Annotated in this window: 95 protein-coding genes, 4 tRNA genes and 1 pseudogene; 66 read left to right on the top strand and 34 right to left on the bottom strand. The window is 66.2% G+C overall.

The window, feature by feature from the left end; genetic code table 11:
• The 5 genes from N5D45_RS09985 to trxA form a co-directional block, all read right to left on the bottom strand.
• Window positions 1-701: hypothetical protein (locus N5D45_RS09985; protein ID WP_279938836.1), on the bottom strand; the 701-nt coding region annotated here is incomplete at its 3' end.
• A 45-nt stretch (window positions 702-746) separates the two neighbouring features.
• Entirely contained in the window at window positions 747-1,199 is a 453-nt protein-coding gene (locus N5D45_RS09990; RefSeq protein ID WP_010482929.1) for a DUF4442 domain-containing protein, read from the bottom strand.
• Between the two features lie 75 nt (window positions 1,200-1,274).
• The gene (locus N5D45_RS09995; RefSeq protein ID WP_010482931.1) at window positions 1,275-2,900 is read right to left on the bottom strand and encodes a CHASE2 domain-containing protein; all 1,626 of its coding nucleotides are present in this window, start codon (window positions 2,898-2,900) and stop codon (window positions 1,275-1,277) included.
• A complete protein-coding gene (locus tag N5D45_RS10000) occupies window positions 2,897-4,597 on the bottom strand; it encodes a FecR domain-containing protein (protein ID WP_057504297.1) in 1,701 nt (566 codons plus the stop codon). The genes N5D45_RS09995 and N5D45_RS10000 overlap by 4 nt, the downstream gene beginning before the upstream one ends.
• Window positions 4,598-4,704: 107 nt before the next feature.
• Complete coding sequence (trxA, locus tag N5D45_RS10005) at window positions 4,705-5,562, bottom strand: thioredoxin (RefSeq protein ID WP_164192379.1); 858 nt, start codon at window positions 5,560-5,562, stop codon at window positions 4,705-4,707.
• Window positions 5,563-5,687: 125 nt separating this feature from the next.
• On the opposite strand from trxA, the gene N5D45_RS10010 reads away from it, so the two are divergent.
• The 9 genes from N5D45_RS10010 (at window position 5,688) to N5D45_RS10050 (ending at window position 13,431) form a co-directional block, all read left to right on the top strand.
• On the top strand, window positions 5,688-6,299 hold the full coding sequence (locus tag N5D45_RS10010) for a DUF998 domain-containing protein (RefSeq protein ID WP_010482937.1): 612 nt from the start codon (window positions 5,688-5,690) through the stop codon (window positions 6,297-6,299).
• A 105-nt stretch (window positions 6,300-6,404) separates the two neighbouring features.
• Complete coding sequence (leuS, locus tag N5D45_RS10015; RefSeq protein ID WP_057504303.1) at window positions 6,405-9,047, top strand: leucine--tRNA ligase; 2,643 nt, start codon at window positions 6,405-6,407, stop codon at window positions 9,045-9,047.
• A 136-nt stretch (window positions 9,048-9,183) separates the two neighbouring features.
• Window positions 9,184-9,768, top strand: a complete 585-nt coding sequence (lptE, locus tag N5D45_RS10020; protein ID WP_010482940.1) for an LPS assembly lipoprotein LptE — start codon at window positions 9,184-9,186, stop codon at window positions 9,766-9,768.
• Window positions 9,769-9,777: 9 nt separating this feature from the next.
• A complete protein-coding gene (holA, locus tag N5D45_RS10025; RefSeq protein WP_057504295.1) occupies window positions 9,778-10,815 on the top strand; it encodes a DNA polymerase III subunit delta in 1,038 nt (345 codons plus the stop codon).
• A gap of 3 nt (window positions 10,816-10,818) precedes the next feature.
• Window positions 10,819-11,484 (top strand): nicotinate-nucleotide adenylyltransferase, encoded by a 666-nt coding sequence (gene nadD, locus N5D45_RS10030; RefSeq protein ID WP_043402704.1) that lies wholly within the window; start codon window positions 10,819-10,821, stop codon window positions 11,482-11,484.
• Window positions 11,485-11,542: 58 nt separating this feature from the next.
• A complete protein-coding gene (gene rsfS, locus N5D45_RS10035) occupies window positions 11,543-11,953 on the top strand; it encodes a ribosome silencing factor (protein WP_005418109.1) in 411 nt (136 codons plus the stop codon).
• 64 nt (window positions 11,954-12,017) lie between these two features.
• Window positions 12,018-12,488: a 23S rRNA (pseudouridine(1915)-N(3))-methyltransferase RlmH gene (rlmH, locus tag N5D45_RS10040; protein ID WP_279938837.1), complete on the top strand. Its 471-nt coding sequence runs from the start codon at window positions 12,018-12,020 to the stop codon at window positions 12,486-12,488.
• Between the two features lie 22 nt (window positions 12,489-12,510).
• A tRNA-Asn gene (locus N5D45_RS10045) sits at window positions 12,511-12,587 on the top strand.
• A gap of 166 nt (window positions 12,588-12,753) precedes the next feature.
• Window positions 12,754-13,431 (top strand): hypothetical protein, encoded by a 678-nt coding sequence (locus N5D45_RS10050; protein WP_139042451.1) that lies wholly within the window; start codon window positions 12,754-12,756, stop codon window positions 13,429-13,431.
• 94 nt (window positions 13,432-13,525) lie between these two features.
• On the opposite strand, the gene N5D45_RS10055 is transcribed toward N5D45_RS10050, so the two are convergent.
• The 4 genes from N5D45_RS10055 to N5D45_RS10070 form a co-directional block, all read right to left on the bottom strand.
• Window positions 13,526-14,947 (bottom strand): basic amino acid/polyamine antiporter, encoded by a 1,422-nt coding sequence (locus N5D45_RS10055; RefSeq protein WP_228354689.1) that lies wholly within the window; start codon window positions 14,945-14,947, stop codon window positions 13,526-13,528.
• A gap of 138 nt (window positions 14,948-15,085) precedes the next feature.
• A complete protein-coding gene (locus N5D45_RS10060; RefSeq protein WP_049398685.1) occupies window positions 15,086-17,923 on the bottom strand; it encodes a TonB-dependent receptor in 2,838 nt (945 codons plus the stop codon).
• 191 nt (window positions 17,924-18,114) lie between these two features.
• On the bottom strand, window positions 18,115-18,765 hold the full coding sequence (locus tag N5D45_RS10065) for an energy transducer TonB (RefSeq protein WP_019338627.1): 651 nt from the start codon (window positions 18,763-18,765) through the stop codon (window positions 18,115-18,117).
• Between the two features lie 217 nt (window positions 18,766-18,982).
• Window positions 18,983-19,720 (bottom strand): SIMPL domain-containing protein, encoded by a 738-nt coding sequence (locus tag N5D45_RS10070; protein WP_006382138.1) that lies wholly within the window; start codon window positions 19,718-19,720, stop codon window positions 18,983-18,985.
• A 131-nt stretch (window positions 19,721-19,851) separates the two neighbouring features.
• On the opposite strand from N5D45_RS10070, the gene N5D45_RS10075 reads away from it, so the two are divergent.
• The 4 genes from N5D45_RS10075 to tldD are packed head-to-tail and all read left to right on the top strand — an operon-like array spanning window position 19,852 to window position 27,331.
• Entirely contained in the window at window positions 19,852-20,460 is a 609-nt protein-coding gene (locus N5D45_RS10075; RefSeq protein WP_057504293.1) for a Maf family nucleotide pyrophosphatase, read from the top strand.
• Window positions 20,453-21,940: a ribonuclease G gene (rng, locus tag N5D45_RS10080; RefSeq protein ID WP_010482960.1), complete on the top strand. Its 1,488-nt coding sequence runs from the start codon at window positions 20,453-20,455 to the stop codon at window positions 21,938-21,940. The genes N5D45_RS10075 and rng overlap by 8 nt, the downstream gene beginning before the upstream one ends.
• Window positions 21,941-21,970: 30 nt before the next feature.
• Window positions 21,971-25,825 carry a YhdP family protein gene (locus N5D45_RS10085; protein WP_279938839.1) on the top strand — a complete coding sequence of 1,285 codons (3,855 nt, stop codon included), beginning with the start codon at window positions 21,971-21,973 and terminating at the stop codon, window positions 25,823-25,825.
• 60 nt (window positions 25,826-25,885) lie between these two features.
• Window positions 25,886-27,331 carry a metalloprotease TldD gene (gene tldD, locus N5D45_RS10090; protein ID WP_043402681.1) on the top strand — a complete coding sequence of 482 codons (1,446 nt, stop codon included), beginning with the start codon at window positions 25,886-25,888 and terminating at the stop codon, window positions 27,329-27,331.
• A gap of 41 nt (window positions 27,332-27,372) precedes the next feature.
• Here tldD and yjgA read toward each other — a convergent pair whose 3' ends face one another.
• On the bottom strand, window positions 27,373-27,960 hold the full coding sequence (gene yjgA / locus N5D45_RS10095) for a ribosome biogenesis factor YjgA (RefSeq protein WP_010482967.1): 588 nt from the start codon (window positions 27,958-27,960) through the stop codon (window positions 27,373-27,375).
• Window positions 27,961-28,028: 68 nt separating this feature from the next.
• On the opposite strand from yjgA, the gene pmbA reads away from it, so the two are divergent.
• On the top strand, window positions 28,029-29,396 hold the full coding sequence (gene pmbA / locus N5D45_RS10100) for a metalloprotease PmbA (protein ID WP_049482167.1): 1,368 nt from the start codon (window positions 28,029-28,031) through the stop codon (window positions 29,394-29,396).
• A gap of 87 nt (window positions 29,397-29,483) precedes the next feature.
• Window positions 29,484-29,855: a DUF4870 domain-containing protein gene (locus N5D45_RS10105; RefSeq protein ID WP_010482972.1), complete on the top strand. Its 372-nt coding sequence runs from the start codon at window positions 29,484-29,486 to the stop codon at window positions 29,853-29,855.
• Window positions 29,856-29,940: 85 nt separating this feature from the next.
• On the opposite strand, the gene N5D45_RS10110 is transcribed toward N5D45_RS10105, so the two are convergent.
• From N5D45_RS10110 to N5D45_RS10130, 5 genes are all read right to left on the bottom strand, one after another.
• Window positions 29,941-30,819 carry a farnesyl diphosphate synthase gene (locus N5D45_RS10110; RefSeq protein ID WP_019338621.1) on the bottom strand — a complete coding sequence of 293 codons (879 nt, stop codon included), beginning with the start codon at window positions 30,817-30,819 and terminating at the stop codon, window positions 29,941-29,943.
• Window positions 30,809-31,069, bottom strand: a complete 261-nt coding sequence (locus tag N5D45_RS10115) for an exodeoxyribonuclease VII small subunit (RefSeq protein ID WP_279938840.1) — start codon at window positions 31,067-31,069, stop codon at window positions 30,809-30,811. The genes N5D45_RS10110 and N5D45_RS10115 overlap by 11 nt, the downstream gene beginning before the upstream one ends.
• Before the next feature lie 36 nt (window positions 31,070-31,105).
• On the bottom strand, window positions 31,106-32,392 hold the full coding sequence (gene tilS / locus N5D45_RS10120) for a tRNA lysidine(34) synthetase TilS (protein WP_279938841.1): 1,287 nt from the start codon (window positions 32,390-32,392) through the stop codon (window positions 31,106-31,108).
• A gap of 542 nt (window positions 32,393-32,934) precedes the next feature.
• Window positions 32,935-33,480 (bottom strand): WG repeat-containing protein, encoded by a 546-nt coding sequence (locus tag N5D45_RS10125; RefSeq protein WP_049454980.1) that lies wholly within the window; start codon window positions 33,478-33,480, stop codon window positions 32,935-32,937.
• Window positions 33,477-35,183, bottom strand: a complete 1,707-nt coding sequence (locus N5D45_RS10130; protein WP_279938842.1) for an alkaline phosphatase — start codon at window positions 35,181-35,183, stop codon at window positions 33,477-33,479. Before N5D45_RS10130 ends, N5D45_RS10125 begins: the two co-directional genes overlap by 4 nt.
• Window positions 35,184-35,337: 154 nt before the next feature.
• Between N5D45_RS10130 and N5D45_RS10135 the strand changes: the two genes are divergently transcribed.
• Window positions 35,338-36,672: a dicarboxylate/amino acid:cation symporter gene (locus tag N5D45_RS10135; protein WP_019338617.1), complete on the top strand. Its 1,335-nt coding sequence runs from the start codon at window positions 35,338-35,340 to the stop codon at window positions 36,670-36,672.
• A gap of 259 nt (window positions 36,673-36,931) precedes the next feature.
• On the opposite strand, the gene N5D45_RS10140 is transcribed toward N5D45_RS10135, so the two are convergent.
• Both N5D45_RS10140 and N5D45_RS10145 read right to left on the bottom strand, forming a co-directional pair.
• Window positions 36,932-37,639 carry a C40 family peptidase gene (locus tag N5D45_RS10140; RefSeq protein WP_134958098.1) on the bottom strand — a complete coding sequence of 236 codons (708 nt, stop codon included), beginning with the start codon at window positions 37,637-37,639 and terminating at the stop codon, window positions 36,932-36,934.
• Window positions 37,640-37,836: 197 nt separating this feature from the next.
• Window positions 37,837-38,415, bottom strand: a complete 579-nt coding sequence (locus N5D45_RS10145; protein ID WP_049454984.1) for a C40 family peptidase — start codon at window positions 38,413-38,415, stop codon at window positions 37,837-37,839.
• 73 nt (window positions 38,416-38,488) lie between these two features.
• On the opposite strand from N5D45_RS10145, the gene N5D45_RS10150 reads away from it, so the two are divergent.
• From N5D45_RS10150 to N5D45_RS10180, 7 genes are all read left to right on the top strand, one after another.
• Window positions 38,489-38,971, top strand: coding sequence for a peptidylprolyl isomerase (locus tag N5D45_RS10150; protein ID WP_010482989.1), 483 nt, complete (start codon window positions 38,489-38,491; stop codon window positions 38,969-38,971).
• A gap of 99 nt (window positions 38,972-39,070) precedes the next feature.
• Window positions 39,071-40,315, top strand: a complete 1,245-nt coding sequence (locus tag N5D45_RS10155) for a DUF418 domain-containing protein (RefSeq protein WP_197657281.1) — start codon at window positions 39,071-39,073, stop codon at window positions 40,313-40,315.
• Between the two features lie 3 nt (window positions 40,316-40,318).
• Window positions 40,319-41,569 (top strand): FAD-dependent oxidoreductase, encoded by a 1,251-nt coding sequence (locus tag N5D45_RS10160; RefSeq protein ID WP_197657282.1) that lies wholly within the window; start codon window positions 40,319-40,321, stop codon window positions 41,567-41,569.
• Window positions 41,566-42,924: a glutathione-disulfide reductase gene (gene gorA, locus N5D45_RS10165; RefSeq protein WP_049454972.1), complete on the top strand. Its 1,359-nt coding sequence runs from the start codon at window positions 41,566-41,568 to the stop codon at window positions 42,922-42,924. The genes N5D45_RS10160 and gorA overlap by 4 nt, the downstream gene beginning before the upstream one ends.
• Window positions 42,925-43,086: 162 nt before the next feature.
• Window positions 43,087-44,007, top strand: a complete 921-nt coding sequence (locus tag N5D45_RS10170) for a DMT family transporter (RefSeq protein WP_029550870.1) — start codon at window positions 43,087-43,089, stop codon at window positions 44,005-44,007.
• A complete protein-coding gene (locus N5D45_RS10175) occupies window positions 44,004-44,342 on the top strand; it encodes an MGMT family protein (RefSeq protein ID WP_224329410.1) in 339 nt (112 codons plus the stop codon). The genes N5D45_RS10170 and N5D45_RS10175 overlap by 4 nt, the downstream gene beginning before the upstream one ends.
• A 93-nt stretch (window positions 44,343-44,435) precedes the next feature.
• Complete coding sequence (locus tag N5D45_RS10180) at window positions 44,436-45,119, top strand: rhomboid family intramembrane serine protease (protein WP_049482152.1); 684 nt, start codon at window positions 44,436-44,438, stop codon at window positions 45,117-45,119.
• A gap of 104 nt (window positions 45,120-45,223) precedes the next feature.
• On the opposite strand, the gene N5D45_RS10185 is transcribed toward N5D45_RS10180, so the two are convergent.
• Together N5D45_RS10185 and N5D45_RS10190 are read right to left on the bottom strand one after the other, a co-directional pair.
• Window positions 45,224-46,807 (bottom strand): NAD(P)/FAD-dependent oxidoreductase, encoded by a 1,584-nt coding sequence (locus N5D45_RS10185; RefSeq protein ID WP_279938844.1) that lies wholly within the window; start codon window positions 46,805-46,807, stop codon window positions 45,224-45,226.
• A 76-nt stretch (window positions 46,808-46,883) separates the two neighbouring features.
• Window positions 46,884-47,378, bottom strand: a complete 495-nt coding sequence (locus tag N5D45_RS10190; protein ID WP_057503579.1) for a VOC family protein — start codon at window positions 47,376-47,378, stop codon at window positions 46,884-46,886.
• A gap of 319 nt (window positions 47,379-47,697) precedes the next feature.
• Here N5D45_RS10190 and N5D45_RS10195 point away from each other — a divergent pair, with 319 nt between their 5' ends.
• Window positions 47,698-50,721, top strand: a complete 3,024-nt coding sequence (locus N5D45_RS10195) for a TonB-dependent receptor (protein ID WP_049482146.1) — start codon at window positions 47,698-47,700, stop codon at window positions 50,719-50,721.
• Window positions 50,722-50,983: 262 nt separating this feature from the next.
• Window positions 50,984-51,176: pseudogene (locus N5D45_RS10200) on the top strand (integrase core domain-containing protein); the annotation flags it as partial.
• 70 nt (window positions 51,177-51,246) lie between these two features.
• On the opposite strand, the gene N5D45_RS10205 reads toward N5D45_RS10200, so the two are convergent.
• The 4 genes from N5D45_RS10205 to N5D45_RS10220 all read right to left on the bottom strand — a co-directional run bounded on the left by N5D45_RS10205 (window position 51,247) and on the right by N5D45_RS10220 (window position 61,884).
• Window positions 51,247-53,253, bottom strand: coding sequence for a M13 family metallopeptidase (locus N5D45_RS10205; protein WP_010483006.1), 2,007 nt, complete (start codon window positions 53,251-53,253; stop codon window positions 51,247-51,249).
• Window positions 53,254-53,475: 222 nt separating this feature from the next.
• Window positions 53,476-55,578 carry a M13-type metalloendopeptidase gene (locus N5D45_RS10210; protein ID WP_279938846.1) on the bottom strand — a complete coding sequence of 701 codons (2,103 nt, stop codon included), beginning with the start codon at window positions 55,576-55,578 and terminating at the stop codon, window positions 53,476-53,478.
• 190 nt (window positions 55,579-55,768) lie between these two features.
• Window positions 55,769-58,786 (bottom strand): TonB-dependent receptor, encoded by a 3,018-nt coding sequence (locus tag N5D45_RS10215; RefSeq protein WP_049482143.1) that lies wholly within the window; start codon window positions 58,784-58,786, stop codon window positions 55,769-55,771.
• 308 nt (window positions 58,787-59,094) lie between these two features.
• Complete coding sequence (locus N5D45_RS10220) at window positions 59,095-61,884, bottom strand: TonB-dependent receptor (protein WP_279938848.1); 2,790 nt, start codon at window positions 61,882-61,884, stop codon at window positions 59,095-59,097.
• 214 nt (window positions 61,885-62,098) lie between these two features.
• Between N5D45_RS10220 and apbC the strand changes: the two genes are divergently transcribed.
• On the top strand, window positions 62,099-62,953 hold the full coding sequence (gene apbC, locus N5D45_RS10225; protein WP_026347084.1) for an iron-sulfur cluster carrier protein ApbC: 855 nt from the start codon (window positions 62,099-62,101) through the stop codon (window positions 62,951-62,953).
• Window positions 62,954-63,030: 77 nt separating this feature from the next.
• Window positions 63,031-63,603: a dCTP deaminase gene (gene dcd, locus N5D45_RS10230; RefSeq protein ID WP_010483020.1), complete on the top strand. Its 573-nt coding sequence runs from the start codon at window positions 63,031-63,033 to the stop codon at window positions 63,601-63,603.
• 75 nt (window positions 63,604-63,678) lie between these two features.
• On the opposite strand, the gene N5D45_RS10235 is transcribed toward dcd, so the two are convergent.
• The 3 genes from N5D45_RS10235 to N5D45_RS10245 are packed head-to-tail and all read right to left on the bottom strand — an operon-like array spanning window position 63,679 to window position 64,952.
• On the bottom strand, window positions 63,679-63,846 hold the full coding sequence (locus tag N5D45_RS10235; RefSeq protein WP_005418011.1) for a DUF5668 domain-containing protein: 168 nt from the start codon (window positions 63,844-63,846) through the stop codon (window positions 63,679-63,681).
• A 15-nt stretch (window positions 63,847-63,861) separates the two neighbouring features.
• Window positions 63,862-64,284: an HIT family protein gene (locus tag N5D45_RS10240; protein WP_010483023.1), complete on the bottom strand. Its 423-nt coding sequence runs from the start codon at window positions 64,282-64,284 to the stop codon at window positions 63,862-63,864.
• Complete coding sequence (locus tag N5D45_RS10245) at window positions 64,281-64,952, bottom strand: dienelactone hydrolase family protein (RefSeq protein WP_019338605.1); 672 nt, start codon at window positions 64,950-64,952, stop codon at window positions 64,281-64,283. Before N5D45_RS10245 ends, N5D45_RS10240 begins: the two co-directional genes overlap by 4 nt.
• A gap of 203 nt (window positions 64,953-65,155) precedes the next feature.
• Between N5D45_RS10245 and rimO the strand changes: the two genes are divergently transcribed.
• Window positions 65,156-66,517 carry a 30S ribosomal protein S12 methylthiotransferase RimO gene (gene rimO, locus N5D45_RS10250; protein ID WP_279938850.1) on the top strand — a complete coding sequence of 454 codons (1,362 nt, stop codon included), beginning with the start codon at window positions 65,156-65,158 and terminating at the stop codon, window positions 66,515-66,517.
• Complete coding sequence (locus N5D45_RS10255) at window positions 66,514-67,353, top strand: DUF3025 domain-containing protein (protein ID WP_191863469.1); 840 nt, start codon at window positions 66,514-66,516, stop codon at window positions 67,351-67,353. The genes rimO and N5D45_RS10255 overlap by 4 nt, the downstream gene beginning before the upstream one ends.
• A gap of 87 nt (window positions 67,354-67,440) precedes the next feature.
• Here N5D45_RS10255 and greB read toward each other — a convergent pair whose 3' ends face one another.
• Window positions 67,441-67,947, bottom strand: a complete 507-nt coding sequence (gene greB / locus N5D45_RS10260; RefSeq protein WP_279938853.1) for a transcription elongation factor GreB — start codon at window positions 67,945-67,947, stop codon at window positions 67,441-67,443.
• An 81-nt stretch (window positions 67,948-68,028) separates the two neighbouring features.
• Window positions 68,029-69,534 (bottom strand): helicase HerA-like domain-containing protein, encoded by a 1,506-nt coding sequence (locus tag N5D45_RS10265; RefSeq protein ID WP_019336667.1) that lies wholly within the window; start codon window positions 69,532-69,534, stop codon window positions 68,029-68,031.
• Between the two features lie 122 nt (window positions 69,535-69,656).
• On the opposite strand from N5D45_RS10265, the gene N5D45_RS10270 reads away from it, so the two are divergent.
• Both N5D45_RS10270 and N5D45_RS10275 read left to right on the top strand, forming a co-directional pair.
• Window positions 69,657-71,261, top strand: a complete 1,605-nt coding sequence (locus N5D45_RS10270) for a transglycosylase SLT domain-containing protein (protein ID WP_049409166.1) — start codon at window positions 69,657-69,659, stop codon at window positions 71,259-71,261.
• A gap of 23 nt (window positions 71,262-71,284) precedes the next feature.
• Window positions 71,285-71,632, top strand: a complete 348-nt coding sequence (locus tag N5D45_RS10275; RefSeq protein ID WP_010483037.1) for a ribonuclease E inhibitor RraB — start codon at window positions 71,285-71,287, stop codon at window positions 71,630-71,632.
• A 107-nt stretch (window positions 71,633-71,739) separates the two neighbouring features.
• Here the strand turns inward: N5D45_RS10275 and asd are convergent, their stop codons facing one another.
• Window positions 71,740-72,582, bottom strand: coding sequence for an archaetidylserine decarboxylase (asd, locus tag N5D45_RS10280; RefSeq protein WP_019336666.1), 843 nt, complete (start codon window positions 72,580-72,582; stop codon window positions 71,740-71,742).
• Window positions 72,579-73,229 carry an SCO family protein gene (locus tag N5D45_RS10285; RefSeq protein WP_010483041.1) on the bottom strand — a complete coding sequence of 217 codons (651 nt, stop codon included), beginning with the start codon at window positions 73,227-73,229 and terminating at the stop codon, window positions 72,579-72,581. The genes asd and N5D45_RS10285 overlap by 4 nt, the downstream gene beginning before the upstream one ends.
• 122 nt (window positions 73,230-73,351) lie before the next feature.
• Here N5D45_RS10285 and prmB point away from each other — a divergent pair, with 122 nt between their 5' ends.
• From prmB to N5D45_RS10335, 10 genes are all read left to right on the top strand, one after another.
• The gene (gene prmB, locus N5D45_RS10290; protein WP_010483043.1) at window positions 73,352-74,281 is read left to right on the top strand and encodes a 50S ribosomal protein L3 N(5)-glutamine methyltransferase; all 930 of its coding nucleotides are present in this window, start codon (window positions 73,352-73,354) and stop codon (window positions 74,279-74,281) included.
• Window positions 74,278-75,381 carry a chorismate synthase gene (gene aroC, locus N5D45_RS10295; protein WP_010483045.1) on the top strand — a complete coding sequence of 368 codons (1,104 nt, stop codon included), beginning with the start codon at window positions 74,278-74,280 and terminating at the stop codon, window positions 75,379-75,381. Before prmB ends, aroC begins: the two co-directional genes overlap by 4 nt.
• Window positions 75,374-76,411, top strand: coding sequence for a D-glycerate dehydrogenase (locus tag N5D45_RS10300; protein ID WP_010483047.1), 1,038 nt, complete (start codon window positions 75,374-75,376; stop codon window positions 76,409-76,411). The genes aroC and N5D45_RS10300 overlap by 8 nt, the downstream gene beginning before the upstream one ends.
• Window positions 76,412-76,503: 92 nt before the next feature.
• Window positions 76,504-77,532 (top strand): aspartate-semialdehyde dehydrogenase, encoded by a 1,029-nt coding sequence (locus tag N5D45_RS10305; protein ID WP_010483049.1) that lies wholly within the window; start codon window positions 76,504-76,506, stop codon window positions 77,530-77,532.
• 130 nt (window positions 77,533-77,662) lie between these two features.
• Window positions 77,663-79,723, top strand: coding sequence for a FimV/HubP family polar landmark protein (locus N5D45_RS10310; protein WP_279938855.1), 2,061 nt, complete (start codon window positions 77,663-77,665; stop codon window positions 79,721-79,723).
• A 26-nt stretch (window positions 79,724-79,749) separates the two neighbouring features.
• Window positions 79,750-80,112, top strand: a complete 363-nt coding sequence (locus tag N5D45_RS10315) for a VOC family protein (protein WP_032952441.1) — start codon at window positions 79,750-79,752, stop codon at window positions 80,110-80,112.
• A gap of 32 nt (window positions 80,113-80,144) precedes the next feature.
• On the top strand, window positions 80,145-80,915 hold the full coding sequence (gene truA / locus N5D45_RS10320; RefSeq protein WP_010483055.1) for a tRNA pseudouridine(38-40) synthase TruA: 771 nt from the start codon (window positions 80,145-80,147) through the stop codon (window positions 80,913-80,915).
• Complete coding sequence (locus tag N5D45_RS10325) at window positions 80,912-81,568, top strand: phosphoribosylanthranilate isomerase (RefSeq protein WP_010483057.1); 657 nt, start codon at window positions 80,912-80,914, stop codon at window positions 81,566-81,568. The genes truA and N5D45_RS10325 overlap by 4 nt, the downstream gene beginning before the upstream one ends.
• A 187-nt stretch (window positions 81,569-81,755) precedes the next feature.
• Window positions 81,756-82,433, top strand: coding sequence for a hypothetical protein (locus tag N5D45_RS10330; protein WP_279938856.1), 678 nt, complete (start codon window positions 81,756-81,758; stop codon window positions 82,431-82,433).
• 48 nt (window positions 82,434-82,481) lie between these two features.
• A complete protein-coding gene (locus tag N5D45_RS10335) occupies window positions 82,482-84,338 on the top strand; it encodes a peptidoglycan-binding protein (protein ID WP_082587872.1) in 1,857 nt (618 codons plus the stop codon).
• Window positions 84,339-84,386: 48 nt separating this feature from the next.
• Here N5D45_RS10335 and N5D45_RS10340 read toward each other — a convergent pair whose 3' ends face one another.
• Window positions 84,387-85,274: a LysR family transcriptional regulator gene (locus N5D45_RS10340; protein ID WP_019336661.1), complete on the bottom strand. Its 888-nt coding sequence runs from the start codon at window positions 85,272-85,274 to the stop codon at window positions 84,387-84,389.
• Window positions 85,275-85,370: 96 nt separating this feature from the next.
• Between N5D45_RS10340 and trpB the strand changes: the two genes are divergently transcribed.
• The 5 genes from trpB (at window position 85,371) to glmM (ending at window position 90,525) form a co-directional block, all read left to right on the top strand.
• Window positions 85,371-86,588, top strand: coding sequence for a tryptophan synthase subunit beta (trpB, locus tag N5D45_RS10345; RefSeq protein WP_010483065.1), 1,218 nt, complete (start codon window positions 85,371-85,373; stop codon window positions 86,586-86,588).
• Window positions 86,585-87,262: a hypothetical protein gene (locus N5D45_RS10350; protein ID WP_228354682.1), complete on the top strand. Its 678-nt coding sequence runs from the start codon at window positions 86,585-86,587 to the stop codon at window positions 87,260-87,262. Before trpB ends, N5D45_RS10350 begins: the two co-directional genes overlap by 4 nt.
• A gap of 1 nt (window position 87,263) precedes the next feature.
• Window positions 87,264-88,073, top strand: a complete 810-nt coding sequence (trpA, locus tag N5D45_RS10355) for a tryptophan synthase subunit alpha (protein WP_197656529.1) — start codon at window positions 87,264-87,266, stop codon at window positions 88,071-88,073.
• A 215-nt stretch (window positions 88,074-88,288) separates the two neighbouring features.
• Window positions 88,289-89,164, top strand: a complete 876-nt coding sequence (gene accD / locus N5D45_RS10360) for an acetyl-CoA carboxylase, carboxyltransferase subunit beta (RefSeq protein ID WP_005410473.1) — start codon at window positions 88,289-88,291, stop codon at window positions 89,162-89,164.
• Window positions 89,164-90,525, top strand: a complete 1,362-nt coding sequence (glmM, locus tag N5D45_RS10365; protein WP_099560518.1) for a phosphoglucosamine mutase — start codon at window positions 89,164-89,166, stop codon at window positions 90,523-90,525. Before accD ends, glmM begins: the two co-directional genes overlap by 1 nt.
• 81 nt (window positions 90,526-90,606) lie before the next feature.
• Here the strand turns inward: glmM and N5D45_RS10370 are convergent, their stop codons facing one another.
• From N5D45_RS10370 to N5D45_RS10380, 3 genes are read right to left on the bottom strand one after another with little or no spacing between them, the layout of a single operon-like run.
• A complete protein-coding gene (locus N5D45_RS10370) occupies window positions 90,607-91,464 on the bottom strand; it encodes a polysaccharide deacetylase family protein (RefSeq protein ID WP_279938857.1) in 858 nt (285 codons plus the stop codon).
• Window positions 91,457-92,602, bottom strand: a complete 1,146-nt coding sequence (locus tag N5D45_RS10375; protein ID WP_197656531.1) for a glycosyltransferase family 4 protein — start codon at window positions 92,600-92,602, stop codon at window positions 91,457-91,459. The genes N5D45_RS10370 and N5D45_RS10375 overlap by 8 nt, the downstream gene beginning before the upstream one ends.
• A gap of 20 nt (window positions 92,603-92,622) precedes the next feature.
• Entirely contained in the window at window positions 92,623-94,509 is a 1,887-nt protein-coding gene (locus tag N5D45_RS10380) for a sulfatase-like hydrolase/transferase (RefSeq protein ID WP_279938858.1), read from the bottom strand.
• A gap of 194 nt (window positions 94,510-94,703) precedes the next feature.
• Between N5D45_RS10380 and N5D45_RS10385 the strand changes: the two genes are divergently transcribed.
• From N5D45_RS10385 to N5D45_RS10480, 20 genes are all read left to right on the top strand, one after another.
• Entirely contained in the window at window positions 94,704-95,639 is a 936-nt protein-coding gene (locus tag N5D45_RS10385) for a 2-oxoglutarate and iron-dependent oxygenase domain-containing protein (RefSeq protein WP_010483082.1), read from the top strand.
• 839 nt (window positions 95,640-96,478) lie between these two features.
• The gene (tpiA, locus tag N5D45_RS10390; protein ID WP_010486422.1) at window positions 96,479-97,234 is read left to right on the top strand and encodes a triose-phosphate isomerase; all 756 of its coding nucleotides are present in this window, start codon (window positions 96,479-96,481) and stop codon (window positions 97,232-97,234) included.
• Between the two features lie 31 nt (window positions 97,235-97,265).
• Window positions 97,266-97,703, top strand: a complete 438-nt coding sequence (secG, locus tag N5D45_RS10395) for a preprotein translocase subunit SecG (RefSeq protein ID WP_010486424.1) — start codon at window positions 97,266-97,268, stop codon at window positions 97,701-97,703.
• A 51-nt stretch (window positions 97,704-97,754) separates the two neighbouring features.
• Window positions 97,755-97,839 (top strand) — tRNA-Leu (locus N5D45_RS10400).
• Between the two features lie 111 nt (window positions 97,840-97,950).
• Window positions 97,951-98,307: an NADH-quinone oxidoreductase subunit A gene (locus tag N5D45_RS10405; RefSeq protein WP_010486426.1), complete on the top strand. Its 357-nt coding sequence runs from the start codon at window positions 97,951-97,953 to the stop codon at window positions 98,305-98,307.
• On the top strand, window positions 98,298-98,852 hold the full coding sequence (locus N5D45_RS10410) for an NADH-quinone oxidoreductase subunit B (protein ID WP_005410463.1): 555 nt from the start codon (window positions 98,298-98,300) through the stop codon (window positions 98,850-98,852). Before N5D45_RS10405 ends, N5D45_RS10410 begins: the two co-directional genes overlap by 10 nt.
• A 33-nt stretch (window positions 98,853-98,885) precedes the next feature.
• Window positions 98,886-99,635 (top strand): NADH-quinone oxidoreductase subunit C, encoded by a 750-nt coding sequence (locus N5D45_RS10415; protein ID WP_010486428.1) that lies wholly within the window; start codon window positions 98,886-98,888, stop codon window positions 99,633-99,635.
• Window positions 99,632-100,939 carry an NADH-quinone oxidoreductase subunit D gene (locus N5D45_RS10420; RefSeq protein ID WP_010486430.1) on the top strand — a complete coding sequence of 436 codons (1,308 nt, stop codon included), beginning with the start codon at window positions 99,632-99,634 and terminating at the stop codon, window positions 100,937-100,939. The genes N5D45_RS10415 and N5D45_RS10420 overlap by 4 nt, the downstream gene beginning before the upstream one ends.
• Before the next feature lie 97 nt (window positions 100,940-101,036).
• The gene (gene nuoE, locus N5D45_RS10425) at window positions 101,037-101,564 is read left to right on the top strand and encodes an NADH-quinone oxidoreductase subunit NuoE (protein WP_006381132.1); all 528 of its coding nucleotides are present in this window, start codon (window positions 101,037-101,039) and stop codon (window positions 101,562-101,564) included.
• A 4-nt stretch (window positions 101,565-101,568) separates the two neighbouring features.
• Window positions 101,569-102,909, top strand: coding sequence for an NADH-quinone oxidoreductase subunit NuoF (gene nuoF / locus N5D45_RS10430; protein ID WP_010486436.1), 1,341 nt, complete (start codon window positions 101,569-101,571; stop codon window positions 102,907-102,909).
• Window positions 102,906-105,140, top strand: coding sequence for an NADH-quinone oxidoreductase subunit NuoG (nuoG, locus tag N5D45_RS10435; protein ID WP_197656533.1), 2,235 nt, complete (start codon window positions 102,906-102,908; stop codon window positions 105,138-105,140). Before nuoF ends, nuoG begins: the two co-directional genes overlap by 4 nt.
• Window positions 105,137-106,231 carry an NADH-quinone oxidoreductase subunit NuoH gene (nuoH, locus tag N5D45_RS10440; RefSeq protein ID WP_005410457.1) on the top strand — a complete coding sequence of 365 codons (1,095 nt, stop codon included), beginning with the start codon at window positions 105,137-105,139 and terminating at the stop codon, window positions 106,229-106,231. The genes nuoG and nuoH overlap by 4 nt, the downstream gene beginning before the upstream one ends.
• A gap of 4 nt (window positions 106,232-106,235) precedes the next feature.
• The gene (gene nuoI / locus N5D45_RS10445) at window positions 106,236-106,724 is read left to right on the top strand and encodes an NADH-quinone oxidoreductase subunit NuoI (RefSeq protein ID WP_005417924.1); all 489 of its coding nucleotides are present in this window, start codon (window positions 106,236-106,238) and stop codon (window positions 106,722-106,724) included.
• A gap of 9 nt (window positions 106,725-106,733) precedes the next feature.
• Entirely contained in the window at window positions 106,734-107,390 is a 657-nt protein-coding gene (locus N5D45_RS10450; protein ID WP_010486441.1) for an NADH-quinone oxidoreductase subunit J, read from the top strand.
• Complete coding sequence (nuoK, locus tag N5D45_RS10455; RefSeq protein ID WP_006381125.1) at window positions 107,387-107,692, top strand: NADH-quinone oxidoreductase subunit NuoK; 306 nt, start codon at window positions 107,387-107,389, stop codon at window positions 107,690-107,692. Before N5D45_RS10450 ends, nuoK begins: the two co-directional genes overlap by 4 nt.
• Before the next feature lie 7 nt (window positions 107,693-107,699).
• Window positions 107,700-109,859, top strand: coding sequence for an NADH-quinone oxidoreductase subunit L (gene nuoL / locus N5D45_RS10460; RefSeq protein WP_057504347.1), 2,160 nt, complete (start codon window positions 107,700-107,702; stop codon window positions 109,857-109,859).
• Window positions 109,860-109,882: 23 nt separating this feature from the next.
• Window positions 109,883-111,391 carry an NADH-quinone oxidoreductase subunit M gene (locus tag N5D45_RS10465; RefSeq protein WP_005410452.1) on the top strand — a complete coding sequence of 503 codons (1,509 nt, stop codon included), beginning with the start codon at window positions 109,883-109,885 and terminating at the stop codon, window positions 111,389-111,391.
• Between the two features lie 15 nt (window positions 111,392-111,406).
• The gene (nuoN, locus tag N5D45_RS10470) at window positions 111,407-112,867 is read left to right on the top strand and encodes an NADH-quinone oxidoreductase subunit NuoN (RefSeq protein ID WP_005410451.1); all 1,461 of its coding nucleotides are present in this window, start codon (window positions 111,407-111,409) and stop codon (window positions 112,865-112,867) included.
• Window positions 112,868-112,994: 127 nt separating this feature from the next.
• Window positions 112,995-113,071: transfer RNA gene (locus N5D45_RS10475), tRNA-Met, on the top strand.
• 82 nt (window positions 113,072-113,153) lie between these two features.
• Window positions 113,154-113,230, top strand: a tRNA-Met gene (locus tag N5D45_RS10480).
• The last annotated feature ends 13 nt before the right edge of the window (window positions 113,231-113,243 follow it).

Here is a 113,243-nt window from a genome sequence, read left to right on the forward strand (position 1 = left end):
TGCGGATCGAATGCCCAGCCATCGCCGACCGTCTGCAGCGTCCAGCGACGGGTGCCGCGCAGTGGCTGCCAGCGCACGCTGTCCTTGTCGTTCTCGATGCTGCCTTCGACGCGCCTTACCTTGCGCGTGGAGAAGTTCACGCTCAGCGATTCGGTCTTTCCGGAATTGCGCATCACCGAATCCTGGTCGTAGCCGATCAGCGCGAACGCGCCGTCCTGCCAGCGGAAAGTGAAGGCGGTGGTACCCATCGACCAGCTTCCGGCGCTGGCGAATGAAAACAGCGCGACCTTCAACGTGCCACGCTGGATGCTGACACCCCCTTCTTCAAGCGGATCGCTCATCACCGGGTTCTCCGGGCGCGGAATCAGCTGATGGTCCTGCACCGCCAGCACATAGCCGGTTGGCCGTGACCACGCCACGGCGAGAATGCGCGGGTTGCTGTCATGCGGGGACGGGCCGAAGCCGTCGTGTTCGATGACGTTGCGCGGGTCCTGCTGGCGCAGTACCAGGACCAGATCAGCGCGGCCATCCTGGTCGAGATCGCCTTCGATGCTGGATTCAAGCGTCCAGCCGTTGGGCACGAAGCCGGCGGCAGTGGCAGCCTGTGCCGGCAGCGTCGGGTACTGCACCGGCGGCAGGTCCAGCGCATGGGCCGCGCACGGCAGGGTGCTCAGCAGTGCAGCAAGGGTGTACGGGCGCATCCGGGCCTCCATGGCAGAGGCCAGAGGATAGCGCCCAAGCGATGATCAGCGTGCGTGTGGCTTCAACCGCAGGTAGACCTGCTTGCGCACCTGGGCGACCACCTCGCCACTCTCATCGATCACGTCGTTGCTGAACCAGCGCAGCACCTTCTCGCCACTGGCCGCTTCGGCGCGCAGTTCGTCCAGCAGCGCGTCGTCGATGCGGAACGACGTCCGCACAATGCCACGGCCCGGCTTGAGGAAGTCGATGGCGCCGGCGCGGTCCCACACGTAGTAGTCGCGGCCGAGGATGTGCAGCAGGCCGAGCATCCAGAACGGATCGGTCATCGCGAACAGGCTGCCACCGAAGTGGGTACCGACGTAGTTGCGGTTCCATGGTCGCAGGCGCAGTTCGACATCGATCTGCCGGTAGTCCGGCGTGATGCGGGTGACGTGGATGCCGGTGAACAGGAACGGCGGCCAGAGATTGATGCCGAAGCGGAACAGGCGGGCGTTCATGCGGATCCGGGAGCGCAGGGCGAGGCGCCCAGTCTAACCATTCGCATGCGTATGTTGCACCCCGGGCGGCGAGGGTCATGCCTCGCCGTCGATCACATACCCGTCGCGGCCGTTGGCCTTGGCCTGGTACAACGCGGTGTCGGCGCCTTCGACGAAATGGTGCGGTTGCAGCGTGCCGTCGGGTACGCGGGTGAACACGCCGATGGTGAGGGTGACGCCTGCTTCGCCGCCGTCACCAGGCGCCGGCAGTGCACGCACGCAGGCGATCAGGTCCTCGATGACCTGGCGTGCGCCTTCGGCCGGGGTATCCGGCAGCACCAGTGCGAACTCATCGCCACCGTAGCGCGCGGCCATGTCGCGTGGACGTCGCGCATGTGCACCGATCAGGCGCGCGACATCGCGCAGCACGCGGTCACCGACCTGATGCCCGTGGCGGTCGTTGTGGCGCTTGAAATGGTCAACGTCGATCAGCGCGAGGCTCAGGGATTTGCCACTGCGTCGCGCGGCATCGCATTCCTGTTGCAGCGACTGCTCGAAACGCAGGCGATTGCCGAGACCGGTCAGCGCATCGCGATTGGCCAGGCGGTGCCAGGCCGAGACTCGCCAGATCGCCCAGGCCAGCAGCACCAGCAGGATGCCCAGCATTGCGCTGGCCGGTGCCCACCACAGGTCACCGGCGCGCAACAGCAACCAGCTCAGCAGCGGTGGAAGCGGCAGCGAGCACAGCGCAGCAAGCCATGGCAGGCGCAGGCCGAGCAGGATCACGCACAGCGCCACCAGCACGCCGCTGATGGCGTGCTGCCAGAGGCGGGGCAGCAGATCGATCTGCTTGTGCTGCAGCAGCATCGACGCGATGTTGGCCTGGTACTCACTGCCGCTCATCCAGAACTCGCGGGTGGTCGGGGTCAGCAGCCGCGGTGCGATGCCGCTGGCGGTCATGCCTACCACGATGCGGCGACCGTGCAGCATCGCCATGTCCACGTGACCATCCAGCACGTCGGCATAGGACACCTGTGGCAGGCGCTCGGGCGGCCCGGCATAGCGCACGCGCACGTAGTCGTTGCGCCGCCATTGATAGGGCGAACCGATCTGCGGATCAGGGTCGGGCAGGCCGTGCACCGCGCCCGGCGGCAGGGCGGCCAGCGCCAGGCCCAGTGCCGGCCAGTGAGCCTGGCCGATGCCCGCATGCAGATACACACCGCGCGCGACGCCATCGCCATCCACTTCCACGTCGGTATGGCCGATCGCCGCGGCACTGGCCGCGATCTGCGGAATCGGCAGCATTTCCTCGGCCATGCGGTCGCCGGCGGCCGGCGCCGCGAGTACCGGCAGCACCACCCGGCCATTGCGGCGGATCGCTGCGGCCAGTTCATCGTCCTGGCGGCTGTCGCGTCGATCAGGTTCGGACAGCATCAGGTCCAGTGCGACGCGCTCGGCACCGGCGTCGGTCAGCCGGTCCAGCAGGCGGGCATGGATCGAGCGGGGCCAGGGCCATTGGCCGATGCGCTGCAGGCTGCCCTCGTCGATGGCCACGATCAGCACGCTGGGGTCGGGGCGGTAGTCCCAGTTGCCGACCATGGCGTCATAGGCGGCTTCGTCCTGCCGCCACAGCCACTGGCCCTGGCTGGCGATCACCGTCAGTACGCCGGCCAGCAGTGCCAGCAGGATCCGCTTCGACCACGGCAGCGGCGAGCGCCTCATAACAACAGCAACAGCAGCAGGGCGCCACCACCGGCGCCGTAGCACAGGCGGCAGGGCAGCTTGATCTGCTGGGCCGGTGAGTACTCGCCCGCATGACCGTCGTCGTCGATGTACTGCACACGCACATGCAGGGTGCCGCTCCACGGCCGCTTGAAGCTGACCTGCGGCTCGCTCACGGTCTGGTCGACCAGGGGCGTGCTGAAGTCGCCACGACGGTCCACCTGCACCCGGTACTGCTGGCCTTCGCTGCCGGCCTGCCAGCGCAGGGTCAGCTCGCCATGCGCTGCTTCAGGCGGCTGCAGGGCAGGGTCGACCGGTTCATTGCTCAGTTGCAGGGGCAGGGCCTGGCCGTAACGTCCCTGGTGGCCGTTGCCATCGCGCGACGCCACCCGCCAGAAGTACTCGCCGGGCGGCAGCGGCTGCGCCAGGCGCAGGTCGGTGCCTTGGGTGCTCTGTTCCTGCAGCGGCTGCACGAAGCTCGGCTCGGCGGCGATCTGCAGCACGCTGCTGCGCGCGCCCGGCGCCTGGCTCCAACGGAAGCGCGGGCGGTCGCTGTTGACGGTCTGCCCATGCAGGGGGGTCACGGTGAGCGGCGGCGGGGGCTGGTCGCTGAGTTCGAAATCGGCGCTGGCGTCGAGGCCTTCCACGCCCTGCGCATCCACGGCGCGCAACAGGATGCGCAACTGGCCGGGGGGCAGGTCACCGATCGCCAGCCGGGTGTCGGCAGTGGTGGCGGCAAACAGCAGGATTTCCGGCGTCGCTGCCTGCACCACTTCCACACGGTAGCGCGCGGCGCCGTCGACGGGGTCCCAGGCGAGCAGGGTCGGCAGGGGCGCCAGGCGCACATCGTCGCTGCGCAGCTGCGGCGCGGGAAGAAGGGCGGAGACAGCGTCCGGTGCGGCATCGGCGCTGATGCTGCGGCTGGCCTGTCCAGGCTGGACCAGGCGTTTGCCGTGGGTGTTGCCGACCTGCACCTTGCCCTGCAGTACCTCGGTGGCAGCGACGTGGCCGGTGTCACCGGCGCTGACCCGGAATACGGTACCGCGCACGCTGCTGGTCGCCGTAGGTGCATCGATGATGTAGCGCGAGGCCGGGCCACGGGCAGGTGTCACCCGGTTGCTCGCGCGGCCCTGCTGGAGGCGCAGGCGGGTATCGACCATGCCGGTGTGGCCGTAGCGGCTGAGCTGGTCCAGGCGCAGCCGGGAATACTCGCGCAGCTGCAGGCGCGAGGCGTCGGCGAATTCAAGCGTGACGCTGGAGTCGCCTTCGGTCTGCACGGTGTCACCAATGCGAAGTTGTTCCCCGGCGAGTATCGCGCGCGTGGCGCTGCCATCGGCGCCGGACAATTCGACCTTGCCGCGCACCGACAGCACGCGGGCAGGTGCCGGTTCGATGCGCAGCCAGCTGATCGGGAAGCGCAGCAGCTGGCCCGGCGGCAGCTGGTAGGGGTTGTCGATGCGGTTGTGCTGTTGCAGCTGCTGCCAGCGCACCGAGGGCTTGAGGTACAGGCCTCCCAGATCCCACAGGGTATCGCCGGGACGGACCCGGTAGTTCCAGTCCTGGGCGGCGGCGATGGCCGGCAGGAAGAGAAGAGCGCAGAGCAGCGCGCCCTGGAAGCGCATGGCGAACGACAGCGAGCGGACGAAGGTCACAGTTTGCAATCCCGGCAATGCGGGGGCGCAGCTGCAAGACCCCATGGCCCCGACCTCATCCCCCCGAACGGATCGTGGCGGCCGTACGGCCGCCATCCCGCGCATTATTGCCCGCGTTCAGTGCAGGGATTCTGAACGAAGTGGGTTTCCGTTCAGAACAGCAGGGAGGCCATCCGGCGGCGGTACTGGCCGACCAGGTCCTCGTCGGAGATCACATTGAAGGCGTCGATCAGGGCCTTGCGCGGCAGTCCGTCCTCGAACGTGCGGTCGATCCGCAGCATTTCCAGGAACTGGGTCAGCGCGGCTTCGTCGTGGCCACCGAGCAGCAGCTGCACGCCGCGCAGGTGGCGTGCCTTGAGGTCCTTGCCATCGGTGGCGATGCGGGCGTCCAGCACTTCAGCGGCCGGGGCGTCCTTCAGGGCCGAGGCGAAGGCCAGCCGGGCGCGTGCACGCACCGCACGGTCGTCGGTGGCCAGATTGGCGGGCAGGCCGTCAATCAGCAGGCTGGCTTCATCGACGCCACCGATCTGCAGCAGGGCCAGCGCCAGGTCGAGTTTCAGCTCGTCCTTGTCCGGCTCGGCGGCGATCTGCGCGCGCAGTACGTCTACCTGCGCCTGCGGGTCCAGCGGGGCTTCATCTTCGGCGACGGCGTCGCCGATGTCGGCCGGCACGATGCCGTGCTGGGCCAGGAACTCACGCAGTTGGCCTTCCGGGATGGCCCCTGGGAAGCCGTCCACCAGCTGTCCGCCCTTGACCAGGAACACGGTCGGTACCGAGCGGATCTGGAAGGCGGCGGCGATCTGCTGTTCCTTGTCGACGTCGACCTTGGCCAGTTCGAAGGCGCCGTTGTACTCGGCAGCCAGCTTTTCCAGCATCGGCCCCAGGGTCTTGCACGGCCCGCACCAGGTGGCCCAGAAGTCGACCAGCACCGGCGTCTGCAGCGACTTCTGCAGGACTTCGGCCTCGAAGGTCGCAGTGGTGGCGTCGAATACGTAGGTCGTCTCGGTCATGGGGGGAAGCATCGTTTGGCGTCTGGAGACCGATTCTATGGTGACGATCGATGCCGGTCTCAACCCGGGTTGTAGTAAATGCCTGACAATGCAGGCTTCCTGTCGCCGTTCTTTCCGGAGCCTGCATGTCGTCCCTGTCCCCGTTGCTGCGCCTGTCCGGCCTGTCCGGCCTGGTCGCCGCGCTGCTGTTCGTGCTGGCGGTGCTCGGTTTCGGTGCCGGCCTGGACGGCTACGCGCAGGCCCGCCACCCGGTAGCGCTGCTGGGGGCACAGGGGGTGCCGCATGCGCTGGCCTTCAATCTGCTGGGCTTCGTGCTGCCGGGGCTGCTTGCGGTGGTTGTGGCCGAGTGCCTGCGCCGCAGGCTGCCGGCAACCGCCGGCTGGGCGCCGCGGGTGGGCAGCCAGATGCTGCTGCTGGCCGGGTTGGCGTTCGCCGCGATGGGGTTGCTGCCGCTGGATGTGGACGACCTGCACGGGCCGGCCAGCCAGCTGCATGCCAGCGCCTGGATGATCTGGGTGCTGGGTTTTGTCGCCGGGACCTTGTTGCTGGGCACGTCGCAGGTGCGCCAGGCGCATGGGCGCGCGCTGGGCGCCGTGGCGCTCGCCTGTGGCGTGCTGGCCGCGCTGGCGGCGTTTGCCCTGCAGGGCGTGCTGCCGGCGCCGCTGGCACAACGGCTTGCGTTCGCCTGCTGGGCGGTCTGGCTGGCCTTGGCGCTGCCACTGTCGCGACCGCGCTGAGACCGGCGCCGGACGCCCGCGGCGCCGGCATCCGGCAGGCAGGATTGGAGACGTTTGCCGCACTGCGGTACGCTGTACCGCTTTGCCGCCGCAACCGCGTGTTCCATGACCAGCGCTGAAACCAACGCCTACGACCCGCAGCAGGTTGAATCCGACGCCCAGCAGTACTGGGACGCCACCCGTGCCTTCGAGGTCGACGAGACTTCGGACAAGCCGAAGTACTACTGCCTGTCGATGCTTCCGTACCCGTCCGGTGCGCTGCACATGGGCCACGTGCGCAATTACACGATTGGCGACGTGATCAGCCGCTACAAGCGCATGACGGGTCATAACGTGCTGCAGCCGATGGGCTGGGACGCGTTCGGCCTGCCGGCGGAAAACGCCGCGATCAAGAACAAGACCGCGCCGGCGGCGTGGACCTACAAGAACATCGACCACATGCGCAGCCAGCTGAAGTCGCTGGGCTATGCCATCGACTGGTCGCGCGAGTTCGCCACCTGCCGCCCGGACTATTACGTCCACGAGCAGCGCATGTTCACCCGCCTGATGCGCAAGGGCCTGGCCTACCGCCGCAACGCGGTGGTGAACTGGGACCCGGTCGACCAGACCGTGCTGGCCAACGAGCAGGTCATCGATGGCCGCGGCTGGCGCTCCGGCGCCCTGGTCGAGAAGCGCGAGATCCCGCAGTGGTTCCTGCGCATCACCGATTACGCCCAGGAACTGCTGGACGGCCTGGACGAGCTGGACGGCTGGCCGGAATCGGTCAAGACCATGCAGCGCAACTGGATCGGCCGCTCCGAGGGCCTGGAAATCCAGTTCGACGTACGTGACGTGGACGGCGGCGTGCTGGATCCGCTGCGCGTGTTCACCACTCGTCCGGATACCGTGATGGGCGTGACCTTCGTGTCGATCGCCGCCGAACATCCGCTGGCGCTGCATGCGGCGAAGAACAACCCGGAACTGGCCGCGATGCTGGCCGACCTGAAGCAGGGCGGTGTGTCCGAGGCCGAGCTGGAAACCCAGGAAAAGCGCGGCATGGACACCGGCCTGCGCGCGCTGCATCCGGTCACCGGCGAGCCGGTGCCGGTGTGGGTCGCCAACTTCGTGCTGATGGGCTACGGCACCGGCGCGGTGATGGCCGTTCCGGGCCACGACCAGCGCGACAACGAAGTGGCCAACAAGTACGGCCTGCCGATCAAGCAGGTCATTGCCCTGAAGGACGCGCGCACCGAAGAGGAGCGCAGCTGGGACGGCAGCCGCTGGCAGGACTGGTACAGCGACAAGAGCCGTGCCTTTGAACTGGTGAATTCGGCCGAGTTCGACGGCCTGGACTTCCAGGGCGCCTTCGAAGCGCTGGCCGAACGTTTCGAACGCAAGGCCCAGGGCCAGCGTCGCGTCAACTACCGCCTGCGCGACTGGGGCGTGAGCCGCCAGCGTTACTGGGGCTGCCCGATTCCGGTGATCTACTGCGCCAAGTGCGGCGCGGTGCCGGTGCCGGAAGAACAGCTGCCGGTGGTGCTGCCGGAGGACGTGGCGTTCTCGGGTACCGGTTCGCCGATCAAGACCGATCCGGAATGGCGCAAGACCACCTGCCCGGACTGCGGCGGTGCGGCCGAGCGCGAGACCGATACCTTCGACACCTTCATGGAGTCGAGCTGGTACTACGCCCGTTACACCTCGCCGGGTGCCCGTGACGCGGTCGACAAGCGCGGCAACTACTGGCTGCCGGTGGACCAGTACATCGGTGGCATCGAGCACGCGATCCTGCACCTGATGTATTTCCGCTTCTACCACAAGCTGCTGCGCGACGCGCGGATGGTGGACAGCAACGAACCGGCGCGCAACCTGCTGTGCCAGGGCATGGTGATTGCCGAGACCTACTACCGCCCGAACCCGGACGGCTCGAAGGACTGGATCAACCCGGCCGATGTGGAAGTGCAGCGTGACGAGCGCGGCCGCATCACCGGCGCCACCCTGATCGCCGACGGCCAGCCGGTGGTGGTCGGTGGCACCGAGAAGATGTCCAAGTCGAAGAACAACGGCGTGGACCCGCAGGCGATGGTCGACAAGTACGGCGCCGACACCGTGCGCCTGTTCTCGATGTTCGCCGCGCCGCCGGAACAGTCGCTGGAGTGGAACGAAGCCGGCGTGGATGGCATGGCCCGCTTCCTGCGCCGCCTGTGGGCCCAGGTGCAGAAGCATGCTGCCGACGGTGCCGCTCCGGCACTGGATGTCGCAGCACTGGATGCCAACCAGAAGGCACTGCGCCGCAAGACCCACGAGACCATCGGCAAGGTCGGTGACGACTATGGCCGCCGCCACAGCTTCAACACCGCCATTGCCGCGGTGATGGAACTAATGAACGCGCTGGCCAAGTTCGAGGACGGCAGTGCGCAGGGGCGTGCGGTGCGCCAGGAAGCGCTGCAGGCCGTCGTGCTGCTGCTCAACCCGATCACCCCGCATGCCAGCCATGCCCTGTGGCAGGTGCTGGGCCACGGCGAGACCCTGCTGGAAGACCAGCCGTTCCCGCAGGCTGATGCCGGTGCGCTGGTGCGCGACGCGCTGACCCTGGCCGTGCAGGTCAACGGCAAGCTGCGTGGCACCATCGACGTGGCGGCCGACGCCGCGCGCGAGCAGGTCGAGGCACTCGCCCTGGCCGAGCCCAACGCGGCCAAGTTCATGGAAGGCCTGACGGTGCGCAAGATCATCATCGTGCCCGGCAAGATCGTGAACATCGTCGCCGCCTGATGTACCCCGCACCGGCCACCCGTATGGTGGCCGGTGCCATTCCGGTGCAGGGCCAGGCGTATGATGGCCCTGCATTCACGCCGCTTCGGGCACGCTGTGTGTTGCCGTGATCGCCCGGCTCCGCCAGACTGTCTCCATGACCCGAATCCTGCTTGCTCTCGTTCTTGTCCTCGGCCTTGCCGGCTGCGGTTTCCATCTGCGCAACAAGCTGATGCTGCCGACCGACACGGCACCGGTGAAGGTGGTTTCCACTGCGCCGTACAGCGAACTGGTCAAGCTGCTCAACCGCAGCCTGCTGGCGTCCGGCGCCAGGCTGGCCGATGAGGACAGCAAGGAACCCAGTACCCAGCTGCAGGTGCTGTCCGAACGCTGGGGCGACCTGCCGATCGCCATCGACTCGCAGGGCCGTGCGCAGGAATACAGCCTGCGCTACGCGGTGATCTTCATCTTCCGTCGCGAAGACGGCAGCGAGCTGGTGCCACAGCAGGTGATCGAGCTGTCGCGCGACTACGTGTCACCGCCGACCGACGCCACCGGTACCACCACCGAACGTGAAATCCTGGCCAATGAACTGCGCCGGGAAATGTCCGCCTCGATCATCCGCCGCATCGACAGCGTGGTGCGTGCCGAGATCGAGAAGGGCGGCAGCCTGTCGGCGCCGAAGGACAAGCCGGTTGAAGGTGCGGAGCCGGCCGAACCGGTCCCCGCAGCCAAGCACTGAGCCGCGACGATGGAACTGCGTCCGGAGCAGCTGGCCAGCCAGGGCGCTGATACCGCGCTGGCGCCGGCCTACCTGATTGCCGGCCCGGAAACCCTGCGCGTGCTTGAGGCGGCCGACGCCATCCGCGCGCGCGCGCGCGCCGCCGGCATCGGCGAGCGGGAAGTGTTCGACGCCGATGGCCGTGATTTCGACTGGAACCAGCTCGACGCCAGCTTCAACGCGCCCAGCCTATTCAGCGCCCGCCGCCTGGTCGAGGTGCGCCTGCCCAGCGGCAAGCCGGGCAAGGACGGGGCCGAGGTGATCAGCCAGTTCTGCGCCAATCCGGCGCCGGACGTGGTGCTGATGATTACCGCCAACGAATGGAGCAAGGCCCACCAGGGCAAGTGGGCCGAGGCGGTCAACCGCATCGGCGTGCTGTCGGTGGCCTGGGCGATCAAGCCGCACGAATTGCCGGACTGGATCGAGCGCCGCCTGCGTGGCAAGGGCCTGCGCGCGGACCCGGCCGCCGTGCAGCGCCTGGCCGAGCGGGTGGAAGGCAATCTGCTGGCTGCCGCCCAGGAAATCGACAAGCTGGCGCTGTTGGCCGACGGCCAGCCGCTGGACGTGGAACGGATGGAATCGCTGGTGGCCGACGCCGCGCGCTATGACGTGTTCCGGCTGGTGGAGGCGACGTTCTCCGGGCAACCGCCGGCGGTGCTGCGCATGCTGGCCGGCCTGCGCGGCGAGGGTGAGGCGGTGGCTGCACTGATGCCGATGGTGATCCGCGAACTGCTGGCCGGTGCTGGCCTGGCCCGGGTGCAGGGCCGTGGCGGCAACCTGGCCGCCGAAATGAAATCGCGCGGCATCTGGGAATCGCGGCAGGCGCCGTACAAGCGCGCGCTGCAGCGGCATCCGGAAAGCAAGCGCTGGGAGCGCTTCGTGGCCGAAGCCGGGCTGGTCGACCGCATCGCCAAGGGGCGCGCCGACGGTGATGCCTGGCTGGCGCTGGAGCGCCTGCTGGTGGCCGTGGCCGAACCGCGTGCCGTGCGCCTGCTGGCGCGGGCCTGAGCAATGAGCCTGCGGATCTATTACGGGGGCACCTTTGATCCGGTGCACCTCGGGCACCTGGCGATCGCGCGGGCTGCCCGCGACGAACTGCAGGTTGCCGTGCGCATGCTGCCGGCCGCCGATCCGCCGCACCGGGCCGTGCCCGGCGCCACGGCCGAGCAGCGCTGCACCATGCTGTCGCTGGCCATCGGTGACGAACCGGGTCTGCTGCTGGACCGCCGCGAGCTGGACCGTGCAGCGCGTTTCCCCGGTCGGCCGTCCTATACCGTGGACACCCTGCGCGAGCTGCGTGGCGAGCTGGGTCCGAGCCGGCCGCTGGCTTGGCTGGTCGGCGCCGACAGCCTGCTTGGCCTGTCCCGCTGGCACGAGTGGGAGGCGTTGTTCGGGCTGGCTCATTTCGTGGTGGCAGAGCGCCCGGGCAGCCCGTTGCAGGCTGCGGTGGATGGCGAGCTGGGCCAGGCGCTGGAAGGGCGCTGGGCCGACACCGAGCAGGCCCTGTTCGCCAGCCCGGCCGGGCGCATCCTGCGCCTACATCATCCGCTGCGCGAGGAATCGGCCAGCGCCGTGCGTTCGCAGATCGCCGGCGGTGGCCCCTGGCGCGCCCTGCTGCCACCCGGCGTGGCGGACTATGTGGCTGCACACGGGCTGTACCGCCCGGCCAGGCCGTGAATGGCGCAGCGGCGCCATCCCCGTATAATCGCCCCCACGTTTATCGAGTCGATCCACTTTGAGCAACCAGACCCAGCCCCAGACCATCAAGGTCGATCTGCCCAGCCCGCCGCCGTCCGTGCCGGAACTGCTGGCCAGCGTCCGCCAAGCCACCGAAGACCTGAAGGCCAAGGACCTGGTCGAGATCGACGTGCGCGGCCGGTCCAGCGTTGCCGACTACATGATTGTTGTTTCGGGCACCTCGACCCGCCACGTCAAGTCGATTGCCGATGAAGTGGTGCGCTTCGCCAAGAACATCGACGTGATGCCGCTGGGCGTGGAAGGCGAGCGCGAAGCCGAGTGGGTGCTGGTCGATCTGGGCGACGTGATCGTCCATGTGATGCTGCCGCGCGTGCGTGAGTTCTACGCCCTCGAGCGCCTGTGGACAGTCGGTGACCAGCCGCCGTCCAGCGACGACGAAGTGGCTTGAGCCACGCGTTGATGCATCCCTTCGACGGCGCCGATGGCGCAGTCGACGTTTTGGAGGACCATTGATGAAAGCCCGCCTGATCGCCACCGGTGAACGCGCCCCCAGCTGGGTGGCGCAGGGCTTCGCCGAGTACCAGAAGCGGCTGTCGCACTGGCTGCCGTTCGAGCTGGTGGAAATCGAGCCCGGCCTGCGCGGCAAAGGCCGTGATCCGCGCCGCGCCATTGAAGATGAAGGCAAGCGGGTGATCGCTGCGCTGCCGAAGAATGCCTATGTAGTGGCGCTGGATGTGCCGGGTCGCCAGCTCAGTTCCGAACAGCTGGCACAGCGCCTGGAACACTGGCGCGGGCAGGGCAGGGACCTGGCGTTCCTGATCGGTGGCCCGGAAGGGCATTCGCCGGAAGTCTCCGCGCTGGCCGACGAGAAGTGGTCGATCGGACCGCTGACGCTGCCACACATGCTGGTACGCCTGGTGGTGGCCGAGCAGTTGTATCGGGCTGCCGCAATGATTGCCAATCACCCCTACCATCGCGCGTGAAGAGTGGTTATACTAGTCGTCTGCCCGAATAGCTCAGCCGGTTAGAGCACTTGACTGTTAATCAGGGGGTCGTTGGTTCGAGTCCAACTTCGGGCGCCACTTTGAAGAGACCTGCATCGCAAGATGCAGGTCTTTTTTTTGCGTTGCGCATCGTCAGTGCGTAATGGCGTCTGCGGGGCCAGCGGACCACGCTCCCAGACCGTTGAATGTTCAAAGGGCGCCTTGAATGATGGGAAGATGAGGTCCGGTCGCAAAGAGGCGCTGAATGAGTACCGTTCGCGAAGACTTTGAAAGAAGCTTTTGGATGCTTGTCGAAGACAGTCTGCTTTTGATTGAAGCCTCAGAGCTGAACCCGGGTACGGAGCTTGCAAATTCGCTTGCACGCGCAGCTCTTTTGAATACTTTGGTACTCCCAGAGGTGGTCGCCAATTGCTGTATAGACGACCTCCGTCTGGAGAACTCCGTATACAAGGAGGTTGATCGTCTGTCGGTTGTCGCCAAGTTCGATTTCTACCTGAGAACGAAATTTCGGAACAAGTCCATCTCTCGTGGCGATAGGCACGTGCAGTCTATTGGCGAATTGAAGAAGCTAAGAGATGACTACGTGCATCCAAAATCAAGACGAGTGCGGTGGATCGGAGATCCTGATGGCGAGCAAACAGCTGAGCGTCCCCTAACACCGATTCTGGGTATCGCGAAGAATCCTCGAGACTGGTGGCATGAGGACGCGGTACTCGCAATGCGTGCCACCCACGGTTTCCTTGCCCACTTCTTCAAGGAGCGCTGCCGTTACAGCCGAGTTGCGGTGGCAAGCATTGTTGCTTGTGAGTGTGAGTCTCCAGTGAGGGGGGACTACTACGTGCCCTACTTGCCTCGCCGATTGAAATCAAACCTTGAACATTGGGAAATCAATCTGGATTACGTAAAACACGGCTGGCTCTAGCGACCAAGATGAAAAAGCACTGATGTGTGGGCATGCCTAGCCTTCAGCTCTACCTGGCCAGATGCCAAGGTGATGAGTCGAGCACGGCTCGGCTCTACAGTGCCAGCTCGCCACTGGAGAACGCGACCAGCGTAGCGATGGCTACCACCAGAATGGCGCCGAACAGCACCCATTCCCAACGCGTGAATACCAGCTCGCCGCGCTGGCGCCGGGCCAGTGCGAACAGCACCACGCCGGGCACGTACAGCAACACCGACAACAGCAGGTTGTCGAGGCCGCCGGCATACACCAGCCAAAGCGCGTACGCACTGGCCAGCAGCGCAACCGCGAAATCACGCCAGCGCGCACTGGGCTCATCGGCGTAGGCCTGCCCGCGCCAGGCCAGCTGCACGCCGAATGCCGTGGACAGGAAGTAGGGCACCAGGCTCATCGATGCGGCCAGCAGCACCAGCCCGGTGTAGCTGCCGGAACTGACCAGCACCAGCAGCAGGAACACCTGGATCAGGCCGTTGCTCCACCACAGTGCATTGGCCGGCACGCCGCGCGCGTTCTCACGGCCTAGGAAGGCGGGCATGGTGCCGTCACCTGCGGCGGCATAGAGCACTTCGGCGCACAGCAGCACCCAGGCCAACAATGCACCGAGAACGGAGATGATCGAACCGATGATGATCACCGTCGCGCCCCATTCGCCGACAATGGCGCGCAGCACATAGGCCATCGACGGATTGGGCAGTCCGGCCAGTTCCGCCTGCGACAGCACGCCCATCGACAACAGGCTGACCAGCACCAGCAGCAGCCACACGCCAAGGAAGCCGATCACCGTTGCCCGACCCACGTCGGCGCGCCGTGCCGCGCGCCGCGAATAGATGCTGGCCCCTTCGATGCCGATGAACACCCACACGGTTACCAGCATCATGCCGCGCAGCTGCTGGCCAAGGTCGCCGAGTGCAGGCGTGCCGAGGAAATCGGCGCGGAACACGTCCATGCGGAACGCGCCGGTGGCCAGGATCAGGAACAGCGCGATCGGCAGCAGCTTGGCCACGGTCACCAGGCCGTTGACGATGGCTGCAGTACGTAGGCCGCGCAGCACCAACAGGTGCACCGTCCACAACAGCAATGACGATGCGGCCACGGCGGCCGGAGTATTCCCTTCGCCGAACACGGGCATGAAGTGGCCGAGGCCACTGAAGATCAGCACGAAGAAGCTGGCGTTGCCGAGCACCGAGGCAACCCAGTAACCCCACGCAGCGGAGAAGCCGATGTAGTTGCCGAAGCCCTCGCGTGCGTAGGCGTAGATGCCGGTATCGAGATCCGGTCGGCGGTTGGCCAGCGCCTGGAACACGAACGCCAGCATCAGCATGCCCGCGCCGCTCACCGCCCAGCCGATCAGCGCGGCGGCCGGACCGGCGCTGCGCGCTACGTTCTGCGGCAATGAAAAGATACCGGCGCCGACCATCGAGCCGACCACCAGTGCAGTCAACGCGGGCAGGCCCAAGCGCTGCGATGTCGCGGCCATGGAGATCCCCTGCGGCGGTGATGCCGCGTGCACACGGTAGCCCTGTGCCCGTGAACATGCCTGCAAGGGGCAGAACGACGAAGGCCCGGGCAGCTGCCCGGGCCTTCGAAGGTGATGCGTTGAAGCGTGTTGCCTGTATTACTTGAAGGTGTACTTGGCGCCGACGGTGAAGTAGCGACCGATGGCACCACTGAAGTGCATCGGGTTGTAGTTCACGCCGCCATAGGTCAGCGGATCCAGCGGAGCAATTCGGTCGAAGACGTTCTCGACCGAAGCATTCAGCTCGAACGCTTCGGTGATTGCCCAACGGCCGGAAAGGTCGAAGGTGGTGAACGAAGAGATCTTCTTCACCGGCGATCCATCGGCATAGAAGAACTGGTACTTGCCGCCGCGCTTGTCAGTGTTTTCCATGCTGGAGATGTAGTTGGCCACGCCGCTGACACTCCACGGGCCCTGCTTCCAGGTGGTACCGAAGTTGATGCGGTCCTTCGGCGTGCCGATGCAGTTGGTCACGTCGCAGTTGCCGTGCGTGCCCAGGAAGTCATCGGTGCTGGTACCGCTGGTGCGCTCGAACTTCAGCAGGTGGCTCCACTGCAGATCCATCTCCAGCTGGCCCGGGCCGATGTCGAAGGTCTGGCGGATGTCGGTGTCGATACCGCGAACGCGCGAGGAACTGGCGTTGATGTAGGCGGTGTTGACGGCCAGGATGCTGCCGGTACCGGCGACGCCGTTGAGCAGGTTGTTGTCGCGCAGGACATTGCCAGCCCGGATCGCATCATCGGTATCGCCCTGGGCGATCTCGTTGGTGCGCTTGATTTCCCAGGCATCGACGGTCAACGAGGTGGAGCGGGTGGGCTGCAGCACGATACCCACCGAGTAGCTCTTCGACTCTTCCGGCTTCAGGTCCTTGTTCGGGCGGGTGATGATCGCAACCGACTGCGAGCCGCAGTCGTCCGGCGAAGCACCCGGGGCCGGGTTTTCACCGTCCGGGCAACGGATCGGATCCGAGGCAGTGGAGAAGGCGGCCAGGCCACCATCGCCGTTCTCGGCCGGGTTCGGCGCGCGGAAGCCTTCGGCGTAGCTGGCGCGCAGGGCGATCCAGTCGGCCGGCGTCCACTTCACACCCAGCTTCGGCGTGGCCTTGCCTTCACCGCTCTCATACTTGTCGTAGCGCAGTGCAGCGGACAGTTCCAACTGCTCCAGCACCGGTGCCGACAGTTCGACGTAACCGGCGTACACGTTCTGCGTGCCGTCATAGGCCGAGTAGCCCAGGCCGATGATGTCACCCGTGTCGGTGTAGGTCTGCGGGGTCAGGCTGTTGCTGGTCTTGCGCCACTCGGTACCGATCGCCAGGCCCAGCGGGCCACCCTTCAGGTCCATCAGGCTGCGCGACACGGTGAAGTCGAACATGTCCAGGCTGGACTTGGCACGTGCGCTGATCTTCGGCGAGATGTAGTCGTACAGCGCCTGGGAGTTCAGGTTGGCGTTGTCGCCGATGCGCCATACGCCACCGGCACAGTTCGCGTCACCCAGTGCACACTTCACGGCGCTGTAGCGCAGGAAGCCGGTGCGCTCGTTGACCAGGTCGGTGCCCGAGTGCAGGTAGGCGGTGTCGTAGCTCCAGTCACCCCAGTTGCCCTTGACGCCGACCAGGAAACGATTGAACTCGTTGGTGTTGTCGGTCACGCGGGGGCCGACGTCCCAAGCGCTGTAGCGCAGGCGCAACGGGCCGGTACCGAGGCCGGCAGGCCGGTCAGGATGATTGGGGCCAAGCACCACGGCGCCCGGACCGCTGTTGCCGTTGACCGGGCCGCCGGGATAACCCCAGCCGCCGGACGCGGCGGACGGCGTGTTGCTGAAGGTGGTTTCCTTCTTCGAGTAGCCGATCTCGGTGTAGATCTCGCCACCTTCACCAAACGCGAAGCTGGCGCGGCCGAACACATTGACGTACTTCTCTTCCGGCGAGATGTCGCGATACAGCTGTGCCGGATCCCACAGGCAGCCCTGCGCGGCGACCGAGGCGTCGGTCTGGCCACCGATGGTGGTCAGGCCCTGGCAGCCAGGCAGTGGCACGAGGGTGGCCGGATTCTTGTCGGTGACATTGCGGTCGTCGTACACCGAGCCATTGGGACCAACGCCGCCGCGGGTCTTGCCGCTGAGGAAGGCGCCACCCAGGAACTGGGCATTGTTGCCATAGCCCCACTGGCGGGTGTCGCCGGTACCGATCCACTTGCGGTTCTTGCGGTCGCTGATCTTGATTGCGTCGCTCTTGCCGACATCCAGGCTGAAGAAGGCGTTCCATCCGTCGGTGGCCATGTCGCCGGTACCGGCGGTCAGGGTCGCTTTCTTGGTATCGCCATCGCTGTCGCCGGACAGGCCGTAGGAGCCGCGAAGGATCGCGCCCTGGAAGTCGCTGCGCAGGATGATGTTGACCACGCCAGCGATGGCGTCGGAGCCATAGATCGCCGAGGCGCCGTCCTTCAGCACTTCCACGCGTTCAACGGCGTCGAGCGGGATGGTGCTCAGGTCGGTGAAGACCTTCTGGCCGTCATCGGCCAGGCCGTAGGTGGCCATGCGGCGACCATTCAACAGGACAAGGGTTGAACCCGCGCCCAGGCCACGCAGCGAAATGCCGGCGCCACCGCCGGCGAAGCCGTTGCCGAACGATTTGGGAATAGAGCCGGCGCCATTGGCGGTGATGGTCTGCAGGTACTCGGCAACCGTGGTCTTGCCGGTGCGGTCGATTTCCTGGCGGGTCACCACCTGCACCGGGGACGGTGTTTCAGTGTTGGTGCGCGGGATGTTCGAACCGGTGACCGTGATGCGGTCCAGGTTGGTGGCCTTCTCCTGCGCGAAAGCGGAGGTGGAAGCCACGGCGCCAACCAGCAGCAGGGTGCCGCCGGTAAGGATATGGGTGATGGACGATGCCAGGGTGGTGCGGCGGCGGCTGGCGGGCCGTTGGATCAGGTGTTTCACAGCTTCTCTCCTAACTGGAAAACCGTAGCGTTGAGGGCTGTCTCCGGTAGATTCCGGGACGGACCAATCTAGGTTTCCGGCGGGTGACGAAGTCGTGAATTTTTGCTTAATCAATAACAGTTGATCCTGTTCCGTCCGTGCCCGCCCGGACGGAAGGGCCGGCCCGGCAGATGGCCGGGCCGGCGATCACTTCAGTCCGGCAGCGAGAACTGCACCGGCACCATGCCGATGGCCGGCACGGCCACGCCATCACGCTGGGCCGGCTCGAAGCGCCAGTGCCTGAGCACCTGCTGGCGTGCGGCCTGGTCCAGGCTGCGCGAGCCACTGCTGCGCTCGATGCTGACCACCGCCGGCTGCCCGTGGGTGTCCACCTCTACCCGCAACAGCACCGTACCCTGCTCGCGGTTGCGCAGTGCCGCCAGCGGGTAGGCCGGCGGCGGGGCGCTGCGGTATTGCAGCTGGGCGCCGGCCAGTGGTGTGGCGGTATCGATGCTCGGTGCGAGCTGGGGCGGGGCCGGTTCGGCGGCCGGCAGTGCGATGCCCTGGGTTTCCTCTACGGTCGCGGTGGGTGCGGGCAGCGGCGGTACCACCGGCTGCGTCCGCGGTTTGGGCACCACCTGGACGATCTCTTTCGGCGGGATCGGAACCGGCGGCGTGGGCGGTGGCGGGATCTTCTCGATCAGCCTGACCGCAGTCTTGTCACGCGGGACCTGCACAGCCTGGTAGGTCGCCGGGATCAGCAGCAGCAGGAAGGCCAGCAGATGCAGGGCGATGGCCGCGCTCCAGGCGGCAACGCGGGCGGGGTCGAACTGCGGGGATGCAACGGGATACGTACGAACCATGGTCCACCTCCATGCCAGTGACGAAGTCCTCAACGCACCAGGGCCCGTGGCGGGGTTGCCGCACGCGGCTGGCAGTCCATCAGTAGCGCGACATGGCGGCCACTGCCTAGAGGCAGGGGGGCGATCGTTGGGCTGGCCTTCAGCCAGTGCCGGCTGCGGACATGAAAAAAGGCGGATCCCCTGCGGGATCCGCCTTTGCCGGCAATGACGAACGGGATCAGCGACCCAGTTCGAACACCACGTCCAGGTTGACCGAGACGGTCGATTCACCCGGTGCGACCGGGGTGGCCTTGTCCATCGCCGCGCCGGCCGACATGGCCCGCATCATCGGCATCGGGCGGTAGCCGCCGCCGGCGTTCTCGGAAATGCTGACGATGCGGCGCACCTGCAGGCCCAGCGACTTTGCATAGGTCTGGGCGCGGGCCTGGGCCTTCTTCAGTGCAGCCAGGCGGGCTTCGTCATAGACCGGTTCCGGCTGGTCGATCTCGAAGCTGGGGCCATTGATCTGGTTGGCGCCCTGCGCAGCCAGTGCGTCCAGCACCTTGCCCAGCTTGGCGATGTCGCGCACCTTCAGGCTGACCGTGTTGCTGGCCTGGTAGCCGGTGATCTTCGGCGCTTCGTTGTCGGCATAGCGGTACTGCGGGTTGAGGCTGACGCCACTGGTCTGCACGTCGCGCTCGGCGATGCCGGCGGCCTTGATCGCGGCCAGTACCTTGTCCATCTGCTGGGCGTTCTGGCGCATGGCGCTGTTGCCATCGGCGGCCTGGGTGACCACGCCGGCCGACAGGGTGGCCACGTCCGGCACGCGGGTGGCCTCGGCGTTGGCCGAGATGTTCAGCAGGGTGCCTTCGGCCGGAGCGGCGATCGACGGCGACGACGGGGCAGCATGGGCGGTCATCGAGGTTCCAAGGGCGAGGGACAGGGCGAGCAGCAGCGGGGTGGCGGTCAGGCGCATGGAGAACTCCTTGTTGTGCCGTTGAGGGTGGTGTCGTAGCGATGAACGCGCTGTGAGCCCGTTCGGGGTTGGGTACGTTCCGGGACGGGTTGCCGACGATTCAGGTGGCAGCCTCAGGTTATGCTGTGCCGATGCTCTACCTTGCTTCCCGCTCCCCCCGACGCAACCAGCTGCTGGCCCGACTCGGACGCCCCTTCCAGGCCTTGGACCTGGAGGTCGTCGAGCAGCGCGCGCCCGCTGAAAGCGCCGAACAGTATGTCTGCCGGGTCGCCGCCGACAAGGCGCGCGCCGGCCTGGCCCGGGTGCTGGCCGATGACCCGCAGGCGCGGGTGCTTGGCTCGGATACCGAGGTGGTGCTGGACGGCGAGGTGTTCGGCAAGCCTGTCGATGCTGCCGACGCGCGCGCGATGCTGGCACGTCTTGCCGGGCGTACCCATCAGGTAATGACCGCCGTGGTGGTGGTCGGCGCGGACGGGCTGGACAGCGAGCTGGTCATTTCCGAAGTGACCTTCGCCCCGATCGATGCCGCCGACATCGCCGCCTACGTGGCCACCGGCGAACCGCTGGACAAGGCGGGCGCCTACGCCATCCAGGGCGGGGCCGAGCGCTGGATCGAGCACCTGTCCGGGAGTTACTCCGGGGTGATGGGGCTGCCGTTGCTGCACACCGATCGTTTGCTGGCGCGCTGTGGCGTGCCGGCCCCCACTGCCGATGCCGCCAGGGAGGCTGCCGATGTCTGAGGAAATCCTGGTCAATGTGACCCCGCGCGAGACCCGGGTCGCGGTGATCGAAAATGGCATGCTGCAGGAACTGCACATCGAGCGCGGCTGGCGCCGGGGTGTGGTCGGCAACATCTACAAGGGCAAGGTACAGCGGGTGATGCCCGGCATGCAGGCGGCCTTCGTCGAAGTCGGGCTGGAGCGTGCCGCGTTCCTGCACGCCAACGACGTGGTGCGGCCGGCGCCGGTAGCCAGTGCCGACACCGAGAACACCACGCTGCCGCCGCCGTCCAGCGTGCCGATCGTCGAGCTCCTGCGCGACGGCCAGGACATCGTGGTGCAGGTGGTGAAGGATCCGATCGGCACCAAGGGCGCCCGCCTGACCACCCAGATCAGCATTCCCTCGCGCTACATGGTGCTGCTGCCGCAGTCCAAGGTGGTGGGCGTGTCGGCGCGCATCGAGGATGAAACCGAGCGTGCGCGCCTGAAGGCGCTGGTCACCGAACTGTCGGCGCAGCACGGGGGCTACGGCTACATCGTGCGTACCAATGCCGAGGGCCAGCCGGCCGAAGCCATCGCCGAGGACATCGCCTACCTGTCGCGCGTATGGAACGTGGTCGAGCGTCGTGGCCGCGAAGCGGCCTCGTGCAGCAACATCTATGAAGACCTGAGCCTGCCGCTGCGATCGGTACGCGACCTGATCCGCAAGGATGTGGACAAGGTGAAGGTGGACTCCAAGGAGACCTTCGCGCAGTTGCAGGCCTTTGTTGCCAAGTACATGCCGGTGCTGGCGGAGAAGATCGAGCTGTACAGCGGCGATCGCCCGATCTTCGACATGTTCGGGGTGGAGGACGAGATCGGCCGCGCGCTGGACAAGCAGGTGCCGCTGAAATCCGGTGGTTACCTGGTGATCGACCAGACCGAGGCGATGACCACCATCGACGTCAACACCGGTTCGTTCCTCGGCCAGCGCAACCTGGAAGAGACGGTGTTCCGCACCAACCTGGAAGCGGCACAGGCGGTGGCACGGCAGCTGCGCCTGCGCAACCTGGGCGGCATCATCATCATCGACTTCATCGACATGGATGATGCCGAGCACCGCCGCCAGGTATTGCGTACGCTGGAAAAGGCGCTGGCCCGTGACCATGCCAAGACCACGGTGTACGACTTCTCGCCGCTGGGCCTGGTGGAGATGACCCGCAAGCGCACGGTGGAAAGCCTGGAGCGCCAGCTGTCGGAAACCTGCCCGCAGTGCAGCGGCCGCGGCAGCATCAAGACCACCGAAACGGTGACCTACGAGATCTTCCGCGAGATCACCCGTGCCGTGCGCCAGTTCGATGCCGCGCGCCTGCTGGTGATCGCCTCGACCAAGGTGGTCGCGCGCATCACCGACGAGGAATCCGCGGCGGTGGCCGAGCTGGAGGAATTCCTCGGCAAGAGCATCCGCTTCCAGGCGGACGAGCAGTACCTGCAGGAGCAATTCGATGTTGTTCTGCTCTGATCCTCGCCGGCCGCAGGCCGGCGGTGGCCGATGAGCGCGCCGCCGCGCCTGCGACTGCGAAGGATCCGCCGTCATTTCATTGCCGCCTGCGCGGTGGGCCTGGTCGGGCTGGCACTGCTGGTGGGCACCCTCAGCCAGCTGCTGCCGCTGGCCGAGCGCCATCCCGACAGGATTGCCGCCTGGTTGAGTGAACGCGCCGGCCAGCCGGTGCGTTTCGACCAGCTGCAGACGGCCTGGACCCGGCGTGGTCCGCTGCTGCAGCTCAAGGGCCTGCGCATTGGCGCCGGCCAAGGCCTGGCGATCGGCGAGGCCGAGGTGCTGGTATCGATGTACAGCGGGCTGCTGCCCGGCCGCTCGTTGACCGAACTGCGCCTGCGTGGCTTGGCACTGGACCTGCAGCAGGGCGAGGACGGCCGCTGGTCGGTGCGTGGCCTGCCGCAGGCCGCCAATGGCGGGGACCCGCTGGATGCGCTGCGCCGTCTGGGCGAACTGCAGGTGATCGGGGGCCGCCTGGGCGTGCATGCGCCGGGGCTGGGGATCGATACCACGCTGCCACGCATCGACGTGCGCCTGCGGGTCAATGGCGACCGCCTGCGTCTAGGCGTGCGCGCCTGGGCCCAGACCGAAGCGCTGCCGTTGACGGCGGTGCTGGACGTGGACCGCGTGCGCGGCAACGGTCAGGCCTGGCTGGGCGCCGATCCGGTCGATTTTCATGCCTGGTCGCCGCTGCTGGCGGCCGGCGGTGTGCGCCTGCGCGAAGGCAAGGGCGAACTCAACCTGTGGCTGACCCTGCGCGATTTCGCGCCGGTGGCGGTGACCACCGATTCGGACCTGCGTGATGTCCGCATCGATGGCGCACCGATGCCCGCGATGGCGGCTCCGCAGCTGCAGCTGCAGCGGTTGCAGGCACGCCTGCGCTGGCAGCGCCAGGCCGATGGCTGGGCATTGCAGGTGCCGCGCCTGCGCCTGAAAACCGAAGAAGGCGAGCAGCAGCTCGATGGCCTGCAGCTGCAGCTCGGCAAGCAGCTGCGGGTCAGTTCTCGCGAAGTGCAGGCCGGCATCGCGCTGCGTGCGCTGGCCCTGAGCGATCGTCTTGAACCGGGCCTGCGTCGCTGGCTGTTCCTGTCCAGGCCGCAGCTGGACGTGCGCGAGCTGCAGCTGGCGGGCGAACGCGATGGCCCGCTGTGGGCGCAGGGCGAACTGCAGTCGCTGGGCTTCGCCAGCGTGGGCAATTCGCCCGGCCTGCGCGGCCTGGGCGGGCGCTTCGAAGGCGACGCGGATGGCTTCAGCCTGCAGCTGCAGCCGCAACGCCAGCTGCAGTTCGATTGGCCGACCGGCTTCGGCGTGCGCCACGATCTGCACCTGGCGGGCCAGGTGGTGGGCTGGCGCGATGAAGGCGGTGGCTGGCGCATCGGCACGGCAGCGATGCGCGTGGAAGGCACCGATTACGCGGCGGACGTGCGCGGTGGTGTCTGGTTCCAGGGCGACGGTACGCGGCCGTGGCTGCAGCTGGCGGCCAAGCTGGACGACGTGCCGATGACCGCGGCCAAGCGCTTCTGGATCCACTCCAAGATGAGCAAGGGCGCCACCGACTGGCTGGACATGGCGCTGGCCGGTGGGCAGGTGCGCAACGGCATCGGCCTGGTCAGTGGCGACCTGGACGACTGGCCGTTCGACAACAACGATGGCCGCTTCGAGGCGACCGGCCATATCACCAATGGTGACATCCGCTTCCAGCACGACTGGCCGTTGATGCGCCAGGTCGATGCCGATATCGCCTTCATCGGCCCCGGCTTCGACATGCACGGTCGCGGCGATCTGGCCGGCGTGGCGGTGCAGAAATTCGAGGCGGGCATCCAGGATTTCGGGCAGCAGCCGCTGTACGTGCGTGCCGATGCGCAGAGCGAGGCCGGCAGGCTGCTGGCCATGCTGCGGCAGAGCCCGCTGCACAAGGATTATGGCGACACCCTGGACAACCTCACCGCTGCGGGCCCGGCGCATGTGACCTTCGATCTGCTGCAGCCGCTGCACCACGATGAAGGTGGCGGCCACCTGCAGGGAACGGTCGATCTGGCCGGCGTGAAGCTGGTCGACAAGCGCTTCCAGCTCACCTTTGACAACATGCACGGGCAGGCGCGCTACAGCAACGGCGGTTTCGGCGCCGAGGAACTGGCGGTGCGCCACCTCGGCCAGGACGGTCGTCTGAGCCTGCGTGCCGGTGGCTACGTGCACGACAGCAAGCTGGCCTTTGAATCGCAGTTGTCGGCCAACCTCGATGCTGGCGTGCTGATCGACCGCGCGCCGGAAATGGCGTGGCTGAAGCCCTACATCGCCGGCACCTCGCCGTGGACCATCGCGGTCAATCTGCCCAAGGTCGCTCCGGGGGCGCCTGCGCCGCCCAGCGAGCTGCGGTTGAGCTCCGATCTGGTCGGGACCCGGCTGGACCTGCCGGCGCCGCTGGACAAACCGGCTGCCGAGCCGTTGGCGACCACCGTGGCTGCACAGCTGCCGATGGGGGCCGGCCGCATCGACGTGTCGTTCGGCCAGCGCCTGGCGCTGGCTGCGCGCAGCCACAACAACCAGACGGGTGTGCAGGTGACGCTGGGCAGCGACCATGCCGATCGCGAACCGCCACCGAGCGGACTGTCCGTGAATGGCCGCAGCCCGACCCTGGATGCGCTGGAGTGGATCGGCCTGGCCCGTGGTGGCAACGACGATGACGGCATGCCGCTGCGTGCGGTGGACGTGCAGGTCGGCAAGCTGATGCTGATCGGTGGTGTGTTCGAGCAGACCCGGTTGCAGCTGCGCCCGGGAGCGCAGGCACTGGATGTACGCCTGGACGGCCCGTCGCTGGCCGGGCGCCTGACCGTCCCCAATGCAGACGGCGGCACCATCAGTGGCCAGCTCGACCGCGTGCACTGGCAGTCATTGCCGGCGGCTCCAGGTGTACCGGCCGCACCGGCACGGGTACAGGCAGGCGCCAACGACATGGACCCGGCCAAGCTGCCGCCGTTCGCGCTGGACATCGCCGACCTGAAGTTCGGCAAAGTGGTGCTGGGCCAGGCGGTGCTGCGTACGCGGCCGCTGGCCAATGGCCTGAACGTGGATGAGCTGCGCTTCCGTGCGCCCGACCAGGAGATCGACATCAGCGGTCGCTGGCTGGGCCGCACCGGTGGTGCCCGCACCGAACTGACCGCGCAGGTGCGCAGCGAGGACCTGGGCGGACTGATGCAGAACCTCGACTACGGCGGCCAGCTGCGTGGCGGTTCCGGCCAGGCGCAGCTGCAGGCCACGTGGAGTGGGGGGCCGTCGGACTTCCAGCTGGGCAACCTGCAGGGCCGCCTGGACCTGCACGCACGCAACGGCCAGCTGCTGGAGCTGGAGCCGGGCGCCGGCCGCGTGCTGGGCCTGCTCAGCGTGACCCAGCTGCCGCGGCGCCTGATGTTCGACTTCCGCGACTTCTTCTCCAAGGGCTTCGCGTTCAACCAGATCGACGGCAGCATGCAGTTCGGCCAGGGCATGGCGCGCACAGACAAGGTGCTGATCGAAAGCCCGGCAGCCAACATCACCATCCGCGGCCAGGCCGACCTGCGCAACCAGCAGTTCGACCAGACCATCGACGTCAACCCGCGCGCAGGCAATCTGCTGACCGTGGTGGGGGCGGTGGCCGGTGGCCCGGTGGGGGCGGCGCTGGGCGCGGCCACCAATGCGGTATTGTCCAAACCATTGGGCGAGATTGGCGCCCGTACCTACAAGGTGACCGGTCCATGGAAGGAACCGAAGGTGGAAGTGATCGAGCGCAGCCGCGACAAGGCTCCGCCACCCGCGCCGGCACCGGCGCCGGCCATTCCGCCGACCGTCACCGGCCTGCCGCGCGCGCGTTGAGCGCGGCTTTCCTGTTCACGGGGCTTGCCTGAGCGCCCCCGCATCCCCAGATCGAGAACCATGACTGATATCGCCCTGACGCTTGCCCAAGACCGCCTGCTGCGCCCCGGCGGCCTGGATACCGCTGGCCTGGAGCGCACCTTCGGGCAGCTGCTCGGCCCCGGTGTGGACTTTGGTGACCTTTACTTCCAGCACGCCCGCCGCGAGAGCTGGAGCGTGGAAGACGGCATCGTCAAGGACGGCGCGCATTCCATCGAGCAGGGCGTGGGCGTGCGGGCGATTTCCGGCGAGAAGACGGGTTTCGCCTACTCCGACGACATCCATGCCGATGCGCTGCGGGTGGCGGCGCAGTCGGCGCGCGCGATCTCGCGTGAAGGTGGTGCCCAGACCGGGCGCTCGCTGCTGCGCGGCAACGCGCGCGCGCTGTACCCGGCGCTGGACCCGATTGATGGCGTCGGCAACGAGGCCAAGGTCGAGGTGCTCAAGCGCCTGGACGGCTACCTGCGTGCTGCCGACCCGCGCGTGAAGCAGGTGATGGTCAGCCTGTCCGGCGGCGTCGATACGGTGCTGATCGCCCGCAGCGACGGCGTGCTGGGCGCCGACGTGCGCCCGCTGGTGCGCCTGAACGTGCAGGTGATCGTCGAGCACAACGGCCGTCGCGAGTCCGGCTATGCCGGTGGCGGTGGTCGCTATGGCTATGAGGAGCTGTTCGCCGACGGCCGCCCGGAAGCCTTCGCCCGTGAGGCGCTGCGCCAGGCGCTGGTGAATCTTGAAGCGGTACCGGCACCGGCCGGCGTGATGCCGGTGGTGCTGGGCCCGGGCTGGCCCGGTGTGCTGCTGCATGAAGCGGTCGGCCATGGCCTGGAGGGCGACTTCAACCGCAAGGGCACCAGCGTCTACGCGGGGCGCATCGGCGAGCGCGTTGCCGCCCCGGGCGTGACGATCGTCGATGACGGCACGCTGGATGGACGCCGTGGTTCGTTGAACATCGACGACGAGGGTCATCCCAGCCAGTGCACCACGCTGATCGAGGACGGCATCCTGGTCGGCTACATGCAGGACAGCCTCAACGCGCGCCTGATGGGCGTGGCGCCGACCGGCAATGGTCGCCGCGAATCGTTCGCGCACATGACCATGCCGCGCATGACCAACACCTACATGCGCGCCGGCCAGCATGACCCGCAGGAGATGATCCGTTCGGTGAAGAAGGGCCTGTACGCGGTCAACTTCGGCGGCGGCCAGGTCGACATCACCAGTGGCAAGTACGTGTTCTCGGCCACCGAGGCCTACCTGATCGAGGACGGCCGCATCACCACGCCGGTGAAGGGCGCGACCCTGATCGGCAACGGTCCGGAAACCATGCAGAAGGTGCGCATGGTCGGCAACGACCTGGCCCTGGACGAGGGCGTGGGCATCTGCGGCAAGGACGGGCAGAGTGTGCCGGTGGGTGTCGGCCAGCCCTCGTTGCTGATCGAGGGCATCACCGTCGGCGGTACCCAGGCCTGAGCCGGGCGATGGCCAGTGCCACCGCCCCTGCCGGCGAGGACTCAGTCCTCGTCGGCTTCGTCGGTTTCAATGGGGTCGGCGTCTTCGGCGCTGGCCTTCAGGCCCAACGCGGCCGGCAGCATCAGGGCGCGCAGCACCTGGAAAATTTCGCGGTAGGCGCGCGGCGGCTTGTTCTTCGCCTTCTCGGCCTGGGCATTGCGCACCAGCGTGCGCAGCTGCTGGCGGTCGGCCTGCGGGTAGTCGTCCAGCAGTGCCGCCAGTGCCTTGTCACCCTCGGCCAGCAGGCGCTCGCGCCAGTCTTCCGCGCGGTGCATCATCGCCACTTCGCGGCGGCCGGTTTCGCTGTTGGCGTCCAGCGCATCGCGGATCGCATCCAGCGTGGCGTCTTCTTCGCGGCGCATGTGCTTGGCCAGGAACGCCAGCTGGCGCTTGTGGGCGATGTGGGCGGTGATGCGCTTGCACTCGGCGATATGCGGCAGCAGGTCTTCCGGAATCGGCAGGCGCGCCAGCTGGGCCGGGGTCAACGACACCAGCTTCTCGCCCAGGGCCAGGACGTCGAGCGCATCGCGCCGGTTCTGGCTGCGGCTCTTGTCGTGGAATTCACCGGTTTCTTCGTCGCGTCCGCGCATCGTTCCTACCTGATCTCAAAAAAAGTCGCCCGGCGTGATGCCGGGCCCAACCCGTACAGGATAAAGCATTGAACGTGATCGCCCCTGAAGTCGCTGTCGGCGACGACAGCCCGGCCCGGCTGGAACGGCTGGCCGACCTTTCCCAGCAGCTGCTCGACCGTGCCCGGGCGCTGGGCGCCAGCCAGGCCGAGGTCAGCTGCAGCGAGGACCGTGGCCTGGAGGTCAATGTCCGCCTTGGCGAGGTTGAGACCGTGCAGTCCACCCGCGACCGCGGTATCGCCGTCACCGTCTATTTCGGCCAACGCAAGGGCAGCGCCAGCACCGGCGACCTGAACGAGGCCAGCCTCACCGCCACGGTCGAGCAGGCCTGTGCGATCGCCCGGCATACCGAAGATGACCCGGCTGCAGGCCTGGCCGATGCCGCGCTGATGGCTACCGATTTCCCGGATCTGGATGCCTGGCACCCGTGGGCACTGCAGGCCGACGAGGCGGTGGACCTGGCCCTGGCCTGCGAGAACGCAGGTCGTGAGGCCGATGCGCAGATCCGTAACTCCGACGGCGCCTCGGTGTCGAGCATGCAGAGCCTGTCGGTGTACGCCAATTCGCATGGCTTTTTCGGCCGTGAGCGTGGCACCCATCATTCGGTGGGCTGTGCGCTGATCGCCGGCCAGGGCGATGGCATGCAGCGCGATGGCTGGTACACCAGCGCGCTGGCCCGCGAGGACCTGGAGGAGGTGGGCCTGGTCGGTCGTCGTGCCGCCGAGCGTACCGTCGCCCGCCTGCAGCCTCGCTCGATGGCCACCGGCAGCATGCCGGTGCTGTTCGCCCCGGAAGTCGCGCGCAGCCTGGTCGGTCACCTGCTGTCGGCGGTGTCCGGCGGTGCCCTGTACCGCCAGGCCAGCTTCCTGCTGGACAGTGTTGGCCAGCAGCTGTTCCCGGACTGGATGCAGATCGAGGAACTGCCCCACCTGCGCCGTGGCCTGCGCTCGGCCGCCTTCGACGGTGACGGCGTGGCCACCCGTGCTTCGGCCCTGGTCCGTGACGGCGTGCTGCAGCGCTATGTGCTGGGCAGCTACTCGGCGCGCAAGCTGGGCCTGCAGACCACCGCCAATGCCGGTGGCGTGCACAACCTGCAACTGGCCGCCAACGCGGGCTCCCTGCATGAGATCGCCCGCCAGATGGGCGATGGCCTGCTGGTGACCGAGCTGATGGGGCAAGGCGTGAACGGGGTGACCGGCGACTACTCGCGCGGTGCCGGCGGCTTCCGCGTCGAGAATGGCGAGATCCAGTACCCGGTGGATGGCATCACCATCGCCGGCAACCTGCGCGAGATGTTCAGCAGCATCGAAGCGGTCGGCAGCGACGTCGACCCGCGCTCGCACATCCGGACCGGTTCGATCCTGCTGGGGCGGATGACCATTGCCGGTAATGATTGATGGCGTCGATGGCGTAAGCTATGCCCGCCTGACGCAACCAGCTTGGTGCTGGTGGGTCAAGACCACCCAATGAAAAGGAGTTTTGTCGTGAGCGAATTCGATAACGTCCCGCCGCCGCCGGCCACCACCGACGTGCCGGCCGACCAGCGCACCATGGCCCTGGCTGCCCACCTGCTGGGCATCTTCACCGGCTTCATCGGCGCACTGATCATCTGGCTGATCAACAAGGACGATGCTGGCAAGGCTTTCGTGACCGACCAGGCCAAGGAAGCCCTGAACTTCCAGATCACCGTGACCATCGCCATGGTCATCAGCATGATCCTGACCATCGTGATCATCGGCGTCTTCCTGGCCCCGATCGTCGGCATCATCAGCCTGGTGTTCAGCATCATCGCAGCGGTCAAGGCCAACAACGGCGAAGCCTATCGCTACCCGTTCGCGCTGCGCCTGATCAAGTAATACCGGCTGCATGCGGAACTGAAAACGCCCGGCATTGCCGGGCGTTTTCATGTGCGGGGAGCGACGGGCGGTGCCCGGCGAGCGATCAATGATCGCGTTCGACCGCCAGCGTCGCCAGCGCACGCAGCGCATCGGCTTCCTCGCCATACCCGGCCAGGATCGACTGCATGCGTGCAGCGAGTTCGTGCAGCTGGGCCTTTGCGCCGTCCATGCCAAGCAGGGCGGGGAAGGTGCTCTTGTCCTGCGCCTGGTCCTTGCCGGCGGTCTTGCCCAGCTGCTCGGAACTGGCCTCGACATCGAGGATGTCGTCGCGTACCTGGAAGGCCAGGCCGAGTGCATCGGCGAAGCTGTCCAGCTGGGCCAGCTGCGGTTCGTGGGCTTGGCCGCACAGCGCGCCCATGCGCACTGCCGCGCGGATCAGGGCGCCGGTCTTCAGCGCATGCATGCGGGTCAATGCCGCCAGCGTCTGCTGCTGGCCGGTGGCATCGATATCCAGGGCCTGGCCGCCGCACATGCCGGACGCGCCGGAGGCGTGGGCCAGGGTCTGCAGGCAGGCCACGCGCAGCGTGGCCGGCAGCGGTGCATCGGCCAGCAGGCCGAAGGCACGGGTCTGCAGCGCGTCGCCGGCGAGGATCGCGGTAGCTTCGTCGAAGGCGATGTGGGTGGTCGGCTTGCCACGGCGCAGCGCGTCGTCATCCATCGCCGGCAGGTCGTCATGCACCAGCGAGTAGGCGTGGATGAGTTCGACGGACATGGCCGCCGCATCCAGGCTTTCCAGCTGTGCACCGAACAGGTGGCCACTGGCGTAGACCAGCAGCGGGCGCATGCGCTTGCCACCGCCCAGCACCGAATAGCGCATGGCCTGGTGCAGGCGCTGCGGTGCTTCGGCGGGCGAGGGCAGGGCAGCGTCGAGCTGGCTTTCGATACGGTCGCGCCAGCGCGCGAACAGAACCTCAGCCGTCATGGTTGGGCGGATCGAAGGGCTCGGATGCTTCCGGCTGCGCCGGATCGCTGAGCAGGCGCACGCGCAGTTCGGCCTGCTCCAGCGCCTGCTGGCACTGGCGATACAGACCGACGCCACGTTCGTAAGCACTGAGCGAGGCTTCCAGGCTCAGCTCGCCGGTTTCCATCTGCTCCACCAGCTGTTCCAGCGATTCGAGCGACTGCTCGAACTGGGCGACCGGGGAGGCGTTTTCGGGGGACTTCTTGACCATGTGGCAAGTGTGGACGGGCCGCGCGCGGGGGTCAATTCACCAGCCGCCGGGACGCCACTGCAGCTGTGCCTGGTGGGCCTGCAACCAGGCCTGCAGTGGCGCGGAGATGACCACGTCGGCGGCGGCCAGCAACTGCGGGCCATCAAAGATCAGCGGCAGCTGCGCGCGTCGCCAGGGGGCGAGATGTTCGCGTTGCAGGCAGTCCTTCAATGCGTGCGAATGCTGGCGACCTGGCAGCAGGATGCGCTCTCCGCCCAAGCGTGCACGGACCTGCAGCGGGCGCTCGAAGGCGGCGCCGCCCTGCAGCCGCAGCTGGCCGCCATCGGGCAGCGGCAGGGGGGCATGCCCATCCCATTCGGCCTGCCACGCGCGGGGCAGCGATGGCAGCTGCGCGGGTAGCAGATAGGCATGCTCGCGCCATTGCTGGATGGCATGATCGTGCCAGCGCACCCGCGCCTGGCGATCATTGCCGGCCGGCAGCAGTTCGTCCAGGCCTTGCTGCAGCACCGTGGCCGGCAGTGGGGCGGCACCATGGCCGATCACCCAGGCGCGCAGCACGCGCGCGGCGCGTCCCGATGACACCTGACGCAGCAACTGCAGCGACAGCACGCGTGGAGCGACTTCCAGGTGTGTGATCAGCTCGGCGTCTTCTTCATCCAGCAGTTCGCGGGTCTGCCGGCAATGCAGGACGCTGCCGGCCAACGCGGCGGCGGCGTGCGGCCAGCGCTGGCGCAACAGTGGCAGTACCTGCAGGCGCAGGAAGTTGCGATCGGCGTGGTCTTCGGCGTTGCTGGGATCCTCGATCCAACGCAGCGCGTGTTGCCGGGCATAGTCGAGCAGTGCGGTGCGCGATGCGTGCAGCAAGGGACGCCACAGGCGGTGCGTACCGAGCTGACTGTCATCGGCCATCGCGGCAAGGCCATCGACACCGGAGCCGCGCAGCGCGCGGAGCAGGAAGGTCTCGGCCTGATCGTCCTGGTGCTGTGCCAGCGCCAGAGTTTCGCCTTCGCGCAGTTCAGCAGTGAACGCTGCACGTCGTGCTTCGCGCGCTGCGCCTTCGAGGCCCAGGCCTGTGGTTCTGTCGATCTGTACGTGGCGCACGGCCAGCTCGACGCCCAGTGCCGCGCACTGCTGCTGGCAATGCCGTACCCAGTCGTCAGCTGCTGGTTGCAGGCCGTGGTGTACGTGCACCGCACGCAGCGCCGTGCCGGAAGCCTGGGCGCAGCGCCACAGCCAGTGCAGCAGCACGGTGGAGTCGACACCACCGCTGTAGCCCACCAGCAGCGGCGCATCCAGCGGAACAAGGGCAGGGAAGGCAGTCACGGCGGCAAGTATAGGGTTGCCCGGCAGGGCTGCGCCCTGCACCCGCTACGATCCAGAGCAACAGCAACAGCAACAGCAGAAGCTGGGTTCCTGAAGGATGGCGGGGTGGGCCCGGTTGCGGGAGACGCCGTAAACCCATCCATGGGGGCTTGGCCGCGGCATCCATGCCGCGGACACTCCCGCAACCGGACCCACCCCGCCTTCGACAGTTTCCTGCGAACTGTCGGAATTGCTCTTGAGTCAGATCCGTTTTCCTGCGGAAAACGGATCTGACCCCGGATTCAATTCGATATCTGACAGATCTGATCCACGCATGGCGTGGATCTACTGGCCACCGGAAAACTGTCGAAGGCGGGGCACTGTGGGTTTGCGGGGTGTGAGCCGCATGGATGCGGCGACCAAGGCTACATAGACGTACTTGCGCCGTCCCCGCAAACCCACAGTGCCCCGCCATCCCACGAAATGCACGCTGTTGCTGTTGCGTCGGCCGTTGCCGTTGCCGTTGCGTCTGCAGGTGCAGGGCGCAGCCCTGCCGAAAACCCCTAGTTCACCCGACGACCCGAGCGGTCGATCCGGAACCACTCTCCGCCTTCCATCGGCGTGTGGCCATCGGCATCCGGCGTGCCGCGACGGCAGCCGTTGCAGACCTCGGCCACGCCGTCGCGGAACGGCCAGGCGAAATCGAAGGTGCCGGGCACCACCTGGCGGAATGTCAGATCGAAGTAGCCCACGCGATTACCGACGCGGCCGCGCAGCAGGCCTTCTTCCGGCATCTCCGGGCCGTTGTCCCAGGTCAGCACCGGCAGGCTGCGGCCCTTGCGGTCGACGTAGTGGAAACCCTGGTCGGCATACACCACGGCCAGGCCGTGGTCATCAAAGTTCAGGTCTTTCAGGGTGTCCGGCTGGATCTTCGGCCGGTGGTCGACCACTTCGCAGTTGGGCAGCGGCCACAACCCGTGTTCGTCGGTCAGCAGCTTGCACGCCGGTGCCTGCGCCAGCGCGTTGGCACTGGCCAGCACGCCGAGCAGGGCCAGCGACCGCGCGAAGCGGCCGCTGGCAGGCGCAGGGCGGGCCTGCAGGGCGATCACTTGGCCTCGGCCTTGCGTTCGAAGGCCGTCGGCGCCGGCAGCTGCACCGGCACGCCCTTGTCATCGCAGGTGCCGGCCTGGCACAGGCGCTCGCGCAGGGCCGGGGTGGCCTGCACGATCATGTGGTAGATCGCGTTCTGTTCCAGCGTGCCGCGGATCGCCTTGCTGCCCGGGCCGCGTGCCCAGATGCCGACGTCTTCGCCGCCGTGCGACTCGGACTTCATCGGCACCAGTGCTTCCTGCATGTAGTCCGGATGCTCGGTGTCGACCTCGCGCAGGTTCGGGCGGCCGTTGGCCGGTTCGAAGCTGCTCGGGTTGTGCGGGTAGCGCTTCGGGCCGGCCGGCTGCTGGTTGCTGCTGCCGGTATGGCCCGGGCCATTGGCGTAGCTCAACGTGGTGTACGGCTGGCCGGTGCCGTCCAGCGCGTAATCCAGCTTGCCGGCGCCATCTTCGCCACCCTTGTCCTTCACCTTGCCCAGGATCGGGTTGCCGCGTGCCGGGTAGCCGACGAAGTTCAGCGTGTGCGAGTGGTCGGCGGTGACGATGATCAGGGTGTCGTCGGCCGAGGTCAGTTCGTTGGCCACGCGCACTGCATCGGACAGGGCCACGGTCTCGGTCAGTGCACGGTAGGCGTTGCCGCTGTGGTTGGCGTGGTCGATGCGCGCGCCTTCGATCATCAGTACGTAGCCTTCCTGGTGCTTCGACAGATTCCTGATCGCCGCAGCCGTCAGTTCGGCCAGGCTCGGCTCACCGCCCGGATCCTGCGGGCGCTCGTACTCGTAGCGCATGTGGTCCGGCTCGAACAGGCCAAGGATGGCCGGCGCATTGGCGGTGGCGGCCAGCTGCTTGCTGTTCCAGACGTAGGCGCCCTGCGGATGGGCCTGCTGCCATTCCTGCACCAGGCTGCGGCCGTCCAGGCGCTGGCCGACCTTGTCGTCGTACTCCGGATCGCGCTCTTCCACGGTGGTGAATTCTCCGCGGCCACCGCCGAGGGCGACCAGCGGGCCGCGGCCATAGCGCGAGGTCGACAGCAGCTGCTGGGCGATGTCCTTGCAGCCTGCCGCCTTGGCCGCTTCAGTCAGGTCGGTGTCGTTTTCCCAGTTGCGCTCGGGTGAATGTGCATAGGTGGCGGCCGGGGTGGCATGGGTCAGGCGTGCGGTGGACACCACGCCCGTGGCCAGGCCGGCGCTGTCGGCCAGCTGCAGCCAGGTCAGCAGGCCCTTGGACAGGCTGTCGGCGCAGTCGGTGCGGCTGCCGGCGCTGACGCCGATCGCGCCCATGTGGGTCTTCACGCCGGTGGTGATGGCGGTCATGGTGCCGGCCGAATCAGGGGTCTGCGAATCGGTGTTGTAGGTCTTGCTGAACGCCGTGGCCGGGAAGCGTTCCCAGGACAGCAGGTTCTCTTCGCCCGAGCCACCCTTCTGCTGGCCTTCGTAGATGCGCGAGGCGGCCACCGTGGTCAGGCTCATGCCGTCACCGAGGAACAGGATGACGTTCCTGGCCTTGCCGGACATCGCACCGTTCGCTGCGGCCTGGGCCGCGCCGCTGCGGTACCACCACTGCGGCGTCTCGCCGGCCGGGTGGGTAACGGGATCGACGGCGACCTTCAGGCCGGCCGGAGCGGACGCGGGGGCGGTGCTGGCGCAGGCGCCCAGCAGCAGGGTGGTGGCGCAGGCGGCCAACAGGGAGACGGAACGGCGCATGGACGCTGGGATCTCACAAACTGTAACGGGACGTTCATTATGCCCGCCCTCGCAAGGCACGCCGATGACACACTGATTTGCCGGCCGGGCGGTCGTTCTGCGGGCCGCCTTGGGCTATCGTGCCAACATCCCTTCCTTCCCCTCTGGATTGCCTATGAAGCTGGTCTCTGCCTGGCTGCGGATTCCATTCTGGCAGCGCGTGGTCGGTGGCTTCGTGCTCGGCGCGCTGGCCGGCTGGGCGCTCGGCCCGGCCGCGGAAACGTGGTTCGGCCCGCTCGGCGAGCTGTACGTCACCCTGATCAAGATGATCGCGGTGCCGCTGGTGTTCTTCGCGGTCATCAACGCGATCTCGTCGCTGCACGGCCAGAAATCGGTCGCCGCGCTCAGTGGCCGCACCTTCCTGTGGTTCGTGATCACCGCTGCGCTGGCGGTGTGCGTCGGCCTGGGCGTGGGCACCGTGCTGCAGCCCGGCGCCGGTGGCCTGCAGCTGACGATGGCCAGCAACTACGTGCCGCGTGAAGTGCCCAGCGTGGTGCAGGTGCTGCTGGATGTGGTGCCGGCCAATGTCTTCTACGCGCTGTCCGGCATCGGCACCAAGGTCAATGCCGCCGGTGAAACCGTGCTGGCCGCGGGCCGTGGCTCGATCCTGCCGGTGATCTTCTTTGCTGGTCTGGTCGGTTTCGCCATCGTCAAGCTGGGCGAGAAGGTGACCGAGGCGCGCAAGCTGGTCGGCCAGATGAGCGACATCATGATCCAGGTGACCCGCTTCGTGCTGGAAGTCACCCCGATCGGCACCTTCGGTCTGATCGCTGGCCTGGTCGGCAGCTACGGCTTCGAGAAGCTGCTGCCGCTGGGGCATTTCGTGCTGGCCCTGTACGTGGCCTGCGCCCTGCACATCGTGGTGGTCTACAGCGCGCTGCTGCTGGCGCACGGCCTGAACCCACTGAAGTTCTTCCGTGGCGCCGCGCCGGGCATGCAGGTGGCGTTTGTCAGCTCGTCCAGCTTCGCCGCGATGCCGGTGGCGCTGCGTTCGATCACCCACAACCTGGGTGTGAACAAGGACTACGGTTCGTTCGCGGTGCCGCTGGGCGCCAGCATCAAGATGGATGGCTGCGGCGCGATCTACCCGGCGCTGTGCGCGGTGTTCATCTCGCAGTACAGCGGTGTGCCGCTGACCCCGGAACAGTATGTGGTGGTGCTGATCGCCTCGGTGCTGGGCAGCTTCGGTACCGCCGGCGTGCCGGGTACTGCGGTGATCATGGCCACGGTGGTGCTGAGCGCGGCCAACCTGCCGCTGGAGACCATCGGCTACCTGTATGCCATCGACCGCATCCTGGACATGATGCGCACGATGACGAACGTGACGGGCCAGATGCTGGTGCCGGTGATCGTGGCCAAGGAGACCGGGCTGCTCGATCAGGCGGTGTATGACAATCCGTCCAGCAATGTCGGGGTGGACGATCCGGACCCGACACCGCCACGCGCCTGAGGTTGCGTGGAGATGTAAAAGGCCCGCCCTGACCCGGCGGGCCTTTTGTTTGGGAGCTGGTTGGCGCGGTGGCGGCCAAGGTGGGTCCTGGTAGATCCACGCCATGCGTGGATGGAGGCAGTGCCGACCAACGGTCGGCACCCACCAGGGCAGGCGGCGCGATGCCGACCAAGGTCGGCACCTACCGGGGGCGCAAACAAAAAAGCCGCTGCGGGGCAGCGGCTTTTTGTCTTTCAGGCGGCGCCGTAGCGCCAGCGGGTCAGAGGTCGACCCGGCGGGCCTGCATGAACTTGTTGCCCCAGTAACCACTGAGCAGGGTGTCCACGCGGACGTCCTTGCCCGAGCTCGGGGCGTGCAGGAAGCGGCCATCACCGACATAGATGCCGACGTGGTCGACGCGGCCCTTGCGGCCGAAGAACACCAGGTCACCGGCGGCGAGCGCAGTGCGATCGTTGATCAGCTCGGCGTTGTCATCGTGGGCCATCTCGCGCGAGACGCGCGGCAGCTCGATACCCAGCGCCGAGCGGAACACGTAGCCGACCAGGCCGCTGCAGTCGAAGCCGCTGTCCGGGTTGCTGCCACCCCAACGGTACGGGGTGCCCAGCAGGGTCATTGCTCGGCGCAGCAGCGACTGCACCTTGCCGTTATCGGCGGCGGTGCCGACAACGCTGCCATTGGCGGCGCTGCTGGTGTCGTAGTTGGCGAGCAGGCGGCTGAGATCGCCGGCCACCACGGCCGAGCGGTCCATCAGCGGAATGGTGTCATTGGCGGCCAGGTGCGGCAGCAGCGCGGCCAGCGTGGCACTGGCGGCGGCATCGACGCGGCTGCGCTGCGGAGCAGCGGCCTCGGCCTTGGTGGCCGGTCGGGCGGTGCTCTCAGCCACCGGGGCCGGGGTCACATCGGAACGATTCGGAGCAGTCTGCGACCAGGCCGGAAGGCTGGTCAGACACAGTGCCAGGCCAAGCAACAGCGGGCGGGCACTACGTGAAGATACGGAAGTCTGGCCTTCGCTTTTCAGGTCGTCAGTCGTCACGCGTCGGTCACAGGAAAAAAACGATGGGGCATCATGCCCTGTAAAAGCGGCAATAAGTTAAAAATTCCGTTAGTAAATCGTTAGTTTCTTGGTGATGGGCGTCACAGTTTTGAACATATCGCCTGTTCATTTTAGCGAAGGACGCGTTTCGCCCCTGTGTAGTGGTCCTTCCAGTAGGGACCGCTGAGCGAGTCGAGGCGTACCGTGCCGCCGGTGCTCGGCGCGTGCACGAAGCGCCCTTCACCCACATAAATACCGACATGGGTGACGCTGCCGCGGCTGCCGAAGAACACCAGGTCTCCGGTGGCCAGGCGCTGCGGATCGATCTTCGGGCCCTGTACCGCCGCCAGGTCGCGCGAGGTGCGCGGCAGTTTCAGGTCCAGCATCTCGCGATAGACATAGGCGACCAGGCCGCTGCAGTCGAAGCCGGAATCCGGGGTGTTGCCGCCGTAGCGGTAGGGCGTGCCGACCAGGCTGATGGCACGCATCAGTACCGAGTTGGCCGCCTCGGGGTTGTCCGGCACGGTCTTGGGCCAGTTCGCCGTCGGCGGGGGGGGCGCGGGGCGGGGGGCCTTGCCGCCGCCGCAGGCGGTCATCAGCACGGGCAGGGCCAGCAGCAGGGCCGGGGCGAGGAGCCGGCGCAGGCCGGACGAAACTGGCGTGATGTGCATGATCTCCGGATAATGCGCCACCTTAGGATTGGCCGTCATGATGGCGGCGTCCCCGCCGGGCGACAACCCGCCCCAACCCGCCTGCCTTCGGCAGATCCAGACAGAGTTGCGCATGAAGATCGAAAAAGACCGCGTTGTCCGCTTCCACTACACCGTTTCCGAAGTCGGCCAGGAGCCGATCGAATCGTCCAAGGACCGCGGCGAGCCGCTGGCGATCCTGATCGGCCACGGCAACATCATCCCGGGCCTGGAAAACGCCATGATGGACAAGGAAGCCGGCGCGACCTTCAGCGTCGACGTCACTGCCGCTGATGCCTACGGCGAGCGCCGCGAGGGCCTGTCCCAGCGCGTGCCGAAGAAGCACTTCGGCAACACCAAGCTGGCCCCGGGCCAGCAGGTCGTGCTGCAGACCAACTTCGGCCCGCGTGCGGTGACCGTGCAGAAGGTCGGCATGAGCGTCGTCGACGTCGACCTGAACCACCCGATGGCTGGCAAGGACCTGCATTTCGACGTCGAAATCGTTGACGTGCGCGAAGCCGGCAAGGAAGAGATCGACCACGGCCACGTCCACGGCGACGGCGGCCACCACCACTGATCGCAGCGCGATCGTGATGGCAGCAACGGCCCGCTTCGGCGGGTCGTTGCGTTTCTGGAACACGACGCGGCCATACATGGCGTGTGGGCCGGCGGCATAATGGCGGACCTGCCTGACGGATGCCCCGTGAACGCCGCTTCTCCTTCCCTGCAGCCGGTGGCTTCCGGCGAACGCATCGCCATACTGGACGTGCTGCGCGGTGCGGCGTTGCTGGGCATCCTGCTGATGAACATCGAGGCCTTCAGCGGACCGCTGGACCTGGCTTTCACTGGCATCGACGTGCACTGGCAGGGCATCGACTACTGGGCCGATGCCTTTGTGTACGTGTTCGTGCAGGGCAAGTTCTTCACCCTGTTCTCGCTGCTGTTCGGCGCCGGCTTCGCGGTGATGGCGCAGCGCGCCGAGGCCGCCGGGCGCGACTTCACCCCGTTCTACCTGCGCCGCAGCGCTGGCCTGTTGCTGATCGGCCTGTGCCACGCACTGCTGGTCTGGTCCGGCGACATCCTGGTGATGTACGCGCTGGTCTCGTTGCCGCTGCTGGCCTGCCGCGAGGCGCCGCGCAGCTGGCTGCCGTGGATGGGCGTGACGGTCTACCTCGGCGGTATAGCGATGATGCTGCTGGTGGGCGCGATGGTGTCGATGGCTTCGACGGAAGACGTACAGAAGATGCTCGCCGACGCGCAGCAGAGCATCGAGCTGCAGCGCCTGGTGTACGGGCACGGCAGCTGGATGCAGGCCAATGCGCAGCGGCTGAGCGAGTTCGGCACGTCGATGGGCGCGCTGCTGATCACCGGCCCGGAGGTGCTGGGCATGTTCCTGATCGGCAGCTGGTTTGCCGGCAGTGGCGCGCTGGCGGCACCGGAGCGCTTCCCGCGCCTGTACGCGACGCTGCGCTGGATTGCGTTGCCGTTGGGCCTGCTGGTCACGTTGATCGGTGTTGCCTGGAAACCCTACCTGGCACCGGGTGCCTACAATCTGCCGGTGACAACCGCAATGGCACTGGTGACGATCGGTGGCCTGCCGATGTGCCTGGGCTACCTGGCGTGGATCGTGCATTGGCGTGCGCGGTTGGCCTGGCTGGCACCGGTCGGGCGCATGGCGTTGACCCACTACCTGGGCCAGTCGCTGCTGTGCACCTGGTTGTTCTACCACTACGGCCTGGGCGCGTTCGAAATGATGCCACGCAGCGTGCAGCTGCTGTTCGCACTGCTGTTGTTTGCCGTGCAGGTGGCCCTTTCACACGTCTGGTTGCGCCGCTTCCGCTTTGGCCCGATGGAATGGTTGTGGCGCGCGATGACCTACCGGCAGTGGCCGCCGATGCGGCGCGAGGCCGGGCAGGGCTGATCGATGCAGGGCGCGCGCGAGGATGTGATCGTGGTGGGCGCCGGTGCCATCGGCCTGGCCACCGCGCTTGCGCTGTGCGCGAACGGCCGGCAGGTCCGTATGATCGAGCGGGGACGCGTGGGTGCGGCGACTTCGCATGGCAACTGCGGCACCATCACCCCCAGCCACGCGCCACCGCTGGCAGCGCCTGGTGTGCCGTTACGGGCGCTGCGCTGGATGCTCGATCCGCGTGCGCCGCTGTACGTCCGTACACGCCTGGACCCTGCATTGTGGCGCTGGCTGCTGCAGTTCGGGGCGCGCTGCAACGCGCGTGACTGGCTGCACTCCACGCGGGCGCGCGGCGCACTGTTGAATGATTCACGGCTGCGCCTGGCGCAGTGGGTGCGGACGCATGCGCTGGACTGCGAGTTCGAGGCGCGCGGTCTGGACTATGTGTTCGGTGACGCCCGCAATTTCGATCACCATGCAGCCGAGTGTGAGGCGCTGAACGCGCAGGGCATCGCCACGGTGCGCATCGATGGGGCCGACTACGCGCGCGACAATCCAGCGTTCCATGATCGCCTTGCCGGTGCGATCCACTTCCCCGGCGATGCGCATCTGCGTCCGGACCGCTACACCGCCGAACTGGCGCGCGTGCTGCGCGCACAGGGCGTGGTGATCGAAGAGCACTCGGGCATGCGGGATTTCAGCGCCGACGCGCAGGGTGTGCGCGTGCACGTCGGCGAACGCACGCTGCACGCACGCGAGCTGGTGCTGGCGACCGGGCCGTGGTCACCGCGCTGGGCACGGCAACTGGATCTGCGCGTGCCGATCCAGCCCGGCAAGGGCTATTCGCTGACCTGGTCGCGACCGTCGCAGGTGCCGCAGCGCCCAGTCGTGCTGAAGGACCATTCCGTGTTCGTGATTGCCTGGCGTGAAGCACTGCGACTGGGCGGCACCATGGAATTCGCCGGTGCCGACCCGCAGCTGCGCACGACCCGCCTGCAGGCCCTGCAGCACGCTGCCGACCACTACCTGCGCGCGCCGCGTGGTGCGCAGCTGCAGGAGCAGTGGTGCGGTTGGCGTCCCATGAGCGTGGACGATGTGCCGTTGATCGGCCGCGCGCCCGCACATCCTCACGTCTGGCTTGCAGCGGGGCATGGCATGCTCGGCATCAGCATGAGCGCCGGCACCGGCCAGCTGATCGCCGATCTCGTCTGCGGCCGCACGCCGGCGATCGATCCTGCCCCTTACCGACCCGAGCGATTCCGATGAGCACTGCACCCTATGATTACGACCTGATCGTCCTTGGCGGCGGTTCCGCCGGCCTGGCTGGCGCGATCCGCGCCGCGCAGCACGGCAAGCGCGTGGCGATGCTGGAGCCTGGCGAACTGGGCGGAACCTGCGTCAATGTCGGCTGCGTGCCGAAGAAAGCCATGTGGCTGGCGGCCGACCTGCACGAGCGCATCGGCCTGGCCAGTGCGATGGGCTTCGATGTCGAAGCGCGCCCGGCGCTGTCGTGGAAGGAACTGGTGATCCATCGCCAGGCCTATATCAGCAACATCCACACCAGCTACCACAAGCGCCTGGACGAAACCGGCGTGGTGCGCATTCCGGCGCGTGGTCATCTGCTCGATGCCCACACCGTGGCCTGCAGCGATGGCGTGCGCTACAGCGCCGAGCACATCCTGATCGCCACCGGCGCGCACCCGCTGCGGCCCGACATTCCCGGCGCCGAACTGGGCCTGGTCTCCGATGATTTCTTCGATCTGCGCGCGGCACCGGCCGAGGTGGCGATCATCGGTGGCGGTTACATTGCGGTGGAGCTGGCCGGCCTGCTGCAGGCACTGGGCAGCAAGGTCAGCCTGCTGGTGCGCGGCCAGCGGCTGCTGGATCGCTTCGACTACGAGCTGACCGATCAGCTGGCCGAGAACCTGAAGCAGCAGGGCGTGCGCATCCATTTCGGCTATCGCCTGCGCGAACTGCAGCGCGATGGCGAGCGTGTGCGTGCATTCGGCCATGATGGTCCGCTCGACAGCGTATTCGATGCGGTGTTCTTCGCCACCGGCCGTCGCGGCAACAGTCGCGACCTGGGCCTGGAAGCGCTGGGCATCGGCATCGGTGAGCACCAGCAGGTGGAGGTGGACGAATGGCAGACCACCAGCGTGCCGAACGTGCATGCGGTGGGTGACATCGCAGGCAAGGTTGGCCTGACCCCGGTGGCGGTGGCTGCATCGCGGCGCCTGATGGATCGGCTGTTCGGCGGCCGCCCGCAGTCGAAGATGGACTATGAGAACGTCGCCAGCGTGGTGTTCTCGCATCCACCGCTCGGCGCGGTGGGCATGAGCGAAGAAGAGGCGCGCGCCCGTTTCGATCAGGTGAGCGTGTATCACAGCCGTTTCCGCCCGATGCTGCAGGCGCTGGCCAACGGCACCCAGCGCAGCCTGTTCAAGATGGTCTGTGCTGGTCCGGAAGAGCGGGTGGTGGGCATCCACCTTCTGGGCGAAGCGGCCGACGAGATCCTGCAGGGCTTCGCGGTGGCGGTGAAGATGGGGGCGACCAAGGCCCAGTTCGACGACACCGTGGCGATCCACCCGACCTCGGCCGAGGAAGTGGTGCTGATGCGCTGACCTGGGCGGTTGTAGAGCCGAGCCTATGCTCGGCTGCATTCCGTGCAGACATGGTGCAGCCGAGCGCAGGCTCGGCTCTACAGGGCACCTGGCGCCCCCATGCGATACTGGGCGCCCCCCAATGCGTTTCCGGGCCGCCCTATGCGGCCCGCCGTCGTCCTGATGTCCAGCCCCGCTTCCCGTATCGCCACCGCTTCCCCGCGCATCGCGCTGGGGGGTATCGGCCTGGCCGCGATCGGCGCCATCGCCGCCTCCGGCAAGGCCATCATCGTCAAGCTCGGCCTGCGCCACGGCGTCGATGCCACCACGTTGCTCGCCCTGCGCATGCTGATGGCGCTGCCGCTGTTCGTGCTGATGGCACTGTGGGCTGCGCGCCGGGCAGAGCCGCTGTCCTGGGCCGACCGCGCCCGCGTGCTGTGGCTGGGCTTCACCGGCTACTACCTGTCCAGCCTGCTCGATTTCCAGGGCCTGCAGTACATCAGCGTGACCCTGGAGCGGCTGATTCTTTACTTGAACCCGACCCTGGTGCTGCTGATCAACGTGCTGCTGGCACGGCAGCGCCCGGGCCGCTGGCAGATCGGTGCGCTGGTGCTGAGCTATCTGGGCGTGCTGCTCGCCTTCGGCCACGATCTTCAGCGCGAGGGCGGGCAGATCATCGTCGGCAGCCTGCTGGTACTGGGCAGTGCGCTCAGCTACGCGCTGTACCTGTTCGGCAGTGGCCAGGTGGTCGCGCGCATCGGTGCGGTGCGCCTCACCGCCTACGCCAGCTGCGTGGCCAGCGTGCTGGTGCTGCTGCATTTCGCGGTGACCCATCCGCTGCCGTTGCTGTGGCAGGCACCGGCGCCGGTGCAATGGCTGTCGCTGGTCAATGCCACCGTGTGCACGGTACTGCCCGTGCTGGCGATCATGCTGGCGGTGCAGCGCGTGGGTTCGTCGCTGGCCGCGCAGGTCGGTATGCTGGGCCCTGTTTCCACCATCGTGATGAGCCTATGGCTGCTCGACGAACCGATGGGGCCGGCACAGATCGCCGGCACCGTGCTGGTGCTGATCGGTGTACTACTGGTGACCCGCCTGCGGCGCTGACGCCGGAGCAGGCGCGGGCGCGCATCCTGGCGGTGATCCGCGCGATCCCGGCGGGGCAGGTGATGGGCTATGGCCAGGTGGCGATGCGTGCCGGCCTGCCGGGGCGTGCGCGCTTGACCGCGCGCATCCTCGGCCAGAACGACGATCCCGACCTGCCCTGGCATCGCGTGCTGCGTTCGGACGGGCGCATTGCCATGGAAGAAGGGTCGGCTGGTTGGCGCGAGCAGTCACAACGGCTGCGTGCCGAAGGTGTGGTGGTGGAGAACGGCCGGGTGCGGATGCCGGCCACCGATCCGGCCGCGGCGCTGGATGCCGCCGTGTGGGGCCCGGGCTGAGCACCGCTGGCGACTGAACAGGCTGCGCCTGCCGGTCGCCAACAACACACGGTGCTGCGGCTATGATGGAGGCCGTTCCATGCCGGTGCTCCCATGTTCCCGCGACTGCCTACCGTCACCAAGGCCCTGCTGATCGCCAACGCGATTCTGTTCCTGCTGCAGCAGCCGTTCCTGCTCGGCATGCAGACCTTCGAGCCGTTCATGCTGCAACCGCTGCAGCAGGGCTTCGATGCGTTCTCGCCGGGCGGCAACTTCCAGCCGTGGCAGCTGCTGACCTATGGCTTCCTGCATGGCAGCTTCGGCCACCTGTTCTTCAACATGCTGGCGGTCTTCATGTTCGGCGCGCCGCTGGAGCAGACCTGGGGCGAAAAGCGCTTCCTGCTGTACTACCTGGTGTGCGTGGCTGGCGCCGGTGTCTGCCAGCTGCTGGTGGGTACCCTGCTGGAGAATCCGGCCACGGTGCTGGGCGCCTCCGGCGGCGTGTTCGGCCTGCTGCTGGCCTACGGCATGCTGTTCCCGAACCAGCGGGTGATGCTGCTGTTCCCGCCGATCCCGATGAAGGCACGGACCTTCGTGATCCTGTTCGGTGTGGGTGAGCTGGTGCTGGGCATGACCGGCTGGCAGCCGGGCGTGGCCCACTTCGCGCATCTGGGCGGCATGCTGTTCGGTTGGCTGCTGATCCGCTACTGGCGCGGGCAGCCGCCATTCAACAAGCGTCGCCCGCCCGGCCCGCCCGGCCCGCCGAAGCGCCCGAACCATCTGCGCAGCGTGAAGTGAGGCGCGATGCGCCTCGCTTCACGCGGGTAGGTGCCAACTTTGGTTGGCACACCTTGGCCAGGATCATTTGACGCGGTAGGTGCCGACCGTTGGTCGGCACGCCTTCAGAGATCCTGCAACACCACCTGCGCCGCATTGTGACCTGGCGCGCCGGTCACGCCACCACCGGGATGGGTACCCGACCCGCATAGATACAACCCGGGCAGGGCACCGCGATAGCCGGCCTGGCCAACCATCGGCCGTGCCGAGAACAACTGGTTGGCACTGAGCGCACCGTGGAAGATGTCGCCCCCGATCAGCCCGAACGTGCGCTCCAGATCCAGCGGTGACAGGACCTGGCGGCCCAGCACGCTGTCAGCGAAACCCGGTGCATACCGCTCAACGGTGGCGATCATCAGATCGGCCACTGCTTCACGACGATCATCCCAGTGACGCCCGTCGGGCAGCACCGGCGCCACGTGCTGGCAGAACAGGCTGGCGACGTGCTGCCCCGCTGGCGCCAGTGAGTCATCCAGTGTGCTGGGAATCAGCATCTCCACGATCGGTTCGCGCGACCAGCCGTCGCGCCGCGCATCCAGCCACGCGCGATCCATGTAGTCCAGGCTGGGGGCCAGGATGATGCCCGCGCTCAGGTGCGGGCCGGGGCCGGGCAGGGCGCGGAAGTCCGGCAGCCGCGACAGCGCCACGTTCATCCGGAAGGTACCCGAGCCACAGCGCCACTGCGCCATGCGCTCACGTGTGGCAGCCGGTACCTGCGCCGGCTCCAGCAGCTGTTCGTACAGCAGCTTCGGATTGACGTTGGCGACCACCGCGCGTGCACGCAGGGTTTCGCCGTTGGCCAGTTCCACCCCCACGGCGCGGCCCTGTTCGGTCAGTACCCGTTGCACGCCGGCATCCACGCGCAGTTCCGCACCGGCCTCGCGTGCAGCGGCGGCGATGGCCTGGCTGATCGCGCCCATGCCACCGATCGCATGGCCCCACGCACCTTTCACGCCATTGCACTGGCCGAACACGTGATGCAGCAACACGTAGGCACTGCCCGGCGTGTACGGACTGGCGTAGTTGCCGACGATGCCATCGAAGCCGAACAGCGCCTTGATCGGCTCGCTCTCGAACCAGCGGTCCAGGTACTCCGCCGCTGACAGCGTGAACAGGTCCAGCAGCTCCTGTCGCAGTGGTGCATCCAACGCCGCCAGTTCGCGGCCGAGCTTTCCCATCTGCCACAGCGCGGATAGTGCGCGCCAACCACCCGCCACGCCCAGGTCCGGTGGTGTACGCAGGGCCCACGCACGCAGCACGTCGGCGAAAATCTCCAGTCGCGCTTCATATGCGGGCAGGCGCTGTGCATCCCGCTCGGAAAATTTCGCCACCTCGGCTTGGGTGCGGCCGGGCGCCGACAACAGGTGGCGGCCGTCCGGCAATGGCAGGAAGTTGTTGACGGGGCGCGCGACGATGCGCAGCCCATGCGCATGCAGCTGCAGGTCGTCGATCACCTTCGGCTGCAGCAATGACACCGTGTACGACGCCACCGAGTTGCGGAAGCCGGGATGGAACTCCTCGGTGACCGCGGCGCCGCCGAGCACACCACGCCGTTCGAGCACCAGCACCTGCCTGCCGGCGCGTGCCAGATAGGCTGCACAGACCAACCCGTTGTGGCCACCGCCGATGATGATTGCATCCCAGGACATCAGCACCTCGGGAAAAGGGGACGGAGGGGATCAAGTCGCAATTCGCATGGGGTCACCGGCAATGGGGAAAAACGACTTAATCCCCTCCGTCCCCTTTTTTGATCGCTGCTTCGATGGTGGCGATGTCGATCTTCTTCATCGGCATCATCGCGTTGAAGGCGCGCTTGGCCAGTGCCTTGTCCTTGCTGGTCACCGCTTCGATCAACATGCGCGGGCTGATCTGCCAGGAGATGCCCCAGCGGTCCTTGCACCAGCCGCATTGGCTCTCCTGGCCGCCATTGCCCACGATCGCGTTCCACAGGCGGTCGGTCTCGGCCTGGTCCTCGGTCTGGATCTGGAAGGAGAAGGCTTCGTTGTGCTTGAACGCGGTGCCGCCGTTGAGGCCGACGCAGGGGATGCCGCAGACGGTGAATTCGACGGTCAGAACGTTGCCTTCCTTGCCGTCGGGGTAGTCGCCGGGTGCGTGATGCACGGCGGTGACCGCGCTGTCGGGCAGGATACTGGCATAGAAGGTGGCGGCCTCGAGCGCGCCGTTGTCGTACCAGACACAGATCGTGTTCTTGTGTGCCATCAGCGTGGGCTCCGCAGCGGGGGAGATACCAGCGATAGCACGTCGACCGTTAATCCGGCATCTGCTGACACTCGCACGTAAAGACGCGTCAGGGAAGGGCCGGAGATGGCTGCAAGTGACTGAAAGATAAATTAAAAGTGGATTATTTTCACTATTGTGTCGAAATTTGTCTTTCAAGATCAAATGGTTACATTTGTTCATCTGCCGTTGCGGATGCGTGATTGATGAAATTAAGATCGGGTTCAGTTGTCGTAAGGCCTTCGCTTTGCTGCAGCGCAATTGCCACAGACGCCTGATCTCACTGAATCAAGGAAACTTCATGACCAGCCGCACCAACGTTGCACGGTTGAAGCGCACCGCCCTCGCAGTCGTCCTGACCTCATTCATTGGCGCAGCCGCCGCGCAGAGCACCACCGGCTCGCTGTTCGGCAGTGCCCCCGCCGGCACCACCATTGTCGTGCAGAGCGACACCGGCCTGACCCGATCAGCGACGGTCGACAGCAGTGGACGCTACAACCTCGGTTCGTTGCCGGTAGGCAAGTACACCATTACCCAGCAGCGCGATGGCCAGATCGTCGAGCGTCGCGAGAACGTGCTGCTGAGGGTCGGCGGCGGTACCGAGGTGTCGTTTGGCGGCGGTGCGGCCGGCGCGACTACGCTTGGCACTGTGAACGTGGTTGCGGCCAACGTGCCGAAGATCGACGTCAGCAACACGGTCTCCAAGTCGGTGATCACCTCCGAGCAACTCGACGTGCTGCCCCTGGGCCGTAGCGCTGAAGCCATTGCGCTGCTGGCGCCGGGCGTGGTGTCTGGCAGTGGATCATTCACCAACGGTTCGCGGTCGGTGTTGTCGTTCGGTGGCTCCAGCGTTACCGAGAACGCCTACTACCTCAACGGCTTCAACGCGTCCAACCCGCTGAGCAACCTCGGTGGTGTCAGCCTGCCCTATGGTTCGATCGACCAGCAGGAAACCTACATGGGCGGCTACGGTGCCGGCTATGGTCGATCTACCGGTGGCGTGATCAATCAGCTGGGCAAGCGCGGTACCAACGAATGGCATTTTGGTGTGCAGGCAACGTGGGCACCCGACTCGTTGGCTGCCTCCGCGGCGACGGTGATGTATCCGGACCGCGAGTTGCCCGCAGGCTACGCCTATACCAAGGATTCGCTGCGTGGCAGCCTCTATCGCTATCGTAAGGACGATGCCGCGACTCGCACCACGTACAGCGGTTATGCCAGCGGCCCGTTGATCGAGGATCGCCTGTTCATCCACTTGGCCGCCGAGAAGGACCGTACGGAAGGCGTGTCGACGAACAGTGCTGCGGCCTCGCAACAGGTTCGCAACCACTACACGATCGACACGCCGAAGTTCTACGGCAAGATCGACTGGAACATAAACGACAGCAATACCCTTGAGTACACCCGTGTGCAGAACACCGATCGCACTGGTGGCTACTACCGGTCGTTCGAGTACGACGACCTGACCGAAGGCGATCGCACCGGGACCTTCCCGAATACCACGAAGGTCAAGGACGATTTCGATATTTTCAAGTACACCGGCTACCTGACTGATGACCTGACCCTCAGTGCGGTCTGGGGACGCAGCAAGCAGAGCAACCTGGAATCCAACCCGGCCTCGTCCGGTATCCCCTATCTCAGTGCCCCGGGTAACCAGGACCCCGCCATCACGGGCGGACGTCCGATCCGCAACAGCCAGCCTGAGCTCTATGAAAAGGCTGCAGATGCGGGCAGCAAGACGCGTGGCTTGCGACTGGATCTGCAGTATCGGATCGGTGACCACGAGCTGACCGGTGGTATCGACAACATGTACTACCAGGGGCACAACGAAGGCCAGAAGGTCACGGGCCCCGGCTACGCGTGGATCTATGGACGCGTCGAGCCCGGCGAATCGCCGAGCCCGCGCTTTGACATCGCGCCACCGCCGGGTGATGGCTACTTCGTGCAGAAGTACATCTTCTCCACCACCACCAGCATGTCGGTCAAGCAGAAGGCCTACTATCTGGAGGATCGCTGGCAAGTCACGCCGAACTGGCTGCTGACCATCGGCGTGCGCAACGACAAGTTCACCAACTACAACAGTGATGCCAGGCCTTATGTGGAGAGTGGCGATCAGTGGGCGCCGCGCCTTGGTGCAAGCTGGGACGTGTTCGGCGATTCGTCGCTGAAGTTGTTTGCCAATCTCGGCCGCTACTACCTGGCACTTCCGAACAGTGTGGCTATTCGCGGTGCTTCAGCATCGACCTTCACTCGCGAGTACTTTGCCTACAACGGCATTGATGAGAACGGTGTTCCGACGGGCCTCACCGCGCTTGGCCCGGGTCCGGTGTCGTCCAACAACGAGTATGGCCAGACCCCGGATCCGCTGTCGGTAGCTCCAACAGACCTGAAGTCGCAGTATCAGGACGAACTCATTCTTGGTTTCGAGAAGACGCTGGGTGAGCGCTGGAACTCCGGTGCCAAATTCACCTATCGCCGCCTGCAGTCGGCCATCGACGACACCTGTGACTCGGACCGCATCATCGACAAGCTGGACGCGATGGGCGTTGATTCGAGCGATCTGGTGATCCCGGGTTGCGTGATCTTCAATCCCGGCAAGACGAACACGATCATGCTCAAGCATGCCGATGGCTCGGGCTATACGCCGGTACGGATGAGTTCGGCAGACTGGGGTTTCGGGAACAAGAAGGCCAAGCGCGACTACATTGCTGTGGACCTGTTCATCGAACACCCGCTGAGTGACAAGTGGTATGGCCGCCTGGACTACACTTGGTCGCGCAACTTCGGCAATACCGAGGGCCAGGTGAAGTCGGACATCGGACAGGATGATGTATCCAAGACGCAGGACTGGGACGCCGGGGCGTTGATGGAATACGCGGGCGGGTACCTCGCCAACGACCGACGCCACCAGCTGAAGGGCTACGGTGCATACATGTTCAATGACGAGTGGTCAGCGTCGGCGACCCTGCGTATCATGTCTGGAATGCCGAAGAGCTGCCTGGGCTACTACGGCACCGATGAAAGCGATCCTCTGGGTTACGATGCAGCGTATCACTACTGTGGTGGCACGCCTTCGCGTCCGGGTGACGCCGGCCGTACGCCATGGACCACGCGCGTGGATCTGGGGGTGATGTATCGCCCTGCGTTTGCCGATCACAAGTTGGCATTCGGTCTGGATGTCTTCAATGTGCTCAATCAGCGTCGTGCCGTGCAGACCGATGCGGTATATGGGGATGCCCCCTACACTGTGTCGAACACCTACGGTATGGGCACGTACTTCAGCGCACCGCGTTCGGTCCGTGTCAGTGCGTCGTACGACTTCTGATCGTAGTCGCGTGTCGACCTCTCCATGAGATGAATGGGACCCCGGCATTGCCGGGGTCCTTTTTTTGGAGTGACTGTCACAGGAAAAGGGCGCCCTGAAGGCGCCCTTTTCCTGTTGCCTGACCCGTCCTGAATTGGGTTGACACCTCTTCCCTACGGAAAAGGAATGTTCAATGAAATCAACAATCAGGCGCAGCCAACGGGACTATTCGCTGGCCTTCAAGCTGTCGGTGGTCGACCAGGTGGAGCGCGGGGAACTGACCTACAAAAAGGCGCTGGCGGAGCGGATCAACGGGATACTCAAAGGAGAATTTCTGCTTCGTCGCCCACGGGACCTTGGGACAGGCCCGGCAGATGGTGGCTGAGGCAGTGGAGGTCTATAACGCGGAGCGACCCCATCTGTCCCTTAAAATGCAGACGCCCAATGCGGTGCATCGGGCGTCTTTGGCCGCCTGAGGGCGGCCAGATCATCCACCCCATAGGTGTCAACCTATGGCAGGACGGGTCAGCCGCTACAACCGCATGATCAGCGCCAGACCTTGATCTGTTCCGCTTCGCTGCGCTGCATCGGCTGGCCGGCCTTGCAGCTGAAAGTAGCACCGAAGGCCGGCAGGTTGGCCAGCGTGCCGTTGCTGCGCCACAGGCCCGGTGCGCGGATGTCGGCGGTCAGGCGGCGCACGGCCTCGTTCGGCGCCAGCTGCTGCGCCCACAGCGCAGACCAGGCGCGGAAGAAGCCCTGCTGCTGGGCCTGCTTGGCCTTCGGCTCCTGCGCGACATACGCCGCCCAGGCCAGTTCCAGGCCAGCGATGTCGGCCAGGTTCTCTTCCTGGGTGAGCGTGCCGTTGACCTTGGCACCCTTCACGCCCGGGAAGTCGTAGGCGCTGTACTGCGCGGCCACGCGGCTGCCGAGCAGGGTCCAAGCGGTCTTGTCGGCCGGGGTCCACCAGCTGCGCAGCTCGCCCTTGGCGTCGACCAGCGCGCCCTTGGCATCGATCGCGCGGGTCAGCTCATGGCCGACCAGGCCACCGAAGCTGCCGAACTTGTCGGCAGCATCGGCCTTGGCGTTGAACACCGGGCCCTGCAGGATCGCGGCGGTGACGATCAGGCGGTTCTGCGCCAGGTCGTAGGCCAGCGACGGCTGCTGCGGCAGCACGTCCCAGCGACGGTCGGCGTTGCCCTTGCCGATGCGCTTCATTTCTTCGCGATGGCGCCAGGTCGAAGCAATCAGCATGTTGCCGCCGAACGAGCCGCGGCCCATCGGTTGCACGCTGTAGTCGAGGTCGCGCAGCGGGGTGCCGATCTCGATCTTCAGCGCGGCCAGCTTGGCCTGCGCTTCGGTCTTGGCTTCGGCGCTCATCCAGCTGCTGTTCTTGACCGCCTCGATCTGCACTTCGCGCACCTTGTCGACGATCCACGCCGCCTGGCGGCGATCTTCGGCGGACAGGTAACGGGCAGCGTACTCGCGACCGACCATCGGGCCGGCGGCCACGTTGATCGCCTCCAGCACATCTTCCCAGCGCTGCGGCGGCAGGGTTTCGCCACGCAGCACGCGGCCGCGGAATTCGAACTCGGCGTCGCGATAGGCCTTGGACAGGTACGGTGCCATCGAGTCGCCCACGCGCCAGCGCAGGTAGGCCTTCCACTGGTCCGGCTTGAGCTTGGTGACCATGCCGTCGAGCTGCTTGAACAGGCCCGGGTCGGCCAGCGAGACCAGGTCGTCATCCACGCCCTGTGCCTTCAGGAAGGCATCCAGCTGCAGGTTGCGGTAGCGGCTGTTGAGCTCCTTGGTGGAGATCGGCGCGTAGTTGTTGAACGGGTTGTTGATGCCGGCCAGCGACTGCGCATTGCGTGCCAGCTCGGTTTCCAGCGCGATCACCGCCTGCGACTCGGCATCCAGCTTGGCAGCCGGGGTGCCGGTCAGCGCCAGGATCTGCTTGACGTAGTTGCGGTAGCGGCCCATCAGCGCCACGGTGTCGGCGTCGCTGCGGGTATAGAACGCCGGGTCCGGCAGGCCCATGCCGCCCTGCATGAAGTAGCCGATGTGGCGGTCCAGCGCCTTCAGGTCCACGTCCGGGCCGAAGTTGAATGCCACCGGGATGCCGACCTGGTGCAGTGCGGCGATCGAGGCCGGCACATCCTTGGCCTTCTTGATGGCATTGATGCGGGTCAGCAGCGGGGCGATCGGGTTGGAGCCGTCTGCTTCCACGGCGGCTTCGTCCAGGCCGCTGGCCCAGAAGTCACCCAGCAGTTTCTGCACGTTGCCCTGCGGCGCCTTCATCGCGGCGTCGAGCAGTTCACGCTGCTGCTGGCGGCTGCGGTCGACAAGCTGGCCCAGCGCGGTGGTGGCGCCGGTCTGCGGCACCGGGTTGGCCTTCAGCCAGCCTGCATTGGTGGCGTCATAGAAGTCGCTGCACTGGGCACTGACAGCCGGGGCACGCGCGGCCTTTTTCTTGGCAGCGAACGCGTCGTGGGTCGGGACCAGGGTCGCCAGGCTGATGCCCAGGGCGATGGCAAGCGGACGGAAGTTGGGCATGTGGAACGAATCCGTGATGGATTGAGGGCGCGCGCACTATAGCAAGCCGGGCATCGACGCGGCATGCACGCGTCGCGGTGCATTCGCCGACCAAGGTCGGCAGCTACCGGGGAGCGCCGGGATCAGTAGATCCACGCCATGCGTGGATGAAAGACACCCCAGAAAAACAAAGGCCCGGGAATTCCCGGGCCTTTGCAGGTCTGCCTTGGCGTCAGCCGTGGCTTACCAGATCACCACCTGCTGCTCGCCAGTGCGGGCCATCGGCGAACCGGCCTTGCACTGGAATGCGGCGGCGAAGGTCGGCAGGTTCGACGGCGCACCCATGGCGCGGAACTGCGCCGGCGCGTGCGGGTCGGTCGCGAGGCGGACCTTGGCGTTTTCCGGGGTGTACTTGGTGCGCCACACGGTAGCCCAGTTGAAGAAGAAGCGCTGGTCACGGGTGAAGCCATCGACCTTTGCATCTTCCTTGCCGGCGGAGGCCTTCTGCAGCGCGTCGTAGGCGGTAGCCAGGCCACCCAGGTCGGCGATGTTCTCGCCCAGGGTCAGGTGGCCGTTCACGGCCTGGCCGTCGACCTTGTACTGGTCGAACTGCTTGACCAGCTTGCCGGTCAGGCCTTCGAAGTTCTTCTTGTCAGCGGCGGTCCACCAGTCTTCCATGTTGCCGGTCGGCCCGAAGCGTGCGCCCTGGTCGTCGTAACCGTGGGTCATCTCGTGGCCGATCACCGCACCGATGCCGCCGTAGTTCAGCGCGTCATCGGCCTTCGGGTCAAAGAACGGCGGCTGCAGGATGGCGGCCGGGAACACGATCTCGTTCTGCAGCGGGTTGTAGTAGGCGTTGACCGTCTGCGGGGTCATGCCCCACTCGGTCTTGTCCACCGGCTTGCCGATCTTGGACAGGTTGAACTTGTAGTTGAACTCGCTGGCAGCGCGCACATTGCCCAGGTAGCTGTCGCGCTGGGTCTGCAGGCCCGCCCAGTCACGCCACTTGTCCGGGTAACCGATCTTCGGGGTGAAGGTTTCCCACTTGGCGATGGCCTTGGCCTTGGTTTCATCGCTCATCCAGCTCAGGCCCTGGATGCGTTCCTTCAGCGAGGCGGCCAGGTTCTTCACCAGCTCTTCCATCTTCGCCTTGGCTTCCGGCGAGAAGGCAACCTTCACGTACAGCTGGCCGAAGGCTTCGCCGGCATCGTTCTCGATGGTGCCCAGCACGCGCTTCCAGCGCGGCTTCTGTTCCTTCTGGCCGTTGAGGGTCTTGCCGTAGAACTCGTAGTTCTCCTGCACGAAGGCGTCGGCCAGATACGGCGAGGCGCTGTCCACGGTGTGGAAGCGCAGGTAGGCACGCCACACCGACGGATCTGTGTCGCCCAGTGCCTTGCTCACTTCCTCATGGAAGGCCGGCATCGCCAGCGAGAACTTCTTCGGTGCGGCCACGCCCTGCGACTTGAAGAACTCGGTCCAGCTGAAGTTCGGGGTCAGCTTGTCGGCGTCGGCCAGGGTGACCGGGTTGTAGTACAGCTCGACGTTGCGCGACAGCTCGACGCGCGACTTGGAGGCCTTGGCCAGGCGGGTCTCGAACTTGACCACGTCCTCGGCCTGCTTGGCAGCGTCGGCAGCGGCGACGCCGGACAGCTCCAGCACCTTGGCGACGTGCGCCTGGTAGGCCTTCAGCTTGTCGGCGTTCTTGGCATCGGTGTAGTAGGTGCTGTCCGGCAGGCCGAGGCCGCCCTGGCTGGCGTAGGCCAGGTTGACGGCCGAGTTCTTGAAGTCGGCTTCGGCGCCGAAGCCAAACAGGACGTTGTCACCCTTGGCCGCGCTGCTGCGCAGGTAGTCGGCGATGGCCGCCTTGTCCTGCAGGCCGTCGATCGCCGTCAGGTCGGCCTTCAGCGGCTCGATGCCCTGGGCATTGATCTTGGCCTCGTCCATGCCGGTGGCCCACAGGTCGCCGACGATCTTCTCGATGTGGTTCGGGTTCTTGACCTGCGCGACCTGTTCAGCCAGCTGGTGCTGCACGGCCACCGAACGCTCGTCGAGGATGGTGAACGCGCCCCAGCTGGTGCGGTCGCCCGGAATTTCATTGGCGGCCAGCCACTTGCTGTTGACGTAGTCGCCGAAGGCGCCGCAGGCGTCCTTGCTGGTATCCAGATCGCTGGGCTGGAAGGCGTTGTAGGCCGGCAGCTTGCTCTCGTCCAGGGTGTACTGGGTGGCTTCGGCCGCAGCCGGCGTGGAGGCGGTGGCGTCCTTGGCCGGGGTTTCGTTCTTGCCGCAGCCGACCAGCGCGGCCGAAACGGCCAGGGTCAGCAGCACGATCTTGGGAGTACGGGTCACTTTGATGGCCTCCAGGCCGAGTGAGTCAGGGAAGGGCCGCGGGGACGGCCGTGGGCCGAACGATACGCCGCCGGCCTGCCCTGCAAGGGTGTCGAAGGTCATGGCCGGGCGCAAGGGGGCCGTTTCGTGGCCCGGAAAAGACAGACCCGGCAAAAGCCGGGTCTGTCGGGGTGCTGCAAGTGTGGATGGATCAGAACTTGTAGTTGACGCCCATGTACATGAAGCGGCCGACGTTGTCGTAGTACGCCGAGCCCAGGTCCGCGCCGAAGTAGTTGACCGGCGGATCCTTGTCGAACACGTTGTCCACGCCCAGGTACACCTCTACGCCGGAGTCAGCCATTTTGTAGCCGACCTGCATGTTGTGATAGGTGAACGACGGGTTCCAGATCGGGCTCTGCGAACCCGGATTGCTGTTGTAGCTCTCCGGGAACACGCGCAGGTTGCGGTGGATGTACACCATGTCCCAGCTGGCGCGGAAGTTGCCCAGCGTGTACTTGGCGGTGAACTGGCCACGCCAGCGCGGGTTGGTCACGTAGTTCGAACGTTCCTTGTATTCGTTCGGGAAGTCCTGGAACTCCCACTCACGCGATTCCAGCAGGCGGGTGCCGACCAGGCGCAGGTTGGTGTGGCCACCAAACATGCCGAAGTCGTAGTTCATTTCCAGGTCGATGCCGGTACGACGGCTCTTGGCCAGGTTCTCTGCGATCGCAGTCCAGTCGTAGATGCTGTATGCCGGGAACTCAGCACCGTTCGCACCGACCGCACCGCCCACCGGCGCGCGCTTGATGTTGCCGCAGAAGGCGTTGTTGATGCCCCCCGGCGAATCGACACAGCGGGTTGCCAGGGTTTGGGCGTTGACCGCACCGATAGCGTCCTTCAGGGTGATACGCCAGTAGTCGACCGACATGCCGAAGCCTTCGAAGAACTCCGGCTGCCAGACGAAACCAATCGAGGTGGACTCGGCGCGCTCCGGCTTCAGGTTCGGATTGCCGCCGCTGACGCCTGGACGGTTGGCGCTGTACGAGTCAACCCAGTTTGCCGGAATGCCCAGAGCCGCGCAGTTGGCGGCGCGCAGCGCCGGATCGCCAGCGGTGCCCGGACGGTTCGAATTGGTGGCGTTGGTGTTGCAGGGGTCGGCGATGGTCGCGAAGTTCTGCGACTGCTCGTCATACAGTTCGCCGATGTTGGGTGCGCGGATGGCCTTGGCCAACGTACCGCGAACGCGCAGTGACGGGATCACTTCCCAGTCCAGGCCGACGTTCCAGGTCTTGGTCGAACCGATGGTGTTGTAGTCCGAATAGCGGCCAGCCAGATCCAGCGACAGGCGGCGGATGCCCGGGATGTCGGCCAGCAGCGGGATGTTGGTTTCGGCGAACACTTCCTTGACGTTGTACGAACCGCCACCGCCGTTGATGGCGTTGAGGAAGGTGGCACCGGAGGCTGCCAGCGGATCGGTACGCTCCTGGCTCTTCTCCTTGCGGTACTCGGCGCCGGCCGCAATGCCGACATCACCGGCCGGCAGCGAGAACAGCGCGTTGTTGCTCACCGACGCGCTGAACACGGTCTGCTGCAGTTTGCCGAAGTAGTGCGAACGGGTATTGAACCAGTCGGCCGCATTCTGCGGCACGGCGCCATCACCGAAGATGCTGAAGGGAATGCAGCCCGAACCGATCAGGTCGCGGTTGTAAGCGCGGCCACCGGCATTGGCGTTGGTGGCATTGGCATCGCGGTCGACACGGCAGACGATCTTGCCGCTTGAATCGCGGACTGCGTCCAGACCTGCCTGCCAGCGCTCGTTGATGCGGTTGTTGACGTTGACGCGGTTGATCTCGGTCTCGCCATAGTTGCCAGAGGCCTCGTAGCTCCAGTTGTCACCGAACATGCCTTCCACGCCGAAGACAAAGCGCTTGGTCTCGCGCTTGACTTCCTCGCCGCGGCGGCCCGCGTCGACATTGAATCGGGCTATCTGCAGCTGGGTCAGACCGTTGGCATCCATCAGGGCGCCCAGCTCAGGGCTGATGAAAGCATTGTCGCGACGGATGCGGATGGTGTTGTCGAAAGCGGGCTGGCCGAAGAAGGTCGATTCCGTCTTGGTGTACTTGCCTTCGAAGAACAGGCGGTGCTTGTCGTTCAGGTCGAAGTGGGCGACGGTGTTGACGCTCAGGCGGTCGAACTTCGGCTGCAGGTCGGCAACAGCGTTCAGATCGGTGAAGTCACAGTTGACGCACGAGGAAGGGCTGACCACTGGCCCATCGAAACGGTTGCGGCTGAAGCTGCCATCCGGATTGAAGTGATAGCGGTACTGGTAGGTGTTGGGCTTGGTGAAATCGAACGTGCCACCGGCTTGGAACGAACCGCCGTAGGAGGTGGAGTAGTTGCCGCCCGGGCGGGCCAGGACGGTCTGCGGGTTGCTCTCGCTCGGCGGCTTGGTGCGATCGAAATTCGGATTGGGCACGGTCACGTCGTAGCGTTTACCGATCGAACGGTCGCCACGGCCGAAACGATCCTGCTGGCTGTACTCGACTGCCACGGCGACATTGCCTCGGCCGTCGGCGAAATTGGTGCCCGCGGTAGCCGACACGAAGCCGCGATTGAAGCCGCCTTCGCCCGCAATACCCTTCTGCGCGCGGGCCTCGAAGCCCTCGTAGTTCTTCTTCATGATGAAGTTGACCACGCCGGCCACGGCGTCGGCGCCATAGATGGCCGATGCGCCGCCGGTGATGACTTCAACGCGCTCGATCCACTCCACCGGGATGGTGTTGACGTCGACCGCGGTGCTGCCGGGATTGGCACCGACATGGCGACGGCCGTTGACCAGCACCAGGGTACGGTCGTAGCCCATGCCGCGCAGGTCCATCAGGCCCAGGCCGGCGGTACCGATGTAGCGAGTGGAGTTGCCGAGGGTGAACGAAGGTGCCAGCTGCGGCATCTTGTTCATCAGGTCGCTGATGGTCAGCGCGCCGGTCTGGCGGATTTCTTCGGCGGTGATGGCGGTAACCGGCGAGGATGTCACGAAGCCCGTACGCGCGATGCGCGAGCCGGTCACGCTGACCCGGTCAAGATCGACCGGGTTGGAATTGGTTTCCTGCGCGAAGGCAGGTGCCGAGCTCGCTGCAAGCAGGCCGACGAGCAGAGCGCTAGTCAGCGGGTGGCGGCCGGGTGTACGGGTCTTGGTCATCGTAGTGGATCCCCTTGTTGACTGAAGCATGCTGATTCCATTCAGGCGTTACAGTGGCGTTCATGTGTAGGCCTGTGGTTCATCGAACCTAACACGGGCTTAACGAAAAAAGGAGGTTCGCGTTACTCTGTGTCTCGAAATGTGCATTCGTTGGACTTGAAAGTGCAATGAATTCGGTAGCTTGGTCTCATTCGTGATGTGCATGTTCAGTCTTTATGAGTTGAAGATGAATGGGCGGAATGGGGTGCCTTTGCGCAGCGAGACAGGTTGACTGGCCAAAAAAAAGGCCCCGCCGAAGCGGGGCCTGGTCCAGACACGGAGTCCGGAAAACGACGGGATCAGAAGTTGTACTTGACCTGGGCCGAGATCTGGCGGCCGTAGACGCTGTAGAAGCCGTCGTTGAACGGGGTCGATTCGTTGCCCGGGTAGTTGTAGCGCTGGCCTTCCGGCAGCTTGTTGAACACGTTGTTGACCATCAGCGACAGGACCAGATCTTCCTGTGCCTGGTAGTTCATGCTCAGGTTGTACGTGGTGTACGAACCCCACTTGCCGGCCTTGGCGCCGGAGGAGTGGACGTAGCCGTAGCTGCGGCCGGTGTAGGCCAGGTAGTTCGGGGTGCTGCCGACGTAGTTGGCGTACACAGTGGTGGTGAACTTGGCGATGTTCCAGGCCACCGACAGATCGCCGCGGACCTTGGCGAAGTTGTCGTAGTACCACATGTTGTAAGGGTCGCTCAGCAGGTCGAGCTTGGCGGCGCCCGGCATCGGCTGCACTTCACGCTTCAGCATGTTGGTGTAGTTGCCGGAGAACATCAGCGAGCCGAAGCGGCCGATATCCTGCTGGTACTTGGCCGCCACGGTCACCGCTTCCAGGTTCTGGCTGGCAACGTTGAGCTTCGGCGTGTATACGCGGGTCAGGTTGCCACCGGCGTCGCGGGATATCCAGTTGGTCACGTCACCGCAGCTGGCCGAGGTGTTGTTCGGCAGGCCGTTGTGGCACTGGTACTCGGCCAGCAGCAGCTGGTCCGAGCTCAGGGTCTTGACCTCGTTCTTGATCTTCCAGTTGTAGTAGTCGGCCGACAGCGAGAAGTTGCTGACCGGGGCCCACACCACACCTGCGCTCCAGACATCGGCGGTGATCGGCTTCAGGTCCGGGTTGCCGGACTTTTCGCTGTACACCGAGGTGTTCTTGTAGAACGAGCAGGCCTCATCACGCAGGCCATAACCCATCTGGCTGCAGCGGTAGTAGTCGTTCTGGCCGGACGAGTACGAACCGCTCATGCCCTGGAAGGCATCGGACAGGGTCGGTGCGCGGAAGGCGGTACCGTACTTGCCGCGCAGCAGCAGGCTCTCGATCGGACGGAATTCCAGGCCGATGCTGTAGGTGGCCTTGTCGACGGTCTTGTCGGCGATCTTGAAGGCGTCATAGCGGCCCGAGGCGCTGACGGTCAGGGTGTCGTGCAGCGGCATGCGCAGTTCGCTGGTGACCGCGTAGTTGCTGCGGTGGCCGGCGCCGGCGACGGCGGTGGTGCCCCACACGTTGCCCTTGACGAACGCCTGGTCCGGCGAGTAGTCCCAACCTTCGCTGCCACCTTCCAGCACGACGGCCAGGCCGGCGTCACCGCCCGGCAGGCTGAACAGCGAGCCGTTGGTCACCTGCACGCGACCCAGGTTCTGCCAGGTCTTGCTGCGGTGGGTACCGTAGCCGGTGAAGCTGGCGAACTGGTCAGGGGTGATCGGCGAGTAGAAGGCCGCGTAGTTCGGGTTGTAGATGTCGAAGCCATCAGCGGTGGTGCCCAGCTTGGGGCCCAGCACGTTGTCGACGAAGAAGCCATCGATCTTGTCTTTCCAGCGCACGAAGCGGTTCTGGTCCAGGCGGTACTCGCCACGGGTGAAGCTGGCGCTGTAGTCCCAGTCGCCGACCATGCCCTTGCCGCCCAGGGTGACCTGGTACGCACGGCTTTCGTCGGAGTTCATGATGTTGTTGTAATGGCCCGGGCCGATTTCTTCCGGCGCGAAGGCGCGCTGCAGGTTCACGACCTTGCCCAGGCCCTGGTCGTAGAAGCTGCCCAGGCTCGACTTGGTGCCCCACCACAGGGCGCTCGAGCCGGAGGTGAACTCGGTCTTTTCCTTGCTGTACAGCACGTCGGCGAACAGCTGGAAGTTGTCGTTCACGTCGAAGGTCATCGACGAGTAGAACTGGCCGCTGTTCTTGCCGTTCTTCAGGGTCTTGTAGCCGGCGCTGTACACCGAACCGCAGGACTCGCCCGACGCGCGCTGGCCGACCACGGTGGTGCCGTCATACAGCCCAGCGACGTTGGCGCAACGGCTCGGGTCCATCATCAGCAGCTTGTTGTCAGCGTTGGTGATGACGGCGAAGTCGTTCGACGGAACCTGGGCGGTGTAGCCGACCGGGTTGTTCTGGCGGGTGATGTCGCGCTGGTAGCCCCAGATCGGGCTGCCGTTCTCGATCTGCACGTTGAACAGCGCATGGAAGCGGTCGTCGAAGGCGTTGATGCCCTTGGCAGCGCTGAAGCGGATGTTGCTGCCGCCGCCTTCGGTGTAGGTGCCGCCACGGAGGGTCATGGTGCCGCCGTCCATGCGCTCCTTCAGGATGATGTTGACCACACCGGCGATCGCGTCCGAGCCGTACAGCGAGGACTGGCCGCCCGGCAGCACTTCGATCCGCTCGACGATGTCGATCGGAATGCCGCTGATGTTGTTGAAGGTTTCGCTGCCGTTGTACAGCGCCGGATACGAGAGCATCGGGCGGCCGTTGATCAGGTACTTGGTGTAGCCCGGATTCAGGCCGAACATGCCGGCGGCTTCGGCGCCCTGGGTGAACGAACCCGAGGTCTGGCCGCCCTGCAGGCCGCCAGTGGTCAGCGACGACTGCTGCAGCACTTCAGCAACACTGCTGAAGCCGCGGGTCTGGATGTCTTCGGCGGTGATGGACATCACCGGGGTCTGGGTTTCAACCTGGGTCTGCGGGATCAGCGAACCGGTGACGGTGATCTTGTCCAGGTTGGTCGCCTTGTCCTGGGCCATTGCCGGGGCGGCGGCCATCAGAGCGGAAATCAGGGCGACGGCGAGCGTGTTGCGACGTGCGGTGTTGCTTACGTAGTTCATGTAGTTCCATTGGAGAGCAAAAACAAAAACGGCACTGCGCATGCGCCATCGCGCGGGCTGGGAATGCCAGCTCCGCAGCCCAAAACAGTGCGGGTCGAACGTAACATGAACTTAACAATCTGTGCACGAATCTGTAGCAATCCTGAATTTCAGTCAGGTTACGTCCAGCTTGTATGATGCTCGGTTATTCCCCCTGACCCCGCCGGTGCTCGTTGTGAACAGTTCTCCCCGCCGTCCCCATGCAAGCCAGGTCCAGAAGGGACTCACGCCGCATGCCCGCATCCGCAATGTGATCGCGGTTGGTTCGGGCAAGGGCGGCGTCGGCAAGTCGACCACCGCGGTCAATCTGGCCGTGGCGCTGCAGCAGCTCGGCGCGCGCGTGGGCGTGCTCGACGCCGACATCTATGGCCCCAGCGTGCCGGCAATGCTGGGCCTGTCCGGCCGTCCGGAAAGCCCGGACAACAAGAGCATCGAGCCGCTGCGTGCGTTCGGCGTCGACACCATGTCGATCGGCTACCTGATCGAAGAGGACACGCCGATGATCTGGCGTGGGCCGATGGCCACCTCGGCGATGACCCAGCTGTTCAACGACACCTTGTGGGACGACCTGGACTACCTGCTGATCGACCTGCCGCCGGGCACCGGCGACATCCAGCTGACCCTGACCCAGAAGATCCCGCTGGCCGGTGCGGTGATCGTCACCACGCCACAGGACATCGCCACGCTGGACGCGAAGAAGGCGCTGAAGATGTTCGAGAAGGTCGAGGTGCCGGTGCTGGGCATCGTCGAGAACATGGCGGTGCATACCTGCAGCAGCTGCGGGCATGTCGAGCACCTGTTCGGCGAGGGCGGCGGCGAGCGCATGGCCGCGCAGTACGGCGTGCCGTTGCTCGGTTCGCTGCCGCTGCAGATCGGCATCCGCGAGCAGGGCGATTCCGGTACCCCGATCACCGTGGCCCAGCCGGATTCGGTCCCGGCCCAGGCCTACCGCCATGCCGCGCAGCGCCTGATCGAGGAGGTTGGCAAGCGTCCGCGTGCCTCGATCCCGATCCTGTCGTCGCTGCTGTAAGTGCCCGGGCAGGGGCCGCCGGCGACGCCCGGCCCCCTGCTAGAATCCTCGCGCCCCCTCGTACCCCAGGACAAAGCATGAGCATCAAGAGTGACCGTTGGATCCGCCGCATGTCCGAGCAGCACGGCATGATCGAGCCGTTCGAGGCCGGGCAGGTCAAGCAGGCCAACGGCGAGCGCATCGTCAGCTATGGCACCTCCAGCTACGGCTACGACGTGCGCTGCTCGCGCGAGTTCAAGGTGTTCACCAACATCAACTCGACCATCGTCGATCCCAAGCACTTCGATCCGGGCAGCTTCGTCGATATCGTCGGCGATGAATGCATCATCCCGCCCAACAGCTTCGCGCTGGCGCGCACCGTGGAGTACTTCCGCATCCCGCGCGACACCCTGGTGGTGTGCCTGGGCAAGAGCACCTACGCGCGCTGCGGCATCATCGTCAACGTGACCCCGCTGGAACCGGAATGGGAAGGGCACGTGACCCTGGAATTCAGCAACACCACGCCGCTGCCGGCGCGCATCTACGCCAATGAAGGCGTAGCGCAGATGCTGTTCTTCCAGGCGGCCGCCGACGACATCTGCGAGACGTCGTACCGCGATCGTGGCGGCAAGTACCAGGGCCAGACCGGCGTGACGCTGCCGCGGACCTGAAGATCGCAGGCGATTTGTGAAGCCGAGCATGGCTCGGCTCTACATGAAGGAAGGCGGCGCAATGCGCCGCCTTCTTTATTTCCCGCGACCGAACAGCATCGCGATGCCGACACCCACCAATGCCACCGGCCACCAGGTCAGCAGCAGCTTGGACAGGTTCAGGTGCGTCCAGCCCAGGTTGCTGGCGAGCATGAACAGGCCGATCAGGATCAGCAGGACGGCGGCAACGAGGTTGAATCGCATCGGGTCGGCAAACGCTCAGGACTGGGCTGGATATCCTAGCCGTTCCTTCCAGTAGGCGACATGCTGGTCCAGCGCACCCGGCTCGTAGCGGTGCGCGGGGCCGCTGCCCCAGACCGGGCCCGGCCACGCGGGGTCGCCGTCATGGCGGCCGATCACATGGAAATGCAGCTGGCGCACGATGTTGCCCAGCGCACCGATATTGATCTTCTCCACCCCGTCGGCGCCCTTCAGGGCCTTGCAGGCGCGGTTGAGCTCGGTGCGCAGCTTGTCCTGCTGCTCGCCGTCCAGCTCGATCCACTCGGTCACCCCGGCCAAGCGCGGTACCAGCACCAGCCAGGGGAATCGTTCGTCGTTCATCAGCCGCACTTGCGACAACGGTCCTTCGGCCACCAGCACGCTATCGGTGGCCAGGCGTGAATCGAGTTCGAAATCGCTCATCCAAGATGCTCCGAGAAGAAGTCCAGGGTGCGTTGCAGCGCCAGGGTGGCGCTGTCTGGATCATACGCATGTCCGACCTCCCGGTTGAAGGCGTGGTCGGCCGGATAGACGAAGGTGGCCATCTGCGGCAGCTTCTCGCGATGGGCCTGGACCGCCTCCGGCGGGATGCTCTTGTCCTGGGCGCCGAAGTGGAAGATCACCGGGGCCTTGGGCGTCTCATCCAGGAACTGGACATTGCGCGCACCGTAATAGCTGACCGAGGGCAGGCCCAGGCGCAGGGCCGACAGCATCGCCACCGTGCCGCCCCAGCAGTAGCCCACCGTGCCGACCTTGCCTTGGGGCGCCAGCCGGGTGGCGGCTGCACGCACGACCTCCAGCGCCTTCTCCATGCCCAGTGCGGTCACCCGTTCCAGGCCCTGCTTCACGCCTTCGGCGTCATAGGGCAGGGCATCCGGATCGGCTTCTGCACCGTCGACCAGGTCGAAGAACGACGGCGCCAGCACCGCGTAGCCTTCGGCCGCGAAGCGCTCCGCTACGCCGCGGATGTGCGGGTTGGCGCCGAAAATTTCCTGCACCACCACCAGCCCGCCACGCGGGGTGCCCTCCGGCAGGGCCTGCCAGGCCCGTACCGGGCCGTGATGCGTATCCAGGGTGATCCACTCGGCCATCGTTTCCATCTCGTTGTGGGGAACAGAACGGCATTGTCGGTGCAGCGTGGGTTAGCGCGATGTCAGCGGCTGTGCGGGATCGGGCGGCTGGCCATTCAGAGCGCGGCCGCCAACCCCGGTATACTGGCGCCCTTTCAGGCCCCGGCCCCCAGGAACCCCTGCCACGACGGCAGGGGCCCAGGCCCCCAGAGTCCCGCGATTCCATGTCCCAGCTGAACCCCAAAGTCGGCTTCGTCAGCCTTGGCTGCCCGAAGGCCCTTGTCGATTCCGAACGCATCCTTACCCAGCTCCGCTCGGAAGGCTACGACATCGTGCCGTCCTACGATTCGGCCGACGTGGTGGTGGTCAACACCTGCGGTTTCATCGATTCGGCAGTGACCGAATCGCTGGACGCGATTGGCGAGGCGATGAACCAGAACGGCAAGGTCATCGTCACCGGCTGCCTGGGCAAGCGCCCGGAGCAGATCCGCGAGGCGTACCCCAACGTGCTGGCGGTGTCCGGCCCGCAGGACTACCAGAGCGTGATGGAAGCGGTGCATGAAGCGCTGCCGCCCAAGCACGATCCGTTCGTGGACCTGGTGCCCGACTACGGCATCAAGCTGACCCCGCGCCACTACGCCTACCTGAAGATTTCCGAGGGCTGCAACCACAAGTGCAGCTTCTGCATCATCCCGTCGATGCGTGGCAAGCTGGTCTCGCGCCCGGTGGATGAGGTGCTGCGCGAAGCCGAGCGCCTGGTGCGGGGCGGCGTGCGCGAGCTGCTGGTGGTTTCGCAGGACACCTCGGCCTATGGCGTGGACGTGAAGTACGCCGAGAAGATGTGGCGCAACAAGGCCTACCAGACCCGCCTGAAGGCGCTGTGCGAAGGCCTGTCCGAGCTGGATGCGTGGGTGCGCATGCACTACGTCTACCCGTACCCGCACGTGGACGAGGTGGTGCCGCTGATGGCCGAGAACCGCATCCTGCCGTACCTGGACATTCCGTTCCAGCATGCCAGCCCGCGCATCCTGCGCCTGATGAAGCGCCCCGGCGCGGTCGAGAAGACCCTGGAGCGCGTACAGAACTGGCGCCGTATCGCCCCGGACATCACCGTGCGTTCGACCTTCATCGTTGGCTTCCCGGGCGAGACCGAGGCCGAGTTCGAAGAGCTGCTGTCGTTCCTCGACGAAGCGCAGCTGGACCGCGTCGGTGCGTTCGCCTATTCGCCGGTGGAAGGCGCCACCGCCAACGACCTGCCCGATGCGGTACCGGAGGAAGTGAAGCAGGAGCGCCTGGCCCGTTTCATGGAAAAGCAGGCGCGGATTTCCGCGGCACGCCTGGAAGCCAAAATCGGCACCGTGCAGCAGTGCCTGGTCGACGCCATCGAAGGCGAGATCGCCGTGGCCCGCTCCAAGGCCGATGCCCCGGAGATCGACGGCCTGGTGCACATCCAGAATGCCGACCAGGTGCCGCTGCGCGTGGGTGAGTTCGTCGACGTGGAAATCACCGAGAGCGACGAGCACGACCTGTACGGTGACGCGCTGCCGGCCGCTACCCGCCCGGCATTCGATCTCAAGATGCTGTGACCACCGCGACGACCGCCGCCGGTGACGGCAGCGGTGTCCGCCGCTTCGTGCCGCCGCCGCGTGCGGCGGTCGATCCGCAGGTGTTCGCGCACCCGGTGTTTGCCGGATTGCGCGACGTTCGTGATCTGTTGGAAGGCCCGGAGTGGCCGTCCATTGCAGCGCTCGAGGCACGCCTCACGCTGCCCGGCAAGCACCTGGTCGAGCAGGATGCCGCGCTGCTGGCTGACGGCCTGCACTACGAAGCCCGCATCGCGCAGGGGCTTATCGCCACCCGCGCCGACAACTGGCACGACCTGTTCAATGCACTGGTGTGGGCCCGTTACCCGCAGCTCAAGCAGGCCCTCAATGTGCAGCAGTGTCGGCATATCGAGGCGATGCCGCCGGGCCAGCGCAACCGTGCGCAGGCCGCGTTGACCCAGTTCGACGAGACCGGCGTGATCGTGCGCGTGCGCGATGACTCGTTTATGCGTGCGTGGGATGGGCATGACTGGCATGCATTGTTCGAGCCAGCGCACTGGCTGAGCGGCGATATCGCCATCGCTGCGGTATTCGGGCACGCGCTGATGGAGCAGGCGCTGCTGCCGGAACGCCGTCTGGTGGGCAAGTGCGTGGTGGTGCGCGACGAAGTCGATGATGCCTGCGTTGACGCAGTGACCGCGGCCATCGCCGAGGGCAGGGCAGTGACCGATCCGCTGCAGCTGCGGCCCCTGCCATTGGCCGGTATTCCCGGCTGGCATGGCGTGCAGGATTCCGCCTTCTATCGCAATGCCGATTATTTCCGCCCGCTGCGTGCCGGTCGCCAGTATCCGTTGCCGCTGGTGGGGTTGCCGTTGTAGAGCCGAGCCCATGCTCGGCTGCGTTTGCCCATCAGCCGAGCATGGGCTCGGCTCTACAAAGGGCAGGCAGTCGAGCCATGCTCGACGCTACACAGGCTCGTACTCCACCCCGATCACCGCAAAGGTGAACTGCCCGCCGGGCAGCTCTACCGAGAACTCATCATCCAGCCGCTTCTTCAGCAGCGCACGTGCCAGCGGCGAATCGATGCTGATCCAACCCAGGCCTGCATCGGTCTCGTCCGGGCCGACAATGCGATAGCGGCTGGTGTCGCCACTGTCCACGTTCTGCAGTTCCACCCACGCGCCGAAAAACACCGCCTGCGGATCGGTCGGCGTGGTGTCGACCACGCGCAGCGATTCCAACCGCTTGGTCAGGTAGCGCGCGCGACGGTCGATCTCGCCCAGCTGCTTCTTGCGATAGGTGTACTCGGCGTTTTCCGAACGGTCGCCTTCTGCGGCGGCTGCGGCCAGTGCCTTCACCACCTCGGGGCGGCGCACCCGCCACAGGTCATCCAGTTCGGCCTTCAGCCGTGCGTGGCCGGAGGCGGTGATCAGGGCAGTGCTTTTTTCTGCGGGGGGACGCCAACGGGACATGCGGTAAGACTTCTTTTCAGGGGAACGATGGGGTCGGAGCCCTTTCCTGTGGAAAGAGCTCTGACCGCCAGTGGCGGTGAATCAACGCTTGCCGCCGAAGATGCCGCCCAACAGGCCACGCACGATCTGGTTGCCCAGCTTGGTGCCGACCGTGCGCGTGGTCTGCTTGGCCATCGTCTCGATCATGCCCTGGCGGCGCTTGGTGCCGAAAATCGCATCCTTGATCGCCTGGCCGAAACCGCCTTCCTGCGCTTCGTCCTGCTCGCGGCTGCGGGCGGCCGGCGCCTGCGCCTGCTCGACCGTCTTCTGCGCGCGCTGGGCCAGCAGTTCGGCGGCCGATTCACGGTTGATCGCCGTGTCGTAACGACTGCCGACCGGGCTGCCGGCACGCACCTGGGTACGCTCGGTCTCGGTGATCGGTCCCATCCGGCAGCGCGGCGGCGCGATCATCGTCTGCTGCACCGGCATCGGCACACCCTTGTCCTGCAGCGTGGACACCAGCGCCTCGCCGGTGCCGAGCTGGCTGAGCACCTTGGCCACGTCCAGCTTCGGGTTCGGCACGAAGGTTTCGGCAGCGGTCTTTACTGCCTTCTGGTCGCGCGGGGTGAACGCACGCAACGCGTGCTGCACGCGGTTGCCCAGTTGGCCGAGGATGTTGCCCGGCACGTCGTCGGGGAACTGCGAGCAGAAATACACGCCCACGCCCTTGGAGCGGATCAGGCGCACCACCTGCTCGATGCGCTGCACCAGCGACGGCGGTGCGTCGTCGAACAGCAGGTGGGCCTCGTCGAAGATGAAGACCAGCTTCGGCTTGTCCAGGTCGCCCACCTCCGGCAGCTGCTCGAACAACTCCGACAGCAGCCACAGCAGGAAGGTGGAATACAGCTTGGGCTTGAGCACAAGCTGGTCGGCGGCGAGGATGCCGATCACGCCGCGGCCGTCGTGATTGACCCGCATGATGTCGGCCAGCTCAAGCGCCGGTTCGCCGAAGAAATTCTCGCCACCATCCTGCGCCAGGCGCAGCACCGAACGCTGGATCGCGGCGATCGACTGCGCACTGACCAGGCCGTACTCGGTGGAGATGTCCTTGCGCTCCTCGGCCACCAGGCCGAGCAGGGCGCGCAGGTCGTCCATGTCCAGCAGCAGCAGGCCACGGTCGTCGGCCAGCTTGAACACGATGTCGAGCACGCCGGACTGGGTGTCGTTCAACTCGAGGATGCGCGCCAGCAGGGTCGGGCCCATCTCGCTGACCGTGGTGCGCACCGGATGGCCGAGCTTGCCGTACAGGTCCCAGAAAATGGTGGGGCTGGCGGCCGGCGCATAGTCGGCCACGCCGATCTCGGCAGCACGCGTCAGCAGGTTCTCGGCACCGGTCCCGGGAACAGCCAGGCCGGACACATCGCCCTTAACATCGGCCAGGAACACCGGCACGCCCAGCCGCGAGAAGCCCTCGGCCAGGGTCATCAGGGTGACCGTCTTGCCGGTGCCGGTGGCGCCGGCCACCAGGCCGTGGCGGTTGCCGAGTTTCGGCAGCAGGGTGACGGCAATATCGTCGGTAATGCCTTTGCCGAGCAGAATCGGATCCATGGTCCAGCCCTTGTGGTGAATAGCCCAATGTTAACCGCCGGCGGTGACGGGCCGAAGGTCGGCTTGCCCGGACCTTGGCGGCGCCGCTACTCTGCCTGCCTGTTTCGCACACAGTGCCATCAATGCCCGTTCCTGTCCTGATTTCCCGCGGTTGGCCGCTGCTGGCCCTTGCCGGCCTGGTTTCCCTGGCGCCCGACGCCCATGCGCAGCGGGTTTCGGCCCGGGACAAGGTGAAGGTGGATGCGCTGCAGCAGCGCATGACCGTCGCCGAAAAGCGTTACAGCGACGCCCTGCTGCTGGTCGCCAATGCCGACCCCAAGGGCAGCAACGAGGCCGATGCCGCGCTGGAAGACATGGAAGATGTCCTCAACGACTGCGTGAAGCAGAAGGGCTGCCAGATGGGCACCCTGCTTGCCAGCTACAAGCGCCTGCTCAAGCACGACGCTGATGCCGCTGCCAGCGACGACGTGGCCGACGAGGGCGGTGACCGCCTGGAAGCCGACCCCGACCATATCGGCCCGCTCACCGCCGACGTGCCGGAGGCCGCGCGCGCCGCCGCGCTGCTCAACGACAAGCGGCATGCCTTCGACAGCATGGTCGAGTACAACCCGGCCGTGCAGGCCGGCATCCGCCGTTGGCTGACCGACATGCGTCCCGCGCTGCTGACCAGCTACGAGAACTACCAGAACCTGCGTGCGGTGATGTGGCCGGAGTGGGAGAAGCGCGGCCTGCCCGAGGCGCTGCTGTTCGGCATCATGGCCAAGGAGTCCAACGGCCGCGTGCATGCGTCCTCGCGCGCCGGCGCCGCCGGCCTGATGCAGTTCATGCCGGCCACCGGTCGCCGCTTCGGCCTCGGCCCGGACGGCACCGGCTTCGATACGCGCTTTGACGCGCGCAGCGCCGCCGAGGCCAGCGCCAGTTACCTCAACGAGCGTCTGCGCGAGCTGAACAACAACGTGGAAATGTCGGTGGCCGCCTACAACGGTGGTGAAGGCCGTGCCGCGCGCGTGTTCAAGCAGAGTGCTGGCCAGAGCTTCTGGACCGACAGCGTCTACAACCAGTTCCCGGGCGAGACCAAGGACTACGTGCCGATGGTGATCGCCGCCGCCTGGATCTTCCTGCACCCGCAGCAGTACGGCGTGGAATTCCCGAAGATCAGCGCGCAGCCGGCCACGCTGCGCCTGGCCAAGTCCACTACCATCTACGAACTGACCATCTGCCTGGGCAGCCACGGCACCCGCGATGGCTACATGCGCGCGCTGCGCAACCTCAACCCGCGCTATGAAGCCGACGGCTGGATTCCGGCCGGCACGCTGATCAATGCCACCACCCGCATCGCCGGGCTGTACCAGCGCAACTGCGTCAGCGGCCCGCGTGCCGATCTGGCCCGCACGCTGATCACCGCCGATCTGAACGCAGCGATCAAGCGTCCGACCGCTGCCAGCTACACCGGCAGCGTGGCCGTGGGCGGTGTGGTGCCGGTGGCCGATGCCGCCGCGTCCACCAGCGTGCCGACCACACCGGCCGCTCCGGTAACTACGCCGCGCCCGCCGGCACGGCCGAAGCCGGTGCGCAGCCACAAGGTGGGCCGGGGTGAGACCCTGGGCGCCATCGCCGCGAAATTCCAGTGCGACGTGCCGACCCTGGCCCGCGCCAACGGCCTGAAGGCCCCGGCCTACAGCCTGCGCCACGGCCAGACGCTGAAGCTGCAGGGCTGCGACAAGTAATCCTCCCGACCCCTGGAATCCGCATGGACCTCGAAGACACCCGCAACCTGTTCGCCAACCTCCGCGAAAACACCGACTGGGACATCACCGGCCCGTTGCTGTGGGGGTATTTCTTCGTGCATTCCACTGCTGAGCCGTTGCAGGTACTGGCTGACCATCTGCAGGCGCAGGGCTACTCCTTCGTGGAACTCTTCGAGCAGGAGCCGGAAGAGGGCGACGCGCCGTTCCACGTGCTGCATGTGGAGCGCGTGGAGATTCACGACGAAGCCTCGCTGGACCGTCGCAACCAGGAGTTCGCGGCGCTGGCCGCGGAGAAGGGCGTGGAAGACTACGACGGCATGGACGTAGGTCCAGCCCCGGCCCTGCAGTAGCGCGCTTCTGGCTGTAGAGCCGAGCCCATGCTCGGCTTCCTTTGCCCACAGAAATGCATGACCGGTTGCAGCCAGCAGCCGAGCATGGGCTCGGCTCTACATGTACCTCAGCGCAGCGTCGCCAGCGCCTGGCCCAGCTGCACCGGGCTTTCGGCGCCCAGCTGCGGCGCGAACTCGGCCACGCCCGGCGGCAGCAGCACGATCACGGTCGAACCGTAGTTGAAGCGCGCCATCTCGGCGAAGCGCTCCAGCTGGATGCCCTGGCCGCGGTAATCCTTGCGGGTGATGCGGTCACCGTAGGCCGGGATCTCCTCACCGCTCCATACGGTCTCCACGCCGGACACCAGCAGTGCACCGACCATCACGCTCACCATCGGGCCGAAGCTGGTATCGAAGTGGCAGACCAGGCGCTCGTTGCGGGCGAACAGGCGCGGCACGCCGTTCACCGCGGCCGGGCCGACGCTGAACAGGCGGCCCGGCACGTGCACGGTCTCGCGCAGGGTGCCGGTCCACGGCATGTGCACGCGGTGGTAATCGCGCGGCGACAGGTACACGGTGGCGTACAGGCCGTCGTTGTACGGCTTGGCGTCTTCGTCGCTGCCCAGCAGTTCGGCGGCGGTGAACGACTGGCCCTTGGCCTGGAAGATCCGGCCGGCCTCGATCTTCCCCAGCTGGCTGATGCGGCCGTCGGCCGGCATCACCAGGCTGCGCGGATCGGCATCGGCCACGCGCGCCCCCGGCTTCAGCGCACGCGTGAAGAACTGGTTGAAGGTGGCATAGCTGCGCGGGTCCGGGTTGGCCGCTTCGTCCAGGTTGACGTTGAACTTGCGGGTGACGGTGTCGATCAGCCAGCGCGACACGCGCGGATCGTCCGAGTACGCCAGCGAACGCGCCATCGAGGACAGCAGGCGGTGGGGCAGGGCGTACGTCAGGGCGGTGGTGAGGCTCATGGGGCGGTTTTCTCGGTCAGCTTCTGCAGGTCGCGGGCAATGGCCGGCGCGTTGAACGGGGGCCGCACCAGGCCGGCAAGGCGGCCCTGCGGGTCGAGCACGGCCAGGCTGGCCGAGTGCTCGACGGTGTAATCCTCAGGGTTCTCGTCGAAGTGCTTGCCCGGCACCTTCTGGAACACGAAACCCAGCGACGTGGCAAAGCGCTCCAGCGACGGGATATCGGCGGTGGCGGCCAGGGTGTCCTTGTGGAAGCCGTGCACGTACTCGCCCAGGCGTGTGGCGCTGTCACGGTCCGGGTCGACCGAGATGAACAGCACGCGCGGGCGCAGGCTGTCGGGCAGGGCCTCCCACTGGTTCTGCGCGCCGGCCAGCTCGGCCAGAGTGGTGGGGCAGACGTCGGGGCAGAAGGTGAAGCCCAGGAACACCAGGGTCCAGTGGCCCTTCAGCTCGCCCGGAATCAGGCGGGTGCCGTCGGACTGGGCCAGGTTGAAGTCGGGCAGTTCGCGCGGCTGCGGGTACAGCGTGATCGCTTCGGTGGCCGGGGCGTTGGCCGGTGGCTTCGGCGCGAACACCTGCTGGGCGGCCAGCAGGCCCAGGCCCGCCGCCAGGGCGATCAGCAGGATGATGCCGGCGTTGCGATTGAACATGGGAGCCCCCGCGCGAAGTGGGCTCCATCATACCGGCTGCGGCCCGATCGTTTCTGCCGCAACGGATGCCGCCGCGGGCGCCAGCCCCTATAATCGGGGGCCACTTTGCCCGCAGTACCGCCATGACCGCTGAAACGGCCGCCGAACTCCACACGATCATCGATCTGATCCGCTACGGCACCAGCCGTTTCAACGAAGCCGGGCTGACCTTCGGTCACAGCTACGACAATGCGCTGGACGAGGCCACCCAGCTGGTGCTGCACAGCCTGCACCTGCCGCACGATCTGGGCCCGGCCTATGGCCAGGCGCGCCTGCTGCAGGCCGAAAAGCTGCGCGTGCTGGAACTGTTCCAGCGTCGCATCGATGAACGCATCCCGGCCGCCTACTTGACCGGTGAGGCCTGGTTCGCCGGCCTGAGCTTCAAGAGCGACAAGCGCGCCCTGGTGCCGCGTTCGCCGATCGCCGAACTGATCGAATGCGGCTTCGAGCCGTGGCTGGCCGGCCGCGATGTCAGCCGCGCGCTGGATCTTTGCACCGGTTCGGGCTGCATCGCCATCGCCATGGGCCATTACTACCCGAACTGGGAAGTGGATGGCGTCGACCTGAGCGACGACGCGCTGTCGCTGGCCGAAGAGAACAAGGAACGCCTGCAGGCGCACAACGTCACCCTGCTCAAGTCGGACCTGTTCAACGGCCTGACCGGCCGCCACTACGACCTGATCGTCACCAACCCGCCGTACGTCACCAACGACGAGACCGATGCCCTGCCGCAGGAATACTCCTACGAGCCGGAGATGGGTCTGCGTGCCGGCGATGACGGCCTGGACCTGGTGCTGAAGATCCTGCGCGATGCCCCGCTGCACCTGAGCGAAGACGGTCTGCTGATCTGTGAAGTGGGCGAGTCCGAACAGCATCTGGTCAAGCTGCTGCCGGAAGTCGATTTCGCCTGGATCGAGTTCAAGGTTGGCCAGATGGGCATCTTCGCGGTCGAGTGCCGCGAACTGATCGCCCACAGCGCCCGCATCACCGAACTGGCGGCGCAGCGCCCGTGAGCTCCAATTCGTTCGGCAAGCTGTTCACCGTCACCACGTTCGGCGAGTCGCACGGGCCGGCCATCGGCTGCGTGATCGATGGCTGCCCGCCGGGGCTGGCGCTGGACGCGGCCGAATTCGCCCACGACCTGCAGCGTCGCGCAACCGGCAAGAGCCGGCACACCTCGGCGCGTCGCGAAGCCGATGAGGTCGAGATCCTGTCCGGCGTGTACGAGGGCCTGACCACCGGCACGCCGATCGCGCTGCTGATCCGCAACACCGACCAGCGCAGCAAGGACTACGCCAACATCGGCCAGCAGTTCCGGCCGGGTCATGCCGACTACAGCTACTGGCACAAGTACGGCATCCGCGACCCGCGCGGTGGCGGCCGTTCCTCGGCACGCGAGACCACCATGCGCGTGGCCGCCGGCGTGGTCGCCAAGAAGTGGCTCGCCGAGCGCTTCGGCGTGACCGTGCGTGGCTACCTGTCGCAGCTGGGCGACATCACGCCGGCCGGTTTCGACTGGTCGGCGGTGGAAGACAATCCGTTCTTCTGGCCGCACGCCGCACAGGTGCCGGAACTGGAGGCGTACATGGATGCGCTGCGCAAGTCCGGTGATTCGGTCGGTGCGCGCGTGGACGTGGTCGCCGACAACGTGCCGCCGGGCTGGGGCGAGCCGATCTACGGCAAGCTCGATGGCGAACTGGCCGCTGCGCTGATGAGCATCAACGCGGTGAAGGGGGTGGAGATCGGCGACGGTTTCGCCAGCGCAGCGCAGAAGGGCACCGAGCACCGTGACCTGCTGACCCCGCAGGGCTTCGCCAGCAACCATGCCGGCGGCATCCTCGGTGGCATTTCCACCGGCCAGCCGGTGGTCGCCTCGATCGTGTTGAAGCCGACCTCCAGCCTGCGCCTGCCGGGCCCGTCGCTGGACACGGCCGGCAACGTGGTCGAGGTGGTCACCACCGGCCGCCATGATCCCTGCGTCGGCATCCGTGCCACCCCGATCGCCGAGGCGATGGTGGCGATGGTGCTGATGGACCAGGCGCTGCGTCATCGCGCGCAGTGTGGCGATGTCGGCACGATCACCCCGCGCATTCCCGGGCAGATCGATGGCTGACACGCGGCCGACGGTGTGGGTGAGCCAGCCGCTGATCGACGCGGCCATCGCGCCGTTGCGCGATCGCGTACAGCTGCGCAGCACCGACACTGTCACCGCCTGGTCGCCCGATCAGATCGCCGAACAGCTGGCCAGCGCCGACGGCGCCATCATCACGCTCAACGAGCGCATTGGTGCGGCCCAGGTGGCCGACGCCGCACAGCTGCAGGTGATCGCCAATGTCGGCGTCGGCTACAACAACCTGGATGTCGACGCGCTCAGCGCCGCCGGCATTCTCGCCAGCAACACGCCGGACGTCCTGACCGGGACCACCGCCGATCTCGGCTTCGCGTTGCTGATGGCCACTGCACGCCGCATCACTGAATCCGAGCGCTGGCTGCGCGAAGGGCAGTGGCAGCAGTGGTCGTTCCAGACCATGCTCGGTGCCGACATCCACGGCAGCACGCTGGGCATCCTCGGCATGGGCCGCATCGGCCAGGGCATTGCCCGCCGCGGTGCACACGGGTTCGGCATGAAGGTGCTGTACCACAACCGCTCGCAGCTGCCGGCCGCGACCGAAGCGGAAGTGGGCGCCACCTATGTGGACCTGGATACGCTGCTGGCACAGTCCGACCACCTGCTGCTGGTGCTGCCGTACACGCCGGCCTCGCACCATCTGATCGATGCCGTCGCGCTGGCGAAGATGAAGCCGTCGGCGACGCTGGTGAACATCGCCCGTGGTGGCCTGGTTGATGAGATCGCGCTGGCCGATGCGCTGGCCAACGGTCGCCTTGCCGCAGCGGGCCTGGATGTGTACGAAGGCGAGCCGAAGGTGCGCCCCGAACTGCTGGCGCTGCGCAATGTCGTGCTGACTCCGCATATCGGCAGCGCCTCGCTGGCCACGCGCACGGCGATGGTACAGCTGGCCGTGGATAATCTGGTTGCCGGGCTCGGCCTGGACGGCGGCCTGTCGCGCATGCCGAGCGCGATCAACGCTGACGCGGCGATGGCCGCGCGCGTGACTCTGGGCAAAAAAACCGGGAAACGATAGGGAACCTCCGCGCGCCCCGCTTGAGGAGGTTCCCCGAACCCAGCTGTCGTGCGTGTTTCTTCCCCATTCCCGTTTTCGTGAGAGTTTCCCCCATGAGCAATGCACAGCGCAGTTTCCACGTCGCCGTCGTCGGTGCCACCGGTGCGGTCGGCGAGACCATGTTGTCGATCCTGGCCGAGCGTGATTTCCCGGTCGGTACCCTGAGCGTTCTCGCTTCCGAGCGTTCGGCCGGCGGCGAGATCGAGTTCAACGGCCAGAAGGTCAAGGTCCAGGACCTGGCTACCTTTGATCCGAGCGGCGTCGAGATCGCCCTGTTCTCGGCCGGCGGCAGCGTGTCCAAGGAATACGCGCCGAAGTTCGCAGCAGCGGGCGCTGTGGTGATCGACAACTCCTCGGCCTTCCGTTACGACGATGACGTGCCGCTGGTGGTGTCCGAGGTCAACCCGGAGCAGGTCGCCAACCGTCCGCGCGGCATCATCGCCAACCCGAACTGCTCGACCATGCAGATGCTGGTGGCACTGGCACCGCTGCACCGCAAGTACGGCATCGAGCGCATCAACGTCTCCACCTACCAGTCGGTGTCTGGCGGCGGCCGTTCGGCAACCGAGGAACTGGGCAAGCAGACCGGCCAGCTGCTGAGCTTCCAGGAGATCGATCCGCAGCGCTTCCCGGTGCAGATCGCCTTCAACCTGATCCCGCACATCGATGACTTCCAGGACAACGGTTTCACCAAGGAAGAGATGAAGCTGATCTGGGAGACCCGCAAGATCCTCGGTGACGACAGCATCCTGGTGAACCCGACCGCGGTGCGCGTGCCGGTGTTCTACGGCCACTCCGAATCGGTGGCGATCGAAACCCGCGACAAGGTGACCGTGGCCGAAGCGCGCGCGCTGCTGGAGCAGTCGCCGGGCGTTGAAGTGGTGGACCGCCATGAAGCCGGTGGTTATCCGACTCCGGTCACCCATGCCTCGGGCACCGATGCGGTGTATGTCGGCCGTATCCGTGAAGACCTGTCGCATCCGCGCGGCCTGAACCTGTGGATCGTGTCGGACAACGTGCGCAAGGGCGCGGCGTTGAATGCCGTGCAGCTGGCCGAGCTGGTCGCCGCCGAGCAGCGCTGATGGAGAGGCCGGGCAATGCCCGGCCTTTTCTGTAGAGCCGAGCCTACGCTCGGCTCAGGCCATGCAGCCGAGCATGGGCTCGGCTCTACATGGGTGCGGACCCCGGTCCGCACGCTTTATAGTGTCGCCCATGAATAAACGGGCCAAGGGCGCAAAGCGCCCGCTCACCTATCTGTCCGCCGCACTGCTCGCCTTGGCCAGCAGTTCGGCGCTCGCCCTGGGGTTGGGTGACATCCGGGTCCTGTCCAAGCCGGGCCAGCCCCTGCTGGCTGAAATCCCGGTGGTCTCGGCCGATCCGTCCGAGCTGGAAAACCTGCGGGTGGCGCTTGCCTCACCGGTCACCTTCGAACGTGTCGGCCTGCAGCGGCCAACCGGACTGGTCAGTGAACTGCAGTTCGAACTGACCCGCGACACGCAGGGCAGGGCAGTGGTGCGCGTCACCTCGCAGGCGCCGGTGGAGACGCCGTCGCTGAGCTTCCTGATCGAAGCCGACTGGGGTCAGGGCCGCCTGGTGCGTGAGTACTCGGCGCTGGTCGATGCGCCGCCCAGTGCGCTGGCCGTGGCCGAGCCGGAGATCGTCGCACCGGCCGGCACGCTCTCCAATACCATCGTGCGCGAACCTGCACCGGCTTCGGCAACGGTGCCGGCAGCAGAGACGCCCACTACGCCGCCATCTGCGGTGGTGCCTGCACCGGCACGCCCGCGTGCGGCCTCCGCGCCGGTTGCTGCACCGGCGGCCGATGGCAGCATCACCGTGCAGCGCGGGCAGACCCTGTCGCAGATCGCCAGTGCAGTGGCACGTGGCAACCAGGTCAGTCGCGACCGCGCGATGATCGCCCTGCTGCGTGCCAATCCCGAAGCCTTCATCCGGGGCAACGTCAACCTGCTCAAGCAGGGGGCGGTGCTGCGCATGCCAGGCAGCGATGCGCTTGCTGCGGTCGACGCTGCCGAAGCGGCGACGCTCGTGCGCGAGCACGCTGCGCAATGGCGGCAGGCGCGTACCGTGCCGCAACCCGCGGGTACCGTCGCCCCGGTCGCCAAGGCCGCAACCACGAACGCTTCTTCCCCGCCTGCCGCCAACGGGGCACGACTTGAGATCGCTCCGGCGCTGGCGTCCGACGCCGCGCACGCGGGCACAACCACCGGCACCGCTGCCGGCAGCGAGGGTGACATGCTGGGCAACGAACAACTGCGCCAGGCGCGTGAGGACATCGCCACCCGCGATGCCGAGATCGGCGAGCTGAAGCAGCGCGTGGCCGACCTTGAGAAACTCAAGGAACAGCAGCAGTCGCTGATCGCGATGAAGGACAACGACCTGGCCGCCGCGCAGCAGCGCCTGGCGCAGGCACCGGATGCCCGCGATGCGGCAACGCCGTGGTACTGGCTGGGGCTGCCGGTACTGCTGCTGGCGGCGGGCGCGGCCTGGCTGCTGCGTCGTCGCAAGCCGTCGCCGCTGCCGCCGCTGCGTGAGGAAGACGATGCCGCCGGCCTGACCGCGGCGGTGCCGGCGGGTGCGGCGCTGGATACGCTGGCCGAGCAGTCCTCATGGTCGTCGGCTGTTGCCGACAATGGCCGCCAGGAACCGGCGATGCCCGCCTGGGCCACCGAAACCGAAGTGCATGACGTGGTGGTCGCCGAACCCGTTGCCGAGGACCTGGCGCGGGCCGGCTGGCAGACCGACAGGCTGCGCGAGGAGGACGCGGTGGCATTGCCCGAAGCGGTGACCGATCTGCCGCGCTGGGACGATCCCGCAACCACCGGCGACGAGGGTGTCGTCGTCGAGCCGCTGCAGGACGAGCGCGTTGCACCGCAGGCGCCGGTCGAAGTGGTGGTGCCGGACTACGCACTGCATGCCGAACAGCAGCCGCAGTTCCGCGGCGTGTTCGATCTGCCGGCCGACGCGCATGAGAACGAGGCTCCGGTGGACGCCGCCCGTCGCGAAGCCATCGACGGCATCGACCATGGCGCCGTCGAGGCCTCTCATTCCGACGACATCGCGTCGAGCGCGGCTGCGCCTGCCGGCGACGCGGGCTGGTCGCCACGTGCCGGCCAGGAGCGCCTGGAACTGGCCATTGCCTACCTCGATCTGGGCGACGCACAGACCGCGCGCACCCTGTTGCTGGAAGTCGCCGAAGGCGGCGACCTGCACAGCCAGGCCCAGGCCCGCGAACTGCTGGCGCGCCTGCCGTGACCGAACCTGCCGACAAGGGCCTTGCCATGAGCCGCGAACGCCGCATCGACTACGTTGAATTCGCGTCCAGCGACCCGGCCGCCAGCCGCGCCTTCTTCGAGAAGGTGTTCGACTGGTCGTTTGTCGACTACGGCAGCGACTACACGGCGTTCGACGATGGCCGCCTGCAGGGCGGCTTCTTCCGCGGCCAGCCGCAGCGGGCCAGCGACAGCGGTGCACCGCTGCTGGTGCTGTATGCCGACCAGTTGGCACCGGTCGAGGCCGCCGTGCGCGACGCCGGCGGCGAGATCGTGCGCCCGGTGTTCTCCTTCCCCGGTGGCAGCCGCTTCCAGTTCGTCGAGCCCGGTGGCAACGAACTGGCGGTCTGGTCCGAACGCGATCCGGCCTGAGCGCCGCCCCATCCGCAACATCGAGGTAGCACATGCGTTATGCGCTTGGCGTCGAGTACGACGGCAGCGATTTCAGGGGCTGGCAGAACCTGGGCGAGGGTGGTCCCAGCGTGCAGGCCAGCCTCGAGCAGGCCCTGTCATCGGTGGCTGATGCGCCGCTGCAGGTGGTCTGCGCCGGCCGCACCGATGCCGGCGTGCATGGCCAGTGCCAGGTCGTGCATTTCGATACCGACGTGGTGCGCGATCCGCGCGCCTGGATGCTCGGCACCACCACCCGCCTGCCGCGCTCGATCGCGGTGCGCTGGTGCGTGCCGGTGGCCGATGATTTCCACGCCCGCTTCTCCGCACGTGCGCGCCGCTACCGCTATCGGCTGCTCAACCGTGAGGTACGGCCGGCACTGGACCGGCAGACCCTGAGCTGGGAGCGCCGGGCGCTGGACGAGACCCTGATGCACGCCGCCGGCCAGGCCCTGCTTGGCGAGAACGACTTCAGCGCGTTCCGTTCGGTGCAGTGCCAGGCGCTGCATGCGCGGCGTGAACTGCAGTCGTTGCAGGTCAGCCGCGATGGCGAAGTGATCGAAGTCGCAGTACGTGGCAATGCATTTCTTCATCACATGGTCCGCAATATCGTCGGATCGTTGATCCTGGTGGGCAGCGGTGAAAAACCGGTGGAATGGATCGCCGAACTGCTGGCCGGGCGCGACCGCACCGTAGCTGGTCCCACCGCACCGCCGCAGGGCCTGGTGTTCCTTGGGCCCCTGTACCCCGACAACTGGCATCTGCCCGCCGAGGTCACGCTATGAGCCGTTCCTACTACCGTACGCGCATCAAGTTCTGTGGAATGACCCGTGCCGGCGACGTCCGCCTGGCCGGTGAGCTGGGCGTGGACGCAGTGGGTTTCATCTTTGCCCGCGAGAGCAGCCGCCGGGTCGCACCGGCTGAGGCCCGCGCGATGCGCCAGGCGATCGCACCGATGGTCGACGTGGTGGCGCTGTTCCGCAACAACAGCAAGGAAGAAGTGCGCGAGGTCCTGCGCACGGTGCGGCCGACCCTGCTGCAGTTCCACGGTGAGGAAGACGAGAGCTTCTGCCGCAGCTTCAACATGCCTTACCTGAAGGCGATCGCCATGGGGGGCCGTGAAGAGGTCAACGCCCGCACCCTGCAGCTACGCTATCCCAGCGCTGCCGGCTTCCTGTTCGACAGCCACGCCCCGGGTGGTGGCGGCGGCACCGGCGTGGCATTCGACTGGGGCCGCGTTCCGACCGGATTGCACCGGCCGTTCCTGCTGGCCGGTGGCCTGAACCCGGAAAATGTCTACGACGCCGTGCTGGCGACGCTGCCGTGGGGCGTGGACGTCTCCAGTGGCATCGAACTGGAGCCGGGCATCAAGGACGGCTACAGGATGCGCACCTTCGTCGAGGAAGTGCGTCGCGCGGATTGCACCGTTCTGGAGTGATCCGCGTCACCTGAGTGTGATGGGAGTCACGCTTCCGGGTAATTCAGGTTCCAGCGCCAAAAAGTCGACACCCCCCGAACATCTGATCGGACACAATGCGCCCAGCCTTACCTGGCCGGGTGCGATGCCGTGTGCGTGTCGCTGGCCGCACCCTTGAGATATGCCCTACCTTTCGAACGAGGACGCAATGGATATGCCCCATCTTTCTTCCTACCGTCTCCGCCTGGCCCGCCTGACGCTCGTGCCCGGCCTGCTGCTCGCCTTGGGCGCATGTGCGGCCGGTGACTCATCCGTCCCGACAGCGTCGGCACCGGCCGCTGCAACACCGGCGGCCGCACCTGCCGCAGCGCCGGCCACGGCTCCGGCTGCCGACGGCCTAGCTGCGCTGATCCAGGCCAGTGGCGTGAAATGCAGCAACGCCAGTACGGGCAGCGGCTGCACGGCCGGTGATGTGGACAGCGGCGATTTCTACGATGTTGAACTGTCGCCGGACTGTGGCGACAAGGGTTTCTTCGCCGGCGTAGCCGACGCCAAAGGCGTGGAAACGTTGAATGCGGTGCCATCCACCGGCAGCAAGGCCAGCGTGACCGCGAAGCTGTCGAAGGGGCAGCTGGTCTGCGTGCAGGGCATCGGGCGCACCGGACAGAATCCCCTGTTCTATTACGTCGTTGCGGTTCCCGCCGCGACGGTCGGCAAGTGCAAGGGCAACACGTTGTGTGACACCTATGGCGACAGGCCGATCACTGGCTTGGCCAGCACAGGGGGCGAGGCCTGCCATGCGGCGGCGCCGGGACGTTACGCCGGGAACTGCGCACAGGGCTGGGTCAGTGCGGACGTGCTCGACGTGTTTTCCAACGGAATGTAATCACCGCCAGGGGAGCGGTCCAATCAACCACTGGCAAAGGAACAGCTCATGTCGGATCCAAAAATCACCCGGCTGGTCAGCAGCGTAGGTACCACGCGCACGCTGGAAATGGACGATGGCAGTGTCATCGAACGATCAGGTGGCAGCGTCTCGTGGCGCAACAACAATCCTGGCAATCTCAAGTTTGAATTCGCCGGCAGCGCGGACAAGACGGTGACCAATCCGCGTACCCGCGAGCAGGCGCTGGAATCGGCGCAGGGGCGCTACAAGGGCGTGGTCGATCTCGACCAATGGGGCAACGCGGTCTTCGAAAGCTATGAAGCGGGCCGGGTGGCGAAGATCCAGCTGCTCGAACGCCGGTTCGGCGACAAGACCGTGGAGGAAATGCTGCCGAGCTACTCCACGAAGGATTACAGCGGCACCACCCACCACAAGGAGCAGGCGGCCACCATCTATGCCGAAGGCGATCGCCAGGGTGTCGATCTGCGTTCGAAGACCGTCGGCCAGATGAGCGTGCGCGAGCGTGAAGTGCTGGCCGACGGCATTCGCCGTTTCGAGGGCTGGCAGCCGGGTGAGGTTGCCACGCAGCAGCCACCCACGCGCACACAGGCGGCCACGCCCGTGCAGGCCCAGGCCCAAACGCAGGTACAGACGCCTTCGGCAGCTGCGCCCGCGGCGGGCCAGGCCGCGGCTGCAGTCGGCAGTGCCGCGCTCTACAACGAGGCCTATCAGCATTTCATGGCCTCGGGCCGCCAGTACGAATACGGGCGCCCCGACCATCCGCGTCCCGGTCGCGACAGCAGCCGGCTGGAGCGTGATCTCGATGGTGACGGACGCCTGGGCGTGGATTGCTCGGCATTCGTATGGCGTGGCCTGAAGAACGCGGGTTACGACGTGCGTGGCGAGAACGCCGCAGGGTTCACTACCTCGACGCTGTTCAATGGCGCGAACACGACCGCTTACGCACGCGAGCATTTCGACGTGACCTCGGCTGCCGAAGCACGCAAGCCGAACGGATCGCTGAAGCAGGGCGACATCCTGATGTTCTCCTCGTCGCAGGGCCAGCATGTCGGTATTTTCAAAGGCTACGACGCGCAGGGAAACATCCAGTTCATCGGTTCGCAGGGAAGCACGGGGCCGGCCGAAGTCACCATCCGGCCGGGCGGGTACTGGGATGGCGGAAGCACCCGCATCGTTGGTGCGCTGACACCGAAGCCGGAATTCCAGGTGCGCGCGCCGCTGCATGGCAATGGCGAACCTGCGCTGTCCCGCCCTGGCGCTACCGTGCAGCCGGCTGCATCACACCCGGCGGCCAGCGAGGTGATGAAGCAGGGGCAGCGTGGCACCGACGTGCAGGCGTTGCAGCAGACCCTCAATCAGCTCGGCGTGCGTGATGCGCAGGGCCATCGGTTGTCGGAGGATGGCCGTTTCGGTGACCACACCCGCGAAGCGGTGATCGCGTTCCAGAAGCAGCAGGGGCTGGCGGCCGATGGAATTGTCGGTCGCCAGACCACTGCCGCACTGGCGGCGGGCCGTGCGCAGGGCCATGAACCTGCAGCGGCTGCGCCGAAGGGGCCGTCGCTGAACGATGCATCGCATCCGGACCACGCACTGCACAACGCCGTCCGCAGCAAGCTTCCCAGCGTGTTTTCCGAAGAGGCTGCGGCCAATATCACCCTGCATGCAAAGCAGAACGGTATCGACGCGGCCGACAAGCTGCAGAGCATCACGGTGCAGGATGGCAAGGCGTTCGTGATGGGCACGACGCCGGGCTTCCGCACCGCTGTCGATCTGGCCCAGGCGCCGCCGTCGCTGGAGCAGACCAGTGCCAAGCTGCTGGCAGATCCGTCGCACCAGCAGCAGGTGCATGAGGAGCAGCAGCGGGTCGCGATGGGCGGTCGCTGAGGCCTGCGTTGCCGGCTCCGGGAGGTGAATGCCGCCCGGGGCCTCGTCTCATCGCAGTTGCGCTGCTGCCCACTCGGCCAGGGCGTCCACCCTTGCATCGGCCGGGCCATCCGGCCGCGCCAGCACCCAGAAGCCGCCGGTGGCGGCAAACCCCCACGGTGCGACCAGCCGGCCTGCTGCCAGATCTTCGGCTACCAGCGGCTCGGGCGCGATCGCCGGGCCCAGCCCGGCGACTGCTGCTTCCAGCAGGTAATAGAGATGTTCGAAAGCGGTGCCCAGCTGCAGCTTTGCTGGGTCCAGGCGATGTGCCTGCGCCCATGCCGGCCACGCCTGCGGCCGCGAGCTGGTGTGCAGCACTGTTTCCTGCAGCAGTGCCGAGGGCGGTGCCTGCCGCAGGCGCTGCGCCGCCGGATGTGACGGGGCCACCACCACGCCAACCCGCTCCGGGGCCAGCTCGCGGACCTGCCAGCCCCGTGGCCACGGACCCTGCGCCAGCAGCAGCACGGCGTCCAGCGCCGCCTGTGCTTCGGTGAAGCTGCCATCCAGCGCCGACCACTGCAGGCGCACGCCGGGCAGGGCGGCCTGCAGCACGGGCAGGCGTGGAATCATCCAGCGCGCCAGTACGCTGCCGCTGCAGCCCAGTACCAGTGCTGGGGAGGCCGCTGGCCGGCGCAGTTCGCGCACGCAGTCCTCGATCCCGCCGAAGGCCTCGCTGCACGCCGCCTGCAGGCGGGTGCCAGCCGCTGTCAGGCGCAGCCCGCGGCCGGCACGCTGGAACAGTGCCAGGCCCAGGTGATCCTCCAGCAGCTTCAGTTGCCGACTGACCGCACCGTGGGTGACGTGCAGGTCCTGTGCGGCGCGGCCCACGCCACCAAGGCGTGCGGTGGCCTCGAACGCGCGCAGTGCATTGAGCGGCGGAAGCAGGGAACGGCTCATGTGAGATTTCCTGACGATATGCGCCAGATAATATCCATTTTCCGGTCACGACCCGTGCGCTAGAGTATCCACCTGTCTGAACCACCGGTCGTATCCATGTCTGCCTCCCCCATTGCCGACTACCACGCCTTCCCGGATGCCCAGGGCCACTTCGGCCGCTACGGCGGCAGCTTCGTTGCCGAAACCCTGGTCGGCCCGCTGCAGGAACTGGCCCAGGCCTATGACCAGGCCCGCCAGGACCCCGAATTCCAGGCGGCCTATGACCGCGACCTGGCGCATTATGTGGGCCGGCCGAGCCCGATCTATCACGCCCAGCGCCTGAGCGATCACGTCGGCGGCGCGCAGATCCTGCTCAAGCGCGAGGACCTGAACCACACCGGCGCGCACAAGATCAACAACACCATCGGCCAGGCGCTGCTGGCCGCGCGCATGGGCAAGAAGCGCATCATTGCCGAGACCGGTGCCGGCCAGCATGGCGTGGCCAGTGCCACGGTTGCCGCGCGCCTGGGCCTGGAATGCGTGGTGTACATGGGCGCCACCGACATCGAGCGGCAGAAGATCAACGTCTACCGCATGAAGCTGCTGGGCGCGACGGTGGTACCGGTCACTTCCGGCTCGGCCACCCTGAAGGACGCGCTCAACGAAGCGATGCGCGACTGGGTGACCAACGTGCAGGACACCTTCTACATCATCGGCACCGTGGCCGGCCCCGATCCGTACCCGCGCATGGTGCGTGACTTCAACGCCATCGTCGGCCGCGAAGCGCGTGAGCAGATGCTGGCCGAATACGGTCGCCTGCCCGATGCGATCACCGCCTGCGTGGGCGGTGGCAGCAATGCCATCGGCCTGTTCCATGCCTTCCTCAACGATCGCCAGGTCGATATCGTCGGCGCCGAAGCTGCCGGTGATGGCATCAGCACCGGTCGCCATGCCGCCTCCATCGCGGCGGGTCGCCCCGGCGTGCTGCACGGCAACCGCACCTATGTGCTGTGCGACGACGACGGCCAGATCATCGAGACCCACTCGGTGTCGGCCGGCCTGGACTACCCGGGCGTCGGCCCGGAGCACGCATTCCTGGCCGATACCGGTCGTGCACGGTACCTCGGCATCACTGACGAGGAAGCGCTGCAGGCTTTCCACCTGCTGGCGCACACCGAAGGCATCCTGCCGGCACTGGAATCCAGCCATGCGCTGGCGCAGGCGATCAAGCTGGCGCGTGAGCGTCCGCGTGACCAGATCGTGCTCTGCAATCTGTCCGGCCGTGGCGACAAGGACGTGCATACCATCGCCGCGCGCGAAGGGCTGGTGCTGTGAGCGCGCTGCTGCGGAACAGTGGCGTGCTGCTGCTGGCACTGGGGTTGGCCGCGTGCCAGCCGCCGGAGCCGCCGGTGCTGGCACCGGCCGCCAAGGCCACCACGCAGCCTGTGCAGCAGGTTGCCAACGATGATCTTGACCCGATGGCGCGTACGCCCATTGTCGATGCCCCCTCCGAAGAAGGGACGAGCGGCGATGACGCGCCTGCGGTGGCTTCGGTGGCACTGGACCATGCCGGTGACGTGCTGGTTGGCCAGCACATGACTGACCTGAAGGCGCTGGGTCCCTGGAAGGCGCAGGGCGCGAAGGAATTCTTCGAAGGCGACTGCGAGTACTACGACGGCAAGGGGCTGCCGCCGGGCGTGTCGATGATGACCGACGACGACCGCGTGGTCCGTTTTGATCTTAAGCCGGGCGATGAGCCGGAACTGCCGGTCGAACAGCCGGGGCCGTTCGGCCTGCGCATCGGCATGACCCGTGCCCAGGCCATGGCCCTGTTCCCGAAGCCGCCGGTATCCAGCCCGCATGCCTACGACGGTGACCAGGGCGAGTACCTCACCTGGCAGGATCCGGGTTCGGACCTGGGCATCCGCCTGGAACTGTATGAAGGGAAGGTCACCCGGATGTACTGGGGAACCAGCGATGCGATTGAACTGATTGAAGGATGTGCCTGAGATGCCCGTATCCCGACTCGATGCCTGTTTCCAGCGCCTGCGCGAGCAGCAGCGCAAGGCACTTATCCCCTTCGTCACCGCCGGTGATCCCTCGTTGGAGGCCACTGTGCCGGTCATGCACGCGCTGGTCGAGGCCGGTGCCGATGTGATCGAACTGGGCGTGCCGTTCTCCGACCCGATGGCCGATGGCCCGACCATCCAGCGCAGCTCCGAACGTGCACTGGCACGCGGGGCGGGCAGCCGCTACGTGCTGCAGGCCGTGGCGCAGTTCCGAGAGCGTGACGCGCAGACGCCGGTAGTACTGATGGGCTACCTGAACCCGGTGGAGATCCACGGCTACGCCGCCTTCGCCAAGGCGGCCGTGGAGGCCGGTGTGGATGGTGTGCTGCTGGTCGACCTGCCGCCGGAAGAAGCCGGTGAAGCGCAGCAGGCTTTCGATGCGGCCGGCCTGGCGCTGGTGCTGCTGGCCTCGCCGACCACCAGCGAGGCACGTGCCGACAAGCTGCTGGCGCTGGCCCGTGGCTATCTCTATTACGTCAGCTTTGCCGGTGTCACCGGCGCGTCCGAGCGGCTGGACAGTGATGCTGCCAGCGCCCGCCTGCAGGCCCTGCGTGCGCGCGCTTCGGTACCGGTGGTGGCTGGCTTCGGGATCAAGGATGCGGCCAGTGCGGCGGCGATGGCGCGCCAGGCCGATGGCGTGGTGGTCGGCAGTGCACTGGTGGCGGTGCTGGCCGAAGCGGGCTCGGCTGAAGAGGCCGCGCAGCGCGCTGGAGCCTTCCTGGCCCCGCTGCGGCAGGCGCTGGATGCGTAACGGTGGTGCCGGCCGCTGGCCGGCATCCTCCTGACGGCTCGCATGCAAGGGCTGCCGGCCAGCGGCCGGCACGACCCAGCACCTAAACGTACGTCCCAGCATGGTTTTTTCAGGCTGCCCCGTGGCCGGCAAGGGGGTGCACGGGCGGGGAAAGCGGAGCTAGACTGTCCGCCTTTGCGGCCCTTGGGCCGCCCTGAACGGAAGTGTCCTCCCGCATGAGTTGGCTCAGCAAGTTGATGCCGTCCGGCATCCGCACCGACAACACCCCCAGCAAGAAGCGCAGTGTCCCCGAGGGCCTGTGGGAAAAGTGCAGCAACTGCGGCAGCGCGTTGTACCGTCCGGAACTGGAAGAGAATCTGGAGGTCTGCCCGAAGTGCGGCCACCACATGGCGATCCGCGCGCGCGCGCGCCTGGCCGCCCTGTTCGACGCCGACAGCACCACCGAGATCGGTGCGCGCCTGGGGCCGACCGACCTGCTCAAGTTCAAGGACCAGAAGAAGTACAGCGAGCGCATCAAGATCGCGCAGAAGAACACCGGCGAATATGACGCGCTGATCGCCATGCGCGGCCTGCTCAAGGGCCGTGCGCTGGTGGCCTCGTCGTTCGACTTCGCCTTCATGGGCGGCTCGATGGGCTCGGTGGTGGGGGAGCGTTTCGCGCTGGCCGCCGAAACCGCAGTCGAGATCGGTGCCCCGTATGTGTGCTTCTCGCAGAGTGGCGGCGCGCGCATGCAGGAAGGCCTGTTCTCGCTGATGCAGATGGCCAAGACCTCGGCCGCGCTGGGCAAGCTGCGTGAAGCTGGCCTGCCGTACATCTCGGTGCTGACCCACCCGACCACCGGTGGCGTGTCGGCCTCGTTCGCAATGCTGGGCGACATCAACATCGCCGAACCGCAGGCGCTGATCGGCTTCGCCGGCCCGCGCGTGATCGAGCAGACCGTGCGCGAGAAGCTGCCGGAAGGCTTCCAGCGTTCGGAGTTCCTGCTGGAGCACGGTGCCATCGACCAGATCTGCGACCGCCGCGAGATGCGTGACCGCCTGTCCGATCTGCTGGCGATGCTGGGCCGTCAGCCGGCGCCGGAGGTGGCTTGATGGGAGGCCGCAAGTACTTCGGTACTGATGGCATCCGTGGGCGGGTCGGCCAGGGCGTGATCTCGGCCGACTTCGTGCTGCGCCTGGGCAACGCCCTGGGCCGTGTCCTGGTCGCCCAGCGCGGCCAGGACGGGCGCAGGCCGATCGTGGTGATCGGCAAGGACACCCGCATTTCCGGTTACATGTTCGAAGCGGCTCTGGAAGCAGGCCTGGTGGCCGCCGGTGCCGACGTGCAGCTGCTCGGCCCGATGCCGACCCCGGCGGTGGCGTTCCTGACCCGTACGCTGGGTGTGGACGCCGGCATCGTCATCAGCGCCTCGCACAACCCGCATTACGACAACGGCATCAAGTTCTTCTCCGCCCAGGGCGAGAAACTCGACGACGCCACCGAACTGGCCCTGGAAGCGGCGCTGGACATTCCGTTCACCACCGCCGAATCGGAGAAGCTGGGCAAGGCGTCGCGCGCGCGCGAAGCGGTCGGCCGCTACATCGAGTTCTGCAAGGCCAGCGTGCCGCGCGCGTTCGACCTGCGTGGCGTGCGCCTGGTACTGGATTGCGCACACGGCGCCACCTACCAGATCGCACCGCTGCTGTTCCGCGAACTGGGTGCCGAAGTGATCGGCATCGGGGCCGAGCCCAATGGCGTCAACATCAACGCCGGCGTGGGCTCCACCCATATCGACAACCTGGCGGCCAAGGTCCGCGAGACCCGCGCCGATCTTGGCATCGCCTTCGATGGTGATGGCGACCGTGTGCTGATGGCCGACGACCAGGGCAACCCGGTCGACGGCGATGACCTGCTGTACATCCTGGCCCGCGCCTGGAAGGACGAAGGCCGCCTGCGCGGCCCGGTGGTCGGCACGCTGATGAGCAACTACGGTGTGGAGAAGGCCTTCGCCGATCTGCAGATCCCGTTCGTGCGCAGCAACGTCGGTGACCGCTACGTGCACCAGGCATTGGTCGAGGGCGGTGGTGTACTCGGTGGCGAAGCCTCGGGCCACTTGCTGTGCCTGGACCGGGCCACCACCGGCGATGGCATTGTCAGCGCCCTGCAGGTGCTGGTCGCGCTGCGCAACAGTGGGCAGACCCTGCGCCAGGCACTGAAGGGCCTGGTACGGGTGCCGCAGAAGACCGTCAACGTGCGCCTGGGCAATGTCTCGGCCAAGGCCACGGTGCAGTCTGAAAGCGTGCAGTCCGCGCTGGCTGTGGCGCAGCAGGCCGTAGCCGGCCGTGGCCGCGCGTTCCTGCGTCCGTCCGGTACCGAACCGGTGGTGCGGGTCACCGTGGAGGCCGATGACGCCACGCTGATGCAGCAGACGCTGGACCGCTTGTCCGCTGCGGTGCGTGATGCCGCCAGTTGAGGCGCCTGCCCGTCGGTACAGGAAAAAAAACGCCCCGGAATCCCGGGGCGTTCTCTGTTTGCGGGCAGGGCTGTGTCGCGCCTACGGCCCCGGCACCATCTTTTTCTGGCGTGCCTTGAACCCATTGAACAGCGGCGCGATCAGCGGGTTGTAACTCAGGCGGATGCGCTTGCGCAGCCAGTTGGCCGGCCGGTTGCGGATCGCGAAACGATAGATGCGTTCCGGGTCGCCGCCGATCACGTTGCGGCCGAACGGGTGGGTGGTGTGCAGGTAGCGGAAGCCCTGCTCGCGCGCCACTTCGATGTGATCCTGGTCGAAATCACCGTACGGCCAGCACAGCGTATCGGACACGTCGCCGAGCTTGTCCTGCAGGACTTCGCGCGAGATCGCCAGATCCCGGCTGAGGCCTGCGCGGCGCTGCGCACGGTCCAGATCGTCGCGGCGCAGCCAGCGGGTATGGGTATGGGTGTGGCAATGCACTTCGAAGGTGCCGGCGGCGATGGCCGCACGTGCTTCGCTCCAGCGCATCATCACATCGTCACTGCGGTCCTGCTCGTAGATCGCTGCTTCGCAGCTACGATGGTCCGGCGTCGGCGGCAGCGTCGCCCCGGCAATGCCCGCGTGCGGACGTTCCGGGCCTTCGCCCATCCAGCCGGTGACCACGAACACCACCGCATGCATGCCGTACTTCTGCAGGATCGGATGGGCATACACCCAGTTGTCGAGGTAGCCATCGTCGAAGGTGATGACGATCGACCTGCGCGGCACCGGCTTGCCGGCCAGGAAGCCTGCGTACTGGTCCAGCGTCAGTGAGGTCCAGCCATTGCCTGCCAGCCACGCGATCTGGCTTTCGAAGTTTTCCGGCGACACGGTGATCATGCCCGGCGAGGGGCTGACATGGTGGTGCATCAGCACCGGAACGGTTCGCGCATCAGCCATGTCCCAGCTCCTTCAGCCACTGGTGGTAGTAGTGTTCGGTGGCTTCACCGTGGCCGTCCGGCGTGAAGCGATGTGCGCCGTGCATCCAGTCCCAGCCAGCGCGTCCCATCTGCCGCCGCCGTTCCGGGTCGTCCACCAGCAGGCGCAATGCACCTGTCAGGGCGGCATTGTCACCCAAACGGGTGAGGATCGCATTGCTGCCATCGACCACCATCTCCGGCACGCCACCTACTCGCGTGGCCACGATCGGTACGCCCACGTAAGCCGCTTCCAGGAACACGGTGCCGGCTGCTTCCTTGTGCGAGGCCAGTGCGAAGATGTCGAAGCCGGCCATCAGCCGGCAGGCTCCATCGCGGTAGCCGAGCAGGTGCACCTGGCGCTGCAGCCCGTGCTCGGCGCACATCGCCTGCAGTCGTTCCGTCACGGCCTGGCCATCGCCGACGATCACCAGGTGCAGGTCCGGGTTGGCCTTGCACAACGGCACCATCGCCTGCAGCAGGTCGGCGTGGCCCTTGGGCTCGCGCAGCACCGCCACGCAGCCGACCACGATGTCCTGTTCGCCGAAGCCGAGCTCGGCACGTACTTGCGCGCGCACCTCCTGCAGGCACTGCCAGGGATCGGCCTTGCGGATCTCGCTCCAGCGCGGCGGAACCGCGATCGGCGGCACGATGCCGATGCGCTCGGTCGGAATGCCGCGGTCGGCCAGCAGCTGCTTGACGAAGCTGCTGACGGTCAATACCCGGTGTGGAAGCCCGGTATAGGTCAGCAGCGAATTGACCGGGCTCATCAGATGGCGCGAGCGCACCACCAGCGGCGTGCCGCCCAGGCGTGCACCGGCGGCGGCGATCAGCGCATCGCGGCGGCTGGTGGTATTGACCACGTCGTAATGTTCGCGGCGCACCAGTCGCGATACCGACCACACGCCACGCAGCAGGCGCGCCAGGCCTCCCATGCGCAGCGTATGCACGGTGAAACCGTCATCGCGTGCCAGTGTGGCCAGGCGCGCATCGGGCTGGCACAGCAACGACACCTCATGGCCACGCGCGCGCATCACCTGCATGTGCCGGAAGATGTAGATCTCCTGCCCGCCCATTCCCTTGGCGGCTTCGGTATGCAGGATGCGCAGCGGACGGTTCATGCAGGATCGGCCCTTGAAAATCAGCGGTTGCGGAAGCGGGTCAGCGCTTCCCATGCGGAGCGGATGGCGGCGGCGTCCGGAGCCTGCTGCGGCAGCGGGCGGTAGTGCCGGTCGAGCGCGGTGGCGTTGCCGAACTTGTCGAATACGTAGATGGCATCGCCATGGCGTACCGCGCGCTGCGACCAGCTCTCCACCACCAGCGCACGTTTGCCGGTGGTGGGTGCCGCCAGCAGGTCCTGGCCAGTACTGAAGTCGCTCAATGCGTTCTCGCAGCCCAGTGCGTGGCGCATCAACGTCGGCACCCAGTCCTCATGCGAACTGGTGCGCGCCTCATGGCCGCTGGCCTGGCCGGGCCAGTGCAGCACGAACGGCACCTGCAACTGGTAGTCGGAAAAATTGCCGTTGTGGCCCCAGTAGTTCAGCTTGAGGTCGTTGAACTCTTCGGCATGGTCACCGGTGACCAGCACGATGGTGTCGTCGGCCAGGCCTTGCGCGCGAAGGTCGTCCAGCAGCGAGCCGATCAGGCTGTCGGCGTAGTGCACGGCGGTGTGGTAGCGGTTGAGCTCCGGCGTCGGGTCGTGGTCCGGTCCGAAGGACAGGAAGTCGATCTCCTTGGCCATCGGTGTGGCCACCGGCGGGTAGCCGGTGGGCAGGTGGTAGCCGGCGTGGGTGGAGTCGAGGAACACGAAGCCGAACCACGGGCGCTGCGCGGCCTGGCTGGTGCGGATGTCGGTCTGCAGTGCGGCGACGATGGCTGCGTCACGCTTGTCGGGCGTCAGGGCGGAGGGGCCCTGGTGCAGCTGGTCGCGCACGTCGGCGAAGGCCGTGCGATCGAACTCCGGGCTGTACAGCGGTGCACTGCCGTACAGGTGCAGGTCGTAGCCCTGCTGGCCCAGCACCTGGAACAGCTGCGAGCCGCGCTGTTCGTCCAGCATGCTCTGCCAGTAGCCGCCGGGGAGGCCGTAGAGCAGGCCGAACAGGCCGTAGCGGGTGGCATTGCCAGTGCTGAAATGCTGGTCGTACACGCGCGCGGTCCGGGCCAGTGCCGTCGTGTTGGGCATCAGCTCGGGGGTCATGGCGTCCTGACGCAGCGACTCCAGCACCACCATCAGCACATTCGGCCGGTGTGGGTTCTGGCAGCGCAGGGGGTGCAGCGGATACAGCAGCTGCGCATGGCGCGGGTCGGGCAGGCCGGCCTGCTGTTCGCTGATGACCCCGAGCCTGCGCATGAAGCTCTTGGCGGTGATCGGCTGTGCCCAGGGCAGGTAGTTCCACTGCGCGATGACGTCGCGGTCGCCGCGGGCATCGTAGTAGGCCGTGGCGACCTGGCCGCCGGCCATCAGCAGTGCAACCACGGCCCAGGCCTGCAGGACCCGGCGGCGGTGCGGCGGGGCAGGCAGCAGCTTCCAGCAGGCCCAGGCCAACAAGCCTTCGGCAGCGAAGATGGCAGCTACCAGCAGTCCGGCCTGCAGCCAGGTTTTCCACGACAACGCGACCTGGTCCTGCAGCGCACCGCCGAACACCATGTTCACGACCATGGCATTGAGGTGGAACCGATACAGAGTGAAAACCTTCGCATCAACCAGCAACAGGCACAGCCACAGGCCCTGCAGCAGCACGGCGCTGATGCTCAGCGTGCGTGCGCTGCGCGGCCACAGGCCCAGCAGCAGAGGCAGCAGGCCGGCAAGGGCGCCGAAGGCCAGCAGGTGGCCGGGCAGGGCGACGGCCAGATAGGCCAGGCCCACGCTGCCACCCGGGTTGTCGGCCAACGGCACGTTGCCGAGCGTGATCGCCATGGCCAGCAATGCGTTGCCGGCCACGAACAGCGACCACCAGGCCAGTCGTCGCCAATGGCGTGCCGGGCCGGAGGGCAGGGGGGTGTCGGCAGAAGGAGCAGCAGGACGCATGAAGGACGGAGGGGGCAGGTGGAACAGGGCGGGAGTCCCGGTTGTGACGGAATCGTTAATCCGCGCGCGGGTTGCGCATTGTATCGGTTTGTTTCTTCGTATCGAGTGGCGTCCCCGGGGCGATCTGTCACAATGTTCAGGTGGGCCATGAATGCGCTGGCCCTCCCAGACCCAACGACAAGCCAGGAACCGCTGTGAGCCAGATCCCCACCCTCGACATCACCCGTTTTGACAGCGACCGCGAGGCCTTCGTGGCCGAGCTGGGCGCGGCCTACCGCCAATGGGGATTCGCGGGCATCCGCAACCACGGCATCCCGCAGGCCGACATCGACGCCGCCTACGATGCCTTCAAGGCCTTCTTTGCCCTGCCGGAGGAGGTCAAGCGCAAGTACCACGTGGCCGGCAGCGGCGGCGCCCGCGGCTATACCCCCTTCGGCGTGGAGACCGCCAAGGGCTCCAAGCACTTCGACCTGAAGGAGTTCTGGCACATCGGTCGCGAGATCGCCGACGACTCCAAGTATCGTGACGTGATGGCGCCGAACCTGTGGCCGACCGAGGTCGAGGGCTTCCGTGAGCGCGGTTACGGGCTGTACCAGGCGCTGGATAATCTGGGTTCGCGCGTGCTGTCGGCGCTGGCCCTGCACATCGGCCTGCCGGAAGACTTCTTCGCCGACAAGACCAACTTCGGCAATTCGATCCTGCGCCCGATCCATTACCCGCCGATCACCACCGACGACATCCCGAACGTGCGTGCCGGTGCCCATGGCGACATCAACTTCATCACCCTGCTGGTCGGTGCCAGCGCCGCGGGCCTGGAAGTGCAGTCGCATGAGGGCGAGTGGGTGCCGTTTACGTCAGACGCGGACACGATCGTGGTCAACATCGGCGACATGCTGCAGCGCCTGACCAACCACGTGTATCCGTCGACGATCCACCGTGTGGTCAATCCTCCGGGTGAGCTGGCGCGCCAGCCGCGCTACTCGGTGCCGTTCTTCCTGCACCCGAACCCGGACTTCCTGATCGACGTGCTGCCGTCCTGCATCACCCCGGAGAACCCGAGCCGGTACCCGGAGGCGATCACCGCCCACGGCTTCCTCGAGGAACGCCTGCGCGAGATCAAGCTGAAGTAAAGAGAAGTGAGGCCGCCGAAAGGCGGCCTTTTTCTTTGCAGGGTTGCACCCTGCACCCGCAGAGGCCGAAGCCAAAGCCAAGGCCCAAAGCCAGATCGGCTCTGGGTTTCTGCGTGTTGGGCGGGGCGGCGTGGGTTGGCAGGACACGCCGTGAACCCGTCCATGGGGGCTCGATGGCGCCATCCATGGCGCCAACGGTCCTGCCAACTCACACCGCCCCGCCCCCGACAGCTTCCCGGTGACGGTTGGTAAATCGCGATTCCCGGTAGGTGTCGACCTTGGTCGACACAGTAGATCCACGCCATGCGTGGATGAGATCTGTCAGATGGAAGTGGGGCAGGACGCGTTGTATGCCGCTTTTGCTCTTGCTCTTCTTTTTTCTTTCCGTGGCGGGCGGAGCCGCCGGAATGTGTCAAAGGCCGGGCGGGTGGGGCTGCGCAGGGGCGTGAGCCGCATGGGCCCGAGGCATGCCTCGGGCGGGTTGGGCAGGACGCCCAATCCCGGTCTTGCCGTGTGCGCAGGACAGCGCACACGAGCAGGCGGCGATCGAGCTTACAAGGGTGAGGGCGCTTTGTTTGCGAAGCACTGCTTCGCAAGCGCCCGAACGCCCAGCCGCCAGCGGCTGGGCCGGGCCCCGGAGGGGGACTTGCAGCGCCCCCTGCGCAGTCCCGCCCGCCCGGCCAAGCCCCAGATCTAGCCGGGCTCTCCGCGACCAACCCAACCCCCGCCACGAGGGGCTGCGCCGTTGGCTGAAAATCCATGTAACCGCTTACAAGGAAACGGATTTTTGCCGCAACGGGTATCATGACCGGCTGACTTCACACAGGAGCCACCCGCTCATGCGCCGCAAGATCGTCGCCGGAAACTGGAAGCTGCATGGCAGCCGTCAATTCGCCAATGAACTGCTGGGGCAGGTGGCCGCTGGGCTGCCGCTGGAGGGAGTGGACGTGGTGATCCTGCCGCCGCTGCCCTACCTGGGGGAGCTGGTCGAGGACTTCGGCGAGGCCGGCCTGGCCTTTGGCGCACAGGACGTGAGCAGCAACGAGAAGGGCGCCTACACCGGCGAAGTCTGCGCGGCCATGCTGGTCGAGGTCGGGGCCCGCTATGGCCTGGTCGGCCATTCCGAGCGTCGCCAGTACCACCATGAAAGCAGCGAGCTGGTCGCACGCAAGTTCGCCGCCGCCCAGCACGCCGGCCTGGTGCCGGTGCTGTGCGTGGGCGAGACCCTGGAACAGCGCGAGGCCGGGCAGACTGAAGCGGTCATCGCCAGCCAGCTGGCGCCGGTGCTGGAGCTGGTCGGCGCGGCCGGTTTCGCCAAGGCCGTGGTCGCCTACGAGCCGGTCTGGGCCATCGGTACCGGCCGTACCGCCACCAAGGAGCAGGCGCAGCAGGTGCACGCGTTCATCCGTGGCGAAGTCGCGCGCATCGATGCTAGAATCGCTGATTCACTGCCCATTGTTTACGGCGGTAGCGTGAAGCCCGACAATGCCGGGGAACTGTTCGCGCAGCCGGATGTCGATGGTGGGCTGGTCGGCGGCGCCTCCCTGGTGGCCGCGGACTTCCTGGCCATCGCAAGGGCGGCGGCCGCGAACTAATCCTAGAAGTTTTGTCCGAGGGCGGTTTCCAATGCTGATGTTGATCCTCAATGTCGTCTACGTGCTGGTCGCTGTGGCCATGATCGCGCTGATCCTGATGCAGCGTGGTTCGGGTGCGGCGGCGGGTTCGGGCTTTGGTGCCGGTGCCTCGGGTACGGTGTTCGGTGCGCGTGGCGCCTCGAACTTCCTGTCCAAATCGACCAAGTGGCTGGCTGTCGTGTTCTTCGGCATCAGCCTCTTCATGGCCTGGTATGCCGGTCATGGCAGCCGCCCGGCGGCCGACCAGGATCTGGGCCTGATGTCCGCTCCGGCGGCCGTCGCTCCGGCGGCTCCGGCGGGCGAGCTGCCGGCCGTTCCGAAGGCCGATGCGGTCCCGGCCGCCCCGGTTCCGGCCGCGAATGTGCCGGCTCAGGCGGAATCTTCGGTTTCTGGTGAAGAAAAGCCTTCGGAAGGCTCCCAGAAAGACTGAAGCCGGTTACAATACGCGGCGCATCGGGAAGATAGTCTGATGTGATCGTTTGCCCAGGTGGCGGAATTGGTAGACGCACTACCTTGAGGTGGTAGCGACGCAAGTCGTAGGGGTTCGAGTCCCCTCTTGGGCACCATTTGTAAGTAAAGCGGGTTCGTCTGGCGCGCAAGGCGCCAGGCAGATTCCCGTCCACTCCCCCATGCCAAAGCGCCTGCAGGCGCGGCGGCAGAGGCAAGAGAGAATCGCTGTGCTGGCCGAATATTTGCCGTCTCTGCTGTTTCTGATCGTTGCCACCGGTATCGGCGTTACGCTGATGCTGGTTGGTCGATTCCTCGGTCCCCGCCGCCCCGATCTGGAGAAGCTGTCGCCGTACGAGTGCGGCTTCGAGGCCTTCGAAGACGCGCGCATGAAGTTCGACGTGCGCTACTACCTGATCGCGATTCAGTTCATCGTCTTCGACCTGGAAATCATCTTCATCGTGCCGTGGACCCAGGTCTTCATGGAGCTGGGTGCCCGTTCGCTCATCACCATGGGCCTGTTCGTCGGCATGCTGTTCCTCGGTTTCATTTACGTCTGGAAGAAGGGAGCGCTGGAATGGGAGTGATTCAGACTCTCGATGGCCTCATGAACAACCCCACGCCGGAAGGCCGGGTTGATGACATCCTGCGGCCGGAAGGCGACAACCCGCTGCTGGAAAAGGGCTTCGTCACCACCAGCGTCGATGCACTGCTGAACTGGGCGCGCACCGGCTCGATGTGGCCGATGACCTTCGGTCTGGCCTGCTGCGCGGTCGAGATGATGCACGCCGGCGCCGCGCGCCTGGACCTTGACCGCTACGGCGTGGTGTTCCGCCCGTCGCCGCGTCAGTCCGACGTGATGATCGTGGCCGGTACCCTGGTCAACAAGATGGCCCCGGCGCTGCGCAAGGTCTACGACCAGATGCCGGACCCGAAGTGGGTCATCTCGATGGGTAGCTGCGCCAACGGTGGCGGCTATTACCACTACTCCTATTCTGTGGTGCGCGGCTGTGATCGCGTGGTGCCGGTGGACGTCTACGTCCCGGGCTGCCCGCCGACCGCCGAGGCGCTGGTGTACGGGATCCTGCAGCTGCAGAAGAAGATCTGGCGTACACAGACCATCGCCCGCTGACCCCTTCACCTGACAAGAGCGCGCCAAGCCCCCATGGCAGAGCAAGCATCCTTCATCGACCGACTGTCCGCACGTTTCGCTGGTGCGAAAGTCATCGTGGTCGAACCCCGCGGCGAAGTGACGCTGGAAGTGCCTGCCGCCGAGTGGCACGCCACCGCCCTGGCGCTGCGTGACGAGTTTGGTTTCGAACAGGCCGTGGATCTCTGCGGCGTCGACTACCTTGGTTATGGCTCCGACGAATGGGACACCGCCGACGTGTCTTCTCAGGGCTTCAGCCGCGGCGTCGAAGGCAAGGCCCAGGGCCGCTTCGCGTGGGGCGAGTTCCCCACCGAGGAAAACGGCGCCGACGGTGCCCGCCCTCAGCACATGCCGACCCAGCGCTTCGCCGTGGTCGCCCAGCTGCGCTCGTACCAGCACAACCTGATGATGCACCTGCGGTGCTTCGCCCCTGACGAAGCGCTGCCGGTGGTGTCCTCGCTGACCAGCATCTGGCCGGGCCTGAACTGGTTCGAGCGCGAAGCGTTCGACCTGTACGGCGTGATCTTCGAAGGCCACCCGGACCTGCGCCGGATCCTGACCGACTACGGTTTCGTCGGCCATCCGTTCCGCAAGGACTTCCCGCTGATCGGCAATGTCGAAGTCCGCTACGACGAAGAAAAGAAGCGCGTGATCTACGAACCGGTCACCTCGGTGGAGCCGCGCGTCGGCGTGCCGCGCGTGATCCGCGACGACGCCCGTCTGCAGACCGCAGAAGGTGAGCGCGCGCAGGAGGCAGTGAAGTGAGCCACGTACACCAGGCCGGCGAAGCATTCGCCAGCAACGCCGCCGAAAGCCGGCAGGAAATCCGCAACTACACCATGAACTTCGGCCCGCAGCATCCGGCCGCGCACGGTGTGCTGCGCCTGATCCTGGAAATGGACGGCGAAACCATCATGCGCGCCGACCCGCACGTGGGCCTGCTGCACCGTGGTACCGAAAAGCTGGCCGAGTCCAAGCCGTTCAACCAGTCGATCGGCTACATGGATCGCCTGGATTACGTGTCGATGATGTGCAACGAGCACGCCTACGTGCGCGCGATCGAGACCCTGATGGGCATCGAGGCGCCGGAGCGTGCGCAGTACATCCGCACCATGTACGACGAAATCACCCGCATCCTCAACCACCTGATGTGGCTGGGCTCCAACGCGCTCGACCTGGGTGCGATGGCGGTGATGCTGTACGCCTTCCGCGAGCGCGAAGAGCTGATGGACTGCTATGAAGCGGTCTCCGGCGCGCGCATGCACGCGGCGTACTACCGTCCGGGCGGTGTCTACCGCGACCTGCCGGACCACATGCCGAAGTACAAGGAATCGCGCTGGCACAAGGGCAAGGCGCTGAAGCAGCTCAATGCTTCGCGCGAAGGCTCGCTGCTGGACTTCCTGGAGAACTTCACCGTCGAGTTCCCCAAGCGCATCGACGAATACGAAACCCTGCTGACCGACAACCGCATCTGGAAGCAGCGTACCGTCGGTATCGGCGTGGTCACTCCGGAACTGGCCCACCAGTGGGGCATGACCGGCGTGATGCTGCGCGGCTCGGGCATCGCCTGGGACCTGCGCAAGAAGCGTCCGTACGCCAAGTACGATGCCGTCGATTTCGACATCCCGCTGGGCAAGGAAGGCGACTGCTACGACCGTTACCTGGTCCGCGTTGCCGAAATGCGCGAATCCAACCGCATCATCAAGCAGTGCGTGGCGTGGCTGAAGGCCAACCCGGGCCCGGTGATGGTGAAGAACTTCAAGGTCGCTCCGCCCAAGCGCGAGGACATGAAGGACGACATGGAAGCGCTGATCCATCACTTCAAGCTGTTCAGTGAAGGCTATTGCGTGCCGGCCGGCGAGACCTATGCGGCAGTGGAAGCGCCCAAGGGCGAGTTCGGCTGCTACCTGGTCTCCGATGGCGCCAACAAGCCGTTCCGCGTGCACCTGCGCGCACCGGGCTTCGCCCACCTGTCCTCGATCGATTCGGTCGTGCGCGGCCACATGCTGGCCGACGTGGTGGCGATGATCGGTACCTACGACCTGGTGTTCGGCGAGGTTGACCGGTAATGCCGTCCGCCACGCCAACGCCCGCTGCAGGCAGCCGGCGCAAGCCGGCGCCGCAGTTTCTGGAATTTCACGTTATGCATTTCGCTGAGGTCGGCCGATGAAGGCGACAGGTAATTTCGAGGCGGCGCGCGACGTCGACCCGATGGTGGTGCTGAGCGACAAGACCCGCGCTCACATCGATCACTGGCTGTCCAAGTTCCCGCCGGACCGCAAGCGCTCTGCCGTGCTGCAGGGCCTGCATGCGGCCCAGGAACAGAACGAGGGCTGGCTGACCGACGAGCTGATCGCCGGCGTGGCCAAGTACCTTGATCTGCCGCCGGTGTGGGCCTACGAGGTCGCCAGCTTCTACTCGATGTTCGAGACCGAGAAGGTGGGCCGCAACAACGTGGCCATCTGCACCAACATCAGCTGCTGGCTCAATGGCGCCGAGGACATCGTCCGCCATTGCGAGAAGAAGCTGGGCATCAAGCACGGTGAATCGACCCCGGACGGCCGCGTCTACCTCAAGCGCGAGGAAGAGTGCCTGGCCGGTTGCGGTGGCGCGCCGATGATGGTCATCAACGGTCACTACCATGAGCGTCTGACCCTGGAAAAGGTCGACGAGCTGCTGGACGGGCTGGAGTAAGGGCATGGCACATCACCACGAATCCAAGGGTCCGGTCGGCCCCGCGCCGCTGCCGCACCAGGTGGTCTACACCACCCTGCATTACGACACCCCGTGGTCGTACGAAAGCTACCTGAAGACCGGTGGCTACGCCGCCCTGCGCAAGATCCTCGAAGAGAAGATCCCGCCGGAGCAGGTCATCGAGATGGTCAAGGCCTCGGGCCTGCGCGGCCGCGGTGGCGCAGGCTTCCCGACCGGCCTGAAGTGGTCCTTCATGCCCAAGGGCAACATGCAGAAGTACATCCTCTGCAACTCGGACGAATCCGAGCCGGGCACCTGCAAGGATCGCGACATCCTGCGCTACAACCCGCATTCGGTGGTGGAAGGCATGGCGATCGCCTGCTACGCCACCGGTTCGACCGTGGGCTACAACTACCTGCGCGGTGAGTTCCACCATGAGCCGTTCGAGCACTTCGAACAGGCCTTGGCCGATGCCTATGCGAACGGCTGGCTGGGCAAGAACATCCTCGGCAGCGGCGTGGACATCGACATCTACGGCGCGCTGGGCGCTGGCGCCTACATCTGCGGCGAAGAAACCGCGCTGATGGAATCGCTGGAAGGCAAGAAGGGCCAGCCGCGCTACAAGCCGCCGTTCCCGGCCAACTTCGGCCTGTACGGCAAGCCGTCGACGATCAACAACACCGAAACCTATGGTTCGGTGCCGGCGATCATCCGCAACGGCCCGGAGTGGTTCAAGGGCCTGAGCCTGACCGCCAACGGCGGCCCGAAGTGCTTCTCGGTGTCCGGCTGCGTGCAGAACGGTGGCAACTTCGAAGTGCCGCTGGGCACCAAATTCCACGATCTGCTGGAAATGGCCGGTGGTCTGCGTCCGGGCCGCACCCTGAAGGGCGCGATCCCGGGCGGTGTGTCGATGCCGGTGCTGACCGCGGCCGAGCTGAAGGACCTGCCGATGGACTACGACACCATCCGTGCGCTGGGCTCCGGCCTGGGTTCGGGTGCGATCGTGGTGCTCGACGACAGCGTGTGCTGCGTCAAGTTCGCCTGCCGCATCAGCCAGTTCTTCCACAAGGAATCCTGCGGCCAGTGCACCCCGTGCCGTGAAGGTACCGGCTGGATGCATCGCGTGCTGGAGCGCATCGTCGCCGGCAAGGCCACGATGGAAGACCTGCACCAGCTGAAGGCGGTGGCCGGCCAGATCGAAGGCCACACCATCTGTGCGTTCGGTGAAGCGGCTGCATGGCCCATCCAGGGCTTCCTGCGCCAGTTCTGGGACGAATTCGAGTACTACATCGTCAACGGTCATTCGATGGTTGACGGCAAGAAGGTGGAGGCAGCCGCCGCATGAGCGCGCAACCCGTAAACCCGAACGTGCCACCGGATCACGTGACCATCGAAATCGATGGCAAGTCCCTGGTCGTGCCCAAGGGTTCGATGATCATCCAGGCGGCCGACAAGGCCGGCATTTCGATTCCGCGCTTCTGCTACCACGAGAAGCTGCCGATTGCCGCCAACTGCCGCATGTGCCTGGTGGACGTGGAGAAGTCGCCGAAGCCGGCGCCGGCCTGCGCTACCCCGGTGATGGACGGCATGAAGGTCGCCACCCGCAGCGAAAAGGCACTGAAGTTCCAGCGCTCGGTGATGGAGTTCCTGCTCATCAACCACCCGCTGGACTGCCCGATCTGCGATCAGGGCGGCGAGTGCGAGCTGCAGGACGTGTCGCTGGGCTATGGCCGTTCGGTCAGCCGCTTCAACGAGCGCAAGCGCGTGGTGCCGGACGAGGACATGGGCCCGCTGGTCGCCACCGAGATGACCCGCTGCATCCAGTGCACCCGCTGCGTCCGCTTCACCGCCGACGTGGCCGGTACCTACGAACTGGGTGGCATGTACCGCGGTGAGAACCTGCAGATCGGTACCTTCGACGGCAAGCCGCTGACCACCGAGCTGTCGGGCAACGTCGTCGACGTGTGCCCGGTCGGTGCGCTGACCAACAAGGTGTTCCAGTTCCGCGCCCGCCCGTGGGAACTGACCGCGCGCGAGTCGCTGGGTTACCACGACGCGATGGGTTCGAACCTGTTCCTGCACGTGCGTCGCGGCGAAGTGCTGCGCACCGTGCCGCGCGACAATGAAGCGGTGAACGAGTGCTGGCTGTCCGACCGTGACCGCTACTCGCACCAGGGCCTGTACAGCGAAGACCGTGCGGTCAAGCCGCTGCGCAAGGTCAATGGTGAGTGGAAGGAAGTGAGCTGGGCCGAAGGCCTGGCCGCAGCCGCCGAAATCCTCAAGGCGAACCAGGGCGACAACCTGGGCGTGCTGGTGCATCCGTCCACCTCGAACGAGGAGGGCGCGTTGCTGTCCCGCCTGGCCAAGGGCCTGGGCTCGACCAACATCGACCACCGCATCAACAACCGCGATTTCTCCGACGCCGCCACCGCCGAAGTGTTCGGCCTGCCGCTGGCGGAGATCGAAGGCGCCGACCGCATCGTCGTTCTGGGCAGCAACATCCGCCACGAACTGCCGCTGCTGCACGCCCGTCTGCGCAAGGCGCAGACCACCAAGGGCGCGAAGATCCACGTCATCAACCCGGTGGACTTCGACTTCGCCTTCGGCATCGCCGGCAAGCAGATCGTCGCGCCGTCGAAGTTCGTCGACGCGCTGGCCAACGCCGAGCTGCGTTCGGCCGTGCAGGGCGGCAGCAACACCGTGCTGATCGTCGGTGGCATCGCCGAGAACCACCCGCAGGCTGCCGCGATCCGCGCCGCTGCGCGTGATTTCGCTGCCGCCACCGGTGCCAAGCTGTGCCGCATCCCGCAGGGCGCCAATGCCGTGGGCCTGACCCGCGCCGGCGTGCTGCCGGCCGGCAAGGACGTGGCCGCCATGCTGGCGCAGCCGCGCCAGGCCTACGTGGTGTACGGCCTGGAGCCGGGCCTGGACTTCGCCGACGCCCCCGCCGCGCGCAAGGCGCTGGCCGGTGCCCAGGTGGTGGCCTTCAGCCAGTTCGCCTGCGTGTCCACCCGCGACGTTGCCGACGTGATCCTGCCGATCGGTGCGCTGCCGGAAATCGATGCCACCCTGACCAACCTCGATGGTCGCGAGCAGTCGGCCCGTGCCGGCGGCAAGCTGCCGGGCGAGGCCCGTGAAGGCTGGCGCGTGCTGCGCGCACTGGGCGGCGACATGGCGCTGGCCGGTTTCGACTTCACCGACCTGGCCGGCCTGCGTGCCAGCCTGGCCCCGGTGTCGGTCGACGTCGCCGCTTCGGCGCAGCCGGCGGTTGCCGGTGAAGGCCTGGAAGTGGCTTCGACCGCCGCGATCTACCGCACCGATGCGGTGATCCGTCGCGCCCCGGCGCTGCAGTCGCATCCGCTCAACAACGCCCCGCGCATCGTGCTGAACGCTGACGATGCCGCGCGCCTGCAGCTGCAGGAAGGGCAGATGGCCAAGGTCGGCACCGATGCCGGCAAGGCCACCCTGCCGGTGGTGGTCGACGCCCGCGTTGCTGCGGGTTCGGTCTGGATTGAATCGGGCCACGGCGCGACCGCGCCGCTGGGTGCCGCTCGCGTATCGGTGGTGGCTGCATGAACGAATTGCTGTTGAACGCGGTCGACCCGCTGCACCAGTGGCTGCTTGGCCTCGGTGACATCGGCGCGCTGATCTGGATCATCCTGAAGATCCTGGTGATCACCGTGCCGGTGATCATCTCGGTGGCCTTCTACGTGGTCTGGGAACGCAAGCTGATCGGCTGGATGCACGTCCGCCACGGCCCGATGTACGTGGGCATGGGCATCTTCCAGGCCTTCGCCGACGTCTTCAAGCTGCTGTTCAAGGAAGTGGTCCAGCCGAGCAGCGCCAACAAGGCGATCTACCTGCTGGCGCCGCTGATCACCCTGGCCCCGGCCTTCGCGGCCTGGTCGGTGGTGCCCTTCGATTCGCAGATCGTGCTGTCCAACGCCAACGCCGGCCTGCTGTACCTGCTGGCGATGACCTCGCTGGGCATCTACGGCATCATCCTGGCCGGTTGGGCATCCAACTCGAAGTACGCGTTCCTGGGTGCGATGCGCGCCTCGGCGCAGATGATCAGCTACGAAATCGCCATGGGCTTCGCCCTGGTCGGCGTGATGATCGCCGCTGGCAGCCTGAACCTGAGCAACATCGTGATGGCGCAGGCCGGCAGCTCCGGCTTCTTCGACTGGTTCCTGCTGCCGCTGTTCCCGCTGTTCGTCATCTACTGGGTGTCGGGTGTGGCCGAAACCAACCGCGCGCCGTTCGACGTGGTGGAAGGCGAGTCGGAAATCGTTGCCGGCCACATGGTCGAGTACTCCGGCGGTGCCTTCGCCCTGTTCTTCCTGGCCGAATACGCCAACATGATCCTGATCAGCTTCCTGATCTCGATCTTCTTCCTCGGCGGCTGGCTGAGTCCGGTCCAGGGCTGGGTCAACTTCGGCGATGTCTCGCCGCTGGTCGACTGGATCTGGAAGGGCGGTGCACCGTGGCTGTTCGTCAAGGTGTTCTTCTTCGCCAGTGCCTACATCTGGTTCCGTGCCAGCTTCCCGCGCTTCCGCTATGACCAGATCATGCGCCTGGGCTGGAAGGTCTTCATCCCGCTGGCCATTCTGTGGATCGCGGTTACCGCCGTCATGGTGTTCTTCGGCGTGATTCAAAAGGGCGTCTAAAGTGATGAACAGGATTACCCATTACTTCAAGAGCCTGCTGCTGCTCGAACTGCTGGCCGGTCTCTGGCTGACCTTGAAGTACAGCTTCAAGCCCAAGTACACGATGATGTACCCGATGGAGAAGTTCCCGCAGTCGCCGCGCTTCCGTGGCCTGCACGCCCTGCGCCGTTACCCCAACGGTGAAGAGCGCTGCATCGCCTGCAAGCTGTGCGAAGCGGTGTGCCCGGCACTGGCCATCACCATCGACTCGGCCAAGCGCGAAGACGGCACCCGCCGTACCACGCGCTATGACATCGATCTGTTCAAGTGCATCTTCTGCGGCTTCTGTGAAGAAAGCTGCCCGGTGGACTCGATCGTCGAAACCCACATCCTCGAGTACCACTTCGAGAATCGTGGCGAAAACATCGTTACCAAGCCGCAGCTGCTGGCCCTGGGCGACCGTCTCGAGTCCGAGATCGCCGAGCGTCGCGCCGCCGATGCCGCTTACCGCTGAGGTCGAGAGATGGATTGGGTAAATATCGCTTTCTGGGTGTTCGCCATCGCGGCAACGGTTTCGGCCGGTGCGGTGATCAGCGTGCGCAACCCGGTTCACGCCGTGCTCTGCCTGGTGCTGACCTTCTTCTCCATCGCCTGCGTCTGGCTGCTGGTCGGCGCCGAGTTCCTCGGTGTGGCACTGGTGCTGGTGTATGTCGGCGCGGTGATGGTGCTGTTCCTGTTCGTGGTGATGATGCTGGACATCGATCCCACCAAGATGCGTGAGGGCTGGGTCCGCTACCTGCCGGTCGGCCTGATCGTTGCCGTGGCCATGCTGGTCCAGATGCTGATCCTGATCGGCGTGAAGGGCAGGGCGGTTACCCCGTTCCCCGCCGACAACGCCGCCGCGGTCGCTGCCGACAGCTCCAACGTCACCTGGCTGGCGCGCACGCTGTTCACCGAATACCTGCTGCCGTTCGAGTTCGCTGCGGTCATCCTGACCGTGGCCGTGGTTGCCGCCGTGATGCTGACCCTGCGTCGCCGTACCGGCGTGAAGAGCCAGAACCCGGGCGAGCAGACCATGGTCAAGGCCGGCCAGCGCCTGCGCATGGTCAAGATGGGGGCCGAAGCGCCGGTCGTGCACAGCAACAGCAAGCCGGCCACCGGCGAGGAGACCCAGCCGTGATTACCCTTGGCCACATGCTTGCGCTGGGCGCGGTGCTGTTCGCCATCAGCCTGGCCGGCATCTTCCTCAACCGGAAGAACGTCATCGTCCTGCTGATGTCGATCGAGCTGATGCTGCTGTCGGTGAACGTCAATTTCGTCGCGTTCTCGCGTCAGCTGGGCGATCCGTCCGGCCAGCTGTTCGTGTTCTTCATCCTGACCGTCGCCGCCGCGGAAGCCGCCATCGGCCTGGCGATCCTGGTGACCCTGTTCCGTACCCGCCGCACGATCAATGTCGGCGAAGTCGATTCGTTGAAGGGCTGATCCACAGATGGAAATCACTCTCTCCAAGAGTCTGTTGATCGCAGTGGTGCTTGCACCGCTGTTCGGCAGCATCATCGCCGGCCTGTTCGGTCGCCAGGTCAAGCGCTTCGGCGCGCAGACCATCACCATCCTCGGCGTTGCGGTTGCCTGCGGCCTGTCGATGTACACGCTCTACCAGCTGCTCTGGGGCGGTGCGCAGCCGTTCAACCAGAACATCTACACGTTCTTTGAAGTCGGCCAGTACTCGGCCCACGTCGGCTTCATGGTCGACAAGCTGACCGCGATGATGATGGTGGTGGTGACCTTCGTGTCGCTGCTGGTCCACATCTACACGATCGGCTACATGCAGGACGATCCGGGCTACCAGCGGTTCTTCAGCTACATCTCGCTGTTCACCTTCTCGATGCTCACCCTGGTGATGAGCAACAACTTCCTGCAGCTGTTCTTCGGCTGGGAAGCGGTTGGCCTGGTGTCGTACCTGCTGATCGGCTTCTGGTTCAAGCGCCCGACCGCGATCTTCGCCAACATGAAGGCGTTCCTGGTCAACCGCGTCGGTGACTTCGGCTTCCTGCTGGGCATCGCCGGCGTGCTGTGGGTGTTCGGCACCCTGGACTACTCGCAGGTGTTCTCGCAGGCCGGCATGCTGGCTGACCCGCGCGCCCAGCTGCAGATCTGGGACGGCACGATCCTGGGCATGCAGCTGCTGAACGAGCCGGTGATCTGGTCGATCGCCACCGTCATCTGCATCTGCCTGTTCATCGGCGCCATGGGCAAGTCGGCCCAGGTCCCGCTGCACGTGTGGCTGCCGGACTCGATGGAAGGCCCGACCCCGATCTCGGCACTGATCCACGCCGCGACGATGGTGACCGCCGGTATCTTCATGGTCACCCGCATGTCGCCGCTGTTCGAGCTGTCGCAGACCGCGCTGAACTTCGTGCTGTTCATCGGTGCCACCACCGCGTTCTTCACCGGCCTGATCGGCATCGTGCAGAACGACATCAAGCGCGTCGTCGCGTACTCCACGCTGTCGCAGCTGGGCTACATGACCGTCGCCCTGGGCGTGTCGGCCTATTCGGCGGCCGTGTTCCACCTGATGACCCACGCCTTCTTCAAGGCGCTGCTGTTCCTGGGCGCCGGCTCGGTCATCATCGCGATGCACCACGAGCAGGACATGCGCAAGATGGGCGGCCTGCGCAAGTACATGCCGATCACCTTCGTCACCATGTGGATCGGTACGCTGGCCCTGGTCGGTACGCCGTTCTTCTCCGGCTTCTATTCGAAGGACACCATCATCGAGGCGGCCGAGATCCACGCTCACATGCAGAACAGCTGGGTGGCCACCTATGGTTACTGGGCAGTGCTGGGTGGCGTGCTGGTGACCAGCTTCTACAGCTTCCGCCTGCTGTTCATGACCTTCCATGGCAAGGAACGCTTCCGCGACGCGCACGACGATCATGGCCATGGCCATGACGATCACCACGCCGCCGACGCCCACCATGGCGATGCCCATGACGACCACGGCCATGGCCACGGTCCGCATGAGCCGCACGAAACCCCGTGGGTGGTGACCCTGCCGCTGATCCTGCTGGCCATCCCGTCGATCGCCATCGGCTTCTTCAGCATCGGCCCGATGCTGCATGGCACCGACTGGGCCGGCCAGCATGCGCACGAGGCGATCAAGGGCCAGGCGCAGACGTTCTTCACCGGCATCGTCGACTTCTACGATCCGGCCAAGAACACCGTCGCGTTCCTGGGTGAAGAGTTCCATGGTCCGGTCGCGTTCGCGCTGCACGGCATGATGCTGCCGCCGTTCTGGCTGACCCTCGCGGGCTTCCTGCTGGCCGCGCTGTTCTACCTGTGGAAGCCGGACCTGTCGGGCAAGGCGCGCAAGACCTTCGCCCCGATCGTTTCGGTGCTGGAAAACAAGTACGGCTTCGACAAGCTGTGGATCGATGGCTTTGCCGGCGGCAGCGTCAAGCTGGGCAAGGTCTCGCGCTGGATCGACAGCAACATCGTCGACGGCGTGGTCAATCTCTCGGCACGTGTTGTGGACGTTGCAGCCGGCGTGCTGCGTCGTACCCAATCCGGTTTCCTCTATCACTACGCCTTCGCGATGATCATCGGCCTGATTGCCCTGCTGGGCGTGCTGATGCATTACCTGCGTTGATGACCTGTACGGAATAAGAAGACGTGTCGAACTGGCCTCTACTCAGTGTCCTCATCTGGCTGCCGATCATCGGTGGTGCCCTGATCCTTGCGATCCGTGATGCGCAGACCGCCCGCTGGGCGTCGCTGGGTGTCGCGGTGCTCACCTTCGTTGCAAGCCTCTCGCTGCTGAGCGGCTACAACGCGGGCATCGACGGCCTGCAGTTCGTCGAGACCCATGCCTGGATCCCGGCGTACAAGATCGGCTACAACCTGGGCGTGGACGGCATTGCCGTGGCGCTGATCCTGCTGACCACCCTGGTCAGCGTGCTTGCCCTGATCGGCGCCTGGAGCGCCATCGACAAGCGCGTGAACCAGTACGTGGCGGCCTTCCTGATCCTGGAAGGCGTCACCGTCGGCATCTTCGCCGCGACGGACGCGATGCTGTTCTACGTGTTCTTCGAGGCGATGCTGATCCCGATGTTCCTGATCATCGGTGTCTGGGGCGGCCCGCGCCGCATCTACGCCGCGCTGAAGTTCTTCCTGTACACCTTCCTCGGCTCGGTGCTGATGCTGGTGGCGCTGATCTACCTGTACATGAAGGGCGGCAGCTTCCAGCTGGCCGACCTGTACGCGCTGCCGCTGTCGGCCAAGGAACAGACCTGGATCTTCTTCGCCTTCCTGATCGCCTTCGCGGTCAAGGTGCCGATGTTCCCGGTGCACACCTGGCTGCCGGACGCGCACGTGGAAGCGCCGACCGCCGGTTCGGTGATCCTCGCTGCCATTGCGCTGAAGATCGGTGGCTACGGCTTCCTGCGCTTCAACCTGCCGATCGTCCCGGACGCGTCGCAGGAATGGGCCTGGCTGGTGATCGCGCTGTCGCTGATCGCGGTGATCTACGTCGGCCTGGTCGCTCTGGTGCAGGACGACATGAAGAAGCTGATCGCCTATTCGTCGATCGCGCACATGGGCTTCGTCACCCTGGGCACCTTCATCGCCCTGTGGCTGGTGCGTGAGGCCGGCAACGCCGATGCCGCCCGCCTGGGCCTGCAGGGCGCCATGGTGCAGATGATCTCGCACGGCTTCGTGTCCGGTGCGATGTTCTCCTGCGTCGGCGTGCTGTACGACCGCATGCACAGCCGCCGCATCGCCGATTACGGCGGAGTGGTCAACGTGATGCCGTGGTTCGCCACCTTCGCCATGCTGTTCTTCATGGCCAATGCCGGCCTGCCGGGCACCAGCGGTTTCGTCGGTGAGTTCATGGTCATTCTGTCGGCTTTCCAGCGTAATCCGTGGATCGCACTGGGCGCGGCCACCACCCTGATCATCGGTGCCGCCTACACCCTGTGGCTGTACAAGCGCATCTTCTTCGGCGAGGTGGCCAACAGCCACGTGGCCGAACTGAAGGACATCAACGGCCGCGAATGGCTGGTGCTGGGCGTGTTCGCCATCGGCGTGCTGGCGCTGGGCATCTACCCCAAGCCGCTGACCGACCTGATGGAGCCCTCGATCGCGAAGCTGGCGATGCAGATCGCATCCAGCAAGCTGCTGTAATTCCAGGATTTGATGATGACCACCTCGCCGCTGCTGCCATTGACCGCCGCTGACCTGCCACCGCTCGCTCCCGAGCTGGTGCTGATCGGCAGCGCCTTCGCCCTGATGATCCTCGACCTGTTCGTCAGCAACCGGAACAAGATCGTCACCCACCTGTTCTCGCTCGCTGCGCTGGCCGTGGTGCTGTTCATGCTGGCCACCGGCGTGGGCGGGCAGGGGGAGGTCTTCCATGGCATGTTCGTGCGCGATACCGCCGCGGACGTGATGAAGACCGGGATCGTGCTGCTCAGCGGCCTGACCCTGGTCTATGGCTGGCGTTACCTGCGTGACCGCAACCTGTTCCAGGGCGAGATCCCGGTGCTGATCCTGTTCGGCACCGCCGGCATGATGATCCTGGTGTCGGCCGGCAGCCTGCTGATGGTCTACCTGGGCCTGGAACTGCTGGCGCTGTGCTCCTACGCCCTGGTCGCCAGCAACCGTGAGAACGGCCTGGCCTCGGAAGCGGCGATGAAGTACATCGTGCTCGGCTCGCTGGCCTCGGGCCTGCTGCTGTACGGCATGTCGCTGATCTACGGCGCCACCGGCAGCCTGCACCTGGACGTCATCCGCGACGCCATCCCGCACTCGGAAGAGCGCGTGCTGCTGATCACCGGTGCAGTGTTCATGATCGCCGGCGTCGCCTTCAAGCTGGGTGCCGCACCGTTCCACATGTGGCTGCCGGACGTGTACCAGGGTGCCCCGGCACCGATCGCGCTGTTCATCAGCTCGGCGCCGAAGCTGGCCGCCTTCGGCATGGCCTACCGCCTGCTGGAAATGGGCGTGGGCCCGCTGTCGACCGAACTGCAGCTGCTGATCGCCGGCCTGGCCGCGGTCTCGCTGGTCATCGGCAACCTGATGGCCATCGCGCAGAGCAACCTCAAGCGCATGCTGGCGTTCTCCACCGTCTCGCACATCGGCTTCCTGCTGATGGGCATCGCCGGTGGTGGCGCGCAGGGCTATGCCGCTGCGCTGTTCTACGCACTGGCCTACGCCATCATGTCCACCGCCGCCTTCGGCGCGATCATCGCGCTGTCGCGTGCCGGCTTTGAAGCCGAGAACATCGAGGACTTCAAGGGCCTGAACGCCCGCAACCCGTGGATGGCCGGCCTGGTGCTGTGCATCATGGCGTCGCTGGCCGGCATCCCGCCGTTCCTGGGCTTCTGGACCAAGCTGGCCGTGCTGGGCGCTGCCGTCAATGGCGGCCTGCTGTGGCTGGCCATCCTCGGCGTGCTGTGCGCCGTGGTCGGCTGCTTCTACTACCTGCGCGTCATCAAGGTCATGTACTTCGATGAGCCGGTGGGCGAGGCCATGCCGCGCAGCAACGACCGCGTGCTGGGCCTGGTGCTGGGCGTGAACGCGCTGGCACTGCTGGCGCTGGGCCTGGCCTGGAACCCGATCATGGTCTGGTGCCAGCAGGCATTTGCGCATCTTGCATAAAAGTTGACACAAAGCTGCGCGATTCGTGTAATATGCGCAGCGTGAGTTGTCACAGCAGCGGTTCAGCCAGAACATCGTTGCGGTAGCCCTCCTCGAAAGAGCGGGGCAGCAGTTCAAACACTTCCGGTGCGGGGTGGAGCAGTCTGGCAGCTCGTCGGGCTCATAACCCGAAGGTCGCAGGTTCAAATCCTGCCCCCGCTACCAACATCGAATCGGCGCCAACCGGTCTGATGAATGAGGGAAAGCTTGCATGTTTTGAAGTTATCGCTCATAATTCCGCTTCTGATGCGGGGTGGAGCAGTCTGGCAGCTCGTCGGGCTCATAACCCGAAGGTCGCAGGTTCAAATCCTGCCCCCGCTACCAAGTAAAGAGATCG

The organism is Stenotrophomonas sp. GD03819 (assembly GCF_029841665.1).
Classification (GTDB): Bacteria; Pseudomonadota; Gammaproteobacteria; order Xanthomonadales; family Xanthomonadaceae; genus Stenotrophomonas; species Stenotrophomonas geniculata.

Bases quoted from the DNA above. Each gene is read 5' to 3' on its own strand.
- nuoG (WP_197656533.1), top strand. From the start codon at position 102,906: ATGAGCGCGCAACCCGTAAACCCGAACGTGCCACCGGATCACGTGACC.
- nuoF (WP_010486436.1), top strand. From the start codon at position 101,569: ATGGCACATCACCACGAATCCAAGGGTCCGGTCGGCCCCGCGCCGCTG.
- tldD (WP_043402681.1), top strand. From the start codon at position 25,886: ATGACTGATATCGCCCTGACGCTTGCCCAAGACCGCCTGCTGCGCCCC.
- greB (WP_279938853.1), bottom strand. From the start codon at position 67,947: ATGTCCCGTTGGCGTCCCCCCGCAGAAAAAAGCACTGCCCTGATCACC.
- trxA (WP_164192379.1), bottom strand. From the start codon at position 5,562: ATGACCGAGACGACCTACGTATTCGACGCCACCACTGCGACCTTCGAG.
- holA (WP_057504295.1), top strand. From the start codon at position 9,778: ATGGAACTGCGTCCGGAGCAGCTGGCCAGCCAGGGCGCTGATACCGCG.
- N5D45_RS10070 (WP_006382138.1), bottom strand. From the start codon at position 19,720: ATGCGCCTGACCGCCACCCCGCTGCTGCTCGCCCTGTCCCTCGCCCTT.
- glmM (WP_099560518.1), top strand. From the start codon at position 89,164: ATGGGAGGCCGCAAGTACTTCGGTACTGATGGCATCCGTGGGCGGGTC.
- gorA (WP_049454972.1), top strand. From the start codon at position 41,566: ATGAGCACTGCACCCTATGATTACGACCTGATCGTCCTTGGCGGCGGT.
- trpB (WP_010483065.1), top strand. From the start codon at position 85,371: ATGTCTGCCTCCCCCATTGCCGACTACCACGCCTTCCCGGATGCCCAG.
- nadD (WP_043402704.1), top strand. From the start codon at position 10,819: ATGAGCCTGCGGATCTATTACGGGGGCACCTTTGATCCGGTGCACCTC.
- N5D45_RS10110 (WP_019338621.1), bottom strand. From the start codon at position 30,819: ATGACGGCTGAGGTTCTGTTCGCGCGCTGGCGCGACCGTATCGAAAGC.
- prmB (WP_010483043.1), top strand. From the start codon at position 73,352: ATGACCGCTGAAACGGCCGCCGAACTCCACACGATCATCGATCTGATC.
- N5D45_RS10050 (WP_139042451.1), top strand. From the start codon at position 12,754: ATGAGTACCGTTCGCGAAGACTTTGAAAGAAGCTTTTGGATGCTTGTC.
- N5D45_RS09995 (WP_010482931.1), bottom strand. From the start codon at position 2,900: ATGAGGCGCTCGCCGCTGCCGTGGTCGAAGCGGATCCTGCTGGCACTG.
- asd (WP_019336666.1), bottom strand. From the start codon at position 72,582: ATGAGCCTCACCACCGCCCTGACGTACGCCCTGCCCCACCGCCTGCTG.
- N5D45_RS10065 (WP_019338627.1), bottom strand. From the start codon at position 18,765: ATGGTTCGTACGTATCCCGTTGCATCCCCGCAGTTCGACCCCGCCCGC.
- N5D45_RS10330 (WP_279938856.1), top strand. From the start codon at position 81,756: ATGGATATGCCCCATCTTTCTTCCTACCGTCTCCGCCTGGCCCGCCTG.
- N5D45_RS10275 (WP_010483037.1), top strand. From the start codon at position 71,285: ATGGACCTCGAAGACACCCGCAACCTGTTCGCCAACCTCCGCGAAAAC.
- nuoI (WP_005417924.1), top strand. From the start codon at position 106,236: ATGAACAGGATTACCCATTACTTCAAGAGCCTGCTGCTGCTCGAACTG.
- N5D45_RS10135 (WP_019338617.1), top strand. From the start codon at position 35,338: ATGAAGCTGGTCTCTGCCTGGCTGCGGATTCCATTCTGGCAGCGCGTG.
- N5D45_RS10155 (WP_197657281.1), top strand. From the start codon at position 39,071: ATGGCGGACCTGCCTGACGGATGCCCCGTGAACGCCGCTTCTCCTTCC.
- N5D45_RS10215 (WP_049482143.1), bottom strand. From the start codon at position 58,786: ATGCTTCAGTCAACAAGGGGATCCACTACGATGACCAAGACCCGTACA.
- N5D45_RS10340 (WP_019336661.1), bottom strand. From the start codon at position 85,274: ATGAGCCGTTCCCTGCTTCCGCCGCTCAATGCACTGCGCGCGTTCGAG.
- accD (WP_005410473.1), top strand. From the start codon at position 88,289: ATGAGTTGGCTCAGCAAGTTGATGCCGTCCGGCATCCGCACCGACAAC.
- nuoH (WP_005410457.1), top strand. From the start codon at position 105,137: ATGAACGAATTGCTGTTGAACGCGGTCGACCCGCTGCACCAGTGGCTG.
- N5D45_RS10180 (WP_049482152.1), top strand. From the start codon at position 44,436: ATGTTCCCGCGACTGCCTACCGTCACCAAGGCCCTGCTGATCGCCAAC.
- N5D45_RS10245 (WP_019338605.1), bottom strand. From the start codon at position 64,952: ATGGCCGAGTGGATCACCCTGGATACGCATCACGGCCCGGTACGGGCC.
- rng (WP_010482960.1), top strand. From the start codon at position 20,453: ATGTCTGAGGAAATCCTGGTCAATGTGACCCCGCGCGAGACCCGGGTC.
- N5D45_RS10205 (WP_010483006.1), bottom strand. From the start codon at position 53,253: ATGCCCAACTTCCGTCCGCTTGCCATCGCCCTGGGCATCAGCCTGGCG.
- N5D45_RS10235 (WP_005418011.1), bottom strand. From the start codon at position 63,846: ATGCGATTCAACCTCGTTGCCGCCGTCCTGCTGATCCTGATCGGCCTG.
- N5D45_RS10160 (WP_197657282.1), top strand. From the start codon at position 40,319: ATGCAGGGCGCGCGCGAGGATGTGATCGTGGTGGGCGCCGGTGCCATC.
- N5D45_RS10370 (WP_279938857.1), bottom strand. From the start codon at position 91,464: ATGGCTGATGCGCGAACCGTTCCGGTGCTGATGCACCACCATGTCAGC.
- N5D45_RS10305 (WP_010483049.1), top strand. From the start codon at position 76,504: ATGAGCAATGCACAGCGCAGTTTCCACGTCGCCGTCGTCGGTGCCACC.
- N5D45_RS10115 (WP_279938840.1), bottom strand. From the start codon at position 31,069: ATGGTCAAGAAGTCCCCCGAAAACGCCTCCCCGGTCGCCCAGTTCGAG.
- N5D45_RS10220 (WP_279938848.1), bottom strand. From the start codon at position 61,884: ATGAACTACGTAAGCAACACCGCACGTCGCAACACGCTCGCCGTCGCC.
- secG (WP_010486424.1), top strand. From the start codon at position 97,266: ATGCTGATGTTGATCCTCAATGTCGTCTACGTGCTGGTCGCTGTGGCC.
- N5D45_RS10055 (WP_228354689.1), bottom strand. From the start codon at position 14,947: ATGGCCGCGACATCGCAGCGCTTGGGCCTGCCCGCGTTGACTGCACTG.
- N5D45_RS10310 (WP_279938855.1), top strand. From the start codon at position 77,663: ATGAATAAACGGGCCAAGGGCGCAAAGCGCCCGCTCACCTATCTGTCC.
- tpiA (WP_010486422.1), top strand. From the start codon at position 96,479: ATGCGCCGCAAGATCGTCGCCGGAAACTGGAAGCTGCATGGCAGCCGT.
- N5D45_RS10410 (WP_005410463.1), top strand. From the start codon at position 98,298: ATGGGAGTGATTCAGACTCTCGATGGCCTCATGAACAACCCCACGCCG.
- N5D45_RS10265 (WP_019336667.1), bottom strand. From the start codon at position 69,534: ATGGATCCGATTCTGCTCGGCAAAGGCATTACCGACGATATTGCCGTC.
- N5D45_RS10190 (WP_057503579.1), bottom strand. From the start codon at position 47,378: ATGGCACACAAGAACACGATCTGTGTCTGGTACGACAACGGCGCGCTC.
- N5D45_RS10185 (WP_279938844.1), bottom strand. From the start codon at position 46,807: ATGTCCTGGGATGCAATCATCATCGGCGGTGGCCACAACGGGTTGGTC.
- N5D45_RS10240 (WP_010483023.1), bottom strand. From the start codon at position 64,284: ATGAGCGATTTCGAACTCGATTCACGCCTGGCCACCGATAGCGTGCTG.
- rlmH (WP_279938837.1), top strand. From the start codon at position 12,018: ATGAAAGCCCGCCTGATCGCCACCGGTGAACGCGCCCCCAGCTGGGTG.
- N5D45_RS10000 (WP_057504297.1), bottom strand. From the start codon at position 4,597: ATGGGGTCTTGCAGCTGCGCCCCCGCATTGCCGGGATTGCAAACTGTG.
- leuS (WP_057504303.1), top strand. From the start codon at position 6,405: ATGACCAGCGCTGAAACCAACGCCTACGACCCGCAGCAGGTTGAATCC.
- N5D45_RS10195 (WP_049482146.1), top strand. From the start codon at position 47,698: ATGACCAGCCGCACCAACGTTGCACGGTTGAAGCGCACCGCCCTCGCA.
- N5D45_RS10300 (WP_010483047.1), top strand. From the start codon at position 75,374: ATGGCTGACACGCGGCCGACGGTGTGGGTGAGCCAGCCGCTGATCGAC.
- N5D45_RS10335 (WP_082587872.1), top strand. From the start codon at position 82,482: ATGTCGGATCCAAAAATCACCCGGCTGGTCAGCAGCGTAGGTACCACG.
- N5D45_RS10415 (WP_010486428.1), top strand. From the start codon at position 98,886: ATGGCAGAGCAAGCATCCTTCATCGACCGACTGTCCGCACGTTTCGCT.
- yjgA (WP_010482967.1), bottom strand. From the start codon at position 27,960: ATGCGCGGACGCGACGAAGAAACCGGTGAATTCCACGACAAGAGCCGC.
- N5D45_RS10285 (WP_010483041.1), bottom strand. From the start codon at position 73,229: ATGTTCAATCGCAACGCCGGCATCATCCTGCTGATCGCCCTGGCGGCG.
- nuoE (WP_006381132.1), top strand. From the start codon at position 101,037: ATGAAGGCGACAGGTAATTTCGAGGCGGCGCGCGACGTCGACCCGATG.
- dcd (WP_010483020.1), top strand. From the start codon at position 63,031: ATGAGCATCAAGAGTGACCGTTGGATCCGCCGCATGTCCGAGCAGCAC.
- N5D45_RS10380 (WP_279938858.1), bottom strand. From the start codon at position 94,509: ATGCGTCCTGCTGCTCCTTCTGCCGACACCCCCCTGCCCTCCGGCCCG.
- N5D45_RS10085 (WP_279938839.1), top strand. From the start codon at position 21,971: ATGAGCGCGCCGCCGCGCCTGCGACTGCGAAGGATCCGCCGTCATTTC.
- lptE (WP_010482940.1), top strand. From the start codon at position 9,184: ATGACCCGAATCCTGCTTGCTCTCGTTCTTGTCCTCGGCCTTGCCGGC.
- trpA (WP_197656529.1), top strand. From the start codon at position 87,264: ATGCCCGTATCCCGACTCGATGCCTGTTTCCAGCGCCTGCGCGAGCAG.
- N5D45_RS10170 (WP_029550870.1), top strand. From the start codon at position 43,087: ATGTCCAGCCCCGCTTCCCGTATCGCCACCGCTTCCCCGCGCATCGCG.
- N5D45_RS10145 (WP_049454984.1), bottom strand. From the start codon at position 38,415: ATGACGGCCAATCCTAAGGTGGCGCATTATCCGGAGATCATGCACATC.
- N5D45_RS09990 (WP_010482929.1), bottom strand. From the start codon at position 1,199: ATGAACGCCCGCCTGTTCCGCTTCGGCATCAATCTCTGGCCGCCGTTC.
- N5D45_RS10325 (WP_010483057.1), top strand. From the start codon at position 80,912: ATGAGCCGTTCCTACTACCGTACGCGCATCAAGTTCTGTGGAATGACC.
- N5D45_RS10375 (WP_197656531.1), bottom strand. From the start codon at position 92,602: ATGAACCGTCCGCTGCGCATCCTGCATACCGAAGCCGCCAAGGGAATG.
- nuoL (WP_057504347.1), top strand. From the start codon at position 107,700: ATGGAAATCACTCTCTCCAAGAGTCTGTTGATCGCAGTGGTGCTTGCA.
- N5D45_RS10150 (WP_010482989.1), top strand. From the start codon at position 38,489: ATGAAGATCGAAAAAGACCGCGTTGTCCGCTTCCACTACACCGTTTCC.
- N5D45_RS10315 (WP_032952441.1), top strand. From the start codon at position 79,750: ATGAGCCGCGAACGCCGCATCGACTACGTTGAATTCGCGTCCAGCGAC.
- N5D45_RS10075 (WP_057504293.1), top strand. From the start codon at position 19,852: ATGCTCTACCTTGCTTCCCGCTCCCCCCGACGCAACCAGCTGCTGGCC.
- rimO (WP_279938850.1), top strand. From the start codon at position 65,156: ATGTCCCAGCTGAACCCCAAAGTCGGCTTCGTCAGCCTTGGCTGCCCG.
- N5D45_RS10130 (WP_279938842.1), bottom strand. From the start codon at position 35,183: ATGCGCCGTTCCGTCTCCCTGTTGGCCGCCTGCGCCACCACCCTGCTG.
- N5D45_RS10270 (WP_049409166.1), top strand. From the start codon at position 69,657: ATGCCCGTTCCTGTCCTGATTTCCCGCGGTTGGCCGCTGCTGGCCCTT.
- N5D45_RS10450 (WP_010486441.1), top strand. From the start codon at position 106,734: ATGGATTGGGTAAATATCGCTTTCTGGGTGTTCGCCATCGCGGCAACG.
- truA (WP_010483055.1), top strand. From the start codon at position 80,145: ATGCGTTATGCGCTTGGCGTCGAGTACGACGGCAGCGATTTCAGGGGC.
- nuoN (WP_005410451.1), top strand. From the start codon at position 111,407: ATGACCACCTCGCCGCTGCTGCCATTGACCGCCGCTGACCTGCCACCG.
- N5D45_RS10010 (WP_010482937.1), top strand. From the start codon at position 5,688: ATGTCGTCCCTGTCCCCGTTGCTGCGCCTGTCCGGCCTGTCCGGCCTG.